The organism is Rhizobium sp. RU33A, from assembly GCF_900156055.1.
GTDB lineage: Bacteria > Pseudomonadota > Alphaproteobacteria > Rhizobiales > Rhizobiaceae > Allorhizobium.
In genome coordinates this window covers 856269-968358 of the sequence record NZ_FTMQ01000002.1, presented here as the reverse complement: position 1 = coordinate 968358, position 112090 = coordinate 856269, and the positions used below count along the sequence as shown (strand labels likewise).

At 61.8% G+C, this 112090-nt stretch carries 113 protein-coding genes and 1 pseudogene (1 of these 114 running past the window's edge); 60 read left to right on the top strand and 54 right to left on the bottom strand.

Going from position 1 to position 112090, the window contains the following annotated elements:
• The 5 genes from BW978_RS10585 to BW978_RS10565 form a co-directional block, all read left to right on the top strand.
• A protein-coding gene (locus BW978_RS10585; RefSeq protein WP_076394769.1) for an ABC transporter ATP-binding protein crosses the window boundary here: on the top strand, nt 1–211 show its 3' end. Its footprint begins 626 nt before the window's first position; 211 of the gene's 837 nt are visible here — the last part of the coding sequence; its start codon lies beyond the left edge, outside the window; its stop codon occupies nt 209–211.
• 1 nt (nt 212) lies between these two features.
• A complete protein-coding gene (locus tag BW978_RS10580) occupies nt 213–989 on the top strand; it encodes an ABC transporter permease (RefSeq protein WP_076394767.1) in 777 nt (258 codons plus the stop codon).
• 23 nt (nt 990–1012) lie between these two features.
• Entirely contained in the window at nt 1013–2035 is a 1023-nt protein-coding gene (locus BW978_RS10575) for an ABC transporter substrate-binding protein (RefSeq protein WP_076394765.1), read from the top strand.
• Nucleotides 2036–2130: 95 nt separating this feature from the next.
• Entirely contained in the window at nt 2131–3699 is a 1569-nt protein-coding gene (locus BW978_RS10570; RefSeq protein ID WP_076394763.1) for a gamma-glutamyltransferase family protein, read from the top strand.
• Nucleotides 3696–5147, top strand: coding sequence for an amidohydrolase family protein (locus BW978_RS10565; RefSeq protein ID WP_076394761.1), 1452 nt, complete (start codon nt 3696–3698; stop codon nt 5145–5147). Before BW978_RS10570 ends, BW978_RS10565 begins: the two co-directional genes overlap by 4 nt.
• A 248-nt stretch (nt 5148–5395) precedes the next feature.
• Here the strand turns inward: BW978_RS10565 and BW978_RS10560 are convergent, their stop codons facing one another.
• The 5 genes from BW978_RS10560 to BW978_RS10540 form a co-directional block, all read right to left on the bottom strand.
• Nucleotides 5396–5767, bottom strand: coding sequence for a hypothetical protein (locus BW978_RS10560; protein WP_076394759.1), 372 nt, complete (start codon nt 5765–5767; stop codon nt 5396–5398).
• Nucleotides 5768–5914: 147 nt separating this feature from the next.
• Nucleotides 5915–6235 carry an ATPase inhibitor subunit zeta gene (locus BW978_RS10555; RefSeq protein WP_076394757.1) on the bottom strand — a complete coding sequence of 107 codons (321 nt, stop codon included), beginning with the start codon at nt 6233–6235 and terminating at the stop codon, nt 5915–5917.
• Nucleotides 6236–6262: 27 nt separating this feature from the next.
• Complete coding sequence (locus BW978_RS10550) at nt 6263–6565, bottom strand: hypothetical protein (RefSeq protein WP_076394755.1); 303 nt, start codon at nt 6563–6565, stop codon at nt 6263–6265.
• Nucleotides 6566–6974: 409 nt separating this feature from the next.
• Nucleotides 6975–7328 carry a hypothetical protein gene (locus BW978_RS10545; RefSeq protein ID WP_175616872.1) on the bottom strand — a complete coding sequence of 118 codons (354 nt, stop codon included), beginning with the start codon at nt 7326–7328 and terminating at the stop codon, nt 6975–6977.
• Nucleotides 7329–7490: 162 nt separating this feature from the next.
• Nucleotides 7491–7907, bottom strand: coding sequence for a secondary thiamine-phosphate synthase enzyme YjbQ (locus tag BW978_RS10540; protein WP_076394751.1), 417 nt, complete (start codon nt 7905–7907; stop codon nt 7491–7493).
• Between the two features lie 104 nt (nt 7908–8011).
• On the opposite strand from BW978_RS10540, the gene BW978_RS10535 reads away from it, so the two are divergent.
• Entirely contained in the window at nt 8012–8473 is a 462-nt protein-coding gene (locus BW978_RS10535) for a heme-degrading domain-containing protein (RefSeq protein ID WP_076394749.1), read from the top strand.
• A gap of 12 nt (nt 8474–8485) precedes the next feature.
• Here the strand turns inward: BW978_RS10535 and BW978_RS10530 are convergent, their stop codons facing one another.
• Nucleotides 8486–8866 (bottom strand): YybH family protein, encoded by a 381-nt coding sequence (locus BW978_RS10530; RefSeq protein WP_076394747.1) that lies wholly within the window; start codon nt 8864–8866, stop codon nt 8486–8488.
• 74 nt (nt 8867–8940) lie between these two features.
• A complete protein-coding gene (locus BW978_RS10525; RefSeq protein WP_175616868.1) occupies nt 8941–9843 on the bottom strand; it encodes a LysR family transcriptional regulator ArgP in 903 nt (300 codons plus the stop codon).
• 89 nt (nt 9844–9932) lie between these two features.
• On the opposite strand from BW978_RS10525, the gene BW978_RS10520 reads away from it, so the two are divergent.
• On the top strand, nt 9933–10532 hold the full coding sequence (locus BW978_RS10520) for a LysE/ArgO family amino acid transporter (protein ID WP_076394743.1): 600 nt from the start codon (nt 9933–9935) through the stop codon (nt 10530–10532).
• Nucleotides 10533–10607: 75 nt separating this feature from the next.
• Nucleotides 10608–11756 carry an amidohydrolase gene (locus BW978_RS10515; RefSeq protein ID WP_076394741.1) on the top strand — a complete coding sequence of 383 codons (1149 nt, stop codon included), beginning with the start codon at nt 10608–10610 and terminating at the stop codon, nt 11754–11756.
• Nucleotides 11757–11767: 11 nt separating this feature from the next.
• Here BW978_RS10515 and BW978_RS10510 read toward each other — a convergent pair whose 3' ends face one another.
• The gene (locus tag BW978_RS10510) at nt 11768–12826 is read right to left on the bottom strand and encodes a DUF930 domain-containing protein (protein ID WP_076394739.1); all 1059 of its coding nucleotides are present in this window, start codon (nt 12824–12826) and stop codon (nt 11768–11770) included.
• A 146-nt stretch (nt 12827–12972) separates the two neighbouring features.
• Here BW978_RS10510 and BW978_RS10505 point away from each other — a divergent pair, with 146 nt between their 5' ends.
• On the top strand, nt 12973–13206 hold the full coding sequence (locus BW978_RS10505) for a type II toxin-antitoxin system Phd/YefM family antitoxin (protein ID WP_069043746.1): 234 nt from the start codon (nt 12973–12975) through the stop codon (nt 13204–13206).
• Nucleotides 13206–13628 (top strand): type II toxin-antitoxin system VapC family toxin, encoded by a 423-nt coding sequence (locus BW978_RS10500; protein WP_076394737.1) that lies wholly within the window; start codon nt 13206–13208, stop codon nt 13626–13628. The genes BW978_RS10505 and BW978_RS10500 overlap by 1 nt, the downstream gene beginning before the upstream one ends.
• Before the next feature lie 62 nt (nt 13629–13690).
• Here the strand turns inward: BW978_RS10500 and rpoD are convergent, their stop codons facing one another.
• The 3 genes from rpoD to dnaG form a co-directional block, all read right to left on the bottom strand.
• Nucleotides 13691–15754, bottom strand: a complete 2064-nt coding sequence (gene rpoD, locus BW978_RS10495) for an RNA polymerase sigma factor RpoD (protein ID WP_076394735.1) — start codon at nt 15752–15754, stop codon at nt 13691–13693.
• A gap of 383 nt (nt 15755–16137) precedes the next feature.
• Nucleotides 16138–17445: an adenylate/guanylate cyclase domain-containing protein gene (locus BW978_RS10490; RefSeq protein WP_076394733.1), complete on the bottom strand. Its 1308-nt coding sequence runs from the start codon at nt 17443–17445 to the stop codon at nt 16138–16140.
• 81 nt (nt 17446–17526) lie between these two features.
• The gene (gene dnaG, locus BW978_RS10485) at nt 17527–19527 is read right to left on the bottom strand and encodes a DNA primase (protein WP_076394731.1); all 2001 of its coding nucleotides are present in this window, start codon (nt 19525–19527) and stop codon (nt 17527–17529) included.
• 147 nt (nt 19528–19674) lie between these two features.
• Here dnaG and BW978_RS10480 point away from each other — a divergent pair, with 147 nt between their 5' ends.
• Both BW978_RS10480 and BW978_RS10475 read left to right on the top strand, forming a co-directional pair.
• Nucleotides 19675–19977 carry a BrnT family toxin gene (locus BW978_RS10480; protein WP_076394729.1) on the top strand — a complete coding sequence of 101 codons (303 nt, stop codon included), beginning with the start codon at nt 19675–19677 and terminating at the stop codon, nt 19975–19977.
• Entirely contained in the window at nt 19940–20272 is a 333-nt protein-coding gene (locus BW978_RS10475) for a BrnA antitoxin family protein (protein WP_054151566.1), read from the top strand. The genes BW978_RS10480 and BW978_RS10475 overlap by 38 nt, the downstream gene beginning before the upstream one ends.
• A gap of 55 nt (nt 20273–20327) precedes the next feature.
• Here BW978_RS10475 and BW978_RS10470 read toward each other — a convergent pair whose 3' ends face one another.
• Complete coding sequence (locus tag BW978_RS10470) at nt 20328–20780, bottom strand: GatB/YqeY domain-containing protein (RefSeq protein ID WP_076394727.1); 453 nt, start codon at nt 20778–20780, stop codon at nt 20328–20330.
• A gap of 316 nt (nt 20781–21096) precedes the next feature.
• Here BW978_RS10470 and carA point away from each other — a divergent pair, with 316 nt between their 5' ends.
• A complete protein-coding gene (carA, locus tag BW978_RS10465) occupies nt 21097–22302 on the top strand; it encodes a glutamine-hydrolyzing carbamoyl-phosphate synthase small subunit (RefSeq protein ID WP_076394725.1) in 1206 nt (401 codons plus the stop codon).
• Between the two features lie 36 nt (nt 22303–22338).
• Here the strand turns inward: carA and BW978_RS10460 are convergent, their stop codons facing one another.
• On the bottom strand, nt 22339–23688 hold the full coding sequence (locus BW978_RS10460) for an MATE family efflux transporter (protein WP_244551938.1): 1350 nt from the start codon (nt 23686–23688) through the stop codon (nt 22339–22341).
• A 354-nt stretch (nt 23689–24042) separates the two neighbouring features.
• Between BW978_RS10460 and BW978_RS10455 the strand changes: the two genes are divergently transcribed.
• Nucleotides 24043–24522 (top strand): DUF2938 domain-containing protein, encoded by a 480-nt coding sequence (locus tag BW978_RS10455; RefSeq protein WP_076394721.1) that lies wholly within the window; start codon nt 24043–24045, stop codon nt 24520–24522.
• Nucleotides 24523–24535: 13 nt separating this feature from the next.
• On the opposite strand, the gene BW978_RS10450 is transcribed toward BW978_RS10455, so the two are convergent.
• Together BW978_RS10450 and BW978_RS10445 are read right to left on the bottom strand one after the other, a co-directional pair.
• Nucleotides 24536–25459 carry a KPN_02809 family neutral zinc metallopeptidase gene (locus BW978_RS10450; protein WP_076394982.1) on the bottom strand — a complete coding sequence of 308 codons (924 nt, stop codon included), beginning with the start codon at nt 25457–25459 and terminating at the stop codon, nt 24536–24538.
• A gap of 121 nt (nt 25460–25580) precedes the next feature.
• Complete coding sequence (locus tag BW978_RS10445; RefSeq protein ID WP_076394719.1) at nt 25581–26249, bottom strand: glutathione S-transferase family protein; 669 nt, start codon at nt 26247–26249, stop codon at nt 25581–25583.
• Nucleotides 26250–26429: 180 nt separating this feature from the next.
• Between BW978_RS10445 and BW978_RS10440 the strand changes: the two genes are divergently transcribed.
• On the top strand, nt 26430–27455 hold the full coding sequence (locus BW978_RS10440; protein ID WP_076394717.1) for a zinc-dependent alcohol dehydrogenase family protein: 1026 nt from the start codon (nt 26430–26432) through the stop codon (nt 27453–27455).
• Between the two features lie 10 nt (nt 27456–27465).
• Here BW978_RS10440 and BW978_RS10435 read toward each other — a convergent pair whose 3' ends face one another.
• Nucleotides 27466–28953 (bottom strand): amidase, encoded by a 1488-nt coding sequence (locus BW978_RS10435; protein ID WP_076394716.1) that lies wholly within the window; start codon nt 28951–28953, stop codon nt 27466–27468.
• A gap of 207 nt (nt 28954–29160) precedes the next feature.
• Between BW978_RS10435 and BW978_RS10430 the strand changes: the two genes are divergently transcribed.
• Nucleotides 29161–31539, top strand: coding sequence for a methyl-accepting chemotaxis protein (locus tag BW978_RS10430; RefSeq protein WP_076394714.1), 2379 nt, complete (start codon nt 29161–29163; stop codon nt 31537–31539).
• Between the two features lie 66 nt (nt 31540–31605).
• On the opposite strand, the gene BW978_RS10425 is transcribed toward BW978_RS10430, so the two are convergent.
• Nucleotides 31606–32325: a DUF1868 domain-containing protein gene (locus BW978_RS10425; RefSeq protein WP_076394712.1), complete on the bottom strand. Its 720-nt coding sequence runs from the start codon at nt 32323–32325 to the stop codon at nt 31606–31608.
• 249 nt (nt 32326–32574) lie between these two features.
• On the opposite strand from BW978_RS10425, the gene carB reads away from it, so the two are divergent.
• Together carB and BW978_RS10415 are read left to right on the top strand one after the other, a co-directional pair.
• Nucleotides 32575–36057, top strand: a complete 3483-nt coding sequence (gene carB / locus BW978_RS10420; protein WP_076394710.1) for a carbamoyl-phosphate synthase large subunit — start codon at nt 32575–32577, stop codon at nt 36055–36057.
• A 245-nt stretch (nt 36058–36302) separates the two neighbouring features.
• Nucleotides 36303–36488, top strand: a complete 186-nt coding sequence (locus BW978_RS10415) for a hypothetical protein (RefSeq protein WP_076394708.1) — start codon at nt 36303–36305, stop codon at nt 36486–36488.
• A gap of 21 nt (nt 36489–36509) precedes the next feature.
• On the opposite strand, the gene BW978_RS10410 is transcribed toward BW978_RS10415, so the two are convergent.
• Nucleotides 36510–37367: a DMT family transporter gene (locus tag BW978_RS10410; protein WP_083697552.1), complete on the bottom strand. Its 858-nt coding sequence runs from the start codon at nt 37365–37367 to the stop codon at nt 36510–36512.
• Between the two features lie 113 nt (nt 37368–37480).
• On the opposite strand from BW978_RS10410, the gene BW978_RS10405 reads away from it, so the two are divergent.
• The 4 genes and pseudogenes from BW978_RS10405 to BW978_RS10390 all read left to right on the top strand — a co-directional run bounded on the left by BW978_RS10405 (nt 37481) and on the right by BW978_RS10390 (nt 40633).
• Nucleotides 37481–37909, top strand: coding sequence for an SRPBCC domain-containing protein (locus BW978_RS10405; RefSeq protein ID WP_076394706.1), 429 nt, complete (start codon nt 37481–37483; stop codon nt 37907–37909).
• Nucleotides 37910–37914: 5 nt separating this feature from the next.
• Nucleotides 37915–38159: pseudogene (locus tag BW978_RS10400) on the top strand (MFS transporter); the annotation flags it as partial.
• 435 nt (nt 38160–38594) lie between these two features.
• The gene (locus BW978_RS10395; RefSeq protein ID WP_175616867.1) at nt 38595–39932 is read left to right on the top strand and encodes a sensor histidine kinase; all 1338 of its coding nucleotides are present in this window, start codon (nt 38595–38597) and stop codon (nt 39930–39932) included.
• Complete coding sequence (locus BW978_RS10390; protein ID WP_076394702.1) at nt 39929–40633, top strand: response regulator transcription factor; 705 nt, start codon at nt 39929–39931, stop codon at nt 40631–40633. The genes BW978_RS10395 and BW978_RS10390 overlap by 4 nt, the downstream gene beginning before the upstream one ends.
• Nucleotides 40634–40692: 59 nt before the next feature.
• Here the strand turns inward: BW978_RS10390 and BW978_RS10385 are convergent, their stop codons facing one another.
• The 3 genes from BW978_RS10385 to BW978_RS10375 form a co-directional block, all read right to left on the bottom strand.
• A complete protein-coding gene (locus BW978_RS10385) occupies nt 40693–41259 on the bottom strand; it encodes a phosphoribosyl-AMP cyclohydrolase (protein WP_076394700.1) in 567 nt (188 codons plus the stop codon).
• A 352-nt stretch (nt 41260–41611) separates the two neighbouring features.
• Nucleotides 41612–43072 carry a UdgX family uracil-DNA binding protein gene (locus BW978_RS10380; protein ID WP_076394698.1) on the bottom strand — a complete coding sequence of 487 codons (1461 nt, stop codon included), beginning with the start codon at nt 43070–43072 and terminating at the stop codon, nt 41612–41614.
• Nucleotides 43072–44301: a putative DNA modification/repair radical SAM protein gene (locus BW978_RS10375; protein WP_076394696.1), complete on the bottom strand. Its 1230-nt coding sequence runs from the start codon at nt 44299–44301 to the stop codon at nt 43072–43074. Before BW978_RS10375 ends, BW978_RS10380 begins: the two co-directional genes overlap by 1 nt.
• A gap of 267 nt (nt 44302–44568) precedes the next feature.
• Here BW978_RS10375 and greA point away from each other — a divergent pair, with 267 nt between their 5' ends.
• From greA to BW978_RS10360, 3 genes are read left to right on the top strand one after another with little or no spacing between them, the layout of a single operon-like run.
• Nucleotides 44569–45045: a transcription elongation factor GreA gene (greA, locus tag BW978_RS10370; protein ID WP_054151746.1), complete on the top strand. Its 477-nt coding sequence runs from the start codon at nt 44569–44571 to the stop codon at nt 45043–45045.
• 22 nt (nt 45046–45067) lie between these two features.
• Complete coding sequence (locus tag BW978_RS10365) at nt 45068–46165, top strand: glycosyltransferase family 4 protein (RefSeq protein ID WP_076394694.1); 1098 nt, start codon at nt 45068–45070, stop codon at nt 46163–46165.
• A 3-nt stretch (nt 46166–46168) separates the two neighbouring features.
• The gene (locus tag BW978_RS10360; RefSeq protein ID WP_076394692.1) at nt 46169–47125 is read left to right on the top strand and encodes a glycosyltransferase; all 957 of its coding nucleotides are present in this window, start codon (nt 46169–46171) and stop codon (nt 47123–47125) included.
• Nucleotides 47126–47134: 9 nt separating this feature from the next.
• Here BW978_RS10360 and BW978_RS10355 read toward each other — a convergent pair whose 3' ends face one another.
• On the bottom strand, nt 47135–47602 hold the full coding sequence (locus BW978_RS10355) for an Lrp/AsnC family transcriptional regulator (RefSeq protein ID WP_054151541.1): 468 nt from the start codon (nt 47600–47602) through the stop codon (nt 47135–47137).
• Nucleotides 47603–47840: 238 nt separating this feature from the next.
• Here BW978_RS10355 and trxB point away from each other — a divergent pair, with 238 nt between their 5' ends.
• From trxB to BW978_RS10335, 4 genes are all read left to right on the top strand, one after another.
• Entirely contained in the window at nt 47841–48818 is a 978-nt protein-coding gene (trxB, locus tag BW978_RS10350) for a thioredoxin-disulfide reductase (RefSeq protein WP_076394690.1), read from the top strand.
• A 20-nt stretch (nt 48819–48838) separates the two neighbouring features.
• On the top strand, nt 48839–49735 hold the full coding sequence (locus BW978_RS10345) for a LysR family transcriptional regulator VtlR (protein WP_076394688.1): 897 nt from the start codon (nt 48839–48841) through the stop codon (nt 49733–49735).
• Between the two features lie 363 nt (nt 49736–50098).
• The gene (locus BW978_RS10340; RefSeq protein WP_076394686.1) at nt 50099–50392 is read left to right on the top strand and encodes an ArsR/SmtB family transcription factor; all 294 of its coding nucleotides are present in this window, start codon (nt 50099–50101) and stop codon (nt 50390–50392) included.
• A gap of 61 nt (nt 50393–50453) precedes the next feature.
• The gene (locus BW978_RS10335; RefSeq protein ID WP_076394684.1) at nt 50454–51554 is read left to right on the top strand and encodes an alkene reductase; all 1101 of its coding nucleotides are present in this window, start codon (nt 50454–50456) and stop codon (nt 51552–51554) included.
• Between the two features lie 54 nt (nt 51555–51608).
• Here the strand turns inward: BW978_RS10335 and BW978_RS10330 are convergent, their stop codons facing one another.
• On the bottom strand, nt 51609–51983 hold the full coding sequence (locus BW978_RS10330; protein WP_076394682.1) for a DUF6220 domain-containing protein: 375 nt from the start codon (nt 51981–51983) through the stop codon (nt 51609–51611).
• A complete protein-coding gene (locus BW978_RS10325) occupies nt 51980–53020 on the bottom strand; it encodes an NAD(P)H-binding protein (RefSeq protein WP_076394680.1) in 1041 nt (346 codons plus the stop codon). Before BW978_RS10325 ends, BW978_RS10330 begins: the two co-directional genes overlap by 4 nt.
• Nucleotides 53021–53113: 93 nt before the next feature.
• Between BW978_RS10325 and BW978_RS10320 the strand changes: the two genes are divergently transcribed.
• Nucleotides 53114–54019, top strand: coding sequence for a LysR family transcriptional regulator (locus BW978_RS10320; protein WP_076394678.1), 906 nt, complete (start codon nt 53114–53116; stop codon nt 54017–54019).
• Nucleotides 54020–54099: 80 nt separating this feature from the next.
• Here the strand turns inward: BW978_RS10320 and BW978_RS10315 are convergent, their stop codons facing one another.
• The gene (locus BW978_RS10315) at nt 54100–54369 is read right to left on the bottom strand and encodes a DUF2188 domain-containing protein (RefSeq protein WP_006725569.1); all 270 of its coding nucleotides are present in this window, start codon (nt 54367–54369) and stop codon (nt 54100–54102) included.
• A gap of 129 nt (nt 54370–54498) precedes the next feature.
• On the opposite strand from BW978_RS10315, the gene BW978_RS10310 reads away from it, so the two are divergent.
• The 3 genes from BW978_RS10310 to BW978_RS10300 all read left to right on the top strand — a co-directional run bounded on the left by BW978_RS10310 (nt 54499) and on the right by BW978_RS10300 (nt 58417).
• Entirely contained in the window at nt 54499–55626 is a 1128-nt protein-coding gene (locus tag BW978_RS10310) for a calcium:cation antiporter (RefSeq protein WP_076394676.1), read from the top strand.
• Nucleotides 55627–55815: 189 nt separating this feature from the next.
• Nucleotides 55816–57021, top strand: a complete 1206-nt coding sequence (gene opgC / locus BW978_RS10305; RefSeq protein ID WP_076394674.1) for an OpgC family protein — start codon at nt 55816–55818, stop codon at nt 57019–57021.
• A gap of 166 nt (nt 57022–57187) precedes the next feature.
• On the top strand, nt 57188–58417 hold the full coding sequence (locus BW978_RS10300) for a PQQ-dependent sugar dehydrogenase (protein ID WP_076394672.1): 1230 nt from the start codon (nt 57188–57190) through the stop codon (nt 58415–58417).
• A 68-nt stretch (nt 58418–58485) separates the two neighbouring features.
• On the opposite strand, the gene BW978_RS10295 is transcribed toward BW978_RS10300, so the two are convergent.
• Nucleotides 58486–59688, bottom strand: a complete 1203-nt coding sequence (locus BW978_RS10295; protein WP_076394670.1) for a pyridoxal phosphate-dependent aminotransferase — start codon at nt 59686–59688, stop codon at nt 58486–58488.
• A 62-nt stretch (nt 59689–59750) separates the two neighbouring features.
• Here BW978_RS10295 and BW978_RS10290 point away from each other — a divergent pair, with 62 nt between their 5' ends.
• The 4 genes from BW978_RS10290 (at nt 59751) to BW978_RS10275 (ending at nt 63008) form a co-directional block, all read left to right on the top strand.
• On the top strand, nt 59751–60347 hold the full coding sequence (locus BW978_RS10290) for a hypothetical protein (RefSeq protein WP_139330420.1): 597 nt from the start codon (nt 59751–59753) through the stop codon (nt 60345–60347).
• A gap of 148 nt (nt 60348–60495) precedes the next feature.
• Nucleotides 60496–61644 carry a PQQ-dependent sugar dehydrogenase gene (locus BW978_RS10285; protein WP_076394666.1) on the top strand — a complete coding sequence of 383 codons (1149 nt, stop codon included), beginning with the start codon at nt 60496–60498 and terminating at the stop codon, nt 61642–61644.
• 539 nt (nt 61645–62183) lie between these two features.
• Nucleotides 62184–62399, top strand: a complete 216-nt coding sequence (locus BW978_RS10280; RefSeq protein ID WP_006725577.1) for a cold-shock protein — start codon at nt 62184–62186, stop codon at nt 62397–62399.
• Nucleotides 62400–62552: 153 nt separating this feature from the next.
• A complete protein-coding gene (locus BW978_RS10275; RefSeq protein ID WP_076394664.1) occupies nt 62553–63008 on the top strand; it encodes a BA14K family protein in 456 nt (151 codons plus the stop codon).
• A 61-nt stretch (nt 63009–63069) separates the two neighbouring features.
• Here the strand turns inward: BW978_RS10275 and BW978_RS10270 are convergent, their stop codons facing one another.
• Together BW978_RS10270 and BW978_RS23535 are read right to left on the bottom strand one after the other, a co-directional pair.
• Nucleotides 63070–63714 (bottom strand): MBL fold metallo-hydrolase, encoded by a 645-nt coding sequence (locus tag BW978_RS10270; RefSeq protein ID WP_076394662.1) that lies wholly within the window; start codon nt 63712–63714, stop codon nt 63070–63072.
• An 89-nt stretch (nt 63715–63803) separates the two neighbouring features.
• On the bottom strand, nt 63804–63968 hold the full coding sequence (locus tag BW978_RS23535; RefSeq protein WP_175616866.1) for a hypothetical protein: 165 nt from the start codon (nt 63966–63968) through the stop codon (nt 63804–63806).
• Between the two features lie 308 nt (nt 63969–64276).
• On the opposite strand from BW978_RS23535, the gene BW978_RS10265 reads away from it, so the two are divergent.
• The 3 genes from BW978_RS10265 to BW978_RS10255 are packed head-to-tail and all read left to right on the top strand — an operon-like array spanning nt 64277 to nt 66929.
• Complete coding sequence (locus tag BW978_RS10265) at nt 64277–64801, top strand: MarR family winged helix-turn-helix transcriptional regulator (protein ID WP_076394660.1); 525 nt, start codon at nt 64277–64279, stop codon at nt 64799–64801.
• Nucleotides 64788–65504, top strand: a complete 717-nt coding sequence (locus BW978_RS10260; protein WP_076394658.1) for a response regulator — start codon at nt 64788–64790, stop codon at nt 65502–65504. The genes BW978_RS10265 and BW978_RS10260 overlap by 14 nt, the downstream gene beginning before the upstream one ends.
• A 42-nt stretch (nt 65505–65546) precedes the next feature.
• Nucleotides 65547–66929 (top strand): ATP-binding protein, encoded by a 1383-nt coding sequence (locus tag BW978_RS10255; RefSeq protein ID WP_076394656.1) that lies wholly within the window; start codon nt 65547–65549, stop codon nt 66927–66929.
• A 41-nt stretch (nt 66930–66970) separates the two neighbouring features.
• Here the strand turns inward: BW978_RS10255 and BW978_RS10250 are convergent, their stop codons facing one another.
• The 4 genes from BW978_RS10250 to BW978_RS10235 all read right to left on the bottom strand — a co-directional run bounded on the left by BW978_RS10250 (nt 66971) and on the right by BW978_RS10235 (nt 69336).
• Nucleotides 66971–67315 (bottom strand): tRNA-binding protein, encoded by a 345-nt coding sequence (locus BW978_RS10250; RefSeq protein ID WP_076394654.1) that lies wholly within the window; start codon nt 67313–67315, stop codon nt 66971–66973.
• Entirely contained in the window at nt 67312–68130 is an 819-nt protein-coding gene (gene proC, locus BW978_RS10245) for a pyrroline-5-carboxylate reductase (protein ID WP_076394652.1), read from the bottom strand. The genes BW978_RS10250 and proC overlap by 4 nt, the downstream gene beginning before the upstream one ends.
• A 2-nt stretch (nt 68131–68132) precedes the next feature.
• Complete coding sequence (locus BW978_RS10240) at nt 68133–68633, bottom strand: type III secretion system chaperone family protein (RefSeq protein WP_006725585.1); 501 nt, start codon at nt 68631–68633, stop codon at nt 68133–68135.
• Nucleotides 68634–69075: 442 nt separating this feature from the next.
• Nucleotides 69076–69336 carry an accessory factor UbiK family protein gene (locus BW978_RS10235; protein WP_076394649.1) on the bottom strand — a complete coding sequence of 87 codons (261 nt, stop codon included), beginning with the start codon at nt 69334–69336 and terminating at the stop codon, nt 69076–69078.
• 190 nt (nt 69337–69526) lie between these two features.
• Here BW978_RS10235 and lgt point away from each other — a divergent pair, with 190 nt between their 5' ends.
• From lgt to BW978_RS10200, 7 genes are all read left to right on the top strand, one after another.
• Nucleotides 69527–70375: a prolipoprotein diacylglyceryl transferase gene (gene lgt / locus BW978_RS10230; RefSeq protein ID WP_076394647.1), complete on the top strand. Its 849-nt coding sequence runs from the start codon at nt 69527–69529 to the stop codon at nt 70373–70375.
• Nucleotides 70376–70384: 9 nt separating this feature from the next.
• A complete protein-coding gene (locus tag BW978_RS10225) occupies nt 70385–71485 on the top strand; it encodes a class I SAM-dependent methyltransferase (RefSeq protein ID WP_076394645.1) in 1101 nt (366 codons plus the stop codon).
• 132 nt (nt 71486–71617) lie between these two features.
• A complete protein-coding gene (gene pgeF, locus BW978_RS10220; protein ID WP_076394643.1) occupies nt 71618–72412 on the top strand; it encodes a peptidoglycan editing factor PgeF in 795 nt (264 codons plus the stop codon).
• Between the two features lies 1 nt (nt 72413).
• Nucleotides 72414–73565 carry a M24 family metallopeptidase gene (locus BW978_RS10215; protein WP_076394641.1) on the top strand — a complete coding sequence of 384 codons (1152 nt, stop codon included), beginning with the start codon at nt 72414–72416 and terminating at the stop codon, nt 73563–73565.
• Between the two features lie 142 nt (nt 73566–73707).
• Nucleotides 73708–74496: a hypothetical protein gene (locus BW978_RS10210; RefSeq protein ID WP_076394639.1), complete on the top strand. Its 789-nt coding sequence runs from the start codon at nt 73708–73710 to the stop codon at nt 74494–74496.
• A 151-nt stretch (nt 74497–74647) separates the two neighbouring features.
• A complete protein-coding gene (locus BW978_RS10205; protein WP_076394637.1) occupies nt 74648–75580 on the top strand; it encodes a ribose-phosphate pyrophosphokinase in 933 nt (310 codons plus the stop codon).
• A 143-nt stretch (nt 75581–75723) separates the two neighbouring features.
• A complete protein-coding gene (locus BW978_RS10200) occupies nt 75724–76578 on the top strand; it encodes a hypothetical protein (protein WP_076394635.1) in 855 nt (284 codons plus the stop codon).
• On the opposite strand, the gene BW978_RS10195 is transcribed toward BW978_RS10200, so the two are convergent.
• From BW978_RS10195 to BW978_RS10180, 4 genes are all read right to left on the bottom strand, one after another.
• Nucleotides 76579–76980: a DUF779 domain-containing protein gene (locus BW978_RS10195; RefSeq protein WP_076394633.1), complete on the bottom strand. Its 402-nt coding sequence runs from the start codon at nt 76978–76980 to the stop codon at nt 76579–76581.
• A 161-nt stretch (nt 76981–77141) separates the two neighbouring features.
• Nucleotides 77142–78656 (bottom strand): aldehyde dehydrogenase, encoded by a 1515-nt coding sequence (gene adh, locus BW978_RS10190; RefSeq protein WP_076394631.1) that lies wholly within the window; start codon nt 78654–78656, stop codon nt 77142–77144.
• A 136-nt stretch (nt 78657–78792) separates the two neighbouring features.
• Complete coding sequence (locus tag BW978_RS10185; RefSeq protein WP_076394629.1) at nt 78793–79749, bottom strand: helix-turn-helix domain-containing protein; 957 nt, start codon at nt 79747–79749, stop codon at nt 78793–78795.
• 146 nt (nt 79750–79895) lie between these two features.
• Entirely contained in the window at nt 79896–81980 is a 2085-nt protein-coding gene (locus BW978_RS10180; RefSeq protein ID WP_076394627.1) for a putative bifunctional diguanylate cyclase/phosphodiesterase, read from the bottom strand.
• 295 nt (nt 81981–82275) lie between these two features.
• Here BW978_RS10180 and BW978_RS10175 point away from each other — a divergent pair, with 295 nt between their 5' ends.
• From BW978_RS10175 to prmB, 5 genes are all read left to right on the top strand, one after another.
• Nucleotides 82276–82881, top strand: coding sequence for a 50S ribosomal protein L25/general stress protein Ctc (locus BW978_RS10175; RefSeq protein ID WP_076394625.1), 606 nt, complete (start codon nt 82276–82278; stop codon nt 82879–82881).
• Nucleotides 82882–83090: 209 nt separating this feature from the next.
• Entirely contained in the window at nt 83091–85469 is a 2379-nt protein-coding gene (locus BW978_RS10170; RefSeq protein ID WP_076394623.1) for an EAL domain-containing protein, read from the top strand.
• Nucleotides 85470–85493: 24 nt separating this feature from the next.
• Nucleotides 85494–86234 (top strand): substrate-binding periplasmic protein, encoded by a 741-nt coding sequence (locus tag BW978_RS10165; RefSeq protein WP_076394621.1) that lies wholly within the window; start codon nt 85494–85496, stop codon nt 86232–86234.
• A gap of 79 nt (nt 86235–86313) precedes the next feature.
• Nucleotides 86314–87039 carry an aminoacyl-tRNA hydrolase gene (gene pth / locus BW978_RS10160; RefSeq protein ID WP_076394619.1) on the top strand — a complete coding sequence of 242 codons (726 nt, stop codon included), beginning with the start codon at nt 86314–86316 and terminating at the stop codon, nt 87037–87039.
• Nucleotides 87040–87107: 68 nt separating this feature from the next.
• On the top strand, nt 87108–88037 hold the full coding sequence (prmB, locus tag BW978_RS10155; RefSeq protein ID WP_076394617.1) for a 50S ribosomal protein L3 N(5)-glutamine methyltransferase: 930 nt from the start codon (nt 87108–87110) through the stop codon (nt 88035–88037).
• A gap of 10 nt (nt 88038–88047) precedes the next feature.
• Here prmB and BW978_RS10150 read toward each other — a convergent pair whose 3' ends face one another.
• A complete protein-coding gene (locus BW978_RS10150; RefSeq protein WP_076394615.1) occupies nt 88048–88446 on the bottom strand; it encodes a hypothetical protein in 399 nt (132 codons plus the stop codon).
• A 43-nt stretch (nt 88447–88489) separates the two neighbouring features.
• Nucleotides 88490–89098, bottom strand: coding sequence for a TetR/AcrR family transcriptional regulator (locus BW978_RS10145; protein WP_076394613.1), 609 nt, complete (start codon nt 89096–89098; stop codon nt 88490–88492).
• Nucleotides 89099–89264: 166 nt separating this feature from the next.
• Here BW978_RS10145 and BW978_RS10140 point away from each other — a divergent pair, with 166 nt between their 5' ends.
• Nucleotides 89265–89669, top strand: coding sequence for a RidA family protein (locus BW978_RS10140; RefSeq protein WP_076394611.1), 405 nt, complete (start codon nt 89265–89267; stop codon nt 89667–89669).
• 13 nt (nt 89670–89682) lie between these two features.
• Here BW978_RS10140 and BW978_RS10135 read toward each other — a convergent pair whose 3' ends face one another.
• Both BW978_RS10135 and clpS read right to left on the bottom strand, forming a co-directional pair.
• The gene (locus BW978_RS10135; protein WP_076394609.1) at nt 89683–90099 is read right to left on the bottom strand and encodes a hypothetical protein; all 417 of its coding nucleotides are present in this window, start codon (nt 90097–90099) and stop codon (nt 89683–89685) included.
• Between the two features lie 5 nt (nt 90100–90104).
• Complete coding sequence (gene clpS / locus BW978_RS10130; protein ID WP_006725606.1) at nt 90105–90413, bottom strand: ATP-dependent Clp protease adapter ClpS; 309 nt, start codon at nt 90411–90413, stop codon at nt 90105–90107.
• A gap of 112 nt (nt 90414–90525) precedes the next feature.
• Here clpS and ychF point away from each other — a divergent pair, with 112 nt between their 5' ends.
• Nucleotides 90526–91629, top strand: a complete 1104-nt coding sequence (gene ychF, locus BW978_RS10125) for a redox-regulated ATPase YchF (RefSeq protein WP_076394607.1) — start codon at nt 90526–90528, stop codon at nt 91627–91629.
• Between the two features lie 73 nt (nt 91630–91702).
• On the opposite strand, the gene BW978_RS10120 is transcribed toward ychF, so the two are convergent.
• Together BW978_RS10120 and BW978_RS10115 are read right to left on the bottom strand one after the other, a co-directional pair.
• On the bottom strand, nt 91703–91909 hold the full coding sequence (locus BW978_RS10120) for a YgaP family membrane protein (protein WP_076394605.1): 207 nt from the start codon (nt 91907–91909) through the stop codon (nt 91703–91705).
• A gap of 90 nt (nt 91910–91999) precedes the next feature.
• Nucleotides 92000–92662, bottom strand: coding sequence for a Crp/Fnr family transcriptional regulator (locus tag BW978_RS10115; RefSeq protein WP_076394603.1), 663 nt, complete (start codon nt 92660–92662; stop codon nt 92000–92002).
• A 67-nt stretch (nt 92663–92729) separates the two neighbouring features.
• Between BW978_RS10115 and BW978_RS10110 the strand changes: the two genes are divergently transcribed.
• From BW978_RS10110 to BW978_RS10100, 3 genes are read left to right on the top strand one after another with little or no spacing between them, the layout of a single operon-like run.
• Nucleotides 92730–93200: a MaoC family dehydratase gene (locus tag BW978_RS10110; RefSeq protein ID WP_076394601.1), complete on the top strand. Its 471-nt coding sequence runs from the start codon at nt 92730–92732 to the stop codon at nt 93198–93200.
• Nucleotides 93197–93685 carry a MaoC family dehydratase gene (locus BW978_RS10105; RefSeq protein ID WP_076394599.1) on the top strand — a complete coding sequence of 163 codons (489 nt, stop codon included), beginning with the start codon at nt 93197–93199 and terminating at the stop codon, nt 93683–93685. Before BW978_RS10110 ends, BW978_RS10105 begins: the two co-directional genes overlap by 4 nt.
• Nucleotides 93682–94158, top strand: a complete 477-nt coding sequence (locus tag BW978_RS10100; protein WP_076394597.1) for a glutathione peroxidase — start codon at nt 93682–93684, stop codon at nt 94156–94158. Before BW978_RS10105 ends, BW978_RS10100 begins: the two co-directional genes overlap by 4 nt.
• A gap of 16 nt (nt 94159–94174) precedes the next feature.
• Here BW978_RS10100 and BW978_RS10095 read toward each other — a convergent pair whose 3' ends face one another.
• The 10 genes from BW978_RS10095 to BW978_RS10050 all read right to left on the bottom strand — a co-directional run bounded on the left by BW978_RS10095 (nt 94175) and on the right by BW978_RS10050 (nt 107139).
• Nucleotides 94175–94717 (bottom strand): adenine phosphoribosyltransferase, encoded by a 543-nt coding sequence (locus BW978_RS10095; RefSeq protein ID WP_076394595.1) that lies wholly within the window; start codon nt 94715–94717, stop codon nt 94175–94177.
• 118 nt (nt 94718–94835) lie between these two features.
• Nucleotides 94836–95711 (bottom strand): cytochrome c1, encoded by an 876-nt coding sequence (locus tag BW978_RS10090; RefSeq protein ID WP_076394593.1) that lies wholly within the window; start codon nt 95709–95711, stop codon nt 94836–94838.
• Nucleotides 95712–95732: 21 nt separating this feature from the next.
• Nucleotides 95733–97001, bottom strand: coding sequence for a cytochrome b (locus BW978_RS10085; RefSeq protein ID WP_076394591.1), 1269 nt, complete (start codon nt 96999–97001; stop codon nt 95733–95735).
• 14 nt (nt 97002–97015) lie between these two features.
• Entirely contained in the window at nt 97016–97594 is a 579-nt protein-coding gene (gene petA / locus BW978_RS10080; protein ID WP_076394978.1) for a ubiquinol-cytochrome c reductase iron-sulfur subunit, read from the bottom strand.
• A gap of 271 nt (nt 97595–97865) precedes the next feature.
• Nucleotides 97866–99737: an ABC transporter ATP-binding protein gene (locus tag BW978_RS10075; RefSeq protein ID WP_076394589.1), complete on the bottom strand. Its 1872-nt coding sequence runs from the start codon at nt 99735–99737 to the stop codon at nt 97866–97868.
• Between the two features lie 125 nt (nt 99738–99862).
• Nucleotides 99863–100285, bottom strand: a complete 423-nt coding sequence (locus tag BW978_RS10070; RefSeq protein ID WP_076394587.1) for a DMT family transporter — start codon at nt 100283–100285, stop codon at nt 99863–99865.
• Complete coding sequence (locus tag BW978_RS10065) at nt 100286–100750, bottom strand: DMT family transporter (RefSeq protein WP_076394585.1); 465 nt, start codon at nt 100748–100750, stop codon at nt 100286–100288.
• Nucleotides 100751–100963: 213 nt separating this feature from the next.
• Complete coding sequence (locus tag BW978_RS10060) at nt 100964–102886, bottom strand: methyl-accepting chemotaxis protein (RefSeq protein ID WP_076394583.1); 1923 nt, start codon at nt 102884–102886, stop codon at nt 100964–100966.
• 196 nt (nt 102887–103082) lie between these two features.
• On the bottom strand, nt 103083–105008 hold the full coding sequence (locus BW978_RS10055) for a HAMP domain-containing methyl-accepting chemotaxis protein (protein WP_076394581.1): 1926 nt from the start codon (nt 105006–105008) through the stop codon (nt 103083–103085).
• Between the two features lie 262 nt (nt 105009–105270).
• Nucleotides 105271–107139 carry an ABC transporter ATP-binding protein gene (locus tag BW978_RS10050; RefSeq protein WP_076394579.1) on the bottom strand — a complete coding sequence of 623 codons (1869 nt, stop codon included), beginning with the start codon at nt 107137–107139 and terminating at the stop codon, nt 105271–105273.
• A gap of 364 nt (nt 107140–107503) precedes the next feature.
• Between BW978_RS10050 and BW978_RS10045 the strand changes: the two genes are divergently transcribed.
• Nucleotides 107504–107962, top strand: a complete 459-nt coding sequence (locus BW978_RS10045) for a tRNA (cytidine(34)-2'-O)-methyltransferase (protein ID WP_076394577.1) — start codon at nt 107504–107506, stop codon at nt 107960–107962.
• A 152-nt stretch (nt 107963–108114) separates the two neighbouring features.
• Nucleotides 108115–109428: a cell envelope biogenesis protein OmpA gene (locus BW978_RS10040; protein WP_076394575.1), complete on the top strand. Its 1314-nt coding sequence runs from the start codon at nt 108115–108117 to the stop codon at nt 109426–109428.
• Between the two features lie 80 nt (nt 109429–109508).
• Here the strand turns inward: BW978_RS10040 and BW978_RS10035 are convergent, their stop codons facing one another.
• Nucleotides 109509–110462 (bottom strand): flagellin N-terminal helical domain-containing protein, encoded by a 954-nt coding sequence (locus BW978_RS10035; RefSeq protein ID WP_076394573.1) that lies wholly within the window; start codon nt 110460–110462, stop codon nt 109509–109511.
• A gap of 160 nt (nt 110463–110622) precedes the next feature.
• The gene (locus BW978_RS10030) at nt 110623–110883 is read right to left on the bottom strand and encodes a hypothetical protein (protein WP_054151479.1); all 261 of its coding nucleotides are present in this window, start codon (nt 110881–110883) and stop codon (nt 110623–110625) included.
• Nucleotides 110884–111022: 139 nt separating this feature from the next.
• On the opposite strand from BW978_RS10030, the gene hemF reads away from it, so the two are divergent.
• A complete protein-coding gene (gene hemF / locus BW978_RS10025; RefSeq protein ID WP_076394571.1) occupies nt 111023–111937 on the top strand; it encodes an oxygen-dependent coproporphyrinogen oxidase in 915 nt (304 codons plus the stop codon).
• The last annotated feature ends 153 nt before the right edge of the window (nt 111938–112090 follow it).

Below are 112090 nucleotides of genomic sequence, written 5' to 3'. Positions count from 1 at the left end.
GGTGACGCATGACCTCAAGGAAGCCGGCTTTCTGGCATCGCGCATCTGCGTGATGAGCGCCCGCCCTGGCAGGATCATCGACGACAGCACCGTCGACTTCGCCCGCCCCCGCACGGTCCCAATGACCTTCGAGCCGGAATTCACGGCGCTTAACCAGCGCCTGCGCGAGCTGATTATCGATGCCCGCACCGACGTCGCCGAGGAGGCCTGAGATGTCCTACACCATTCGCCGCCGCTTCTGGGCAGCATTCCTGATCTTCGCCTTCTTCGGCCTCTGGGAAATCCTCTGCATCGCGTTGCAGGTTTCCGACCTCGTCCTGCCCCGCCCCTCGCAGGTCATGGCGACGCTGGTGGACCGTTTCGATGTCCTCTGGCCGCATATCCTGCAGACACTATGGACGACGATGGTGGGCTTCCTCCTCGGCGTCACGGTCGGCCTGCTGATCGGGGCTTGTATCGGCACCTCCAGGATTGCCTATGATACGGCCTATCCCCTGCTGATCGGCTTTTCCTCGATCCCCAAGGTGGCCGTCGTTCCGATCTTCGTTCTCTGGTTCGGATCCGGTTCCGTGCCGGCGATCCTGACGGCGCTGGCCATGTGCTTCTTCCCGATCGTCGTCAACATCGCGACAGGGCTGGCCACCACCGAGCCTGAACTTGAGGACGTCCTGAAGTCGATGGGCGCCAGCAAGCTGGACATTCTGTGGAATGTCGGGCTGCCGCGCACCATGCCCTTCTTCTTTGCCTCTCTGAAAATCGCCGCGACCTTTGCCTTTGTCGGCTCCGTCCTGTCGGAGACCGTCGCCTCCAATCGCGGCATCGGCAATGTGATGATGACGGCATCCTCGAATTTCGACGTGCCGCTGGTCTTTGCGGGACTGTTCATTCTCGCAGTGCTCGGCGTGCTTCTCTACGCCGCCTTCTCTCTCGTCGAAATGCGTGTCGCCGGCTGGGCGAACCGCCGCAATGATCTCACCACCACCGCCTGACCCTCGAACAATCGGAGCTCACCATGCTGAAGACATTTCTCTCCACCGTCGCTCTTGGCCTTTGCCTCAACAGCGCGGCGCTAGCCGACACCGCAATCAAGTTCACGCTGGGCTGGAAGACGCAAGGATCGGACGCTGCCTTTCTTCTGGCCAAGGAAGCCGGCTACTTCGAAGCGGAAGGCCTCGACGTGACCATTGACCAGGGCGAAGGCTCGGCAGCCACCGTCACTCGCATCATGTCGGGTACCTATGATGCCGGCTTCGGCGATATCAACGCCATCATCCAGAATGCCGCGACCCGCCCGGATGAAGCGCCTGTGATGGTCTACCAGCTTTGGAACAAGCCACCCTTCGCCATCGTCAGCAAAAAGGAGACCAATATCACCACGCCGGCCGACCTCGTCGGCAAGACGCTCGGTGGAGCGCAGGGAACGCCGACGACCCGCCTGGTCACCGTCCTGGCCACCCTCAACAAGGTCGACATGGCCCAGGTCAGGATCGACAACATGGGTCCGAACCTGCAGGAACCCATGCTGATCAAAGGCGATATCGACGGTGCACTGGTGTTCAACATCACCAGCTGGTTCAACCTGATCAACAACCGCCAGGATCCCGCAAAGGACTATAACTGGCTGCTGTTCGGTGATCACGGCCTCGACCTCTACTCGAACGGCCTTATGGTGTCGCAGAAGCTGATTGCCGAGAACCCTCAGGCGGTCGCCGGCCTGGTCCGCGCGGTCAACAAGGCCGCTATCGAAATCGGGCTCGACACTGAAAAGGGCATGGATTCCGTCGTCGCTTACGACAACCTCGTCAAGCGCGATCTGGAGCACGATCGCCTGGAATTCTCATACGAGAACCTGATCGTCTCCCCGGAAGTCGAAAAGCTCGGACTGGGCGATGTCGATGACAGCCGCCTTGCCCGCTCCATCGACATCGTGGCCGAAGGCTATCAGTTGCCGTCCAAGCCGACGGCCGAGCAGATCTTCGACCGCCAGTTCCTGCCGCCGCTCGAAGAGCGCAAACTCACCTACACGGTCAACTGATCCAATAGCCCGGCCGGCGGCATCCTGCCGCCGGCCCCGAAACCGAACGAGCGATTACAATGCAGCCAACACGTTCCCACCCATTGGAAACAGGCATGGTCGTGAGCCCTCACCCGCTCGCAACGGAGGCCGGCAGGGCCGTGCTGGAACGCGGAGGCAACGCAATCGAAGCGGCAGTCGCAGTAGCCGCAGTGCTCGCGGTGGTCATGCCCCATTTTTGCGGCCTTGGGGGTGATGCCGTCTGGTTGGTCTGCGATCGGGAGGGGCGCCGTCGCTGCTTTCTCGGCATAGGCCAGGCGGCCGCCGGGGTCACTGTTCCCAAAGACGCCATTCCAACCCGTGGCCCGTCATCGATGCTGACTTCTGCCTGCGCGGTTGACAGCTGGGGTCATGCACTCACCTTCAGCGGAGCAAACTGGGCCGGTCAGGAAAGTTTTTCGGACCTGATAGCCCCGGCGATCGAACTGGCAGAGGGCGGCTATGTCCCAAGCCCTTCCCAGGATTTCTGGCTGGATTTTCGCGCTGACGATCATCCCGCATGGCCCGGATTTTCCGAAATCTTCAACCATCGCAGCGACGCGGGGCTCCTGCGTCAACCGGAGTTGGCTGCAAGCCTGCGGTCCCTTGCGAATGACGGATACCGCAGCTTCTACGAGGGGTCCCTAGCGGAAGCGATCGCGGATGGCTTGGCAAAAACAGGATCGCCGCTAAACGCCTCAGATCTGGCTGCCACTCGCACGCGTGAGGTCGATCCGCTGGCGCTGGATTATCGCGGAACGCTGCTGCTTGCCCCGCCACCCCCAACACAGGGCTGCTCGACGCTTGCCATCATGGGCATCCTCTCCCGGTTCGATCTCGCAGAGACGACCCCGGGAACCGCTGCCCGGATCCATCTGCTTGTCGAGGCGACCAAGCAGGCTTTCCTGAAGCGGTCATCGATCGCCGATCCGGATTTCGATACTGGAAAGCATGACCCGGCCGCAGCCATGCTCGAAGCAGGCACGCTCGACGCCGCAGCGGGCAGGATCGATCCCGCATCCGCCATGGCGTGGCCTCATCCGGTCAACAGCGCAGATACCGTCTTCTTTGCCGTTGCAGATCCTCAGGGACGCTGCGCCAGCGTCCTGCAGAGCACATATTTCGATTGGGGCAGTGGCGTGATCGTACCCGGGACAGGCATCCTCTGGCAAAATCGTGGCGCAGCCTTTTCGACTGAACCCGGCCACCCGAATTGCCTGGCGCCCGGCAAGCGCCCCTTCTACACCCTCAACCCGGGCATCGCGATCCGGGACGGCGAACCCTCTCTCCTCTACGGCACGCAGGGTGCCGACGGTCAGCCACAGACGCTGTCCGTGCTGCTGACCAGCCTGATAGACGACGGCATGACGCCCCAAGCGGCGCTGGCCCAGCCACGTTTCCTGCTAGGGCGAACCTTCTCCGACACCCGTGACAGCCTGAAGATCGAGGGATCGCTGCCTCCTGAGGAGGCCGAAGCACTTTCAGCTCTCGGCCATGAAGTCGCGATGCTCCCCGCCCTCTCTCCGATTTTTGGCCAGGCAGGTGTGATCCGCCTGTCCGACGATAGAAATGTGGAAGGTGCCCATGATCCCCGCGGCAACGGCTCAGCGGCTGGTTTCACCTTATCGCGGGAACAGAACCGATGACCCATTCGGGAGAGCTATACGCGAGCCACACGATCGGCGAGCCTCAAGGCCCGCAGAAGGAGCGCCGTATTCGGTGGGAGCACGGCATTATCACGGCCGTGGAAGACGCCGGCGCCTTGACGACAGGGATCCCGCGCACATTGGTGATGCCGGCATTGGCCAATGCACACGATCATGTACGCCCGATGCCAATGTCATCCTTCGGGACCGCCTTTCTGCCTCTCGAGGCATGGTTGCCGAGAACGATCCTTGCGACCCCGCCGGATGCTTACAAGGCCGCCTTGGCGCCGCTCGCGCGGGCGGCCCTTTCCGGCTGCGGTGCGGTCATGGTTCACTACACACGGCCCAGCGGCAAGCTCGACCCTGTCGAAGAAGCCTGCGAAGTCGCACGGGCCGCACGGGACGTCGGCGTCAGGATTGCCTTCGCCCCGGCGCTGAGAGACGAAAATCCGCTCGTCTATGGTGACGAAACGGCGCTCTTCGACAAGCTTCCGGCCAGCACCGCGGCTCTGCTGCGAGAGACCTTTTGCCGGCCACCCCTATCTCCCGAGCGCCTGATCGAAACGACGGAACAGATCGCCGAAGCCATCCAGGGACCGATGGTCGATGTGCAATTCGGACCGGCGGGCGTGCAATGGTGTTCCGACGAACTGCTCCAGGCCATCGCTCGGCGCTCTGCGGACACTGGTCGGAGGGTGCATATGCACCTCCTTGAGACACCATATCAGAGACGATGGGCGGACCTTACCTTCCCGCAAGGGATCGTCAGCTATCTCAAGCACATCGGCCTGCTCTCGCCGCGATTGACTCTGGCGCATTGCGTCCATGCCCGTCCACACGAACTGGACATGATTGCGGAGGCAGGTTGTCGCATCGTCACGAACTCCGGATCCAATCTGCACCTGCGATCCGGCCTCGGACCCGTTGCCGGCGCTTGGCAGCGAGGCTGTCATGTCGCGATCGGCGTGGATGGTCAGGCCTTCGACGAGGACGATGACATGATCCGCGAGATCCGGCTTGCCAATGCCCTGCACGGCGGAACCGGCTTTGCCAAGAACTGGTCGCGACAAGACTTCCTCCTGCAGAGCATTGCTCATGGACGACAGGCGATCGGTTCGCCCGGCACCGGCAGGATCGCGGTCGGAGAACCGGCCGACTTCCTCGAGCTCGACTATGACCGCCTTGATCGCGACAGGATCATGGACGTCGAACCCGTCGACCTGTTCTTTGCGCGCGCAAACGCGCGACATGTCCTGCAGGTGATCGTTGCGGGGAAGACCATTGTCGCGCAGGGACGTCTGCCCGGAATAGACATCGATGCCCTCGAAAACGAGCTGCGCAGTTCCTACCGGCAGTCGGTTCGACGATTTGAAACATTGAATCGCGACTGGCCCCTCATCGAAGCAGCCCTCGCAGAATGGAACCAGGCCTATAGCGGCTGCTGCTAGCTCGCACACAACCGTCGCATGTGAAAAGTGGGACGGGATTAACAGCACGCTTCCGGCAGCGCCCTGTCAGTCGCGACAGGCGGCGATGGCAGACCGGGCAGCATGACCCCGCTTGGTCCAGCTGGGCAGCATGGCCGTTTACATGCGTGGCTACGGCCTCCTGAAACGAGTTGCTGACCGAGCACGGTCAGCAACCGTCAGAGATTGTATTCCGCCCCACCACACTATCCGCCTGGCGAGGGCACCCCTCAGGCGTCCGCCGTCTCCCGAACATCATCGAGAAGGAAATGCACCACGACATGGTGTGTCGAGTAGGGACGGCCGGCGTCGGAGACGCTTTCGACCGTGCCACCGTCGGCGGGGTGCCATTGACTGTAATGGGGATTGTTGACGATCAGGGTGATCGCCTTGCCGCTACGCTGGCCCTGCAGGCGGTAGCGTGCTTCGGCAAGCGGCCAGATGCGTTCGAAGTCCGCCTGTGTCAGGCGCACCTTGAGTGCCTGGCGACGGATCGCCTCGCTATGCGAACCATCCTCGCCCTGGCGGGCGGGGCTGATCAGCGTGACCTCCTCCGCACCATCGAGAAGAGAACTGAATTCCTCCGGCCACATACGTCTCATAACAATGCTCCTCCCCGAGCGTGCTGATGGTGACATGGGGAGTGTAGCGTGTCTTTCGCGGGAAACAACGCCAGATCGGGCAATCACCAAACGACACCTGAACAGCGTCAAGCGATTGCCCATCTGGATAGGCTTGGAACCAGATGCTTATTCGGTGCAGCCGGTGTCCTTCAGCGCCTGGACGTGAAAGCGGCGCAGTGCTGCCTCGATATCAACCTTGCTGATCTGGTGTCCTGCGGTCGCCAGATCCCGCGATAGCCGCGCGATCACGTCGCTGTCGCCTGCCACGACATGATCGACGGCGTGCAGATCCCGGGCGTAGCGCCCGAGGTCGTCGCCGGTAAAGCCGATCAGCGAGCCGGCCCAGTAGCCAGCAAGCAGGTTGCGCCGGGCACGGATACTTCCAAGCCCGTCCTCTTCATGCGGGTGAGCGGATTGGGCGGCATTTTTGACAACGGTCAGTGTCATGGGTTGAAGTTCCTCCTCGGTCATGAATCAGGCCTCCGCATCCGCGGAAATGAGATAGCCGGCGATGGGCGCACAGGCCGGGTTGCCGGCATCGAGCAATTCCGCCGGGCTTGTCAGCCCGGTCGTCACCGATATCGCCGTCGTGGCCGCCCACCACAGATCCCCGCTCGCGCGGTCGACAAGTACGGGGCCGGTGGTCCGAAGACAGTCACCCACCTGGGCGACGACCTGCACAGGCGCCTGCATCTCCTCGAGCCTCTGGCGAATATCCGCCTCGACAGGATCGATGACGAAGGCGGCAAAGAGCGCTGCGATCCATTCGCCGATCATCGGAGAGCCTCCGACCTTACCGACGACTGGGCAAGAGGGCTCGGCAGAGCAATGCGCGGCTTCGGCATGCCCGGGCGCGGATGTACGCCGTCATGCGCCGGGAATCGGCCCGGTGAAATCAGGATGGAGTGGTGGTGTCTCATGGACTGGTCCTTGGACCGGCAGCGGTGTCGAAAAAGGTCCGACATCGCAAGAGCGCCGGAGGCTCTTACCAGAGGGGCCCGGACCAGCGGGTTGACGCTGATATGGCAATCGATTCGGGCGTCTTCAAGGCATCGGGATCGACCGATATGAAAAAATCGGGCCATGCAGCCGGGGTCTTGTCTGGCCCCTTGTTGCATGGCCCGGGCAACGGGCGATCAAGGCTCAAGCGTTCGGGCGAAAGCCGATCGGCACCGCCGCTATGGCGTCAGTGGCGAATGACCGGGCAGCCGCGGACATTGGCGAAGACCATCCGGTCGCGACCGCCGTGGCGGACACCGGCGACCACCACGCGCCGCGGGGTGACATCGGCGACGAAGGCGCGGCGCAGACCGTTCCAGCCCGCCTTTTCAACGGCCTGATGCGGACGGCATTCACCGCCGCGGGGACGATCCCAACCCGGACGGTCCCAACCCGGGCGATGGCCCGGACGATCCCAGCCGGGGCCGCCATGGCGGGGGCCTTCGATGTAGACGCCCCAGCTGTCGGCCGAAGCCGTGCTGGCAAGGCCAGTGGTCGCGATGACCGATACGATGGCTGCGAGACCGATTTTGCGAAGCATGCCGATCATTTTCTCTCTCCTAGAATTGGCGCGACCCGGCGCCTTCGTTTCCATCCCGCCGTTACGAGCGATTGAGGAGAGAGTAGATGCGACTGGCTGAATGCAGTCCGAATCCGTCATTCAGCCACGGTTCACTTTATCTGGCAGAGGCACCCCGCCGTCTCAGACATGCAGGACGACCTCGCGCCTGTGTGGACTATCGCGGTGTTCGAAGAGATAGATCCCCTGCCATGTTCCGAGCAGTAAGCGCCCCTCGGAAAAGGGAACGGAGAGCGACACCGGTAGAAGCGCCGCCTTGATATGCGCTGGCATGTCATCCGGACCTTCATCGCGATGGGTGATGTAATCCATCGACGAATGCGTCGTCGGTGGCACGAGGCGGCGGAAAAAAGCCTTGAGATCCACCTGCACCGAGGGATCGGCATTCTCCTGGATCAGAAGCGAACAGGAGGTGTGGCGCACGAAGACGGTCATGACGCCTTCGTCGACGCCGCTCTCCGCAAGAAATCTGCCGGCGCCATCCGTGAACTCGTAAAGACCCTGTCCGCGGGTGGCGATCACCAGTCGCTGCATTGCCATATCAAACATCCCTTCATGCTTCGCCGGGGAGAACAAGACGCCGCCCCTAGCCTATCCGGACCGCCCTCTATAGTCTCGCGCCGACAAACGGAGGACCGCCCATCATGAGCCTGATCGAAACCATCGAGAGACAGGAAAGCCTGCTCGTTTTCAAGAGCTTCGATGAAAGGGTGGCGCTCGAAATCGGCCAGCGCATCGTCGAATTGGCCCTGTCGCAGAAGGCGCCCGTGGTCATCGACATCCGCACCTCCGACCGCACGCTGTTTCACGCCGCCCTGCCCGGCGCCTCGCCCGACAATGACCATTGGGCGCGCCGCAAGAGCAATGTGACGCTGCGCATGCATAAGGCCTCGCTTCGCGTCGGAGAACTCAACCGCGCCCGTGGCCGCAGCGTGTCCGCAGACATCGGCCTTGATCCTATGGACTATGCCGATCACGGCGGCAGCTTTCCGGTCCGGGTGGAAGGCACCGGCGTCGTCGCCGCAATCACCGTCTCCGGCCTGAAGTCGGAAGAGGATCATGCGATGATCGTGACGGTCTTGGAGGCCTATCTCGGCACCGGCTGAGAAGCGCCTCGCTTAAGGGCGCGTTCCCGCGTACAGGCTGAGCCGCAGGAACAGATCGCTATCGCGCTCAAGCACGAGGACGGCTGGCAGGGCATAGGGGCCCTCGTCGCCGCCTACCCCGCCGTCGGCGTCGCGGCGGTCCGAACCGTTCAGCGTACATTCCACCGCAACGCGAAAGCCTGCAGCGTCCGCCATCACCACATGATCCGACAGTGTGATGCCATGGCGCAGAACATAAGCCGCCAGCGTATCGCGGAAGGATGCATGGCCGATCACCCGGATACCATCCGGCAGGTCGAGCACCGCCTCCTCTTCGAACATCGGGAGAAGCGTATCGAAGTCATGACGATTGAGGGCGTCGATGACGGCAAGTGTCTGTTCTTTCAGGGACATGGGCTTCTCCTTCTTCTCAGAGAAGATAGGCCTGTCAGCGCGGGAAGCAAGGTGCTGCCCCAGCCGCCCTGGCGTCACGGAATTGGACGCAACACACGGGCGGACGCACGGACCACGGCTTCGGTGACCGGTTTCATCGCGCCGGCCACGGAGCGGCTGACATGCCAGTAGAGCGGCACGTCGAGCGGCTTTCCCGGCAAAACTTCCCGTAAACGTCCGTCGGAAAGAGCGGCGCCGGCAAGCAGTTCGGGGTTCATGCCCCAGCCGAGGCCGGCAATGGCTGCATCGACAAAGGCGTGGCTGGAGGGCAGCCAATGCGAGGGACCAGTTGTTGCGACACCCAGCGCCCCCTCCGCCCAGCGGAGCTGGAGCCGGTCCTTGGAGTTGAAGGTGATGACAGGAGCCCGGCCGAGGCTGGCTGCGGTCACCCTATCACCCTCGAACCATTGGGCCATGAACCGAGGGCTTGCGGTCGCCAGATAGCGCAGCGTTCCGAGTGGTCGGCAATCGCATCCCTGGACCGGTTTGGCCGAGCCGCTGATCGCAGCCCTCACCTCGCCGCGCTTCAACCAGTCGGCACTGTGATCCTGATCGTCGATGACGAGATCGAACAAGACGCCCTCGATATCCTGCATGGCAGCCACGAACCAGGTCGCCAGGCTATCGGCATTGACGGCAAGCCGCAGCGTTGGGAAGCCGGCGGCGTTGCCACCTGCTTGAGTGGAAAGCCCGAGATCGCGGCGCACCCCCTGCTCCAGGAGACGCACCTCTTCAGCGTGGCGAAACAGGCGCTCCCCGGCCTCGGTCGCCCGGCATGGCTGCGAGCGGATGACGAGCGATGTGCCGACCTGCTCCTCGAGCTGGCGCAGACGCTGTGAAATTGCCGATTGGGTCACATGCAGCATCTGGGCGGCACGCTCGAAACTGCCCGCCCGAAGAACGGCAGACAGGGCGGCGAGCTGGGAAGGATCAAACATCAGAAACCCTTATCCTGCATTAGACTTATTAGCTGTTCTAATCTGACTAGGGCGCTTAGTCAAAGCGGAATCGCCAACGGGAGTTCGCCATGTTCACTGCCGCCACCGCCGGTTTCCTGCTCGGTCTCAGCCTCATTGTCGCGATCGGCGCGCAGAATGCCTTCATCTTGCGTCAGGGTCTGCGGCGGGAGCATGTGCTGCCGCTTGTCCTGACCTGCGCGATCTCCGATGCAATCCTGATTGCTCTGGGTGTCGCGGGTTTTGCGACGGTTCTGTCACGCCTTGACTGGCTGGAACCGGTGATGCGCTATGGCGGGGCCGCTTTTCTCACCGTCTATGCGCTGCGCAGTGCCCATGCGGCCTGGGTGGGTGGTGCCAGCCTCAGGACGGGCGAAACCACCGCAACGAGCCTCAAGACCGCCTTTCTCACTTGCCTCGCCTTCACCTGGCTCAACCCGCATGTCTATCTCGATACGGTCGTGCTGCTGGGTTCGATCTCGACCCGCTATGCCGGACAGGAGACGGCCTTTGCGCTGGGCGCGATGACCGCGTCCTTCACCTTCTTCTTCAGCCTGGGTTATGGCGCACGCCTGCTTGCCCCTTTGTTCGCCAGGCCCGTCGCCTGGCGTATTCTCGATGGCCTGATCGCCCTCGTCATGGCAGTCATCGCTATCAAGCTGATCCTGTGAACTTGAGCCCGCTTCGACTTGGGCGACGGCCTGCGGTGGTATAGACCGGGTACAGGATGTCATGAGGAGGGGCCGATGTTTCTGACCAACCGCGATGTGATAGAGCTTCAGGCTTTTCGGCACGAGCTGCATCGCCATCCGGAAGTATCGGGCGAAGAGCGGGAGACCGCCCGGCGCGTGGTCGATGCCTTGCAGCCACTCGCACCCTCTGGGATCGTGACGGATCTCGGCGGTCATGGTATCGCCGCCGTCTTCGACAGCGGGCTGACGGGCCCCACGCTTCTCATCCGCGCCGAACTCGATGCCCTGCCGATCGAGGAGAAGTCGCAAGCCTCCCACCGTTCGACGATTGCAGGCAAGGGCCATCTTTGCGGCCATGACGGTCACTCTACCATCCTTCTGGCGCTGGCCCGCGGCCTGTCCCGGCAACCCGTCGGCAAGGGACGCGTGGTGCTGCTCTGGCAGCCTGCAGAAGAAGACGGAAGCGGGGCCGCTGCCGTGCTCGCCGATCCGCGTCTCGATGAAATCCGGCCGGATTTCGCCTATTCCCTGCACAACATGCCGGGCCTTGCCTTCGGCACCGTGGCGCTGAAGAGCGGCCCGGTGAACTGCGCATCCCGCGGCATGAAGATCAGGCTTTCGGGCAAGACCGCCCATGCCTCGCAGCCGGAAACGGGCGTCTCGCCGATGGCGGCGATGTCCCATCTGATGCCGGAACTCACAGCCCTCTCCCATGGCGCACCGCCATCGACGGACTTCACGCTGGCAACAGTCACCCACGCCGCGCTCGGCGAACAGGCCTTCGGCATTGCGCCGGGTAATGCAGAAATCTGGGTGACGTTGAGAACCCTGGTCGACGATCGGATGGCGGATCTCTGCGAAAGGGCGGAAGCACTCGTGACGGAGGCCGCGCGGACCGCCGGGCTGCAGCACGGCATCAGCTATCACGACATCTTCTTCCACTGCGAGAATGCTCCGGAAGCCGTAGCGCATCTGGAAGCGGCTCTGCAGGCGGAGGCGATCCGCTTCGATGAAGGCAACCTGCCCATGCGGGCATCGGAAGATTTCGGCCGTTTGCGCGCCGTCTGCCCCTCGGCGATGTTCTTCCTGGGCGCCGGCGAAAACCACCCTGCCCTGCACAATCCCGACTACGACTATCCGGATGACCTGACCGCAATCGGCGCCCGCATTTTCATGGCGGTCATCCGGAAAGCGCTCGGGTAACCGCGTGTGCCTCAGCTGTCCGGAAAGCCGCGCTCCGCCCATTCCGAGCGCGGAACAGCCTTGCCCACCGACAGCGAGAAGCGCACCACCTCGGTCGCGTCATCATCGACCTCGCAGCGCACGGCGATATTGATCCACGACCCGTCGACATCACGGAAGGCCGCAAGCGGCACGTCGACCACATTGCCCTCCCGCAGGCGCAGGATCGGCAGGAAGTAGGGCACATAGGCCGGCGTCCCATTGCGAAGCTGCTGGCTGAGTTCGGTCCCGCACAGCTGATCCCCGCGCTCCTGACGCGTCAGCCCGGCCATGGCCGTCATCGCCGCCCGATCCCCTGAAATCGCCGAGGAGAAAAGCTCGCTCACCTCCCGCGGCTCAAGCTGTGCCTCGGAGATTGCCGCAACCACGGCAGGGTCGGTCGCTTCGTCCTGGGTGCTGGCTTCGGCCTCGCCTTCCCCCTCGTTGGTCTCCGCAGCAGCCTCCGGCAGCGCTCCATCGAGTGGCGGGGCTTCTGGCAGCGTGATCTCGGGCTGCGCCAGCGTCGGCGCAGCATCGGCGACTTCGTCCGCCTCTTCCTGCGTCTGAGCCTTCTCGGCTGTCTCTGCCTCGGCTTCAGTCCCGCGAGAGAGTTCCGGTCCGCTGTCTGTCTCGCCAAAGCGCACCACCGGCCGCAGCACCGGAATGGGGGCAGATGCTGCGTCGGGCAGTTCTGGTTCGGGCACGGGTGGTTGCTCGACGGGTTCCGGCTGCGGTTCGGGTTCGACTTCCGGTTCCGGTTCCGGTGCTGGCGGCTCAGGCTCCGGCTCGGGCGGTAGCGGCTCGGCCTCAGCCGTTTCCTCGGGCGGAGGCTCCGCCGCCTCAGGCGCGGGCTCTGGTGCAGGCTCCGGCTCGGCCTCCGGTTCAGGCGGCGGCGCAACCAGCGTCACCTCAACTGCCTGTTCTTCAGGCGAAAGCTCGACAGGACTATCGAAACTCAACAGGAAAATGGCCACTGCAAGCCCGTGCAGCAGCAGAGAAAGGGTCAGCCCTCCCCCGAAGCGCCGCCAGCCTGTCGTCTTGGTATCCGTCATGATCCGATCCATAGCGACGATTGCGGCAAATAGGGAGGTTTAATCCAATCCCTGTGCAGAACTTAGCGACGCCAATTCTTTTCTCCGACTGCAGATAGGATTATCATGGCGATAGTTCCAGTAATCCGTGTTTGGGAGCGGCCTGCATGACAACCGTAAGCATTGCGACCGCTAAAGAGCGTCTGAGCGACCTCATCGCAAAAGCCGAACAGGGCGAGACGATCGAGATAGAGCGTCATGGGAAGGCGGTTGCCCGACTCGTGCCTGCCGATCAGGCTCGCGAAGCGATCGATTTCGTATGGCTCGACAGTGTGATCAGGCAGATGCCGCAAACCGACGATAGCGGCATCCGCCGTCTGCGCGACGAAGACCGCTATTGATGGCCTATGTCGACACTTCTGTTCTCGTCGCGCTTCTAACGAACGAGCCAGCAGCGGACCGTGTGTATGCTTGGTTGCGAAATCAGGAACCGGGATCACTCCATATAAGCGGTTGGACCATGACGGAATTCTCGTCAGCCCTGTCTCTTAAACTGCGCATAGGGCAAATCGACATGACGCAGAAGGCACAAGCTCTCGCCGCATTCAATCAACTCGTCACCCGTTCGCTGGTCATGTTGCCAGTGTCTTCATCCGACTACCATGCCGCCGCCAGGCTCTGCGATCGGACCGAATTGGGCCTGCGAGCCGGTGACAGCCTCCACATTGCAATCGCTGTCAGCCATGGTCTCACGGTGGCCACGCTCGACAAGGTTATGGCCACAGCTTGCAGCACGATTGCCCATCCGGTTATTGCGATCTGACAAAAACAAAAAACCCGCCGGATTGCTCCGACGGGTCCTGATGTCAAACATCCATGTCCAAATCAGCTGTCCAGGAAGCTTCTGAGCTTCCGCGACCGGCTCGGATGCTTCAGCTTGCGCAGCGCCTTGGCCTCGATCTGACGGATACGTTCACGGGTAACCGAGAACTGCTGACCGACTTCTTCGAGCGTATGGTCGGTGTTCATGCCGATGCCGAAGCGCATGCGCAAAACGCGTTCTTCACGCGGCGTAAGCGATGCGAGAACGCGGGTCGTCGTCTCGCGCAGGTTCGCCTGGATGGCGGCGTCGATCGGCAGAAGCGCGTTCTTGTCCTCGATGAAGTCGCCGAGGTGGCTATCCTCTTCGTCACCCACGGGGGTTTCGAGCGAGATCGGCTCCTTGGCGATCTTCAGGACCTTGCGGACCTTTTCGAGCGGCATGGCGAGCTTTTCGGCCAGTTCTTCCGGCGTGGGCTCGCGACCGATCTCGTGCAGCATCTGGCGCGAGGTACGAACGATCTTGTTGATCGTTTCGATCATGTGCACCGGAATACGGATCGTGCGGGCCTGGTCGGCGATCGAACGGGTGATCGCCTGACGGATCCACCAGGTCGCATAGGTCGAGAACTTGTAACCACGGCGATACTCGAACTTGTCGACCGCCTTCATCAGGCCGATATTGCCTTCCTGAATGAGGTCGAGGAACTGAAGACCGCGGTTCGTGTACTTCTTGGCGATCGAGATGACGAGACGCAGGTTTGCCTCGACCATTTCCTTCTTGGCGATACGTGCTTCGCGTTCGCCCTTCTGCACCATGGACACGATGCGACGGAACTCGGCGATCGAGATGCCGGTTTCGGTGGCGAGGTTCTGGATTTCGCCACGGATATCGCGGATCGTCTGGTTTTCCTCGCGGGCGAAATCCTTCCAGCCACGCGCCGAAAGATTGGCGATCGACTTCATCCAGTTCGGATCGAGTTCTGCACCCTGGTACTGTTCGAGGAACGAGTCACGCTTGACGCCGTAGCTTTCAGCGAGACGCAGCAGGCGGCCCTCATTCTGCATCAGGCGCTTGGAGATGTCGTAGAGCTGCTCGACGAGGCTGTCGATTCGGTTCTGGTTGAGCGACAGCGACTTGACCGCCGTGACCAACTGATCCTTCAGCTCCTTGTAGCGACGCTCCTGGCCGGATGACAGCGTGCCGGCACAGGCGAGACGTGCCTCCACCTGCTGGTCCTGCAGCTTGCGCAGCTTCTTGTAGGTATCGGCGATGAGGTCGAGGGTCTCCATGACCTGCGGACGCAGTTCCGATTCCATCGCAGCCAGCGACAGGTTCGATTCGTCCTCGTCCTCTTCCTCTTCTTCCTGCGGCAGGCCCTCGCCGCCCATGGCGGTGATGTCGTCGTCGTCGCCGGACGCGGTCTGCGGACGGCGCTTGGCGCGTTCGCGTTCCTTTTCTTCGGCAGCCTTGCGGTCGGCTTCGATCTTTTCAGGAGACTGGAACTGCGGTGCGGCCTTGGCTTCCGGACCGGAATAGGTGGTTTCGAGATCGATGATCTCGCGCAGCAGTGTCGTGCCTTCGTTGAGTTCGTCGCGCCAGATGATCAGCGCCTGGAAGGTCAGCGGGCTCTCACAGAGGCCGGAGATCATCGTCTCGCGGCCAGCCTCGATGCGCTTCGCGATCGCGATTTCGCCTTCGCGCGACAGAAGCTCGACGGAGCCCATTTCGCGCAGATACATGCGCACCGGATCGTCGGTGCGGTCTGTCGGCTCTTTCTTCTTGGCGGTTGCAACAGCCGTGCCGGCCGTCGGCGCCAGTTCGCCGCCTTCGCTCTCGCCTTCTTCCTCGGCGTCGTCTTCCCCGCTCTGGGCTTCATCGACGTCTTCGTCTTCGATGACGTTGATGCCCATGTCGGAAAGCATGGCCATGGTGTCCTCGATCTGCTCGGAGGTCACTTCCTCCGACGGCAGAACCGAGTTCAGTTCATCCATGGTGACATAGCCGCGTTTTTTCGCGGCCTTGATCATCTTTTTGACCGCGTCATCGGAAAGATCGAGAAGCGGACCGTCCGGCGCGCCGTCGCGTTCGCTGTCGGCTTCTTCGTTTTCTTTGACTTTCGATGCCATTTATCTTGTCGCTTTCCCTGACGTCTGATCATGCGGCTTGCCGCCGGAGGAATGGGAGACGAACCACTCACCCGGGCGGATAGCTGTCACTGACCTAACGGAGTGTTGCTTAATTCCTGCTTAACTATGGGCATTGCGGTCGCAGCGCCAAAAACTTGTTTGTCTGCATGACCGGTCATCATACCAGAGATCCGTCCGAACCCACTTCACCCTTGTGTGCTTGGATTGGTGATTCCCACAATTTTTCCTCGCGTCAAGCCTTTCTGGTGGCTGGACAGGGAAAATCAACAAATCAAGCCGTTCAACGGCGTCTTTATCACCGATCTTCGCAGATGTAGGACATTGGGCCGGAGAAACAAGAGGTAAAACCAGCAAGGGTCGAGTCATGTTACGGGGAAAGACTCGTTCTTGACGCCCGTCAAGAACCAGACGCGCATCGGCCCCTTGCCCTTGACTTCGATCTCGCCGCGCAGCTCGAAATCGAAACGGCCTTCCAGCCGCTGTTTCAGACAGTCGGCGACTTGAATGCGACCGGCAACGCCATGGGATTCCATATGCGCCGCCGTATTCACCGTATCGCCCCAGACATCGTAAAGGAGCTTGTTGGTGCCGATCACACCGGCCACCACCGGCCCGGTGTCGAGGCCGATGCGAACCTCGACCACCTCGCCCACCTGCTCCGAAATCTTGCGGCAACAGGCGATGATATCGAGCGCCATCAGAGCGACCGCCGTCTCGTGATCCGGCTTCGGCTCCGGAAGACCGCCGGCCACCATATAGGCATCACCAATCGTCTTGATCTTCTCCAGACCATGCGCGCTGGCAATCGCATCGAATTGCGAGAACACACGCCCGAGGAAGGCAATGACCTGTTGCGGCTGCCAGCGTGCCGCCCGTGGCGTGAAGTCGACGATATCGGCGAACAGGATGGTGGCAGAGGGGATCTGGTCGGCCACGACCTGCGTCCGGTGGTCGCGAAGCCGATTTGCCACCGCCTGCGGCAGGATGTTCTGCAGCAGGCGCTCTGAAAACTCATGCTCGGATTCCAGCGCCATCTCTGCCTGAGCCGCCTCCTTGAAGGCAAAGAAGGAGGTGGTAAAGATCAGGAGAAAGGCAAAGGGGACTGTCAGGTAGTAGAGCGTATTCAGAAAAATCGGCTCGACCCGGATGAAGTCGAGCGGCGCCACGAAGAGGATCTCGGTCGCAAGGAAGGCGGCCAGTCCGACAATGGTGACAAAGGCGGAAAGCAATAGCCGCTCGGCTCCGAAGACGAGCATGGAAGCCGCCGCCCCGGGCAGAAAATAGAAATGCAGCCCCGATTCCCGGCCAAAGAACATGCAGTAGCCGATCCCGAAGATCAGCCAGATCGTGCACAGGTAAAGCGCCCCAGAAATCGGTCCGTAGCGGTGAAAATAGGGGGTCAGCGCGTAGAAGATCACCTGAGGAGAAAAGGCAATGATCGCGGGTAGCAGGCCATACCAGTCATAGGCCACGTAGAGCAGCACGTAGGGAATGGTCATCAGGCTGACCATCGCTGCGATGATGTTGGTAACCGCGAGCCTGCGACGAATTCGCGGCGGATAACCGGCGGTTCCGATCCTTGCCACCCACCAGACGGCATTCGGCAGGCGCCAGAACGAGCGGAGCTTACGCCCGTTGCGGGCTATGAAATCGAACTCGTGCTGCGCCACTCTTGTTTCCGGTAACAATGGAACAGGACCTGAATCCCCCATTTGCCGCCGCAGTGCAACAGGTTTATGCAAACGATTACATCAGCCGTGTCCGGTCGCCGGTCCCTTGACGCGTCCAGACATCACGCCGAAGCCATCGATGATTGCCTCCTGGTTTTCCATGCGCGTCACTTCGAGTTGCACCTCATGCAAGGCGCTGATCACCTGCTCGATGCGCGCGCCATCGTCAGTTTCCGTCGCCTCCGCAATCTCCCGCTCCAACTCCATGCGCTGACGCTTCAAGGCCCTTGCCCGCTTGTAAAGCGCAAGCGCCTGGCGATAGCCCTCACGGGCATCCTCGGACGCAGCAATTTCCGTGGCGATCCAGAGCCTCGCATTGCGGATCTGCTGATCGAGACTACGCAGCAGCGTGCCGTGACCGTGGGCCTCGAGCTTCTGGATCAGGATTTCGCGGCTGAGCAACGGACCGGCTTCCGCAACAGCCGTCAGCAGCGACGACCACAGTTTCTGCAATCCCGCATGCTCGTAATCGATCGCGGCGACCTCATCATACTCGCCCTCGAGAAGCTGGGGATGATTGACGATGGTCAGCGCCAGCACGCTTTCCCTGAGCGTCGGCTGATCCAGCGCACCGCGCACGAGGCCTGATCGCGCCAGCCGGTCCGAAATCGTACCCCTGCTGGAAGCGACGGGACCCGGAGGACGTCCACCGTTGCGGGCACCCTGCCCCTGCCCCTGCCCGCGGCTGCCGCCCTGGAAATTGCCACGCTCTCCCCGGCCCGGCTGACTGCCCTGGAAGAAGCCATAGAGGCGGTCACGCACATCCTGCTGATAGTGGCGCCGGACGTTTTCGTCGGCGATGACGTTGACGATCTGCTTGAGCTTCGCTTCGAGTTCGGCGCGCTTTTCCGGCGTATCGAAGCCGCCGGCCTGCGTTTCGCGCATCCAGACCATTTCGGCGAGCGGCCGCGCCTCCGACAGCACACGGTCGAACGGCTGGCGCCCGTCGCGCTTGACGAGATCATCCGGATCCTTGCCGTCGGGAAGCATGGCAAAGCGGAGCGACTGCCCGGGCTTGATATGTGGCAGAGCCAGATCCACCGCCCGGAATGCTGCCCGCTGCCCCGCGCCGTCACCATCGAAGCAAAGCACCGGCACCGGGGTCGTCTTCCACATCAACTGCAACTGGTTTTCGGTCAGCGCCGTGCCGAGCGGCGCGACAGCATTTTCGATCCCGGCCTGATAGAGGGCGATCACGTCCATGTAGCCTTCGACAGCAATCAGGGTATCGGCGCCATCCGCCCCCTGCATCGCCCGCCGAGCGCGGGAGAAATTGTAGAGAACATTGCCCTTGTGAAAGAGCTCGGTCTCATTGGAATTGAGATACTTCGCCATCGCATCCGCCGCCATGGCCCGCCCGCCAAAGGCGATGACCTTGTCACGCGACGACAGGATCGGGAACATGATACGATCGCGGAAGCGATCATAGGAGACCGGGATATCAGGGCCATGCACGACGAGCCCGCAGGCTTCGATCTGCTCCTTCGGCACCCCCTTGGCGGCCAGATACTCCTTCAGCGCATTGCGGCTTTCCGGCGCGTAGCCGAGCCTGAACGTCTCGATGGTCCGCCCCGAGAGACCACGCTCTCGTAAGTAAGCCCTCGCTCGCGCGCCACTCGCCGTCTGCAGCTGATCCTGGAAGAACTGCGTCGCCATCTCCATGACGTCCTGCAGCGTCGTACGTTCCCGCTCGCGCCGCTCCGCTTGCGGATCGGGCTGCGGCATCGCAATCCCGGCCATATCGGCCACCTGCTGCACCGCCTCGACGAAGCTCAGTCCTTCAAGATCGGTCAGGAAGCGGAAGTGGTCGCCGGACACGCCGCAGCCGAAGCAATGATAGCGGCCCTTGCGATCCTCGCAGTGAAAGCTCGGGCTCTTTTCGCCATGGAAGGGGCAGCAAGCCCAGTAGTCCTGCCGGGACACGTTGGTCTTCTTGCGATCCCAGGTCACGCGGCGACCGACCACTGCCGAAATCGGCACGCGGTCACGGATCTCGTCGAGGAAGTCGCTGGAAAAACGCATCTGTATCCCTGGGAAGCTGATCTTCCATATAGGCGCCCACTGGCCAGAGCGCCAAGGCTTTCGCGCGGAGTGCCCGTTATTCACAGAGGTTGAACATCATGACGTTTGTATATACACTTGCAGCCGACGGATACGAGAGCCGCTGCCATGCGAAGCCTGGACGACATTCCGCAGGAAGAATGGGCCTTCGAGTGGGACGAGGTTAAACGGATCAGCAATCGCCACAAGCATGGAATCGACTTCGATGACGTTGTCTTGGCACTGGCCGAGCCTCGCCTTGAAACACAGACCCTGACCAACGGTGAATTGCGGATTATTGCGACTTGCCCGGAAAGCGGCGGATTGATTACCGCCGTCTACACCAAGAGAGGAAACGTCTGTCGGATCATATCCGCCCGCGTTGCGAGAAGAAATGAGCGAAGAGAATATCACGCGCACTACCATCTCTGAGATTCTGGAAAAACGGGCGCGGGGTGAAAAAAGCCAGACCGACTGGGCCCGCGTCGATGCCATGACGGACGAGGATATCGAGCGCGCCATGCGCGACGATCCCGACTGGAAGGATCACATGGACATCGACTGGTCCAAGGCAAGGATGGTGATCCCCGACAAGAAGAAGCCGATCTCGATCCGCCTCGATCCTGACATCATCGATTTCTTCCAGGCGACCGGAAAGGGCTACCAGACCCGCATCAACGCGGTCCTGCGCCATTTCGTCGACGAGCAGAAGCGCTCGAAACCCTGAAACGCAAGACGCCGCCCGGAGGCGGCGTCGAACGTCCGTGAATGAGGCAAGGCAGTTACTTCAGGAGATCCTTGACCACGCCCGAGGCCTTGCCGAAGTCCATCTGGCCGGCATAACGTTCCTTCAGCGCACTGATGCACTTGCCCATGTCGCGCAAGCCTTGCGCCCCGGTTTCGTTGATCACGGCAGCGCAGAGTTCACGCACCTTCTCTTCCGAGAGCTGCTCGGGCATGAAGGACTTGATGATGACGATTTCCTCGCGCTCCTGGGCAGCCAGTTCCGGGCGGTCGTTGTCGGCATAGATCTTGGCGGATTCGTCCCGCTGCTTGATCATCTTCATCAGGATCTGCATGATCTCATCGTCGCTGACCGGATCCTTGCCGGCACCGCGATGCGCAATGTCTCGGTCCTTGATCGCGGTCTGGATCAGACGCACGGTCGATGTCCGACGGACATCCTTGGCCTTCAAGGCTTCTTTCAGCGAGTTGGCGAGCGTGTCGCGTATCATTTTCTTCTCCGGGGAGCGGCCCCTTCGCTCTTAGCGATTGTGGCTTTTCCGTGTTTGTTGAGTGGTTCTCATAGCCAGACATTTGCTGCGGCGCAAACGAATTGAGCAAACCCTTGAAACGGCTTGGGAGAAATCCGCCCCGGAAACAACTCCGGAATTGACCTCTCCCTGCGATGCGTCTATTGCTCGGCACCTGCACGCAAATTGTCATCAGGGCCGAAAACGCGCGACTTCGCGCGCCCTCGATCTGCAACATAAATGGTCCTGCGAAACCGCTCCGACAAGGGGCCGGTACGCGGGCGAACAAGGAACAACCATGACCGCGACAGCCCCCTGGACGACCCGCAAGCCGACCGCCCTCCTCGTTCTCGCCGACGGCACCGTCATCGAAGGCCACGGAATCGGCGCGACCGGCAAGGTCCAGGCCGAGGTCTGCTTCAACACCGCACTCACCGGATACGAGGAAATCCTCACCGATCCCTCCTATCTCGGCCAGATCGTCACCTTTACTTTCCCGCATATCGGCAATGTCGGCACCAATGACGAAGACATCGAAGACCTGACGCCGGCAGCACGCCACGGCGCGGTCGGCACGATCTTCAAGGCCGACATCACGGAGCCTTCAAATTATCGTGCCGCAAGCCATCTCGACGCCTGGCTGAAGGCCCGTGGCATTATCGGCCTGTCGGGCATCGACACCCGCGCCCTCACTGCGTGGATCCGTGAGAATGGCGCCCCGAACGCCGTCATCGCTCATGATCCGAACGGCGTCTTCGACATTCAGGCGCTGAAGGCCGAAGCCAAGGCCTGGAGCGGTCTCGAAGGCCTCGATCTCGCCAAGGTTGCGACCTCGGGCCAATCCTCCGTCTGGAACGAGAAGGCCTGGTCCTGGACCGAAGGCCACACGACGCTCGGTGCGGACGACGCCAAGTACCACATCGTCTGCGTCGACTTCGGCGTGAAGCGCAATATCCTGCGTCTCTTCGCTGGCCTCGACTGCAAGGTCACGGTCGTGCCCGCAACCACCTCGGCGGAAGACATCATGGCGCTCAACCCGGATGGCGTCTTCCTGTCGAATGGTCCGGGAGATCCGGCAGCAACCGGCGAATATGCCGTGCCTGTCATCCAGAACCTCATCAAGACCGACAAGCCGGTCTTCGGCATCTGCCTCGGCCACCAGATGCTGGGCCTGGCGCTTGGCGGCCAGACCGAGAAGATGCACCAGGGCCACCATGGCGCAAACCATCCGGTGAAAGACTTCACCACAGGCAAGGTCGAGATCGTCTCGATGAACCATGGCTTTGCGGTCGACTCGAAGTCGCTGCCGGAAAGCGTTGAAGAGACTCACGTTTCGCTGTTTGACGGCACCAATTGCGGCCTGCGCCTCAAGGGCAAGCCGGTCTTCTCCGTGCAGCACCACCCGGAAGCCTCACCCGGCCCGCAGGACAGCCACTACCTCTTCCGCCGCTTCATCAACATGGTGCGCGAAACGAAGGGCGAACCGGCACTCGCCGAGCGCTGAGACGCTTTAATCAGATTGGAAATTAGCGGCCCGGGTTCATGCCCGGGCCGTTTGCATTTCATGCCGGACCTTCAGGTAGAAACGAAGGCTCAGCATGACGGCAGCGCTCGCGAGCCCAAGGCAGAAGCCGTACCAGATGCCGATGCCACCAATCCCAAGCGGGAAGGCCATGAGCCAGGCGAGGAAGAAGCCGATCGGCCAGTAGGAAACGAGCGCCAGGATCATTGGCACGCGCGCATCTTTCAGCCCGCGCAAGAGCCCAGCCGCAATTGCCTGCAACCCGTCGACCAGCTGGAAGAGCCCGGCCACCATGACCAACGGCCCTGCATAGGCCAGCACCTCGGCGGCGGCCGGGGCATTCTCGTTGATGAACGCTGCAGACAGTTGGTTCGGTACGAGAAGGAACAGAATTGCGCCGGACAGGGACATGAGACCGGCGATGCCAAGCACCGTGATCGATGCCCGCACCAGCTCCGGATAATTACCGCGCCCATGCGCGAGCCCGACCCGCACAGTGGCAGCCTGCGCTAACCCAAGCGGCAGCATGAAGGCGATCGAGGCGAGCTGCAGCGCAATGCCGTGGGCCGCCAGTTCGATCGTGCCGATCCGCCCCATCAAAAGCGAGGCAGCGCTGAACAGGCTGACTTCCGCGAGCACGGTGACGCTGATGGGCATCCCGAGATGCAGCACTTCGCGAAACGCCTGCCAGTCCGGTCGCCAGAAGCGCACGAAGAGCTCGTAGCGCCGCGTCTCGTCCCGGGTCTGGATGTAGATCACCATGGCGACGAAGCTCACCCACTGCACGATGACCGCAACGATCGCCGCCCCGGTCATACCGAGCGCCGGCAGGCCGAAGTGCCCGAGCACCAGCGCGTAGGCGAGGATCGCATTGAGGACGAGGATGCCGAGCGTCACCCACAGCACGATCCGGGCCCGGCCTGTCGCGCTGACCAGCGCACGCAAGACGGCAAAGAGAAGTGCCGGAAGCAGGCCGAGCTGGATGATGAAGACATAATTTGCCGCAAGTGCCGCCACCTCGGGCTTTTGGCCCAAAGCGAGCAGGATCGCCTCCGCATTGAAGAACAGCGGCATCGTTAGGATCACGTAGAGGATCGACACCCACATGCCCATGCGGATGGAGCGACGCACAGAGACGACGTCACCGCGTCCATAGGCCTGGGCAACCATGGGCATGACAGCCATGGAGAAACCGGATCCAAAGATGAAGATCGTGAAGAAGAACTGCCCGGCCAGCACCATGGCTGCGAGCGGCACCGCGCCCAGCTGACCGACGATGACCACATCCGTCGTGTGGATGCCGAGTTGCGCCAGCTGCGCGCCGATCAGGGGAATACCGAGCGACAGTGTCGCCCGGATATGCGACATCCAGGAGCCGGCGCCGACAGGCGCATGGCTTGAGGTTTCGATCGTGACGACATCAGTGTGCATGGCTTTATTCCAACGAAAAAAGCCGCTTCCAGAGCGTACTGGTGAGCGGCATGTCACATCGGGATAAGCGGCAACCTGCAATCCAGCAAGACGAAATCGACAACCTGCAAAATTATTGCGCGATGCATCAGCAAGATTGATGAAAATCAGGGCTTAAACATCAGATTTGAACCGAAATCCTCTCGAAAAACGGGGGATGTTGCCTGTTGCCGCGCAAAACGGCCTTTCTCTCGGCCGGAAACCGCCCATAGGTTCAATTCTCTATTTCCCAATCACAAGGGCGGATGAAGCATGTGGGAACTGATCTGGCGCGGCTCCATCATTGGGTTCGGCGCAACGCTTGCCATGGACCTCTGGGCCTTAATTCTGACCTTCGCCTTCCGCCAGCCCAAACCGAACTGGGCACCCGTCGGGCGTTGGTTCTATCACCTGAAATCCGGCACGGTGTTTCATCACACGATCGCAGATGCTGCGCCCTACCGCCACGAACAGGCACTTGGCTGGATAACCCATTATGCCGTCGGCATTGCCTACGGAATCATCCTCGCCCTCGCGCTCGGCTCAAGCTGGCTTGCCGAACCAACCCTGCTGCCGGCGTGGATCTGGGCGATTGCCACCGTTGCGGCCGGCTGGTTCCTGCTGCAGCCGGGCCTTGGGCTCGGCTGCGCCGCCTCGAAGACGCCGAACCCGAACAAGGTCCGCGCCCTCAACCTCTTGGCCCATACCGCCTTCGGTCTCGGCCTGTGGCTGACCGCACTGCTGATCCGCTGAAAGAACCGGCGCGTCAGATCGCGCCGGAGAAGGTGTCGCAGGCACCGACATTACCGCTGTCATAGCCACGCTTGAACCACTTCATCCGCTGCGCCGACGTGCCGTGATTGAAGGCATCGGGCACGACATAGCCCTGGCTGCGCTTCTGCAGTGTATCGTCGCCGATCTGCTGTGCGGCATTCAACGCCTCCTCCAGATCGCCGTCCGAAAGGATGCCCTCCTTGTCGGCGGATTTGGCCCAGATCCCGGCATAGCAATCGGCCTGCAGCTCGACCCGCACCGACATCTGGTTTGCCTCGCGCTGCCCCATCGAGCGGCGCTGGCGGTTGAACTCCGGGAGAACACCGGTGAGGTTCTGCACATGATGCCCGACCTCATGCGCGATCACATAAGCCTGCGCGAAGTCGCCGGCCGCATCGAACTGCTGCTCAAGCTGGTCGAAGAACTCCGTGTCGAGATAGACCTTGCTATCAGCCGGGCAATAGAACGGCCCCGTGGCCGAGGAGGCCTGGCCGCAGGGTGATGAGGTCGAGCCGGCAAAGAGTACAAGGGTCGGCTCCCGATAGTTTTCGCCGGAGGCCGAAAATATTGCATTCCAGGTGGTCTCGGTCTCGGCCAGAACCGTGCGCACGAAAGCCGTGGTGTCATCACTGGATTGGCCGGAAGGACGCTGTCCGATCGATTGCTCGTAGCCCGATCCGGCGCCCCCGACATTGCCCTCGCCCAGAACCTGCAGCATGTCGATGCCCATGGCCTTCAACACGAAGTAGATGACAACAAGGAAAATGATGGTGCCGATGCTTAAGCCACCGCCGCGCCGCCCGCCCATGGGGATCTGAATGCCGGAGCGCCCGAAGGGATTGCGGCCAAGGCCACCGGAGGATTGCCCACGCCGGTCCTCGACATTGTTCGACTGTCGCCGGCCTCGCCATTCCATGATGTTCTCCATCCACGCATCTGCCCCTGACAATGAGAAGATAGCCGAACTGTTCCACGACACCAGAGAGCCGACAACATTCTTCTGACGAAAGGCAAGCGACGAGCCGACCGAATGTCTGTCAGCTCTTGGCGTAGCCGTAGTCCCCACCCCGGGACAGCGCGCGTTGATAGGCCGGTCGCGCGCGAATCCGCTCGATCCAGCCTTTCAGCACGCTCACATCCTTGCCACCGGCGATCCGGGTCAGACCGGCTTCGACAGGAAAGCTCATCGCGATATCGGCGGCCGAAAATTCCCTCCCCGCGAACCAGCCGTCCCTAGCGACTTCGTTGATCCAGAGGTCGAGATGGTCGGAGAGCTGCGGGTCAAGCAGCTTGCGCGAGACGCCAAGGCTGATCATTTTGGCCACAGGCCGGATGAAGAAGGGCACCTGCCCCGGAATGCGCGCAAAGATCAGCTTCATCACCAGAAGCGGCATGGCCGATCCTTCGGCGTAATGCATCCAGTAGCGATAGCGAAGCCGCTCTTCGGTGCCGGCGGCGGGGCGCAACCCCTCCCCGCCATAGGTCTCGATCAGATATTCCATGATCGCACCACTTTCCGCCACCACGCGCCCCCCGTCCTCTATGACCGGCGACTTGCCGAGCGGATGCACCGCCTTCAGTTCCTTCGGCGCCAGGTATTCCTTCGTCCGATGATAGACCTTGACCTGATAGTCGAGCCCGAGCTCCTCAAGCAGCCAGAGAATGCGGTGGGCGCGCGAGTTGTCGAGATAGTGCACAGTGATCATCAGAGACGGCCCTTCGATTGTCGTTGCTTGAACTGTCTAGCGGTCGCCCCGACTGCCGTCGAGGCTGACAGCACAACTTTGTCGGTGACGGGAAGACCTATCGCACGCGCTGACGGCTTGGCAGTCCTCCTCCTGCATGCAAATCTGCAAGGACAGACAGTGCTTTGGGAGGAGCGACGAATGAAGGCGATGCGACTGGAGGCGACGGGCCAGCTTTTCACACGGGAGGTGGAAAAGCCAAAGGCCGGACCGGATGATCTCTTGGTGCGCGTCGAAGCCTGCGGCGTCTGCGGCACCGACCGGCATCTCTACCACGGTGAATTCCCCTGCACGCCACCGGTCACCCTCGGCCACGAATTCAGCGGCATCGTCGAAGAGATCGGCAGCGCTGTCACCGGCTTCAAACTCGGTGATCGCATCACGGGGGACCCTAACATCGCCTGCGGCCGCTGCAGCCACTGCGTCAACGGCCGGGTCAATCTCTGCCGGAACTTGAGAGCGATCGGCATTCATCGCGACGGCGGTTTCGCTGACTATGTGGTCGTTCCCCACAAACAGGCCTTTCTCCTGCCGCCAGACCTCGACCCGATGCACGGCGCCTTTTGTGAACCGCTTGCCTGCTGCCTGCACGGCATCGATCTTGCCGAGATCAAGGCCGGCTCTTCGGTCGTCGTGCTCGGCGGTGGCGTCATCGGCCTCCTCACGGTACAGCTCGCCCGCTTGGCAGGCGCAGCCACGGTCATCCTCGTGACCCGCCAGGCCGCCCGCCGCAAGCTCGCCGAAGAGGTCGGCGCAACCGCCAGCGTCGACCCTGCGCTAGGCGATGTCGTCATGCAGATCTCCGGCGAGACCGGTCTAGTTCCCGGCGGGGTCGACGTCGTCCTCGAATGCGCAGGCGTCGGCGAAACGGTCATTCAGGCGACGAAGCTTTTGCGTGCGGGTGGTACCGCCGTCATCCTCGGTGTGATGGCGCAGGGTGAAAAGGTGGCGATCGAGCCCTTCGACCTGCTCTTCCGCGAGGTGAAGCTGGTCACCTCCTTCTTGAACCCCTTCACCCACCACCGCGCAGCCGACCTGATCGCCTCTGGCAAAATCAAGGTCGAGAAGCTGATCTCGCGCAAGGTCTCGCTCGATGATGCGCCCGACGTTGTCAGCAACCCGCCGCAGCCGGGCGAGGTCAAGGTGCTCGTCGTGCCAGGCCTGTAAGCGGGGGCCGTCAGAGTGGCGGGCGTCTGTCCTTCCAGGGCCGCGCCTGCTCAAGCTGGCCTGCAAGCGAAAAGAGTGTGTCCTCCTCGGCGAAACGACCGACGAACTGCATGCCAATCGGCAAGCCCTCGGGCGACCAGCCTGTCGGAACCGACATGGCCGGCTGACCGGTGACGTTGAAGACAGGTGTCCAGGGAATGAACTCGAAGGTCTGGGCCGCCAGTTGCTCGGCAATCCCGAGCTTCTTCAATAGCCTGCCGCCGCCGACATAGCCGAGCACCGTCAAGAGCTTCTTCTCGATGGCGCTCGGCTGTAAGGCGCCGATCTTGACCGGCAAGGTCGACAGCACCGGCGTCATCAGCACGTCGACATCCTCGAAGAAACCGAGGATGGAGCGTGCCGACAGCGTGAGATAGCGATGGGCAGTAATGAGGTCTGAGGCGGTAAAACCTTCGCCGAGAAGCCCCATGCCGAAGGAGGAGGCGTCATAGTCCCCGGGACGGATCTTTACCCCAAAGGTCTTCGCTGTGAATTCAATATCGGCGCGAAGCTCACCGGCAAGAGCCGTCAGGAAGGCCATGGAAAAGGCCTCGCGCTCCACAGGAGGCGCCGCCTCGCTCACCTCATGTCCGAGATCGGCCAGAAGCTTTACCGTATCATCGAAGGCAGCCTTCACCTCCGGCGCCACCGCTTTGCCGAGCATCGGCTGGCGCGACACCGCGATCTTCAGCTTTCCAGGCGCGCGCTGGCAGGCCTTTAGGAATGTGCCTTCATACGTCGGCAGCGGATGGGGCGAACCGCGATCCGCTCCATGCGTAACGTCAAGGACGGCAGCGCTGTCGCGCACCGAGCGCGTCAGCACATGCTCGATGGCAAAACCGGACCAGGCCTCGCCGATGAAGGGACCGGCCGGTGTTCGCCCGCGCGTCGGCTTCATGCCGAAAACCCCACACGCAGACGCCGGGATACGGATGGACCCGCCCCCGTCACCACCCGAGGCGATCGGTACCATGCCGGACGCGACGGCCGCACCCGAACCGCCGGATGAGCCGCCAGGGGTGCGCGTGAGATCCCATGGATTGCGTGTCGGGCCATTCGCGCCCGGTTCGGTATAGGGCGTCAGCCCGAATTCGGGCGTGTTGGTGCGCCCGGCAATCACGAGGCCGGCCCTCTCCCATCGGCTCACCAATTCGCTATTGCCCTCTGCGACCCGCGTTGCCCAGAGCCGGTTGCCATTGCCAGTTGGCACACCGTCAATCTGCGCCAATAGGTCCTTGACCAGAAACGGAACACCGGAAAACGGACCGTCCGGCAGTACCTTCGCGACGCGCTGCCGCGCATTATCGAAGAGCGGTCGGACAACCGCATTGAGCTTGGGATTGACGGCATCGATCCGCGTGATCGCCGCCTCCAGCACCTCGCCGGCGGAAACCTCTTTGCGCTTGATCAGGTCGGCCAAAGCCAATCCGTCGAAGTCAGCATAATCCCTGAACACCATTACTTCCCCCACGGCCGACTCGTTCGAACACCCTCACCTTCCGGTCAATCCACACGTCGATCAAGCACCATCGGACTTAGTGGCTCACCCGAATATAAACACCTACTTAACCATGGCGGGCTAAAGTCTGCTCAAACGGCCGGTGGACACCGGCGCGGCGGACGCTGTCTGCCGCAACGCAGTCATAGGCTCATGAGGGAACGGCCCATGTTATTCAAATCCGCAACCAGCCGGAACATCTTCTCGACGGTGGCACTCGGCGTCGTGACGACCATTGGGGTGGCAGCGACAGTGGTTGGCATCAGCTATGGAGCGATCCGCGGCGCCGGTATCGACAAGATGCAGACGGCAGCCTCTGAAGCCGCTGCCGAGGTCAATCGCACGCTGAGCGTGGCCCATGAAATGGTCGCAGGCCTCGACTACTCGGTCTCGGCCCTCAGAGAACAAGGAATAGCCGACCGCGAGCTCGTCATGGCGGTTCTGACGAAGACGCTTGAAGGCTTTCCGGGAGCCATCGGCCTCTCCACAGGCTGGGAACCCAATGCCTTCGATGGAGAGGATGCAGAATTCGTCGGCAAACCCGTCCACGATCAAACCGGCCGCTTTGTGCCCTACATCTATCGCGCCGGTGGTGAGATCAAGACCGACGTGCTGGTCGACTATGACAAGCCGGGCGCCGGCGACTACTACCAGTTGCCGGTCAAGACCGGGAAGACGGTCCTGCTCGAGCCCTATGTCTATCCGGTGGACGGCAAGGACGTCCTGATGACGACAATCTCGATCCCGGTGATGGAGAACGGCAAGGCACTCGGCTACGTCGGCGCAGACATCGACCTCGACAAGACGGCCGCCGATCTCGCGGCCAAGCGCCCCCTGGGCGACGGTTATATCGCCCTCCTCTCCTCCGCCAACGCCTTCGTCAGCCATCCGGACAAGGCGGCTATGGGCAAGGCGCTAAAGGACAGTGGTCTCGATACCGCCGCCTGGGAAGGCCTGCTGAAATCTCCCGGTTCGGTCGGCACCATGGTCGACAAGGATGGCGTCGAGCGCATGGCCATTGCCGTCCCGATCGAGCCCGTCCCCGGCGCCGTCTGGAATGTCGTGGTCGCCGTCCCGAGCGCGACGGTACTCGGTGTCCTGACGGAGACCGTCTGGACCTCCGCCCTCATCATCGCCGGCGCCACCATCATCCTCATTGTCGTTGGCTGGCTGCTCGCGCGCCGCTTTATCGGTCGCATCAACCGCGTCATCGGCCAAACCACCGACATTGCCGCCGGTCGCCTCGACGTCGAACTAACCGACAAGGAGCGTTTGGACGAGTTGGGTGACCTCTCCCGCTCGCTCGCTGTCCTTCTCGACAGCAACCGCAAGAAAGTCGCGCTCGAGAAGGAAGCAGAGGCCCGCTACGAGCAGGAAGAGATCGAACGCGTCGAACGCTCCAAGGGCCATAAGGCTCGCGAGGAAGAAATCCGCCTCGTGGTCGACGAACTGCGCTCCGGCCTCGCCCGCCTTTCGGATGGCGACATGACCGTCCGTCTGGAAAAGCCTTTCTCGCCGGCCCTCGACGAAATCCGCGGCAATTTCAACGATTCGATCGAGAAGCTGCGCACCGCAATGATCTCGTTCCGCGACAACGCGACCACCATCGAGAACGGCTCGAACGAAATCCGCTCTGCCGCCGACGATCTGGCGCGCCGCACCGAACAGCAGGCGGCCTCGGTCGAGGAGACATCCGCAGCTCTTTCGCAGATCACCCGCTCCGTCAAGGAATCGACCCAGCGCGCCGAAGAGGCCGGCCAGCAGGTCAGCCGCACCAAGGAAAGCGCCGAACGATCCGGTGAGGTGGTGCGCTCTGCGATCGATGCGATGAGCGCCATCGAACAGTCATCGCAGTCGATCTCCAACATCATCGGCGTGATCGACGAGATCGCCTTCCAGACCAACCTGCTGGCCCTCAATGCTGGCGTCGAGGCAGCCCGCGCAGGCGAAGCCGGCAAGGGCTTTGCCGTCGTCGCCCAGGAGGTTCGCGAGCTCGCGCAGCGCTCGGCCAATGCAGCTAAGGAAATCAAGGCCCTGATCACCGCCTCCGGCGAACAGGTCAAGCATGGCGTTTCGCTCGTCGATGAGACGGGAGAGGCCCTCTCCGCCATCGTCGCCGAAGTGCAGCAGATCAACACCAACGTCCATGCAATCGTTGATGCCGCACGCGAACAGTCGACCGGCCTTCACGAGATCAATGCCGCAGTCAACATCATGGACCAGGGCACCCAGAAGAACGCTGCCATGGTCGAAGAGACCAATGCGGCCTCTCACACGCTGGTCACCGAAGTGCAGTCGCTCTCGGCCCGTCTCGCCCAGTTCAACCTCGGCTCCGGTCCGCGACAGCAGGCGTCATCGGCGCCTGCCGCTCGCAGCTTTACCGCGCCTACACAAACGGCGGCCCGTCCGGTGACCCCGTCTCGTCCTGCAACGGTCGCCGAAACGGCGCGCCCGGTCGCCTCCCCGGCTCGCGCCCTTGCCAGCAAAATCGCCTCCGCTATGGGCGCCAAGCCCGCCCCAAGCGGCGCGGAATGGGAAGAATTCTGAGATCGCCTGAAAGACACATGTTTGAAGTGGCGGGCCTAGGCCCGCCATTTTTCGTTCTGGCATGCCTCAAGCCGGCTCGAAGACCAGTAGCTCTTCGAAATGGTTCATGTCATCGAAGGCACAGAAGGCCGGCGCCCTGAGTTCGATGACGGGAGCGCGACGGCGAATGTCTGCGGCAACCTCCTCCAGAAACGGAATCCAGGCCGACAGCGTCTCATCCTCGAAACGCTCGATCATGTAGGCAAAGGTGATGTGGAAGGCATAGGTCTCGTGGTCCGGATGCCGGTAGCCGAGGAGGTCCGCGAGCCGGTCGCGCCAGTCCTTGAGGGCGGCGCGGTCGCCATCGGTCACCCCATCAACGACCAGCCCGAGCGGCGTCGCGTGTTTCACCTCGACGGAGAAGGCTTGCCCTGAACGGAAATGCGCCAGCCGATCCATGAAGATGCCCGTCATGTCGTCGATCGGCGTTTCGACCGGCACATCACCCGGCCAGTAGGGCAGCGCCCGTCGCGTCTCGATGACCCCCTGGAAGAGCGTCATATGCAGGCTGGACTGCGCAGTGAAGGCGAGTTTGTCAGCACCCGGCATCGACGGGTAACGCGTCCGAGCCTCGAGAATCGCAGCAGCAGACTCCGACCCCTCGACCAGATGGCAGACCACGGTATTGCCGCGCTCAGTCAAAAACCTGCCGGAGGTATCGTAGCGGATCCCATGATGCGGGATTGGCCCGGGATTGAGGCTGCGGGAGGAGAAACGAAGATGGTCGGGGAGTTCCAGGATGGTCATGAGCAGGTCCTTTGGGTCTGATCCGCTTGCGGTAATCGTCCTGCACGAAGCGCGTATGACGGCCACCCCAGGAGAGCGCCAAAGTCCCTCCCCAACTTTCCTGTCGGAGGCTGCAAATATGGGGTTCCTTCCCGACCAACATTTCCCTATAAGCCGCTTCTAGCCTGAAAAGACCATCTCTCTGCGCCCGGCCGGTGACCTCCCTCACCCAGGCCGGTTTTTCGCGCAGGTCAAAGAACGGATAGAGCCATGCCCAAGCGCCAAGACATCAAGTCCATCCTCATCATCGGCGCGGGGCCGATTGTCATCGGCCAGGCATGTGAATTCGACTATTCCGGCACCCAGGCCGTGAAGGCGCTGAAGGAAGAAGGCTACCGGGTCATCCTGGTCAATTCCAATCCAGCCACGATCATGACCGACCCCGGCCTTGCCGACGCAACATATGTCGAGCCGATCACGCCTGAAGTGGTCGCCAAGATCATCGCCAAGGAGCGCCCGGACGCGCTGCTCCCCACCATGGGCGGCCAGACGGCGCTCAACACCGCGCTCTCCTTGAAGCGCATGGGCGTTCTCGACCGCTACAATGTCGAGATGATCGGCGCCAAGCCCGCCGCCATCGACATGGCCGAAGACCGCGCCCTGTTCCGCGAAGCAATGACCCGCATCGGGCTTGAAACCCCGAAGTCGATGCTCGCCAACGCAACCGAGATCAAGGACGCCGACCGCAAGACGCATGAAGCAGCCCGCAACGAGCTGAAGGCAAAGCTGTCGGGCGCTGAACTCGACAAGGCGCTCGACGAACTGGAAAACCAGTGGAACCTTGGTGAGACCGACCGCAAGCAGCGCTATATGGGCCATGCCATGGCGATTGCCGCCCAGGCGCTCGACCATGTCGGCCTGCCCGCCATCATCCGCCCCTCCTTCACCATGGGCGGCACCGGCGGCGGCATCGCTTACAACCGTTCGGAATTCTACGAAATCATCAATTCCGGCCTCGACGCCTCTCCCACCACCGAAGTCCTGATCGAAGAATCGGTCCTCGGCTGGAAGGAGTATGAAATGGAAGTCGTCCGCGACAAGGCGGACAACTGCATCATCGTCTGCTCGATCGAGAACATCGATCCGATGGGCGTGCACACCGGCGATAGCATCACGGTCGCCCCGGCGCTGACGCTGACGGACAAGGAATACCAGATCATGCGCAACGCCTCGATCGCGGTTCTCCGCGAGATCGGCGTTGAAACCGGCGGTTCGAACGTGCAGTTCGCCGTCAACCCGGCAGATGGCCGCCTCGTCGTCATCGAAATGAACCCGCGCGTCTCACGCTCGTCGGCTCTGGCGTCCAAGGCAACCGGCTTCCCGATCGCCAAGATCGCTGCCAAGCTCGCCATCGGCTACACGCTCGACGAACTCGAAAACGACATCACCGGTGGTGCAACGCCGGCCTCTTTCGAACCGTCGATCGACTACGTCGTCACCAAGATCCCGCGCTTTGCTTTCGAAAAATTCCCCGGTGCCGAACCGACGCTGACCACCGCGATGAAGTCGGTCGGTGAAGTCATGGCCATCGGCCGCACCTTCGCCGAATCGCTGCAGAAGGCACTGCGCGGTCTCGAAACGGGTCTCACTGGCCTCGACGAAATCGAAATCCCGGGCCTTGATCAGGGCGACGACAAGAACGCCATCCGTGCCGCCATCGGCACGCCGACGCCAGACCGCCTGCGCATGGTCGCCCAGGCGCTGCGCCTCGGCATGTCGCCGGAAGAGGTCCACGAAGGCTGCAAGATCGACCCGTGGTTCATCGCCCAGTTCAAGGCGATCACCGACATGGAAGCCCGCGTGCGCGAGCACGGCCTGCCGCAGGATGCCGAAAACCTGCGCACGCTGAAGGCCATGGGCTTCTCCGACGCCCGCCTCGCCTCGCTCTCCGGCAAGCGCCCGAAGGAAGTGGCAGAGCTCCGCAACGGCCTGAACGTCCGCCCGGTCTTCAAGCGCATCGACACCTGCGCTGCCGAATTTGCCTCGCCGACCGCCTACATGTACTCGACCTACGAGACGCCTTTCGTCGGCGAACTGCGCTCGGAAGCCCAGGTCTCCGACCGCAAGAAGGTCGTCATCCTCGGCGGTGGCCCGAACCGCATCGGCCAGGGCATCGAGTTCGACTATTGCTGCTGCCATGCCGCCTTCGCGCTCAAGGACGCCGGCTTCGAAGCGATCATGATCAACTGCAACCCGGAAACGGTGTCCACCGACTACGACACGTCCGACCGCCTCTATTTCGAGCCGCTGACGGCTGAAGACGTGATCGAGATCCTGCGCGCCGAGCAGGAAAAGGGCGAAGTCGTCGGCGTCATTGTCCAGTTCGGTGGCCAGACCCCGCTAAAGCTCGCCGAAGCGCTGGAAAAGAACGGCATACCGATCCTCGGCACAGCACCCGACATGATCGACCTTGCCGAAGACCGCGACCGCTTCCAGAAGCTCCTGATGAAGCTGGATCTCACGCAGCCGAACAACGGGATCGCCTACTCCGTCGAGCAGGCCCGCCTCGTCGCCGGCGAGATCGGCTTCCCGCTGGTCGTGCGCCCCTCCTATGTTCTGGGCGGCCGCGCCATGCAGATCATCCACAATGAAAGCATGCTGCAGAGCTACCTGCTGGATACGGTTCCGGGCCTGGTGCCTGAGGACATCAAGCAGCGCTACCCGAACGACAAGACCGGGCAGATCAACACCCTGCTCGGCAAGAACCCGCTCCTCTTCGACAGCTACCTCACCAACGCAATCGAAGTCGACGTCGACGCACTCTGCGATGGCGAGAGCGTTTTCGTCTCCGGCATCATGGAGCATATCGAGGAAGCCGGCATCCATTCGGGCGACAGCGCCTGCTCGCTCCCCTCGCGTTCGCTCTCCAAGGAAACCCTCGACGAGCTCGAACGCCAGACGGCCGCCATGGCCAAGGCGCTCAATGTCGGTGGCCTGATGAATGTCCAATACGCCATCAAGGACGACGTCATCTACGTGCTCGAAGTCAACCCGCGCGCCTCGCGCACGGTGCCCTTCGTGGCGAAGACCATCGGCGCGCCGATCGCCAAGATCGCCGCCCGCATCATGACCGGCGAAAAGCTCGACGATGCGATTGCCGCCTATGGCGCAAAGCCGGATCCGCGCAATCTCAAGCACATCGCCGTCAAGGAAGCCGTCTTTCCATTTGCCCGCTTCCCCGGTGTCGATACACTGCTGGGCCCGGAAATGCGCTCGACCGGCGAAGTCATCGGCCTCGACACAGACTTTGCGCTCGCCTTCGCCAAGAGCCAGCTCGGTGCATCCGTCGAGCTGCCGCGTGACGGAACGGTCTTCGTCTCGGTCCGCGACGAGGACAAGGTCCGCGTCCTGCCGGCAATTCTCATCTTGGCGGAAATCGGCTTCAAGGTCATGGCAACGGGTGGAACCCAGCGCTTCCTCGCTGAAAACGGCATCGAGGCGATCAAGATCAACAAGGTGCTTGAGGGACGTCCGCATATCGAGGACGCGATCCGCAACCGTCAGGTCCAGCTGGTCATCAACACGACCGACGGCAACAAGGCGATCTCGGACTCAAAGTCGCTCCGCCGCGCCGCCCTGATGCAAAAGGTACCCTATTATACGACGATGGCCGGTGCCCTCGCCGCCGCCGAAGCCATCCGGGCACTGAAGAGCGGCCAGCTTGAGGTTCGCCCGCTGCAGAGCTACTTCTGAGGCGAACACGCTTCAGCCGTCCTGCGCTTAGCTTGATACTGCATTGAAACGACAAAATCGTCGCATCTCCAGATGCGGCGATTTTGTTTTCACGCAAAATAGACGTAGCTTCGCCAAGGGCGCCGGATAGACATCACACTCTGAACAGTGACTGGTCCCTCGTGTCACACATTGAACTCTGTCTCCGCTGCCTATGTTAAGGGGATCGATCCTCCCCGACCGGCAGACGAGACAGGTCAACCGTCATGTTTCTCGATCTCAAGAACTACACGCCGCCGCCAGAGCCACCACCGAGCCGGGGGCCGGAGCCTCTGACGCCGCGCCAGCAGAAGGCCCTGGCCTGGATCGTCGGGCTGAACATCATCCTGCTGTTCATCGCGCCCATCGGCGGCGCAACGGTCATTTCGGGATTGCTCGAATTCTTCAACTGACCAAGCCGAACCTCGGCGCTTTCAGGCCTGCCGCTTCTGCTTGGCGAAAATAGCAAAGGCGATGCCGCCAATGACGAAAGCGGCCGCCACGACAAAATGCAGGGTCAGCCGCTCATTGAGGAAGAGGATCGCACCGAGCGCCGCAATGACCGGGACGGACAGCTGAATGAGGGCCGCCTGAAACGTGGTGAGCCCCCGCAACGCTCTGTACCAGACGGAATAGCCAAGCCCTGACGCAACGATGCCAGACCCGAGGGCGAGGAGAACGCCTGCGAGCGTCGCCGTCTCGTAAACCAGGGCGAATCCTGCCAGCGGCAGGCAAAAGGCGGAGGCCCGGACGAAATTGCCGGCAGTCTCGCCAATCGGATCGCGCGAGCCTCGACCGCGCAGCGTATAGACAGCCCAAGCCATGCCCGAGGCGATCATCAGCAGGCTGCCGACGAGATCCGGTCGTCCCACGCCGGGCAGGATGAGATAGACGAAGGCGCCGAAAGCGATCGCAAAGCCGATCACCTCCCGCAGGCTCGGCCGATCGCCCTTGAAAAGACCGAAGGCCAGCATGCTCGCCTGGACGGACGAAAAGAGGATCAGCGCCCCGGTCGCAGCCCCAAGCGAAAGATAGGCCGCGGAGAAGGCGATGGCATAAACGAAAAGAGCCGCAGCCGCCCACCAATCACCCGGCAGGCGTCTGTCAACCGATGCAGACTGAAGCGGCCCGCGCCGCATCAGGCCGTAAAGGACCAGCGCCCCGGAAACGATACGGACGGCGGTATAGCCCGCAGCCTCGATCGACACGGTGCCGAGCGCTTCTCGCGCCAGGAGCGAATTGGCAGCGAAGGCCAGCATGGCGACGGCGGTCAGTACGAATGTCGAATGCAACTGAATTACCCCTCCCAAACCCTGCCGTGTCGCGAGACTATCCGGCCGGGTCTGCCACGTGTTAAACGCGAAGCCTCCCATCTTGGCAAGCTGTGATCGTCTGGAGGTTTTTGATGGAAAAGCTGCACATTGTCACCGAACGCATCATCGACATTCCGGCCGAAACCCTGTTCGCCGCCTTCGCCGACCCGGTGACCCTTGCCCGCTGGTGGGGACCGCACGGCTTCACCAACGAAATCACCCATTTCGACTTTTCGCCCGGCGGTGACTGGCGCGTCACCATGACAAATTCCGACGGCACCGGCTTTGCCAATCGCTGGACCTTTCAGGCGATTGAGGCGCCGTCACGCATACTTGCCCTCCACCATGAACCGATGCATGTCTTCACGCTCGAGGTGACCTTCGCCACGGAGGCCGAGGGAACACGCATGACCTGGCACATGCAGTTCGACGACACGCCGGAAAACCGCGAGATCGAGCGCTTCATTGCTGCGGCGAACGAACAGAACTTTGATCGGCTCGTGGCGGAGCTTGGCGCCTAGAGGCCATGCTCGCAATCAGTCAACATCGGATCGGCCTCTTCATCCTGTCGATTGCCTCCCTGATCTATTCGATGGACCTCTCGGTCCTGTTTCTCGCCATGCCAGCGATCCTGCCCGACCTCGATCCGTCGGCCCCCTAGCCTTACGGATCGACGACATCTCCGTCTTCATGGTCGCCGGCTTTCTCGACACAACAGACACGCCGGGCGGCCGCTTCGGTCGGCGCAAGGTCTTGCTGAGGGGTGGCTTCGTGCGGCGACATTTCCCACTGCCGTGCGGCACTCAAAGCCACCTGCAACCGCTCTCAACAGCAGAAAAAAGGATGCCGGCGGCGCGCGGCCCGGCTAGAGAAGAAAGACCTCGTCTCAAATCATGACAGCGGCGAACGATGAAACGCACACGACTTGACCTATCCCTGCGTTATGTGACCCAGCTGCGGCTGGCCTTTCTGGGCCTGGCCATCCCAACCGTCGTCCTTGCTTTCGCCGGCTGGTATGTGCTGAACGAATCCCAGTACCGCGTCGAGCGCGGGCGCATTGCCCACGACATTTATTCAGCACTCCTCAGTTTCGATCTGGAAAAGGCGGCACTTCGCAACTGGAGCCTCCGCAGATTGCTGAATGAACCCGGAGAACCTGCCCAGCTCGACGCCATCTTCGAGCGCATGGATGGCCTGATAGCACGGGTGGCGGAAAAGGCCGGCCTGGCGCGTGACATGGATCGTGCTCGCCACAAGAACCTCGTGGAGCATGAAGAAAGAACGAAGCTTCTTGCCTTTTTGAAGGAGGTCGCCGCCAGCCTCGAACAGGAGACAGCCTCCCTGCCGTCATCCCCCTCGCCCACGGTCTCGCGCATGGCCGAGGTCGATACCCAGTTCGGCCAGGTTCAGGGGGTCTCACCCGCCGAGGCCCTTAAAAAAGCTTTGGCGACCGAGGGAGTGGCGCTGGAGGCGGAACGGACGCGGGCCGATGCCGGGTTGGCGACCGCACGCCAGCTCTTTCTGTTCGCCGGCGGATTTGGACTGTTTGCCACCTTTGTCCTCGCCACCTTTCTGGTCAGCCGCTTCCGTCAACCGCTGGAACAGCTGGAACAGGGTTTGAGCGCCTATCAAAAAGGCAATTTCTCCTATCGTTTTCAACGCTTTCGCGATCTCGAATTCCGTCATCTCGGCGACCAGCTGAACAGCATGGCGGGTGAGGTCGAGCAGTCCCGCAACCGCGCCACCGAAGACAGGATTGAGCTTGAACAGCAGGTAGCCACCCGCACTGCCGAACTCAGCCGCACCGTGGATGAACTTGCGGCATCGGAAGGAGCACGTGCCCAATTGCTTGCCGATATCGGCCATGAACTGCGCACCCCGGTCACCGTGATCCGCGGTGAAGCCCAAGTGGCCCTTAGACAGAAAAATCCTGACAGCAGCGCCTATCGGGCCGCCTTGGAACGGATCGTCACGGTCTCGCGCCAGATGGGCCACCTGATCGAGGATCTGCTGGTGCTGGTGCGCGATCCGAAGGCCCGGCCGGTGATCGAGTGTTCAGAGCTGGTACTTGGTGAGGTGATCCATTCGGCCCTGGAGGCTGCCGGCGCCATTGCGGCCGAACGGGCCGTTCAGCTCAAAGGGCCGGACCCTCTGCTAAAGGATGTGGTCGAGGCGGATCCCAACCGGCTCCGCCAGGTTCTGGTTTGCCTCATCGACAATGCCATCCGCTATTCGCATCCCGGTGGCGAAGTGCAGGTAAACGTCGCAAAAGCCGCGGCTGAGCGTATCGAGATCGACATCATCGACCAGGGCATCGGCATCAGCGCCGAAGACCTGCCCCATGTTTTTGATCGCGGCTGGCGTTCAAGCAAGGCCCGCATGCACAGACCGGATGGTCTCGGACTTGGTCTGGCCATCGCCTGGCAGTTAGCCGAGGCCCAGGGCGGCAGCCTGATGATCTTGGGACCGCCACAGGGTACCGGCACGCTTGCACGCCTAAGCCTGCCGCTGTCGCCGCCCTTGACGGATGAGGAGCCTCAATGAACATTCTCCTGATCGAGGACGATGTCCGGGTTGCCGATTTTCTGCAGCGCGGCCTGCAGGCCGAGGGCTATACCGTCACCTGGTTCCGAAACGGCCGCGAGGGCCTGGCCGCCGCCGAGGCTTTTGCCCGTACCTGCACGACGGAGAACCTGGCAGGTGTTGTCATTCTTGATGTCATGTTGCCGGAACTCGATGGATTGAGCCTCTGCCAGATGCTGCGCCAGCGCAACCACCAGGTCCCGGTCTTGATGTTGAGCGCCATGGGAGAAAGCCAGGAGCGCGCTGATGGCTTGCGACGCGGGGCCGATGACTATTTGGCCAAACCCTTTGATTTCGATGAATTGCTGGCCCGAATTGAAGCGCTGATGCGTCGGACAAAGGCCACCACTGCGCCCAAGCTTTTGCAGATTGGTCAGATTATCCTGGATCGGCAACTGCCGGGTCTGCGCAGCGCAACTGGCGAGGTCCTGCTCAGTGCATTGGAAATGGCAATGATCGAACTGCTGGCCGCACAGGCCGGGGCAACGGTCAGCCGAGAACGCATTCTGGCGCGGGTCTGGGCGGCCGATCGTGATCCGCTGACCAATGTCGTCGATGTCTATGTCAGCCGGCTGCGGCGTAAGCTTGCCAGTCTGGACCCCGATGTGAAGATCACGGCCATCCGGGGTCTCGGGTATCGCCTGACGGTGACGCGCCCCTGAGGGGTTCTCAGAGGCGCGCATCATGACCAGACAAGCTGAGGTTTGTTCGCCTGAATGCTTCAGTTGCCGGTATAGGGCAGCGAGGAGTGATGCAGGACGATCCGCAGATTGCCGGCATCGTCAAGCTGATAGCCCCAGGTCTTGTCGACTGTGGTGACCTTCCCTTCGGCATCGGAGATATGGACCTTGCCAATGGTCTGCGCAGTCTTGCCGCTGATGAAGATCGCCGAATTGTCGATCTTGACCGAGGTCCAGCCCTTCAGCGCAAAGCCGTTATCGGCCGGATAGTTCGGGTCACGGCCGACGAAATAGGCGAGTGCCCCTTCGGCCGTCGGGCGGAAGGTCTGCGGCTCGACGGTCAGCGTCGGCTTGAACAGCACCGGGCCGAGGTTATAGCCATAGGCTCCGTCAATCACCGCCTTGGCCGTTGCCTTGGCCTTGTCGATGCCGCCCTCCTTGTAATCCGTGGCGATCTTGACGAGCGCGTCGCCCCAGGCAACCTGAGCGGCCTCGACCTGGGCCTGGGTGATAGTGCTGTCGATGATCGTTGCCTTGACCGGCATCTCCGCCTGGGCGGAGAAGGCAATCATCACAGCAGCAAATGTCGAAACGGCAAATCTGAACATTTCTTAACCTCATTGGCGACGCTGGGACCATCCCAGTGCGTTGGCATGAAGATGCGTCGCGAAGCTGAAAGCTGCATGAGCCGAACATGAACGGAAGATTAAAGGGAGAGATTTCGAGCGGCGGCCAATCCGGCAGTCGCGGGGGCCCGGTCGATCAGCGCCGAGAGCCCGCCGCAAGACGGGAAAAGAAGCCGCCCCTGTATAGGCATGGCGCGCGACAGCTTTGCCGGCGGATTCGCGCTATACTGCTTGCTGGCGAAGGTGATGCCACTCCTGCTCGCCGTTATTGCGGCCCGCGTTTATGCGCGAACGGAAATCCGAAAGCCGCGTCGGCGGCCACAGAAGCACCTCGTCAAAGGGCTGGCAGCGTGTCAAAAAGCCGCCGCACACCTTGAAGATCCGACCGAAAGGCCTCCAGGCTTCGCGCCTTCAGGTCCGGATCCGGCATCCTGAGGATAGCCGCTGGATGCGTGGTCACAAGCAACATCCGGCCCTCCTGCATCGGGATCGGCATGCCCCGCACCTCGGCGATCGGCCGGCTCTCACCTGTCAGCGACAGATAGGCGGTCGCACCCAGGGCCACGACGATGCGCGGCCGAATAATCTCGATCTCCTTTGCCACCCACCAGCGGCAATGGGCCACCTCGCCGGCATCGGGCCGCATATGGATACGTCGCTTGCCGCGCCGCTCATATTTGAAATGCTTGACCGCGTTGGTGACGTAGACCTGAGTTCGGTCGATCCCTGCCGCCGCCACGGCCTCATCGAAGACCCGGCCAGCCGGGCCGATGAATGGCTTGCCCGCCAGATCCTCGGTGTCGCCCGGCTGCTCGCCGACGAACATGATCTCCGAATCCTTCGGCCCCTCGCCGAACACCGTCTGTGTCGCATGGCAATGCAGCGGGCAACGCGTGCAACCGGCTGCCTCGTGGCGCAGCCGTTCGAGCGGCGGCAGATCAACCGATGCCTCCTCGCCTTCTCGTCCCCGCCACTGAGCCTGCAGTCTCTCGTGAAAGGCTGGCGGCTGGCTCGCCTGCCGCTCTGCCATCTCGGCGACCCGCCGCTCTGCACCCGCAATCAAGTCTGGAATGAGCGAGGCTTCCGGCATGTTCTTCCAATACTTCTTCGGCATTTCCGACTGCATTGCCTTGATCTTCAACCGCGCCGGATTGAAGATATTGGCGAAATAGGTCCGCCAGAGCTCGTCGGTCTCATCCTCCGCTTCCGGCCGGGCGGCTGGTTCCTGCGAGCTCTTGAGGTCCCGCCCGTTCCAGGCCGCAGACCCCTTGGGCGTCGCAATCAGCCAGTCCATATCGGTGAAGCGCCGCTGAAAGAAACCGGCGGTGCGGGCAACGATGAAATGCTCCGGCTCGAACCAGGCGACGAAGCGCCGTCGCCCCGCCTGCACAGCATCGACCTCGCGAAACCGCACGAAAGCCTTCATCTTGTGGCTGTCGCGTCGGACATTCTTGATCAAGCGGACGAGGTCCGAGACATCAGGATCAGAGCTCACCTGCAGCAGCGCCCGTTCCGCCTGCAGCCGCCAGAGAATGCGATAGAGAAGTGAGAATCGATCCGGATCCGTATGGCAAATCGCCGCCTCCGCCGCCTCGATGAAGCCCTTCGGCACGGCGGTCCCGGATGGCACATCGACAGGCTCGGTCTCTGGCAGCATCGCGCCGAAGAGATCGGCCCCCTCGCCCGACAGCTGCCAGCGAACCTGATCCGGCGCCACCCGATCTGCCAGCAGCGCCCGCGCAGCATCACGCCACTCGTCAAACGCCCCCCGCCCTTCGAGCGTCACGGTTCGCATCAGAATAGCGACAGCTGCTCGGCCGGCGGCGCGAACACCGCCCGCAGATCCGTGCGGTCGAGACTTTGATGAGGAGACCAGCCTTCCGCGACGATGAAAGATCGTACCTTCTTGAGCGAAACGCCCAGCCGCGCCAGATCTTCCAGCCGCACGCGCCGATGACGGCGGGCCGAGAGCAAGCCGTTCACCGTCTTCGTCCCGAAACCGGGGACACGCAGCAGCGTCTCCCGATCGGCCTTGTTGACATCAACCGGAAAACGATCACGGTTCGCCAGCGCCCAGGCAAGCTTCGGATCGAGCTCCAGGTCGAGCATGCCGCCCTGCCCGATCGACGAAATCTCCTCGACTGAGAAACCGTAGAAACGATAAAGCCAGTCCGCCTGATAAAGCCGATGCTCGCGCATCAAGGGCGGCTTGATTAGCGGCAGGTTTTTCGAGCTGTCGGGGATCGGGCTGAAGGCGGAGTAGTAGACACGCTTCAACCCATAACTGCTGTAGAGCCGTGCGCTGGAGCCAAGGATCGTCGCGTCATTGGCGCCATCGGCACCAACGATCATCTGGGTGCTCTGCCCACCGGGCACGAACTTCTTGCGCCGCCCGGTGTGAGTCGGCTCGCGCGCCTCGTCGATCTTCAGCCTCAGATCTGCCATTGAACGGCGGATGTTGACCGGACGCTTCTCCGGCGCATAGCGCTCCAGCCCGTGATCGGTCGGCAGCTCGATATTGATCGACAGGCGATCGGCATAAAGCCCAGCCTCTTCGACAAGATGCGCGGATGCCTCTGGGATGGTCTTCAGATGGATATAGCCGCGAAAATCGTGCTTGGTGCGCAGATCCCTGGCGATCTTCACCATTTCAGCCATCGTATCATCCGAGGATTTGATGATCCCGGAGGAGAGAAACAGTCCCTCAATATAGTTGCGCCGGTAGAATTCGATCGTCAGCCAGACGACCTCGTCCGGCGTAAACCGCGCCCGTTCGACATTGCTCGAGGAGCGATTGATGCAATAAGCGCAATCATAGATGCAAAAATTGGTGAGCAGGATCTTCAGAAGCGAGATACAGCGGCCGTCAGGCGCATAGGCATGGCAGATGCCCGACCCCTCTGTCGAGCCGAGACCGCCAGAGGCGGACGAGTCGCGTTTGGTCGTCCCGCTGGACGCGCAGGACGCATCATATTTGGCGGCATCGGAGAGAATGGCGAGACGTTCTTTGAGCGACTTCTTCATGGGAATGTTCTCTATACGTTCCAACGACAATGGTCAAGTTTTCACCTTGCGACATTACGTCCACCGGGCACCATGATCGTTGATTTCGCTGATTTTTCTCGCCGTCAGGTCGGCTTTCGGAAGCGCCCGACGAAAACTCTGGAAATTGCGCAAAGCATTCTGCTATAGTCTGCCGTAACGTGATTTGTGACTGGTTCCGCAGCTTTGCTTCGGAACCTGTTTTCTTTTGTGCCCGCTCTCGCGGCCATGAAGACGAAGGAAGAGGAAATGGTAGACAAAGTACCGATGACGCAGAACGGTTTCGAAAAGCTCAGCGAAGAGCTGCGCTGGCGTCAGCAGGAAGAGCGTCCGCGCATCATCGAGGCAATCGCCGAGGCGCGCGCTCATGGCGACCTTTCCGAAAATGCGGAATATCACGCCGCCAAGGAAGCACAGAGCCACAATGAGGGCCGCGTCGGCGAACTGGAAGACCTGATCGCCCGCGCAGAGGTCATTGACCTCTCGAAGATGTCTGGCTCGAAGATCAAGTTTGGCGCGACAGTCAAGCTGATGGACGAAGACACCGAGGAAGAGAAGACCTACCAGATCGTCGGCGACCAGGAAGCCGACGTGAAGGCCGGCCGCATCTCGATCTCCTCGCCGATCGCCCGCGCGCTGATCGGCAAGGAAGCTGGCGACAGCATCGAAGTCGTCGCCCCCGGCGGCTCCAAGGCCTACGAAATCCTCGCGGTCAAGTGGGGTTGATCTAGGCCGGAAGGGCTCCTCTGTGGCGCAATCCCTCGACGACATCACGGTGATTGCGCCGCATTTCAAGCGGCGCCTCTCCGGCGTGACATCGACCGTGATCCAGCTCGTGCCGGAACAAAGACGCCAGGGTCTGGGCATCCTGACGCTTGGTCCCGGCCTGCCCGATCACCTGCCAAAAATGCGCTGGGCCGAGCTGCCCGGTCTCTGGAAGAGGCCGAACGCTACGCCTGCCCGCGTTTGGCATGCCCGTCGCAACAACGAGATGCTGGTGGGCCTGATCCTCCGCGACATCTTCCGCATGCCGCTGAAGCTGCTTTTCACGTCTGCGGCCCAAAGGCATCACAGCCGCTATACTCGCTGGCTCATCTCGAAGATGGATGGCGTGGTTGCGACGAACGGAAAGTCCGGTTCTTTTCTCAAGGTCCCGCATCGCGTCATTCGCCACGGTGTGGACCTTCAGCTGTTCCATCCGTCGGACGAGCTCGACACGAGCCTTCCCGAAGATCTGAAGGGCCGGCATCTGGTCGGATGTTTCGGCCGGGTGCGCCATCAGAAGGGCACGGATCTCTTCGTCCGGGCGATGATCGAGCTCCTTCCGAGCTATCCGGAATGGACGGCCGTCATTTCAGGCCGGATCACCGGCGAACACACGGCCTTTGCAGACAAGCTGAAGGCCGACATCGCGGCTTCAGGCCTGACAGACCGCATCCGTTTCCTTGGCGAAGTCGATGACATAAAGCCCTGGTATCGCCGCCTGAAGCTCTACGTCGCTCCCTCGCGCAACGAGGGCTTCGGCCTGACGCCGCTCGAAGCCATGGCCTCCGGCACCGCCGTGGTCGCAAGTGACGCCGGCGCATATGCAGAGATGATCGTTGAGGGTGAGACCGGCTCCGTCGTGCCGGCCGGCGACTTTGAGCGCCTGCGCGACGCAATCTCGCCCTTTCTCGAACCACAAAAGGCGATACTGGCCGGTCGACGCGGGCGCGAACATGTGGAGGCGGCTTTCGGGCTGGAACGCGAAGCGGATCAGCTGGCCGAAGTCTATGCAGGCCTGCTCGGCACTGCCCTGTCCCCCGCCAGCACGCACCCCAAGCCTGCAACATCCGGAACCGTTTGACCGATGGGCGACCGCGATCTCTTCGACATCCTCATCGTCAACAAGGACAACAGTTTCGGACTGACGCGCGACACGTCGCTGCTGATCGAAGCGCTGGCCTCCATCGGCCGCTCCGAGGGTGTGGCAACCAAGGGCATCCGGGCGCGAAAGTTTTTCGACCGGATCCTCGGCCGCAAGCAGGCCAAAACCATCATCCATATCGAACGCGCCTTTCCGCACTGGTTCACCGCCAGCAGGTTCAACTTGCTCTGCCCGAACCAGGAGCGCTTTCCGCGCCGCCACATTGGCCGACTGAAGGGCATTGACCTGGTTCTGGCCAAGAGCCGCCATGCCGAAGAGATTTTCCACAGCCTCGGCGCCCCCACTGCCTATGTCGGCTTCACCTCTGAAGACCGGTACGACAAGAGCATTGCCAAAAACTGGAACAGCTTCTTTCATCTGGCCGGCGGCAGCACGCTGAAGGGCACGGAAGACGTCATCGAATTGTGGTCCCGTCATCCGGAATGGCCGGAACTGGTTCTGGTCCAGCGCGATCCGCATCCGAAGGCCGCCGGGATCCCCAATATCCGTCTGGTCAGCGGCTACATCACCGATGCCGAACTCAGGCAATGGCAGAACAGCTGCGGGATCCACCTCTGCCCCTCTCGCTCGGAAGGCTGGGGGCATCATCTCGTCGAAGCCCTCTCCGTCGGGGCAGTGACAGTCACCACCGACGGCCCGCCGATGAACGAGCACGTGACCGCCGATTGCGGCATCCTCATTCCCTATGGACACACGGAGCCCAGGCATCTGGGCACCAGCTATCTCGTTGATCTCCAAGCGATGGAGACGGTCATCAATGATATGCTGACCATGGACGTCGCGCAGAAACAGGCGCTGGGAAGTGCTGCGCGCCAACGTTTCATCGAGATCGACACAGGCTTCCGCACAAGACTGGCGGAAGCGCTTAAGCCCTTCTGAGCCGATCGCTTAGATCTCCACCAGACCAACCTTCTTCACCTGCCGGATCGTCAGCATCGTCCTGACCGTGTCGACATGTTCGTTCGCCGTCAAAACCTCGATCACGAAGTCCTGGAAACGCGTCAGGTTTTCCGCCACGCAATGTAGCAGGAAATCGCTGTCGCCGTTCACCATCCAGGCCTGACGGACGATCGGCCAGCTGTCGGTCGCCGCCGCAAAGGCCTTCAGATTGGCTTCCGACTGGTGCTTCAATCCCACCATGCAGAAGGCAACGAGATCATAACCCAGCCGGCTGGCATTCAGAATAGCGTGATAGCTTTCGATCACGCCGGCCTCCTCGAGTTTACGCACCCGGCGCAGGCAGGGCGGCGCCGAGATGCCGACACGTTCGGAGAGTTCCACATTGGTCATGCGCCCGTCCCGCTGCAATTCTTTCAGAATGCGCAGGTCGATGGCGTCGAGTTCTACCTTGAGCACGGTCGATCCTTTTGAAGATGTGTGCGATATCTACTCCTTCAGACGTAATTGGCAAGAATCCTCCGCGTTCACGCACAATTATTGCGCCGACGCGCAAAGCTCTGTTGCTAATGCCGGGCCATGCCTTGAATTGCTTGTCGCTTCGATCCTAAATGGGCGACAGTTGCGCAACGGTCGGGCTTGCCTGCGCTTGATACCCCCGATCGAAGACGAAGACCGCGCATTGAAAGGAAGCGACATGACTGCCCGCCACACCAAGGTGCTGATCATCGGCTCCGGCCCTGCCGGCTACACCGCTGCGATCTATGCCGCCCGCGCCATGCTGAAGCCGGTTCTGATCGCCGGCATGGAACAGGGTGGTCAGCTGATGATCACCACGGATGTGGAGAATTACCCGGGCTTTGCCGATCCGATCCAGGGCCCCTGGCTGATGGAGCAGATGCTCAATCAGGCGGTCCATGTCGGCACGGAAATCGTCAGCGATCTCGTGACCGAGGTGGACACCAGCCATCGTCCGTTCACCGTGAAGACCGACGGCGGCCAGATCTGGACCGCTGACACGCTGATCATCTGCACCGGCGCCAAGGCCAAGTGGCTCGGCATCGAGAGCGAGCAGCATTTCCAGGGCTTCGGCGTGTCCGCCTGTGCCACCTGCGACGGCTTCTTCTATCGCAACAAGGACGTTATCGTCGTCGGCGGCGGCAACTCGGCTGTCGAGGAAGCCCTCTACCTCTCGCATATCTGCAAGTCGGTCACTGTCGTGCATCGCCGTGACAGTTTCCGCTCGGAAAAGATCCTGCAGGAACGCCTCTTCGCCAAGGAGAACATCCGCGTCCTCTGGAACACGACCGTTGAGGAAATCACTGGCGCCCCGGCCAAGCCGCCGATGCCGCCGTCTGTCTCCGGCGTCAGGCTCAAGGACGCGCTGACCGGTGCCGTCACCGACATGCCGATCGACGGCGTCTTCGTCGCCATCGGCCATGCGCCGGCCGTCGAACTGTTCAAGGACAAGCTGAAGCTGAAGTCGAACGGCTATCTCTGGACTGCGCCAGATTCGACGGCAACCGACGTGCCCGGCGTCTTTGCCGCCGGTGACGTGACCGACGACGTCTACCGCCAGGCGATCACCGCCGCCGGCATGGGCTGCATGGCAGCGCTCGAGGCCGAACGTTACCTCTCGGCCCTGCCCGTCGAGACACAACAAGCCGCGGAATAACCGCCATGAGAGGGGGCGGCATGCCGCTGGACTGGGACAAACTGCGCATTTTTCATGCGGCCGCCGAAGCTGGGTCCTTCACCCACGCGGCCGACAAGCTGCACCTGTCCCAGTCGGCGATCAGCCGCCAGGTCTCCTCCCTGGAGCAGGACATCGGCGTCAAGCTTTTCCACCGCCATGCGCGCGGCCTGATCCTGACCGAACAGGGCGAACTGCTCTATCGCACCGCCCATGACGTTCTGCTGAAGCTGCAGACAGTCAAGATGCAGTTGACCGAGACGACCGAAAAGCCCTCCGGAAAGCTGCGGGTCACGACCACTGTCGGCCTCGGCCAGGGCTGGCTGACCGACAAGGTGCAGGAGTTCCTGCAGCTCTACCCTGACATGTCGATCCAGTTGCTCCTCGACAATGAGGAATTGGACGTCAACATGCGCCATGCCGACTGCGCCATCCGGCTGCGCCAGCCGCAACAGTCGGACCTCATCCAGCGCAAGCTGTTCACCGTGCATATGCACGTCTATGCGGCCCCCTCCTACATCAACCGCTACGGCGAGCCGCAGTCGATCGAGGATCTCGATAACCACCGCATCATCACCTTCGGCGAACCGGCACCGAATTACCTGTTGGACGTCAACTGGCTGGAAGTCGCCGGCCGCTCGTCCGACAATCCGCGCTTGCCGCATCTGCAGATCAACAGTCTGACCTCGATCAAGCGCGCCTGTCTTCTGGGTATCGGCATCGCCATGCTCCCGGACTACATCGTCGGCCGCGATCCGGGTCTGCTGCAGCTGGTCACCAGTGCCGACGTGCCTTCCTTCGACACCTATTTCTGCTATCCCGACGAGATTAAGAACGCAGCAAAGCTCAAGGCTTTCAGGGACTTCATCGTCGCTAAGGCCCGCAACTGGAACTTCTAAAGGCAGCCGTTCGGCTGCCTTTTAGTAGGTTGCGCACACAGACTTGCGCATCGTGCATGCCTGACATGCATAAAAAAGCATTGTTCACTGCACAAAAAACCATCATATCGCACGCAGCTGATGCACATGGTGGCTTTTTCCTCCCAGTTCCACCGCAGCAGCTGTTCCCCTCTGGAGGTTTTTGACCTTCACAATTCAAAGGGCCCTGGTTTTTCCGGTGGCCCTCTTTTTTTGTTATTTTGTTGGAACAATAGATCCCTCGAGCCGTTACAGCGTCTGGCGGAACTGACGCCGGGCCTCTCAGTGCCCGACGGCAGAGATGTCTCCGCAGCAGACTGAAAATGCAGACGATTTGGAGGGGACATGTTCCTGGAGGACGTGATGAAAGCGCTGGCTCACCCGGTGCGCATGGAAATGCTGGTTTGGCTGAAAGAACCAAAGGAGTATTTCGGGGTTCCCAAAGAGGATGCGGCCGATGGCATCAGCGCCGGCCAGTTCGAGCGGTCCGGCCTGTCACAATCCGCGGTTTCAGCCCATCTTGCCACGCTTCAGCGCGCAGGCCTGATCAGTTCCAAGCGTGTCGGCCAGCGGGTTCTGTACCGTCGAAACGAAGAGACGATTGCAGAATTCGTCAAGTCCTTGAACACCACGCTTTGATGCCCCACATCGGGGGTGCCGACGACAACCTTCCCGTCGTCGGAAACTCCCGAGAGGTTTCATGTCCAAGCTTTTTGAACCGACATCCGTCGGCACCACCCCCGTTTCCAACCGCATCGCCATGGCGCCGTTGACCCGCAACCGGTCGCCGGGGGCCGTCCCGAACGAGATCAACGTCGAGTATTATCGCCAGCGTGCGACTGCCGGCCTGATCATCAGCGAAGGTACGGCCATCACCCACCAGGCGCAGGGCTATGCCGACGTGCCCGGACTCTACAAGTCCGAAGCCATCGAAGGCTGGAAGAAGGTCACCGACACCGTGCATGCAGCAGGCGGCAAGATCGTCACGCAGCTCTGGCATGTCGGCCGGATCTCGCACACCAGCCTGCAGCCCGAGGGTGGCGCTCCGGTCGCTCCCTCCGCCATCGCGGCGCAGTCCAAGACCTATATCCTCAATCCCGATGGTTCCGGCGCATTCGTCGAGACGTCCGAGCCGCGTGCTCTGGAAACGGCAGAACTGGCCGGCATCATCGAAGACTACCGCAAGGCGGCACGAGCTGCCATTGAAGGCGGCTTCGATGGCGTGGAGATCCACGCTGCGAACGGCTATCTGCTCGAGCAGTTCATGCGTTCGAACAGCAACCAGCGCACGGATCAATACGGCGGCTCGATCGAAAACCGCATCCGCCTGACGCTCGAAGTCGTCGAAGCCGTGACCAAGGAAATCGGCGCTGAGAAGACCGGCATCCGCATTTCGCCGACCACCCCGGCCAACGATGTCTCCGACCCCGATCCGAAGGCCGTCTACACGGCACTCGTTGAGGCGCTGGCAAAGTTCGACCTCGCCTTCGTGCACGTCATCGAAGGCGCGACCGGCGGTCCGCGCGATGTCCTGCCCTTCGATTGGAAGGCGCTCAAGTCCGCCTATCGCGATGCTGGCGGCAAGGGTGCCTGGATTGCCAACAATGGCTATGACCGCGCGTCTGCGATCGAAGCCGTCGAGAGCGGCTATGCCGACCTCGTCGCCTTCGGCCGCCCCTTCATCGCCAATCCGGATCTCGTCCGCCGCCTGAAGGAAGATGCAGCCCTCAACCCGCTGGATCAGGCCACGCTCTATGGCGGCGGCGCGGAAGGCTACACGACCTATCCGGCGCTTGCCTGACATGACGAGGGCACCCGGTTCTGCCGGGTGCCCTTCTGTCGGCGTCTGACATCGTCAGGGCGCTGTGCGGCCGACCAGCCTTACAGTGATCAACCCCATCAACATCCCATTGACCGGATGGAGCGCTCCCAGCATCGGCAACGCATCACCGACCCCAGCAAGCGCGACCTGAAGCAAATAAACGGCAAACAAGAGGGCGCCACTGCGGCGATACCCGCGCAGCGCTTGCGACAGCGACAACAGAAAGAGCGCGAGCACCGGCAGTCCGAGCGCACCTCCCGTTGCCGCATGCAAGTCCCATCCTGCCCCGGCACCGAAGACCGTCATTCCGGCGAGGAAGAACTGCCCGGCGACACCGCCAAGCACCACGATCGCCAGCCCTCTGAAGACAAGCACCGGAAACGGCATGCTGCTGACCGCCGCACTCATTGTTCGCCTCCGGCGACACGCAGCATCGGATCGCGCATGGTCAGGTTATCGGGCTCGACCAGGCAGCCAAGGCTCTGAAGTGTCGCCTTGACCGCGCCATCGATCGGCGTATGGGGCTCTTCCCCAAGGAATTCGACGAGACGAGAATTGTCGAGCCTGATCGTTTCGCGCCAGAGATAGCGCATCTCATGCAGTTCCCGGATCAGGGGCACGAAGGGACGGGCAAACCCCGCCAGACGCCAGGGAAAGCCAATCGTGAGAATGCGCGGCCGGCCGACGGCCCGACCGATCGCCGCCACCATTTGCGTGCCATCCGGATCATAGAACCCATCCATGTGAAAACGGGCGAAGCGTGGCAGAGCATCAGCCCGATCAAGCAGTCGCATGAAGGTCTCGGCAACATCCGGCAGATAGGCCCAGGCATGCCCGACACCCTTGCGCCCGGGATTGACGACGAAGCGCACTGGCTTTCCGGGTTGCACGAGGCCTTGCGCGAACCAGTTGTTGCCGGCATCGGGCCCAAAGAAGTCTCCGGCGCGCACGATCAGCACGGGCACGCCTTCCTCCGCCGCCTTTTCCAACCGCCGCTCGAGCTGCACGCGGATGCGACCCTTGACCGTTTCGGGCTCCTGACGGCTGGCTTCGGCTACGATCGGGAAGGTATCGCGGCCGAAGTTATAGATGGTACCGGGCATCAGGATGCGCGCGCCGACAGCCCGGGCGGCAGCAATCGTGTTGTCGATCATCGGCAATACGAGCTTGGCCCAGTTCTGATAGCCGGGCGGATTGACGCCATGCACGATGACGCTTGCGCCTTCCGCTGCCCGCAAGACATCCTCGGCCCGCATTGCGTCACCCCTCACCCACTCGTAAGCCGGTCGAGCAAATGCTTGGCGCTCCGGTGCGCGGTGCATTGCACGAACGCGGTAGCCGCGCTGCAGGAGTGCAGCGGCCAGCGCCCCACCGATACCACCCGTTGCCCCGAGGACCAGTGCAAGAGGCCGCTCCAGTGATGTCGTTTTCGGTTCGTCTGTCATAGTCATCTCCTGTAATTGAAACTGGAGTGAGTGTGACAGCTGACGAAGATATTCAGAATTGCCAAGGAAAGTTGAATCGATATACAAAAATGAATGAGCATCGATCAGATCAGCTGGGATCACTACCGAACCTTTCTTGTCGTCGTCGAGACTGGCTCCCTTTCGGCTGCCGCCCGTAAACTGGGTTTGACCCAACCCACGGCGGGCCGACATATCGAGGCGCTGGAACAGGCCTTCGGCGCGCCCCTCTTCCTGCGCAGCCCACAGGGACTTCTGCCCACGGAAAAGGCACGCGCAATGCAGGGACATGCGCATGGCATGGCCGCAATGTCCTCGGCGCTCGCCCGCATCGCCTCCGGCGACATGGAGACGGTGCGCGGCACGGTGCGCATCAGCGCCAGCGAGATCATCGCAGTCGAAACCTTGCCGCCGATCCTCGCCCAGCTGCAGGAGAACCATCCGGGCCTGGAGATTGAACTATCAGCCTCCGATGCCGTCGAGGACCTGCTTCGGCAGGAAGCTGACATAGCCATCCGCATGGTCCAGCCCCGACAGGCGGCTTTGATCAGCCAGCGGATCGGCAAGCTCTCGCTCGGCTTTCACGCCCACCGGCGCTATCTGGACCGCCATGGCATGCCGACCACCTTGAGCGATTTTGCCAACCACCGCCTGATCGGCTTCGACAGACAGCTTGCCTATATCAGGGACATCCTGAAGCAGCGGCAGGATCTGGCCGGCATCGGCTTCGACTTCCGCGCCGACAGCAATCTGGTCCAGCTCGCCGCCATCCGTGCCGGGCTCGGCATCGGCATGTGCCAGCACGCCATCGCAGCCCGTGAACCAGACCTCGTGGAAGTCCTGCCGGGAACACTCGACATATCACTCGAAACCTTCGTCGTGATGCACGAAAATCTGAAGGCCGTGCCGCGCTATCGCGCCACCTTCGATGCTTTGGTTTACGGCCTCAACGACTGGAAGAGGCTGTCTCGCGACGCTTAGACGCCGCCAAGACAAGTGGAATCGAGACGTGAACGAACGACCTTAAACAGTTGAAAAGACTCACGCTCTGATACGGGCCATCAGGCCGGAGGCCTCTGCTCGTCGACAAAGGTATCGACGATCTCGACCTCGGGACGATCGCCGCCATCGCTGTATTCTTCTCGCCAGCGTCCCGCTTCGTCCTGATAGCTGATCGTGACCGGCTCGTCGCCGACCTGCTGCTCCAGCATGACGATGCGTGCGGCTTCAAGGGCCTGGTCATGGGTCGGGAACGCTTCCGAATAGGCGCCACCGAGCCGATAGGCCCAACCGCCATCATGAGGAACGATCTCGTAGATGATCTTCACCATGGCCTTCTCCTCCTAGGCTAAGAAGGAGTATTCCATCAAAACGGCCCCGGCGCAAACGGACGATCAAGAGCACGGGGAACAGCGGGGCGTCCCTTGCCGTTACGGCAGCGGAATCAGGAGAGACAAAAGATGGTGTCGCGCATCCGGCAGGAAAGACTTCTCCTGATCCCCGTCATTGCAGCAGTCCTTGCCCTGTTTCTCGAACATGCCGTCCTCGAGGCTGGCCAGATCGCCTCCCTTCTCGGAGCCGCAGCACTGATCGCCGCCATCGTCGTCGGCTCGATGCGCGTCGCCCATCATGCCGAAATCCTCGCCCACAAGGTCGGCGATCCCTACGGGACGATGATCTTGACGCTCTCGGCAGTAGCAGTCGAAGTCCTGATCCTCGCCATCATGATGAACAATGGCGCCTCACCGACTCTGGTGCGCGACACGATCTACGCAGCCGTCATGCTCGACATCAACGGCATCCTTGGCCTCGCCGCCCTGCTCGGCGGGTTGAAGCATGGCGAACAGCCCTACAATGACGACAGCGGCAAAACCTATGGCGTCATGATCCTGACAGCCATGGGCATCTCGATGATCGTGCCGGAGTTCGTCCCCCGCGATCGCTGGCAATATTACTCCGTCTTCACCATCTGCGCGATGATGGCCCTCTACGCGCTGTTCCTGCGCATGCAGGTCGGCACGCACAGCTACTTCTTCTCCTACAGCTATCCCGGCGGCCACCCGGATGTCGCTGCAAGCGAAACTCCGCCTCGAAAGGCCCATGACCACACGACCGTTGAGGCCCGGCAGGACAATTCGACCCTGTGGTCGATCATGGTCATCCTCGCAGGCGTGGTGCTGATCGGCATCCTGGCGGAAGTCATGTCGGTGCTGATGAGTGCGGGCCTCGAAGGCACGGGCGCGCCCGTCGCCCTGACGGCAATCCTCGTCGCCTCCATTTCGGCTGCTCCGGAAATCCTCACGGCCTTGCGCGCCGCCTTGCGCAACCGCATGCAGGCGGTCGTGAACATCGCCATGGGCGCCTCGCTCTCCACCGTCATCCTGACGGTCCCGGTGATGGAGGCGATTGCGCTTTACACCGGCCAGCCCTTCGTCATGGCGATGACGCCGGTGCAGACCACCATGGTCGCCATTACCCTGGTCGCAGCCGCGATCAACCTTAACGATGGCGAGACGAACGCCATCGAAGGCATGACCCATTTCGTCCTCTTTGCCACCTTCATCATGCTCGCTTTCCTCGGCCTTTGAACACGCATGATTCGCTCTGTCTGCGGCATCCGACCACGGATGCGTGAGCAAAGAGGCTCGGAACTTTTGTCAAAAATCGCCGTTCCCTCCGCACGGATCGGCCCCCATGGGCCTCCCGCCGCATTCTCAACATGATGCGGATGATGATCGCCGCCGCGGGTGACCGGGGGGCCAACTCGGGAGTCGAACGTGAAGAGATTGGACGTGATCGATGGCATGCGGGGTTACTTCCTCGTCTTCATGCTGATCAACCATTTGGTATTCACCGGGGGCCTCTGGCTCGTCGAAATCAACCACCGCAACCTCGCCTTCGTCGAAGATGCCCAAGGCTTCGTCTTCCTGTCGGGCCTGCTGACCGGCATGGTCTACAGTCGCAAGATGATGAAGGACGGCTATACGGTCGGCCGCGACAAAATCTGGTCCCGCGCGCTGGAACTCTACCGTTATGCCATGGCGATCGTCCTGATCGTACTCGCCTTGCAACTGGTCCTGCCGGGTGCGGTTGGAGCCTGGAAGAACTGGCTCGGTGATGCAAGCCTGCTCGATCCGAGTTCGCTCGCGCCGGTCGCCACTTTCCTCGTCCAGCCGACCTTCATGGACATCCTGCCGCAATACATCGCCTACATGGTCTTCGCCCCCATCGTCATCTGGCTTTGCCTGCGCGGCCATTGGCTCGGCGTCGCCATCGGCTCGCTCTTGGTCTGGCTGGCCGCCCAGCTCGGCCTGCACCGCATCGTCACCTATCCGCTTGATGCCTGGCTCGCCGGCGCACCGGACAAGGAAGGCCTGCGGGTGTCTTTCAACCTTCTCGGCTGGCAGATCGTCTTCTTCGCCGGCATCATCGCCGGTACCCTGACCTCGATGAAGAAGATCGAGTGGCAGAAGGTCTTCGATCCAAAGCGCACCACGCTTGCCTGGACGGCGCTTGCGGTCACCCTCTTCTTCCTGCCACTCCGCATCGCAACCGCTCACGGCTTCATGCCCGGCTTCGTGCTCGAAAAGTTCGGCCTCATGGAAGTCCGCGCCGATTTCGGTCCGGTCTACCTCATCAACTTCGCAGCCGTCGCCTATGGCCTCGCCTGGATCCTGGTGGCCGGCCCGCGTCACGAGAATGCAGTGATCCGCAAGATCGCGTCGACTTTGACGAGCCTCTTCACGCTGAACTTCCTGCAGCTGCTCGGCCGTCACTCGCTGCAGATTTATGTCTGGCACGTGCTGATCGTCTATGCGGTCTATTACATCGACGCCCGCACGCCGGAACTGTCGCAGCTGACCAAAACGGCCATCACGATCGGCGCGCTCGCCATCCTCGCCCTACCGGCCTTGTGGCGAGACCGCGAAAAAATCTTCGCCAACGCGCCTTACGTCGGCAGCTGGATCAAAACTCCGGCATGAGGAGAAACCATCAGAGCGGGCCCCTGGGCCCGCTCTTTCTTTGAGATCAGTCCGCTCCGCACTCACCATCCGATAAAGCGAACTTGATCGGGCGTGCTCTACTGAGATGGAGCTTTCAGACCACTTAGGCGTTGAACGGGTCCAATCATTCGACCAGGAGGAATTGATGAAGCGTCTACCCCAAATTCTCGCCGGAACCATGCTGAGCGTCAGCCTTGTCTCTTTTCCCGCCTTTGCCCAGCAGGCCGGGACGCCAGTCGAGACCCAGGCACCCAACGCACCCGACCAGCAGCCGGCCTTTTCCGGTCAGACGCGAGCACCGCAACCGGCGGAAGTCGTTAGCATCAAGACCGAGGTTGTGGCCGAAGGTTTGCCTCATCTCTGGGCGATGGAATTCCTCCCCGACGGGCGCATGCTGGTCACCGCAAAGCAGGGCGCCATGCATATCATTGGCACCGACGGAACGGCCGGCCCGGAGATCGCCAACGTTCCGGAAGTCCTTGCCGATGGCCAGGGCGGCTTGCTTGACGTTGCGCTGGCACCCGACTTTGAAAGCTCGGGCAGGATTTTCTTCTCCTTCGCCGAACCGCGCGATGACGATGGCAACGGCACATCCGTTGCCTCTGCACGTCTCGTCGCTGACGATCAGGGCGGTGGTGCCTTGGAAGACGTCACCGTGATCTTCCGCCAGACCCCGGGCTATGACGGCAACAAGCATTTCGGCTCCCGGCTCGCCTTTGGTCCGGAAGGTGAGCTCTATGTGACGGTCGGAGAGCGCTCCGACGCCGAGCCACGCGTTCAGGCCCAGGACCTGCAGAGCGGTCTCGGCAAGATCTTCCGCATCAGCCAGACGGGTGAAGCCCTGGAAGGCAACCCTTTCATCGGCGAGGATGGCGCCCAGCCGGAAATCTGGTCGCTCGGCCACCGCAACCTCCAGTCGGCCACGACTGACGGAGAGGGTCGCCTTTGGACGGTAGAGCATGGACCCAAGGGCGGCGACGAGCTGAACCTTCCGGAGGCCGGCAAGAACTACGGCTGGCCGGAAGTGACCTACGGCGTCGAGTATAGTGGTGCTGCAGTGGGCGAAGGCATCACGCAGATGGCCGACACTGAGCAGCCCATCTATTATTGGGATCCTGTCATTGCCCCCTCGGGCATGGCCTATTATGACGCGGACGCCATCCCCGAATGGAAGGGCGCTTTCCTCGTCGGCGGTCTCGTCAGCCAGGGCGTGGTCGTGCTGCACATGGAGAATGACCGGGTAAAGCATGAGGAGCGGGTCGACCTCGGCGCCCGCATTCGCGACGTGAGAGTAGGCCCCGACGGCGCGGTCTACGCTGTCACCGAACAGCGCGGCGGCGGCAACTCGACGATCATCAAGCTGACCAAGGGTTGATCATTATTGTCAAAGCAAAAGGGCCCGCAACGCGGGCCCTTTTCTTATGATTTGAACCAGAAAATCGTTTACTTCAGCGAAGCGCAGAAGCGCTGGATGCGGCTGCAGGCCTCTTCCAGCTTGGCATTCGAGGTTGCGTAGGAAACGCGGAAGTTGGGGCCAAGACCGAAGGACGAGCCGTGAACGGTCGCGACGCCTTCGGTCGCCAGCAGCTCCATGACGAAGTCTTCGTCGCTTTCGATGACCTTGCCCGACGGAGCGGTCTTGCCGATCAGCGCAGCACACGACGGATAGACATAGAAGGCGCCTTCCGGCTTCGGGCAAACGATGCCGGACGCCTGGTTAAGCATCGAGACGACGAGGTCACGGCGCTCTTCGAAAGCCTTCTTCGATTCCGTGATGAAATCCTGCGGACCATTGAGTGCCTCAACGGCCGCCCACTGGGCAACCGAGCAGGCGCCAGACGTCTGCTGGCCCTGGATCATGTCCATCGCCTTGATCAGCGGCAGCGGGCCGGCGGCATAGCCGATACGCCAGCCGGTCATCGCATAGGCCTTGGAGACACCGTTCATAGTCAGCGTACGGTCGTAGAGCGCCGGCTCGACCTGGGCCGGCGTGTAATAGACGAAGTCACCGAAGACGAGATGCTCGTACATGTCATCGGTCAGGACCCAGACATGGGGGTGCTTCATCAGCACGTCGGTCAGAGCTTTCAGTTCGTCCTTGCTGTAGGCAGCACCCGACGGGTTGGACGGCGAGTTGAACATGAACCACTTGGTCTTCGGCGTGATCGCCTTGTCCAGCTGCTCGGCGGTCATCTTGAAATTGTTCTCGATGGTCGTCTCGACCGCAACAGGCGTGCCGCCGCACAGCGCAATCATTTCCGGATAGGAGACCCAGAATGGCGCTGGGATGATCACTTCATCTCCCGGATTGATGGTCGCCATGAAGGCGTTGAAAAGAATCTGCTTTCCGCCAGTGCCGACGATCACCTGCTCCGGCTTGTAGTCGAGACCGTTCTCGCGCTTGAACTTGTCAGCGATCGCCTTGCGCAGCTCCGGAATGCCGGCGACCGGGGTGTACTTCGTCTCGCCACGAGCAATGGCGGCAACAGCCGCGTCCTTGATGTTCTGCGGCGTATCGAAGTCGGGCTCGCCGACGGAAAGTGAAATGACGTCTTTCCCCTGCGCTTTGAGTTCCCGGGCCATCTGCGTGACGGCGATGGTCGCGGAAGGCTTGATGCGGGAAAGGGCGTCGGCAAGGAAAGCCATTGTGCAGGTCCTGAGCTGATTGAACATCGACCCCGCTCTCCGGGGCCTCAGATCCAAGCTCTATGGCGAAAGAGCCCCGGCCTTTCAAGCCAAAAGCACGGATGACGCAAGAGATTTGCGTCACCATTCCAATGCGTCTGTGGGCACGATTTCCCAAGCACCGCCGAAATCACAATTCGAGTTGGGAAACGCCACAATTTCGTCGCCATGACGACGCGATCACACGGTTTCATGCGGTCAGGACAAGAATGAAGGTGCCTGTCATGGATTATGAATTGGAAGCATGCACGCCACCCTCAAGGCGAAGCCGTTCGCTGGCCTGGCTTGCCGCAGCCAGCGGCTTGGCTTTGGCTCTCTTCATGTTCGGAAGCCCCGGTGCCGCCTCGCCGCCCAGCCAGGACAAGATCATCGTGGCACCGCAGACCTCCACCATCTCGGCAGATCGCCTGACCACCGGCAGCATCGTCCCGGCCTCCCCCGTCCGACTGGTCGATGTCCCGGCCTCCGCGATGAAGCACCTGCCCCTTCCGCAAAAGGAGCGTCATGTGCTGATTGTCCTCCTCTTTGCCTGCTTCAGTGTCATGGCGGCCGGAGGCTTCGCCCTTTGGAGGCGGGGATGGCGGGAGATCGTTCAGAGCAAAAGCGACGATCAGCGGTAGACGGGAGGTCGACCAACGGGGAATGACGACGCCTGCTGAATGCTGCGCCTTCAAAACTACGTCATGAGGCGTGCGCGGGCTTTGAGACGTCTTGCCAGCTTTATTTCAGTCCCCATCTTCTCGGCGAACAATCGGTCGCGATGAGGAGATGAAGATGATGAACCCCTTCGACAAAATCGTGCGGCTGTGCGCGCCGGTCCTTGCCATCTCCTTTGCGACGTCCGCATCTGCAGATGAGCCCAGGGAGATCCGGGCCGGCAACGTCACGGTAGAGGTCACCAGCATCGCCGGGGACCTCGAAAACCCTTGGTCGGTTGAAGTACTGCCGGATGGCGGGTATATCGTCACCGAGCGGCCCGGCCGGATGCGCATCATCCGTGATGGCGAAGCCGGTCGCCCGCTCGGTGGCTTGCCGCGGATCGCGGCCGTCGGCCAGGGTGGACTTCTCGACCTCGCCCTCTCTCCCGACTTCGCCGAAAGCCGCCGTCTCTTCTTTACCGCAGCCGTGCCCGGTCCGGGTGGCCAGGGCACGGCCGTCTTCTCCGCCCGCCTGAGCGCGAACGAACGACGCCTTGAGGATGTCCGTCGGATCTTTCTTATGAACAAGCTGACTGGCGCCGGCCAGCACTTCGGATCCCGGATTGCTGTCGCCGCCGATGGCAGCCTGTTTTTCGGCATCGGCGATCGCGGAGAACCGGACCGCGCCCAGGATCAGGCCGATCACGCCGGCAAGATCATGCGCATCAATGCCGACGGCACCCCCTCTTCCGCCAATCCCGGCGGGCAGTCCCTTCCCGAAGTCTGGTCGAGCGGTCACCGCAACCCGCAAGGCATCGTCATCGATCCCGCCGACAACAGGCTTTACACCGTCGAACATGGCGCGCGCGGTGGTGACGAGATCAACGCGCCCGAAGCGGGCAACAACTATGGCTGGCCCGTGATCTCCTATGGCAAGCACTATTCCGGCGCCGAAATCGGCATCGGTCAGTCCGCCGATGGCTACGAACAGCCGCTGCACTACTGGGACCCTTCAATCGCGCCGGGAGCGCTTGCGATCTACCGTGGTGCCATGTTCCCGGAATGGGAAGGCGACTTCCTGGTCGCAGCCTTGAAATATCAGCTGATCGCCCGCATCGAGCGCAACGATGACGGCTCCGTCGGTAAGGAAGAGCGCATTCTGCAAGGCGACTACGGCCGCATTCGCGACGTCAAGGTCGCGCCAGACGGTTCCATCCTGCTGGTGACCGACGAAGAGGATGGACAGCTTCTGCGCCTCACCCGTGCTGGCCAGACTTGAGGAGACGCCGCCTGCCTCTCATCCGCTAGGCATTTGATCCATGTTTGGGGCCAGTTTGCCTGACAAGCCTGCCCCCCGCAGGATGCGAGACCGTCGAACACGGAAAATTTTCACCCGCAAATTTCCGTGTTCGAGAGGGGTTTTGTCTCAATCTCCATCGCAAGCGATGCAAATTTTCTTCGAAATGGCGTGACGAGGCCTTGCGACGGTAACGAATCACTCCATTCGCACTGAAAACAAAGGAGTCTCGCCCCAGACAGGGTTAAAACTTTCGCTTGCCAATTTCCGACAAACCAAGCAATCTTCGCGCGTTCGGGCAATTTTGCGAGCATGGGAAGACCTATAAATGAGTGCGCGCCGGGGACGCTATAACAACCCCGGGCAGGCTAACTTGAGAGGATGGAAACATCGTCGGGAGTTAGACTGCGGTAACAGGGCCCCTTTCCTCTAATTTCGACAAATGCCTGTCGCTCACCCGCTTGCGGGTACATTGCAATGCTGCCCCGCCGAATACGGGCAGAGAGAAAAGGACCTGACGCATGGCCGAGACTGGCACTGTAAAATTTTTCAACACTGACAAGGGCTTTGGCTTCATCAAGCCCGACAATGGCGGCGCGGACATCTTCGTCCACATCTCCGCCGTTCAGGCATCGGGCCTGTCTGGCCTGACCGAAAACCAGAAGGTCAGCTTCGACACAGAACCCGATCGCCGTGGCAAGGGCCCTAAGGCCGTAAACCTGCAGATCTCCGGCTGAACTGAACCGGTTTTCTACGAATTGCGGCCCGGCATTCATGCCGGGTTTTTTCGTTCAGCCTGCGTTCAGGCAAGGCCTCCTAGATTGCGATCATCGCCGATGGCCCGAACGCCACATCGGCCAGATAGTTTCTGAAGGTCGAGGAACGACGTCATGATGAAATTCGCGCAACACGCACTTCTCGCGGCTGCAGTCACCCTGACGCCGATCGCTGCGGCAAGCCAGGCCGAAGCCGGCGACCGGCATTATCGGCATCAGCGCGGCGATGATGCACTCGCGCTGGGTGTCATCGGTCTAGCAACCGGCCTGATCGTCGGCTCGGCGATCGCAAGCCCGCCGCCGCAGCGCCGTGCCTACATTGATCGCCCCGTCTCGGTCTATGACGAGCCCGACTACTATGTAGACGATTACCCGCCTCCGCCGCCGCGCAACACCTATCGCCCCCGCCCGGTCTATCAGCAGCCGCGCCCGGTGGTTCAGTCCTATGGCATCGAGCCTTGGACTGGCGCCTGGCATGACTACTGCTCGCAGCGCTATCGCAGCTTCAACCCGCGAACCGGCACCTTCGTCGGCTATGACGGCCGCACACATTTCTGCACGGCCGGCTAAGCCGAACCGTACCCGCACCGCAGAATGACAAAAGCGCCGGTCACCCGGCGCTTTTTCTCGTTCAGAGGCCTTGGATGAAGGGATTGGATCGGCGCTCATCGCCGATACGGCCACCCGGCCCGTGACCGCAGATGAAGCCGACGTCGTCTCCGAGCGGCAGCACCTTGTCACGGATCGAGTTCATCAGCGTCTGGTGGTCGCCACCCGGCAGATCCGTTCGTCCGACCGAACCGCTGAACAGGACGTCGCCCAGATGGGCAAACTTCTGATCGCGATTGAAATAGATGACGTGCCCCGGTGCATGGCCTGGGCAGTGGTAGACCTCGAAAACGTGATCGCCGAAGCTCACCGTATCACCGTCTTCAAGCCATTGGTCGGGAAGCACGCTGCGCAGTCCCGAAATGCCGTAACTCGCCGCCTGCGTCTCGATGCGCTGCAGAAGCGGCAGGTCGTCCTTGTGTGGTCCGATGATGGTCAGCCCGGTCTTTTCCTTGAGCTCGGCAGCACCTCCCGCATGATCGAGATGCCCGTGCGTCAGCCAGATCGCTTTGAGGGTCAGTCCATTCTCAGCGACCACCTGCAGGATGACATCCACATCACCGCCCGGATCGACAATCACGCCCTCGCGCGTCTCGTCGTCGAACAGGATCGTGCAGTTCTGCTGAAAGGGGGTTACCGGAATGATCCCCGCCTGTATCTGTCCCATGGGCTTGCTGTCCTTCTGATCGTGATCGACATGCGCTCTATCATGCCGGCCCGAAGAGAGAAACTGCGACGAACTCAATGGGTTTAGGCTTAACGGGACAGGCCGTAAACCTGAGAGACGGGTGACGCCGGAAGCAGAGAAGCCTGGGCGACGAGAAAGCTCGCCACCATCAGCTTGGCGGTGAACACGAGGATCGCAACGGGACGCAGGCTGGGGCTTGCAGAAATCTGGGCGGTACGGTCACGGTTCATCATGGCGCGAATCCTCTCTCCTTCGGCAAAGCCTGGCCGAAGCTGCTTGTCCGGAACTTGTGATTGGTCAGTGCAGTGGTAACGAGCGTGGCGGCCATAGGTTTCCCGACCGTCGCCTAACCTGTGCGATCAGCGTAAATTTGTTGGAAATTTGCTACACTTGCGCATAGTTTTGCCGGCAATCCCCGTCAGGGAGACGAGGAAGAACGGTGAGCTGCTCCATGCGGCTTAGCCTTCGGGAAAGCATCGCCCCCCTGGGCGATGAGGGTAATAACCGGCGATGACGCTCGCGTCTGCGCCGGAGGAAAGGAATGACGAGCGTGGCCCGACAGTCTGCGACGAAGACTGCCAAGAAAATCCTGCCGGACCTGCCGGTGGTCGATGACAAGTCGATCGACTTCGAAACCATCGAAAGCCTGTTTTTTGCCTATCGTGATTTCGTGTCCGATCCGGATGCCATCCTTGCCAAGCTCGGTTACGGACGCGCCCATCACCGCGTCGTGCATTTCGTCAGCCGCCGTCCAGGCATGACAGTTGCCGACTTGCTCGGCATCCTGCAGATCACCAAGCAGAGCCTTGCACGGGTTCTGAAGGAACTGATCGACAGCGGCTATATACGCCAGATGGCAGGCCCCGCCGACCGCCGCCAGCGCAGACTTTATCCGACGCTTGCCGGACGCGAGCTTTCGCTTGCGCTCTCCGATCCCCAGTCCCGCCGCATTGCGCATGCGATGGAGGGCATGACATCGGACGAACGCGCCACCGTGCGGCGCTTCCTCGACGGCATGCAGAAACAGACCGTGACCCAGCCTCTCGAAACGGATGGAGCCGACTGACGTGTCGAAGAAGATCGAGCTGACCGACGACGCCCCGCATCTCCTTGTGGTCGACGACGACACGCGCATTCGCGACCTCTTGCATCGGTTCTTGACGGAGAAAGGCTTCCGCGTTTCCGTCGCTGCCGATGCCGCCGAGGCGCGCCGCAAGCTTGAAGGCCTGAGCTTCGACCTCCTCGTCCTCGACGTGATGATGCCGGGCGAATCCGGCCTTTCGCTCACCCAGAGCCTCTCCGACGACAAGCGCGCGCCGGTCATCCTCCTCACTGCCCGCTCGGAGGCCGACAGCCGCATTGCAGGCCTCGAAGCCGGTGCTGACGACTACCTCGCCAAACCCTTCGATCCGCGGGAACTGGTGCTCAGGATCAACAATATCCTCAAGCGAAACATGAACCCCGATGCACCGAAGATCGAGCAGGTCATGTTCGGTCCTTACACCTTCTCGGTCCTGCGCAAGGAGTTGCGCAAAGGTGCAGAGGTCATCCGCCTGACAGATCGCGAACAGGACATCATGTACCTTTTCGCAACGCGAGCCGGCGATACGATCCCGCGCCACGAACTGGTCGGCAACGACGCGGAGGTTGGCGAGCGCACGATCGACGTGCAGATCAATCGCCTGCGGCGCAAGATCGAGGATGATCCCGCCAACCCCGTCTGGCTGCAGACGGTGCGCGGCATCGGTTATCGCCTCAGCATGGACTGAGGCTGCGGCAACGGCGCGCGATGCGCCGAGGAAGTGTAGCACATGACGCTGTTCGATCAGATCCGGCGAGATCACGACCGCAGCCCGGCGACCGGCTTGAAGGGCTCTCTCCGCTGGCTACGTCACAGGCTGCCGACCGGCATTTACGCCCGCTCCCTGCTGATCATCATCCTACCGATGCTGATCCTGCAGACCGTCGTCGCCTTCGTTTTCATGGAGCGTCATTGGCAACTCGTCACCGAGCGCCTGTCGGAAGCCGTGACGCGTGACATCGCGGCTGTCATCGAACTTCTGCAGCGCTATCCTGACGACGAGGACTTCGCGACGATCGCCGATGTCGCCGCCAGCAAGTTGAGCCTGATGGTCTCGCTCGAACCGGGAACCGAACTGCCCTCCCCGCGACCAAGCCCCTTCTTCTCGATCCTCGATCAGATCCTGTCCGACGAGATCGCCGAGCAGATCCGTCGACCTTTCTGGATCGACACGGTGGGAACCTCCCGCCTTGTCGAGATCCGCATCGTTGTCGACGACAGGACCTTGCGCATCTTCGCCCCACGCAATTCCGCCTATGCTTCGAACACCCATATCTTCATCGTCTGGATGGTCTCAACCGCGCTGGTGCTGATCACCATTTCCATCCTTTTCCTGCGCGGCCAGATCCGCCCGATCATGGCCTTGGCCAACGCCGCCGAAAGCTTCGGCAAGGGCCAGCGTCCGCCAGACGATTTCTCGCCACGTGGCGCGGACGAAGTGCGCCGAGCAGGCCTTGCCTTCATCTTGATGCGTGAGCGCATCGAGCGGCAGATGGAACAGCGTACCGCCATGCTGGCCGGCGTCAGCCATGACCTGCGCACCATCCTGACGCGCTTTCGCCTGCAGCTCGCACTGGCCGGTGACGGACCGGAGATCGACAGCCTGAACCAGGATATCGACGACATGCAGAGCATGCTCGAAGGCTATCTCGATTTCGCCAAGGGAGAGGTCGAGGAAGATGTCGGCACACTCGACCTTGCCGACCTCTTCGAGCGTGTCGCCGCTGACTTCAGCCTGCACGACCGTGCCTTCTCCTGGACACTGGAAGGCGAGCCGCTGGTCCATGTGCGTCCCAACGCCTTCACGCGTCTGGTGACCAACCTCGCCTCCAATGCGCGACGCTACGCACACAGGCTCGACATCGACGCCCGGCACACGGCCAAGTGGCTGGTGATTGTCTTCGACGACGACGGCCCGGGCATTCCGAAGGAAGCGCGCGACGATGTCTTCAAGCCCTTCTATCGCCTCGATGAAGCCCGCAATCTCGATGCCTCCGGCACCGGTCTCGGCCTCGCCATCGCCCGCGACATCGCCCGCAGCCACGGCGGCAATGTTACGCTCGAAGACAGCCCGCTCGGCGGCCTGCGCGCCATCATCCGCGTTCCCGTCTGAGACTATTCAGGCCAGGAAAAAGGGGCCCGAAGGCCCCTTTGTCACATCATCTTCTTGCCGTTTGGCACCGGCTGCTCGACAGCCGCGAGCACGATGGCGCCGTTCTCGTCCTCGAATCCGAGCGTCAGAACCTCCGAGCGAAAGGGTCCGATCTGTCTGGGCGGAAAGTTGACCACCCCAAGCACCTGGCGTCCCATCAGCGTTTCCGGTGTGTAGTGCACGGTGATCTGCGCCGAAGACTTCTTGATACCGATCTCGGGACCAAAATCGATCTTCAGCTTGAAGGCCGGCTTGCGCGCTTCCGGGAAGTTTTCGACATCGACGATCGTACCAACACGAATGTCGACCTTCTCGAAATCGGCAAAGGTGATCTCGGAGCCGCTCACTGGGCGAGCTCCTCGGCCCTCTTGCGCGCCGCCTCGATCGCCTGATCGAACAGCGGCTGCATCGCATCATCAGCCATCAGCACAGAGAGGGCAGCAGCCGTCGTCCCACCAGGCGATGTGACGTTCTTGCGCAACTGAGAGGCAGGGTCGGGGGACTGGTGCAACAATTCACCAGCCCCCGCGACCGTTTCTCGTGCGAGGCGCATGGCGAGGTCCGCCGGCAGGCCCGCTTTCCGGCCTGCCTCTGCCATGCATTCGACGAGGTAAAAGACATAGGCCGGTCCGCTACCAGAAAGGGCGGTCACGGCATTGATGTCGGCTTCGCTCGAGACCCATTCGACCGGGCCGGACACCTGAAGAAGACGATGCACGACGTCACGCTGCTCTTCGGAGACGGCAGCATTGGCAAAGGCGCCAGTCACGCCACGCCCGACCATGGCTGGCGTGTTCGGCATGGCGCGCACCATGGCGGCCTTGCCGAGATGGCCTTCCATCGAGGCAATGGTCTTGCCGGCGGCAACGGAAACCACCGTCGTCTGCGGCCCGACAAGAGACTTGAGGCCGGGCAGGACGGCATCCATGACCTGCGGCTTCAGGGCAAGAAAAAGGATATCGGCCGTCAGACCTTCCGGCGGCGTAACAAAGTGCCGGGCACCGGCATTGTTGATCGCTGCCATCATCTTGTCGGATGGACCCGGGTCGAGCACCGTGACGGCGCTGCCCGGCACACCGCTCTTCAGCCAGCCGGCCAGCATCGCGCCGCCCATATTGCCAGCACCGACGAGGACGATCTGTCCGAATGCGGCATTCGTCATGCTCAGGCTTCTCCGACCGTCTCAAACAGGACGGCATCCATGGCGCTCTTGGCGTCCATGCCGGACCAGACCACGAACTGGAAGGCCTGATAGTAGGCTTCGCATGCATCGACAGCGGAGGAGAGAAGCACCTCGACCTGGCGATTGGTGGGCTCTGCGCCACCGGCGAGCAGCAGAGATTGACGGAAGATCACGACGTCTTCGTTCCGCCACAGGTCGAAATGGCCCATCAGCACCTGCCCGTTGACGTAGGACAGAAGCTTGATGACTTCGTTCAGGCGGTTTTCAGGGATCTTCAGATCGAAGGCGGACGCCAGATGCAGCGCCTCGAACTCCTCCATCCAGGAGAAGGAGACATGGTAGTCGGCCCAGCGCCCCTCGACGGTCATTGCGATTTCGTCTTCGCCCGAACGCTCGAACGACCAGTCATTGGTCGCCGCGACAAACTCGATCATGTCGACCGGGTTGGATTGGCGTTCGACTTCGATTTCCATGAGGCTCATGCATCACCTTCTTGACCGGAATGAATACGGGCGCCCGGCGAACCGCCGGGTCACTCGGACACCTGAACCGGAAACTACTGAAAACGATTCCGAAGGACCCCAGGGTAGAACACGCACCCTGCCCGAAACTTACGCGGCCCCCGCTCAGAATCATCGTTGAAAATCAGTGTATAATCGTCAGGGGCCAGCACCAGCCCCCCTGGTCATATTTGACTGTGTGACCTGTGGATGGCGCTTTCAGAATCGCCTTTGCATCACCCCATAAGCGACTCTGCCGATTGGCTTTTTCGCAGCTGTCCACAAGCTGCAATTTTTTCTTGGGTTCCGGCCTGAGGGACACCCGTCAAGGTGCTGAAAATACAAAAAGACCCAAAGCCACAGGCAATGGGTCTTCAAAGGGCCTTGCGGCGTTTCACGAAGCTGTTTTGAAACGGGAGAGCCGTTACTTCGGCTGAGTGGAGAGCTGGGCCTCAAGAGCCTCGATGCGCTTCTGCAGCGCGTCGTTCTCTTCGCGCGCCTTCAGCGCCATCTCGCGCACCACATCGAACTCTTCGCGCTTAACCAGATCCATGCTGTTCAACCAGCGCTCCGCCTGAGCATGAAACGCCGTTTCCACCTCTTTTCGAACGCCTTGGGCAGCGCCCGCGGCGTCCGTCATCAACTTGGCGAAATCATCGAGAATACGGTTGGGGCCGGTCGACATGGAAAACTCCTCTGAAGCAGACTGCGGACTGGAAAATCGGTACCTTCAGATGAGGTAGGACCAGACAGGCCGGCACGCAAGACGCGAAGGACAGATAAAGGTGGTTGACGGTGTCGCAGCCGCCTCGATTCCATCTTGACCGTGCCAATTCGCAACGCCATTTTCCAGCAGCATTAACGAAAGTACTCCATTGTTGTCAGTTCTGGACCTTTTCGCCGCCGTATCCTTTCCCGCGATCGACCCGGTCGCCTTTTCGATCGGCCCGCTGTCGGTCCATTGGTATGGCCTCGCCTATGTTGCCGGCATCCTCCTCGGCTGGCTGATCGCCCGCGATCTTCTGAAGCGACCGCATCTGTGGCCGAACGGCCAGGCGCCAGCCACCTTGCAACAGATTGACGACTTCATCCTGTGGGTCGCGATCGGCGTCGTCGCCGGCGGCCGTCTCGGCTACATCTTCTTCTACGACTTCGCCTCGGTGGCGGCCAACCCGATGCGCGCGATCGAGGTCTGGAACGGTGGCATGTCCTTCCATGGCGGCTTCATCGGCGCAACGCTCGCAATGGTCTACTTCGCCCGCAAACATCAGATCCGCCTTTGGAGCCTCTTCGACCTGGTCGCCAGCGTCGTACCCCTAGGCCTGCTGTTCGGCCGCATCGCAAACTTCATCAATGGCGAACTCTGGGGCCGGCCCGCCGATGTCCCCTGGGCCATGGCCTTCCCCACCGGTGGTACCTTCCCCCGCCATCCGAGCCAGCTTTATGAAGCAGCACTCGAGGGTCTCGTCCTGCTCATCGTGCTGCAGATCCTCGCCCGCGCATTCGGCGCCCTGCGCGCCCCCGGTCGCATCACCGGCATCTTCGTGGCCGGCTACGCCTCGGCCCGCATCTTCGTCGAATTCTTCCGCGAGCCCGACGTGCAGCTCGGCTATCTCTATGGTGGCTGGATGACCATGGGCATGGTGCTGTCGCTACCGATGGTCCTGATCGGGATCTGGATTTTCGTCCGGTCGGGGCGTCAGACCCCCGCGACCCAAGGCTGAGGAGCCAAGATGGCCACACCGCTCGCCGAAAAGATCAAGTCGCTGATCTCAGCCAATGGCCCGATCAGCATCACGGACTATTTCGCCCTCTGCCTCGCCGACCCCGAACATGGCTACTATCGCACCCGCCATCCCTTCGGCCGAGCCGGCGATTTCGTCACGGCGCCCGAAATCAGCCAACTGTTCGGCGAGTTGCTTGGCATCTTCATGATCAACACCTGGCAGCGCCATGGTGAACCGCGTGACGTGCGCCTTGTCGAGATCGGCCCTGGCCGTGGCACGATGATGGCCGACATGTTGAGGGTGATATCCCGCGCAGCACCAGAGCTCTACGAAACGGCGACCATCCACCTAGTCGAGACCAGTGCGCTCCTGAAGCTCACCCAGATGGAAACGCTCTCCGGCCACGGTGACAAGGTCTCCTGGCACGAAAGTTTCGACGGCGTACCTGAGGGATTTACCCTGCTCGCGGCCAACGAACTCTTTGACGCGATTCCGATCCGCCAGTTTGTCAAGACGCCGACCGGCTTTCGCGAGCGCATGGTCGGGCTGGATGAGAACGACGAACTCTGCTTCACGCTCGGGGTCGCAACACTCGACACCGCCATGCTGCCGCAGGGCATCAGCCAACCGCCCGACGGGGAGATCTTCGAGGTGGCACCGGCCCGCCAATCGGTGATGCTGACGATCTGCGAGCGCCTGATCGCGCATCACGGCAGCGCCTTGATCATCGACTATGGCCACATGGTCAGCAATTTCGGCGATACCCTCCAGGCCGTGCGCGCCCATGAATACGATCCGCCGCTCGCCCATCCCGGACTTGCCGATCTCACCAGCCATGTCGACTTCGAAAACCTCGCCCGCACCGCCCTTGCCGCAGGCGTACATCTGAATGGCTGCATGCATCAGGGCGATTTCCTCGTTGGTCTGGGCATTGAACAGCGCGCAGCTTCGCTTGGCCGCGACAAGGACGAGAAGACACAAGCCGAAATCGTCGAGGCCGTGCATCGCCTCGCCGGCGCCGGCAATGGCTACATGGGCGAGCTGTTCAAGGTCATGGCGGTCTCCATGCCCGTCGTCCACTTGCCACCATTCAAGTCCACGCATTGACAGGACGGGGTGCGATCTGCACGATCGCGCCCGTTCCCGACGGCTTGAATTTGAAGAAAGCCGATTGAATCCAATCGTTTCGCAGTATCCGCATTGCATACGCGTGATTTGCCAAGGCTCAGGAGACCGATCATGAGCACAGCCGACCAGCCACGCCCCATCACCGCAGAGAGCCTCAACGCCTCGACTGCAGCCGGCATCCGCCACGGCTTCTTCACCCGTGACGGCGGCGTCTCGGAAGGCCTCTATCGCGGCCTCAATGTTGGCCTCGGCTCGAATGACGACCCCGACAAGGTTCGTGAGAACCGGCGCCGGGTCAGCGCATGGTTCGGCCTGCCGCTCGAACGGCTCGCCACCGCACATCAGATCCATTCGCCCGACGTCGTGGTGGTCGGCGCCGATTATGACGGCAGCCGGCCAGAGGCGGATGCACAGGTCACGGCGAGCCCGGGCGTGGTGCTTGGCGTATTGACCGCCGATTGCGGCCCGATCCTCTTCGCCGACCCTGAAAATCGGGTCGTCGGTGCGGCCCATGCCGGCTGGAAGGGCGCACTGGGTGGCGTTCTTGAAAACACCGTTGACGCTATGATCGCGCTTGGCGCTCGCCGCGAAGCCATTCGGGCAACCCTCGGCCCCTCGATTTCCCAGAAAAATTACGAGGTGGGTCCGGAATTCGTCGACCGTTTCCTCGCCACCAATCCGCAATTCGAGGTCTTCTTCACCCCCTCGTCGAAACCTGACCACGCGATGTTCGACCTGCCCGGCCTGACCATCATGCGGCTAAGCCAAGCTGGCGTGATCGCCGACAGCACCGGCCACTGCACCTATGCGGCCCCTGAAACGTTCTTCTCCTATCGCCGGACGACCCATGCGGGCGAACCCGACTACGGGCGACAGATATCCGCGATCGCGATCATGGAGGACTAAGATGGCGCTGCACTTTACCGAAAGCGAATTTTCCGCCCGTCGCACCCGCCTGATGGCCCGCATGGCCGAGGAAAAGCTCAACGCCCTGCTGCTCTTCGCGCAGGAGAGCATGTATTGGCTGACCGGCTACGACACCTTCGGCTACTGCTTCTTCCAGTGCCTGGTCGTCAAGGCCGACGGCAGCCTGACGCTGCTCACCCGGACACCCGACCTGCGTCAGGCCAAGCAGACCTCGACGATCGAGAACATCGTCGTCTGGGTCGACCGGATGAATGCCGACCCGGCCGTCGACCTGCGCAACCTCCTGAGCGATCTTGATCTTCTCGGCATGCGCGTCGGTGTCGAATACGACACACACGGCATGACCGGTCGCGTTGCACGCCTCGTCGACAACCAGCTCACCAATTTCTGCGAAGCCGTGGATGCCTCCTACCTCGTCAGCAATCTCCGACTGGTGAAGTCACCGGCCGAGATCGCCAAGGTGACCGAGGCGGCCGAGTTGGCCGACCGAGCTTTCGACGCCGCCCTGCCCCTGATCGGACCCGGTGCCGACGAAGCGGAGATCCTGGCCGCCATGCAGTCGGCGGTGCTCGCCGGCGGCGGCGACTATCCAGCCAATCCCTTCGTCATCGGATCGGCCGCCGATGCGCTACTCTGCCGCTACAAGTCCGGTCGCCGAAAGCTGTCCGCCAACGACCAGGTGACGCTCGAATGGGCCGGCGTCGCCTCCCATTATCACGCTCCCATGCTGCGCACCGTTCTCATCGGCGAAGCCACCTCCCGTCACCGCGAACTCTTTACGGCAGCGATCGAGGGCATGCGGGCGATCGAACACGTTCTGCGCCCCGGCCACACCTTCGGCGAAGTCTTCGACGCCCATGCCAAGGTCATGGACGACCGTGGCCTGACCCGCCATCGCTTCAACGCCTGCGGCTATTCGGTCGGCGCCCGTTTCGCACCATCCTGGATGGAGCACCAGATGTTCCACGCGGGCAACCCGCTGGAGATCGCGGCCGACATGTCCGTCTTCGTGCACATGATCATCATGGACAGCGACAAGGAAGCGGCCATGACCATCGGCCATACCTACCTGACGACGGAGACCGGCCCGCGCGCCCTTTCGCGCCATCCGCTCGACCTGATCAGCATCTGACGGGAACGATCTGGCGCCGCTTGAGGAGTATGGCGCGGTTTTGCCAGTCTGTTCAGGGAATTGACAGGCTGATCATGCTAGTCACATTAATTGTGACAGGATCAAAGCGGAAGGACCCGCCGTGGTGAGACGTTCTCGCAGGATGACCACGAAACTGGCCGGCCTCCTCGGCCTGCTGGCACTGATCTCGGGCTGCAACAGCACGGATGTGCTGACGCCCCCGGAGGATGTCGGCAATGGCAGCCTGCCGGCGACCTATTCCCAGGAGCTTGCGGCCCCGGCGGGCGGCACCCAGCCGGTTCAAAGCGCACCGCTCGGCCAGCCCGGCGTCTATACGGAGCCGGTCCGCGGCCCGCAGAATTCACTGGAGGCCCAGGCCGCGGCTCTCGCACAGGGCGGCCGCAATCCGGTGGCCTCCGCACCGATTGATGGCGCAAGCGATCAGGCCTTCCCCAGCGCCCCGCAACAACAGCAGGCGGCCACCCTGCAGGCGACGCAGCCCGCTCAGTCCTCCCCCCAGGCGGTTCAGTCCCAGCAGGCTGCCTTGCCCCCGGCGGCACAGTCGACCGGCAGCATCCGCTTCCTGCCGATCATCGGCGCCCCGGTCCAGGCGGTCACCCCGCTCTCCCGCCAGCTCGGCGCCGAGGCGCGTGCCCGGGGCCTGACCATCAAGAGTGCCAGTGACGCTTCGAGCGAGCACATCCTCAAGGGCTACTTCTCGGCCTTCTCCGATAGCGGAAATGTCACAATCACCTATGTCTGGGACATCCTGGACGGCAGCGGCGGACGGCTGCATCGCATTCAAGGCCAGGAGGTCGTACCCTCCGGCGCGCAGGACCCTTGGGCCGGGGTGCCTGCCTCCGTCATGCAGCAGATCGCCACCAAGAGCATGGCCGAATATGTATCATGGCGGAACAGTCAGGCAGGTTGAACATCGACCGATCGTTGATCGCAGAAACCGCAAATCATGCGCCCCATTTGACGCATCAACCGAAAATATGGGCCTTCCCGTCCAAACCTCTTGCATTCAGGGGGAAGGGCGGTAAAAAGCCGCATCTCAGCATGGTAACAGGCGGGCCAAGATGAAGGTTTTCGCAGGTAATTCGAACCGGCAATTGGCCGAAACGATCTGCTCCTATCTCAACGTACCACTCGGCAAGGCCAGCGTCCGCCGTTTCGCAGACCAGGAAATCTTCGTAGAGATCCAGGAAAACGTGCGCGGCGAAGACGTCTTTGTCGTCCAGTCGACGTCCTTCCCGACGAACGACCACCTGATGGAACTGCTGATCATGATCGACGCCTTCCGTCGATCCTCGGCACGCCGCATCACGGCCGTCCTTCCCTATTTCGGCTATGCCCGCCAGGACCGCAAACCCGGTCCCCGCACGCCGATCTCGGCAAAGCTGGTCGCCAATCTGATCACGGAAGCCGGGGCCGACCGCGTTCTGACGCTCGACCTGCATGCGGGTCAGATCCAGGGCTTCTTCGATATCCCCACCGACAACCTTTATGCCGTGCCGCTTCTCGCCCGCGACATCAAGGAACACTACGACACCAACAATGTCATGGTGGTCTCGCCGGACGTCGGTGGCGTTGTGCGTGCGCGCTCGCTTGCCAAGCGTCTCGACTGTCTGCTTGCAATCGTCGACAAGCGTCGTGACCGCCCCGGCGAATCCGAGGTCATGAACGTCATCGGCGAAGTGGCCGGCAAGGACTGCATCCTGATCGACGACATCGTCGATTCCGGCGGCACGCTTTGCAATGCGGCAGAAGCGCTTCTGAAGAACGGCGCGACAAGCGTCACCGCCTATATCACGCATGGCGTGCTCTCCGGCGGTGCCGTGACCCGTGTTGCCTCCTCCAAGCTGCGCGAACTCGTGATCACCGACTCGATACAGCCGACAACGGCCGTACAGTCCGCGCACAATATTCGCGTGCTCTCGACGGCAACCCTGCTCGGCGAGGCCATCAACCGTACGAGCCAGGAAGAGTCGGTCTCCAGTCTGTTCGACTGAGACCGATCCTTAACAGTTAAGATTAAGAGAGACAAAGAAATGTGAGCGGTGTCACAGCCACTTGCAGACCCTCTTTGCTTTGCATACAGCTTCGCGCGCAACACCCCTTCTTGGACCCGCCCCCGGCTTTTGCGCGTGAGTTGATGTCACTCTCGGTTGAACGACTTCTGGCCAATACAGATCTGCATGAAACAGTCCGGAACCAGTCCAGGGCTCTTCTACGCGTCAATGAGGAAAGCCCACGGCTTGCCGCCGTGTTCGGCACCCAACAACGTTGGCTGCTGGGTCATCTGGCGATGAGCCACTATTTCCAGGAGGTCGCCCGCGGCAATCCGGAACCCGTCATTCTGATGGCCCGCTATCTCGAGCAGGTGAAGACGCTGGGCATCTCCTCGGTCAACACCGCAGACGCCTTCATCAAGGAGATGCTGGTCTACGGCATCGCCCAGCACGGCCAGACGCCAGACCGCCGCAACCGCCCCTTCGTGCCGGCTCCGATCACGATCGCCGCGACTCGTCGCTGGGTCTTCATTCATTTGACCAGTCTTGATCGGCTGGACGGCGGCAACAGGCTGGATGCCTTCGAGGCGGACGAAACGATCCTCGCCCGGCTGCATCCGGAGATCACCCGCCACGCCATGGTCTCGCCGGAAATCCGCACACCGCCTCAGACCTGGTCGCTGTTCACCTGGCTGAACAATGGTGGCATCGTCATGGATTGGCTGATGGTCGGGGTCGACCCGGTCGATCCGGCAGTCGAACGCGTGCCAACACAGGTGCGCTCGGTGCCGGAACTTGCCGAAAACTTCCGGCTCTCCCGCACCCATCTGACGCGCAAGCTGCGCGAAGCAGAAGCCATCGGCAGTGTCGGCTGGGAAGGCAATCGCGGTCGCTCGACCATGTGGATCTCCCGTGACTTTCTCCAGGAATACCTCGCCACCCAGGCCGTCAAGCTGGCCTTCATCGATGCCGCCTGCGAGACGGTCGGCCTGCGCTGATCATGGGCGGCCGGAAGAACGCGCCATCTCCGGCAACGGGCAGGCCTCGCCGCCGGAAAACAGCCGGGACCGCGTGAGGAACCGCCGCTCGCGTCCATTGTCGAGCGAAAACATGCCCCCTCGCCCCGGCACCACGTCGATGATCAACTGCGTATGCGCCCAGACGGCATACTGGCTGCCGCTGATATAGAACGGCACGCCGCCAATCTCGCCGAGCTTCACATCCGTTTCGCCGACCCGATAGTCGCTTGCCGGATAACACATCGGCGACGACCCGTCGCAGCAACCACCGGACTGGTGGAAGAGAATGTCTGGATGGTCCTGTTTGATCTCGGCGAGAAACGCGAGCGCGGCATCGGTTGCCACCACGCGGGGTTCGCCTGGATTGGAATTGTCGGTCACGGCGGTTCCTTCCAAGTGCGTTGCGACGGGACCCACCCTCCCCTTGAGGGGGAGGGTCGGCACGCAGTGTCGGGGTGGGGTGACCGATCGGGCTATTGAACCATCACCCCCACCCGCAGCTTCGCTGCGACCTCCCCCCTCAAGGGGGAGGTGGAGGAGCCTCAGAAAAACCCCAGCGCCTTCGGGCTATAGCTCACCAGCATGTTCTTGGTCTGCTGATAGTGGTCGAGCATCATCTTGTGCGTCTCGCGACCAATGCCCGACTGCTTGTAGCCACCGAAGGCGGCATGGGCCGGATAGGCATGGTAGCAATTGGTCCACACGCGTCCGGCCTGGATGTTGCGGCCGAAGTTGTAGCAGGTGTTCGCATCGCGGCTCCACACGCCGGCACCGAGGCCATAAAGCGTGTCATTGGCGATTTCGAGTGCTTCTGCCTCGTCCTTGAATGTGGTGACGGAGACAACAGGCCCGAAGATCTCCTCCTGGAAGACGCGCATCTTGTTATGGCCCTTGAACACCGTCGGCTTGACGTAGTAACCGCCAGCCAGTTCGCCCGAGAGATTGTTGCGCTCGCCGCCGATCAGCACTTCGGCACCTTCCTGGCGACCGATATCCATATAAGACAGGATCTTTTCCAGCTGTTCGGAGGACGCCTGCGCCCCGATCATGGTCGACATGTCGAGCGGGTCACCTTGGCGGATGGCCGCAACGCGCTTCAGTGCCTTCTCCATGAAGCGGTCATAGATCTTCTCATGCACCAGCGCGCGGCTCGGGCAGGTGCAGACCTCGCCCTGGTTGAGCGCAAACATCGCGAAGCCTTCGAGCGCCTTGTCGAGATAGTCGTCATCCTCGCGCATCACGTCTTCGAAGAAGATGTTCGGCGACTTGCCGCCGAGCTCCAGCGTCACCGGAATGAGGTTCTGGCTGGCATATTGCATGATCAGCCGGCCGGTCGAAGTTTCGCCGGTAAAGGCGATCTTGGCAATCCGCGGGCTGGTAGCCAGTGGCTTGCCGGCTTCGAGGCCGAAACCGTTGACGATGTTGAGCACGCCCGGCGGCAGGAGATCGCCGACCAGTTCGATCCAGACGAGGATCGAAGCAGGCGTCTGTTCGGCGGGCTTCAGCACGACGCAGTTTCCGGCAGCCAGTGCCGGCGCCATCTTCCAGGCCGCCATCAGGATCGGGAAATTCCACGGAATGATCTGCCCGACGACGCCGAGCGGTTCATGGAAGTGGTAGGCGATCGTGTCGTGGTCGACCTCGCCGATCGTGCCTTCCTGCGCGCGAATGCAGGAGGCGAAATAGCGGAAGTGGTCGATGGCGAGCGGAATGTCGGCCGCCATGGTCTCGCGCAGCGGCTTGCCATTGTCCCAGGTCTCGGCGCGGGCGAGCAGTTCGAGATTGTCCTCCATCCGCTGGGCGATCTTCATCAGGATGTTGGAGCGCTCCGTCGACGACGTCCGACCCCATTTGTCCTTGGCGGCATGAGCCGCATCAAGCGCGAGGTTGATGTCGTGCTCATCGGACCGGGCGATGTCGCAGAGCTTGCCGCCGGTCACCGGCGTGGTGTTTTCGAAGTAGCGACCATTGACCGGCTCGCGGAATTCACCGCCGATGAAGTTGCCGTATTTCAGCTTGAACGGCGAAGCCGCAATCGTCTGGACCTGAATGTTCATCTGTCATCCTCCCTGTGAAAGGACCCCTCCTCGGGTCCTGATGGCAGGATGATTGCTGCGTTCCGGTGCAGGAGATAGTGGCGCGAAACAGTGCTGCAGCGCACAGTGTTTCAGGAATGCGACACCTATCGGCCGGTCAGTGAAGCTGGAAGCGCTTCATCTTCCGATGCAGGGTCGCGCGGCTGATGCCGAGCATCTGGGCTGCTTGTGAGACGTTGCCATTGGCACGAGACAGCACGCGGCGCAGAGCCGCCCGTTCGGCATCCTCGAGGTCGCTGGTCGCTTCGCCGCGCGTCTCGCGCAGCGCATCGGCAGCCGGAAGTCCCTGCGCGATCAGCCCGTCATCGAGCTTCAGGGCAAGACGCGCCGCCTTGGTCGCGCCGAGGATCAGGTCGTCCCCATCGACCGCAATCAATGCGGACAGGGAGTTCGCCTGGGGCACCATGACGATGCGCGCGCCGGCAAACGCCTGGCGGAAGAGATTGCTTTCGACCCGGGCTGCGGCATCCCGCACGGCCTGAGACAGAACCGCGAGCGTCATGTCGGAGACATCGTTGCGGCAGGTGGACACATCGAGTGCTGCAGTCAGCCGACCGAGATGGTCGCGGATCGGTGCCGTCGCACAGGAGAGCTCGATATTTGCGCTCATGAAATGCTGGTCGCGGTGGATCACCACGGCCCGTTCGTCGGCCAGCGCCGTGCCGATGCCGTTGGTGCCGACACTCGCCTCGCTCCACAGCGTCTGCTGCCACAGCCCCAGCGCCCGGAACTCGACATCGTCACCGGGCGCACCACGCCGGTCGACCACGATGCCGTTCTGGTCGGCGAGAATGATGCAACAGCCGGATTTTCCGACCAGCTGATAGAGCCGGTCTACCTCGTCGGCGGAGCTGCCGATCAGCCTTTCCATGCGCTCGCGCGCTTCACGGAACATCGCCTCGTCGACCAGGACCGGCTTGCGCGCCTCTTCGGGTTGCAGGTGGTAAAGGTTGAGGCAACGGCTCCACGAGGCGGCAACCGGCGAGGTCACAGCGGCCGATGCCTTCTGCGCCGTCGAGTAGACGAGTTCGGAATGTCTGAGATCCTGACGCATCGGCTCCTCCCAAAGCACGGGTCTCAGTATGCTCTTTCCGGCTCCAGAGGCAATCGCTCATACAAGCGGCAAATGATCACGAACCATTTCGTCGTCGGGAATGGCGCAAATCTGCGACACTTTCAAAACGCGTCTACTTCGGGCGCTCAGGCCGCCATATCGGCAGCGCTGCCAGGCTTGAGAGCTTGCTCGCTCGGCACCGGGGACAGCGCGGGATTGACGATATCCTGCAGTTCCGAGACCGGCTGCGGTTTGCCATACAGGAAGCCCTGAACCTGCTGACACCCCTCCTCTTGGAGGAAGCGCAGATGCTCCGCATTCTCGACGCCTTCGGCCAGCACGGGAATGTCGAGGCTCTGGGCCAGAATGAGCGTCGAGCGGACAATGGCGGCTGACTGACGGTTCTCCACGACACTGTCGATGAAGCCCCGGTCGATCTTGATCTTGTCAAACGGGAAGAGTTGCAGCGTCGAGAGTGACGAATACCCCGTGCCGTAGTCGTCCATGGCAATCTTGACGCCGATCGCTTTCAGCTGGCGGATGATATGCAGTGCATGCTGCTGGTCATCGATGATCCCGGACTCGGTGATCTCCAGTTCGAGACGCGCCGGATCGAGACCCGACTCATCGAGAATTTCACGCACCCGCTCAGGCAGCGCGGAATTGGCCAGCTGCTTCGGCGCGACATTCACGGCAATCTTGAGCGGATTGCGCCACTGCACGGCTTCCAGGCAGGCCCGACGCAGCACCCAGTCCCCGAGCTCGCCGATAAAGCCGGTCCGCTCCGCGATCGGGATGAATTCGGACGGCGGAACCATACCGCGTGTCGGGTGAGACCAGCGCATCAGAACCTCGAAGCCGACAACCTCGCCGGTCTGCGTGTCGTTCTGCTTCTGGAAATAGAGTTTAAATTCGTTGCGCAGTAAGCCGGCCCGCATGTCCATTGCAAGCGCGCTCCGCTCGCGAGCGGCCTGGTCCATCGACTTATCGTAAAAGCAGACATTGTTCGAGCCGGCCGCCTTTGCGCGGTACATGGCAATATCTGCCTGCGCCATGAGATCATCGATGCCATCGGCGCCATCGGGAAAAGCCGTAACCCCGATACTTGTCCCGACGGAAAGCGTCACTCCCTTCCACTGAATCGGCGAAACAAGTTCGGAAATGATGCTCCGCGCAAAGGCCTCGGCAGCCCCGGACGTAAATAGCCGCGGACTGACTGCAATGAACTCATCGCCGCCGATACGGGCAACGAACTCGCCCGGCTTCAGGCTTGCCGACATACGCTCGGCAACCACGCGCAGCACATGGTCGCCAGCCGCATGGCCGTGCACGTCATTGATCTCCTTGAAACGGTCGAGATCGAAGGAAAAGATGAAGATGCGATCATTGCGCGCTGTCGGGCGATCCATCAGATGACCGAGGCGCTCCAGGAAGGCCATGCGGTTCGGCAAGCCGGTCAGGGCGTCATGCAGCGACAGCTGCCGATAGCGCTCGACCGCCGAGCGGTTCGATTGCCGGTCGATGACATAGGTCATCGCGCCGATCGCCAGGATCAGCAGCGTGACGAAGATCAGCACGACCGTCATCACGCTTTCAGGCAGCATGTTTGCCGGCAACGAGGCACTAAAATTTGGCTCGACGGTCAAGGCTGTCATGCCGATGAAGTGCGTCGACGCAATTGCCAGCACCAGTGCGACGCCACCGCCGTAACGACAGAACCGCGTGACGGGCCGGGCCACGCGATTGGTGGCCAGAGCGCCGAACAGTCCTGCGGCCACGAGAGACGCCCAGACGTAGTTCATGTTCCAGTGCAGATCCGCCTGAACCTGATAGCCGGACATGCCGACATAATGCATCGATGCAATTCCGGCACCGAGGATCGCTCCACCGGCCTCGATGAGCAGGCTGCGCGTTGTCACGGCGGCAATGAAGAGCCCGACGCCGGTGATCATGATGGCAAGAACCAGCGATAGTAGCGTCGCGGTCGGCTCGTAGCCGGCAAGAGCATCCGCCTCGTAGCCCATCATGGCAACGAAATGCGTCGTCCAGATGGATGAACCGCCGATGATGGACGTCAGTGCAATCCAGCTCGCACGCGCTGGACCCCGCGTACTGCGGACGCGGCTGAAAAGGCGCATTGTCAGGAGCGATCCCAGCACGCAGACAAGAACAGCGGCGACCAGTGAAACCGGGTCGTGATCGACGGCAATGCAGGATAGAACGGCGAGCATGGGCAAAACCAATTGAAACTGAGGGCCAAACCTAGCAACGGTCAATTTCTAAAGGCTCACCGCGCATGGTTACCAGATTCTTTTTCACGCCCGATTGGCCAGAAGCTCGATCACAAGCGCGTTACGCCGCGGTTTCTCCCGCACAACCTTGCTATTGCACCGCATCTGGTCTATAGGCGCCCGATCCGCACAGACACCCTTGGAGGCAATGTGGATGGGACCGGCAACGGTCTCCGGTTCTGGCATGACCAATATGCGTCGCCAGGGCTCTCCAGTAACTTTGAAAGGTAAAGCCATGAGCCACGCTTCTTACGAGCTCAAGGCCGTAGCACGCGAACGGGTAGGTAAGGGGTCCTCCCGCGAACTTCGCCGCAACGGTCTCATCCCGGCTGTCATCTATGGTGACAAGCAGGCCCCGATTGCGATCTCGATCAACACGAACGAGATCACCAAGCGCATCCATGCCGGCGGTTTCATGACCACGGTTGCCACCATCGATCTCGATGGCAAGAAGATCAGCGTTCTGCCGAAGGACTACCAGCTCGACGTCGTTCGTGACTTCACGATGCATATCGACTTCCTGCGCGTCTCGGCAAACAGTCAGGTTTCGGTTCAGGTTCCGGTTCACTTCATCAACGAAGAGAAGTCCGCCATCAAGACCGGTGCCGTTCTCAACATCGTTCGTCACGAAGTTGAACTGCACTGCCCGGCTTCCGACATTCCGGAAGCGATCACGGTTGACCTCGCCGGCCTGAAGGTCGGTGATGCGATCCATATTTCGGCAGTCAAGCTGCCTAAGGGCGTGACTCCGGTCATCGCCGACCGCGACTTCACGATCGCAACGATCGTCGCTCCGGCGGCTGGCGTTGCCGAAGATGAAGAAGGTTCGGCTGAAGCCTGATCTTTCTGATCCATTTGATGAATAGAGCCCACCCTTTGCGGGGTGGGCTTTTTTGTTGCTTTCGCGCAGGAGTAGCAGAAACTCGAATCCGAGCATTTGTCTTTAGGCAAGTTTAAAGTATTTCGTGAAACGCTCCGCCTCTCATCATTGCCTGAGGGAGCATTGAGCAGCATGCCGCATCATCCCGCGCCGCTTGAGGCGGACCGTTGATGACCCGTTCGGTGGAAAGCCGCTTCCTGGCGATCGTGGGAACGACGATTTTTATCCTCGTCGTGCCGCTCTTCGCGTTGTTCCTGTGGCTGGCGACGGAACGCGCCTCCGACGAATTGCAGCAGAACCTCGACATCCTGCTCGCCGCAAATGCGCAGGCGCTCGCCAAGCCGCTCTGGGACTTCGACCAGGAAAGCGTCGAACAGATCACCGCCACCATCGTCTCGAACGGCCCTGTCAGCCGCGTCAACGTCAAGGACGTCTCGGGCGGCATTGCCGTCTCCATGCCGGCACTCCCGAAATGGCCGAAAAACGGTCTGGAATCGATTACCCGGGAAATTTTCTATCAGGCGGTCGAAGGCCCTAAGCTGGTCGGCACCATCACCATCTATTATAGCCGGATCGACATCTTCTCCTCGCTGCGCCAGGCAGAGGTCATGCTGATCGGCATCTTCATGCTGGCAGTCCTCGGTGTCGTCGGCGCGGCCATCATCGGCAACCGTCTGATGGTCATGAAGCCGCTGCTCAAGCTCACCGCTGCGATAGAGGCGACACGCCGCCTCGGCTCCCGTCACCATGTGGACTGGCAGTCCAACGACGAGATCGGCCGGCTCGCCCGCAGCTTCAACGCCATGCAGATCAAGCTCGAGCAGGAAGAAGACGAGTTGCGGCTGGCCCACCGCCGTGCGACCGACATCTACAATACCACGCCGGCGATGCTGTTTTCCCTCGATGAAGAAGATCGCATCACGGGCGTCAGCGACTACTGGCTGCTCGCCACCGGCTACCAGCGCCAGCAGATCGTCGGCCGTCGCTTCATCGAACTGGTGCCGCCAGAAGCGCGCGCCGCCTATCTGGAGCGCAAGAAGACGCGCTCGATCGCCGACGTGCTGGAAGCGACGACCCAGTTCGTCTGCGCCGACGGCATCGTGATGGATGTACTCATCGCCGAAGCCAGCCGCAAGATCGAAGGCGCCGAGGAGGACCTCTCCTTGTCAGTCATGACCGATGTTACGGCGCTCAAGCAGTCAGAGGAGCGCAACCATCGCCAGGCCATCACCGACCATCTGACCGGCCTACGCAATCGCAAGGGCTTTGAAACAGCCCTCGACAGCGAAATCGCCGCCACGGATGCCGCAGGCGAGGAACTCGCTTGCATCTTCGTCGATCTCGACCGCTTCAAGTGGATCAACGACAATCTCGGCCACCAGGCCGGTGACCTCGTGCTGTGCCGCTTCGTGGAACGCATGCAGGAACAGCTTCCGAAGGGGGCGATCGCTGCAAGGCTGGGCGGTGACGAATTTGCCATTCTGTTGCGCGGTCTCGCGATCGAGGACGCAGCGACCGGCATCAGCCGTGCCCTCTGCGACATCTTCGTCGACCCCATGGCGATCGAGGGCTCGACCGTGCGCTTGAGCGCCAGCATCGGCATTGCACTTTATCCGCGCCACGCGGCCAATGCCGCCGAACTGCTGCAGAAGTCAGACATGGCGATGTACAGCAAGAAGCGCGATGGCAAGAACGGCGCGCAGCTCTATGACCCGCAGATCCAGGATCACACCCGCCGTCGTGCCGAAATCGAACACGACATCGAGGAAGGCCTGAAGGAAGACTGGTTCGACGCCTTCTTCCAGCCGATCGTCGAGATCGAGAGTGGCCGGACGGTCGGCTATGAAGCATTGATGCGCCTCGTCCACCCGCAACGCGGGGTCGTGCCACCGGCAGAAATCATCGGCGTCGCCGAGGAAACCGGCGCGATCAGCCGTCTTGGCGGCCATGTGCTTGAGAAGGCACTTTCCAACCTGGCCCGCCTGAGTGCGGCCACCGGCAACCACGAGGCCTATCTCGCCGTCAATTTCTCGCCGCTGCAGTTCGATGCGTCACTGCCGGTACGGCTGGCAGCCCTCACCGCCCATTTCGCCATCGCGCCGCGCCGGATCGTCATCGAGATCACCGAAGCGACATTGCTGCACGACAATCCGCAGATCCGCACCATCCTCGATGAGTTCAGCCGCTACGGCTATCGTCTCGCGCTCGACGACTTCGGCACGGGCTATTCTTCGTTGAGCTATCTCAACCGCTTCCCCGTCGACATCGTGAAGATCGACCAGTCCTTCATCCGATCGCTGACCGAGGATGAACCCGAACTCCGCCACAAGAGCCGCATGCTCGTCGAAGGCATCACCGCCATCTCCCACAAGATGGAATGCACTGTCGTCGCCGAAGGCATCGAGACGGATGAACAGCGCCGCATTCTGGAAGAATTCGGTGTCGACTATGGCCAGGGCTACCACTTCGCCCGTCCGCAGCCGCTGCCGAAGCTGATCGAACTCGCCCTGTCCGCCCCAGCCAACCTGCCAAAGGTGTCCGCAGGCTGACATCATCAGAAAGAGGGAACCGCAATGAAAGTCTTTACCATCATGCTTTCACTTGCGGCGGCCCCGGTCGCCGCCGCAGACATCATCCATTTCACCACGGAAGATTACCCGCCCTACAACTTCAGGGTCGGAAGCGAAATCCGCGGTGCCGGTTACGACCAGGTCCTTCTGATGATGAAGGACATCGACGTCCGCTACACCATCGAAATGATGCCCTGGGCCCGCGCAATCGCGCTTGCCGAGAGCGAGCCGATGCACTGCGTCTTCACCACAGCCCACATCCCGGAGCGGGACACGCGCTTCAAATGGGTGGAGCCGATTGCGGTTGGCCGCAACTTCATGGTCTCGCACAAGAATTCCGGCATCAAGGTCGCCAACATCGAAGAGGCCAAGCGCCACATCGTCGGCACCCAGCGCAACGACTACACCCAGACCCTGCTGGAGAACGAGGGCTTTCCGAAGATCGACCTCGCCACTGACCTGAAGCTCACACTTAAGAAGCTGGAGAGCAAGCGTATCGACCTGATGCCGATTTCCGAGCAGCATTACATCGAGCTGCAGGAGAAGGGCGTCGACCTCGAAGCCCAGTTCGTGTTCTCCGAGCAGAAGTTCGCCATCGCCTGCAACGTCAACTTCCCTGAGGATCTGCTGGCCCGGATGCAGGGCGCGCTCGACAAGCTGATCGCCGATGGTACCCAGGCCGAAATCTTCGACACCTACAATCTGCGCTATTCGAATATCGGTCAGGTCGCCGCCAAACCCTGACCGGAGCCGACATCAGCCTTGACTTTCGCGCCGTTTCGCTGTGGGGAAAGGCAAAGGAATTCAAGACGGAGCCTCGGCGATGATCATCCTGGCCGGCCTCGGCAATCCCGGTGCGCACTATGCGAAGAACCGGCACAATATCGGCTTCATGGCGGTCGACGCGATCCAGCGTCGGCACGCCTTCTCGCCATGGGCGAAGAAATTCAAGGCCGAGATCTCCGAAGGCACGCTGGCCGGCGAGAAGGTCATGCTGATCAAGCCGCAGACCTTCATGAACCTGTCTGGCGAAAGCGTCGGCGAAGCCATGCGCTTCTACAAGCTCGGCCCCGAAGACATCGTCGCCATCTATGACGAACTCGACCTCATGCCCGGCAAGGCCCGCATCAAGACCGGCGGCGGCCATGGCGGCCACAACGGCATCAAGTCGATCGACGCCCATTGCGGCCTGAACTATAGGCGCCTGCGCCTCGGCATCGGCCATCCCGGCGACAAGGCAAAAGTCCACAACCACGTCCTCGGCGACTTCGCCAAGGTGGACGCCGAATGGCTCGATCCTCTGATCGAGGCGCTCGCCGACAATGCCGACATGCTGGTGCGCGGCGAGGCTTCGCAGCTGATGAACAAGCTGGCACTGGCCACCGGCGGCAAGACCGAGGACGAAAAGCCTGCGAAAGCCCCGAAGGCTCCGAAACCCGCCCAGTCCCATATCCATCAGGCCCGCAACTTCAACCAGCCGAAGAAGCTTCCTGAGAGCGGCCCCATGGCCGAAATGCTGAAGAAGATGTTCGGCCCCAAGGGCGACTGACCACTCCCTCACGGGCGCGCCCTGCCCCGCCCTTAACCGATAGCCGCGCAAACGACCGGAAGACCGCCATGTGCCACGACATCACCACCGACCTCGTCACCCTGCGCGACTACTGGCGTTATGCCATCTCCCGCTTCAACGCCGCGGAACTCAGCTACGGCCACGGCACACACACCGCCGTCGACGATGCCGCCTTCCTCATCCTCGACAGCCTCGACCTGCCGATCGACACGCTCGACCCCTTCCTTGACGCCAAGCTCTTAGCCACAGAGCGCCGCCTGCTGGCCGATCGCATCGAGACGCGTGTTACGACCCGCAAGCCGTCTGCCTATCTCACCGGCCGCTCCTACATTCAGGGCCTGCGCTTCTTCGTCGATGAGCGCGTGATCGTGCCGCGCTCGCATATCGGCGAGATCCTCTTCAACGAATATGGCGGCGAGTTCGGCTCAACCTTCCTGCCCGATCCCTTCGCGGTCGAAAGCGTGGTCGACATCTGCACCGGCTCCGGTTGCCTCGCGATCCTCGCCACGCGCTTCTTCCCGCTCGCTGCAGTCGACGCCGTCGACCTCTCCGCCGATGCGCTTGAGGTCGCCGAGAAGAACCGCCAGGCCTATGGCCTCGAAGACCAGCTGACGCTGCACCAGGGCGACCTCTTCACGCCACTCGCCGGCCGCAAGTTCGACCTGATCATCACCAACCCGCCCTATGTCGACCACGAGGCGATGGACGCCTTCCCGGCCGAATATCGCGCCGAACCGGCCATGGCCCATGACGGCGGCGAAGACGGCCTCGACCTCGTCCGCACGCTGCTCACTGAGGCCCCCAAGCACCTGAACCCGGGTGGCGGCATGCTCTGCGAAATCGGCCGCGGCCGCGACATCCTGGAAGCCGAATTCCCCGACCTCGACTTCCTCTGGGTCGAAACGACGGAAGAAGAAGACGCGGTGTTCTGGATCTCAGCGGAGGCGCTCGGCGTGAAGGCAAGCAAGGGCAAGTAACGCTAGGCGATCACCACTCGAAGGTCTCGAGCCGGTACCAGAAGAGATCGACGAGTGCTGCGAGCCCCCAGTCGATCCAGTAGGCCATGACCTTCGAGACATCGGGGACGAGCAGCAGCACGACTAACCCGCTCAGCATGGCCCAGCACACCGAAAGCCGCAGATTGTGCAGGCTGTCGAGGCGGTAATAGCCCGCTTCGTCATACTCGGTCTTGAAGATCATGTCGGTCCAGCTGTAGCCGTCGCTGATCATGAGATCCATCATCGGCCGGTCCGACAGGCGGTCCGGCAAGATGTTGAAAACGGCACGCGAAACATGCCCCAGTGCGCCCATCAGTGCGAGCACAGCCAGCGCCACGGCATAGTGCCAGGTGGCCGCTTCGGCGAGTGTCTGCGGGTCGGGCGTCATGGGGCAAGTCTAGCCAGCAGACGTAATGATTTGGTTTCCGGCCTTAGGACTGGCCCGCCTGCACAGGCCTTGCAAGCAACCCTTCGACCAGTGCCCGAAACGCCTCCTGTGCCCGCGGCAGCACGCTTTCCGGCTCCGCGCTCGCCGCGATCCACATCGCGGCATTGAGCGCCGCCCCGCTGATCAGCCGTGCGGCCGCTTCGGCGTCGACCGGCTTAAGGATCCCGTCCGACATCAGGTCCTCGACGGCCTGACGGGTCACCTGAAGACAGGAATTCTGGCTCGGCCATAACGAGGGATCGCCCAGCACCGCCGGCCCATCGAGCAGCACGATGCGCTGCACCTCCGGATCAAGCGCCATCTCGATATAGGCCGCCCCTTCGGCCAGAAGCGCATCCCACCCCTCGCCGGCCGCAGCAGCACGCCCCTTGGCGCGCTCGGCCATTTCGCTGTCGATCTGGTTGACGACGGCGGCGAACAGCCCGCGCTTGTCGCCGAAATTGTGGTAGAGCGCGCCGCGTGTCAGCCCAACCTCTGCGGTGAGCGCATCCATGGAGGCATCCGAAAAGCCCTTCTCCGCAAAGGCCTTGCGCGCAGCCGCGATCAGCTTGCCGCGATTTTCCGCCATGCCTTCCGATCGTGTGCGCTTCACGCCACTCTCCTGACTTCACATACACCGCGTATGCGAATTTGACATACGATCCGTATGCTAGTAAACCTACATACGCAACGTATATGAAATCTCCAGCCTGCAGCCAAGCGGCATTTCACCGACCCACCCTCGGGCGGAACGATGCCGTATGCCCGAAAGGAAACCCATGACCAAGCCAGAACCCGTCTTCCCCGCAAACCGCCACGCCCTTTACGAAGAGCACGGCTATTCCGCCGCGATCCGCACCGGCGACCTCGTCTTCGTCTCCGGCCAGGTCGGCAGCCGCGATGACGGCACACCCGAACCGGACTTCGAGACCCAGGTCCGCCGCGCCTTTGCCAATCTCGAGGCGACACTCTCCGCCGCCGGCTGCTCACTTGCCGACCTCGTGGACGTCACAAGTTTCCACACTGACCCGGGAAACCAGTTCGCAACCATCATGAAGGTCAAGGCGGAAATCTTCCCCGCCCCGCCCTATCCGAACTGGACGGCGGTCGGCGTCAACTGGCTCGCCGGCTTCGATTTCGAGATCAAGGTCATCGCACGGATTCCCGAAAAAACGGCATTCTGACGAGCACCGCTCCTCAGCGCTCGGCGCGCCGTTTGGCAATAGCGGACTCCAGGGTATCCCCCGCATGGGTCTCGAACCATGCGAGCATACCAGCGACACCCGCCGCCTCGGCCGCGCCGGCCTTCGCGCCACAGAGCTCAGCGCAGGCAGCGGCCATCGCCGTCAGGATCCGGGCGGTCTCTGGGACATAGGCGAGATCGTCATCGGCTTGATGACGCTGACGAATGATGGCGTAGCGCATGGTCTCCGAATAGGTCCATGCGCTCGCCAACACGTCCTGCACGGTGACGGACTGGCCATTGACGGCCGCTGTCGCATCACGATCGGTCTCGCGATACCCCGCAGTCTCGACCTGTTCGCAGAAGTCGATGGCAGTCTGCATCATCCGCCTCACGAGGACCCAATCGGTCTGAGCAGGTGCATTCGCCATCTGCCTCACTCCTCCGGTTCCGCCGTGAACAAAAGCGGCATGCCCGCCTCCTTGGCGAGGTCCATTGCTTCCGTCACCTTCGTCTCGGCGATCTCCCGCGTGCAGACGACAACCACCGCCGAGCCAAACTTGTGCGCTGTCATCATGACGCGGTAGCCGGTCTCCTCGCTCATCCGGAACACGACCTTCAAGACGATCGTCACGAATTCGCGTGGCGTATAGTCGTCATTGTGCAGAAGCACCTTGTAGAGCCGTGGCTTCTCCACCTTGGGCTTCGTCACCGTCTTCGGCGTCAGTACCGTATCCTTCGCCATAGGTTCCTTCCGGATCTAGAGGCCGCATCAGGCCCGCAACACTTGACCATGCCCTTCCTATACCCCATAGGCGTGGGCAACGAAAATCCATCCCGAGCAGGTATATAGAGCCATGGGCTTCAAATGCGGTATCGTCGGGCTGCCGAATGTCGGCAAGTCCACTCTTTTCAACGCGCTGACCAAGACGGCGGCAGCCCAGGCAGCCAACTACCCCTTCTGCACGATCGAACCGAACACCGGTGAAGTGGCCGTTCCCGATCCGCGCATGAAGAAGCTGGCCGACATCGCCGGCTCCAAGGAAATCATCCCGACCCGCATCTCCTTTGTCGACATCGCCGGCCTCGTGCGCGGCGCGTCGAAGGGCGAAGGCCTCGGCAACAAGTTCCTCGCCAACATCCGCGAAGTCGATGCCGTCGTCCACGTGCTGCGCTGCTTCGAAGATGATGACATCACCCATGTCGAAGGCAAGATCGACCCGGTTGGCGATGCCGACACGATCGAGACCGAGCTGATGCTCGCTGACCTCGAAAGCCTGGAACGCCGCGTCGAGCAGACCCGCAAGCGCGCCGCTTCCAAGGACAAGGAATCGACCGCCCAACTGCCGATCATGGAGCAGGTGGTCAAGCTGCTCAACGAAGGCAAGCCTGCCCGTCTTCTCCTGAAGACGCTCGCCCCCGACGAGATCGAGATCCTGAAGGGTCTGAACCTCCTCACCTCGCATCCGGTCCTCTACGTCTGCAACGTCGCCGAGGGTGACGCTGCAACCGGCAACAAGCACACCGAGGCCGTCGCCAAGATGGCTGCCGAACAGGGCGCCGAATGCGTCGTGATCTCGGCTGCGATCGAAGCCGAAGTGGCCCAGCTGCCGGAAGAGGAATCGGTCGAGTTCCTCTCCGCACTTGGCCTTGACGAAGCGGGCCTCGACCGCCTGATCCGCGCCGGTTACCAGCTGCTGGACCTAATCACCTATTTCACCGTCGGCCCGAAGGAATGCCGTGCCTGGACCATCGTCCGTGGCACCAAGGCCCCTGCCGCTGCCGGCGTCATCCACACCGATTTCGAACGCGGCTTCATCCGCGCCTTCACCATCGCCTATGACGACTACATCGCCTTCAAGGGCGAAGTCGGCGCCAAGGAAGCCGGCAAGGGCCGCGACGAAGGCAAGGAATATGTCGTGCAGGATGGTGACGTCATCCACTTCCGCTTCAACACGTAAGTGTACCGATCAGAACGACGAAGGCCGCGATCCCCTCGCGGCCTTTTTTTTGCATTTCAGAGTTCTGTGAGCCTCAGGCCCGCTTCACGGGGCAGGTCGAGAGCCCCATGATCGAATAGAGCGGGCAGCTCGACATCAGGCCCGTCGCGAGCGGCACGACGCCGATCAGCGTGAAGTAGCGCCACCAGGCGCCCGGATAGATAAAGAACAGCGACAGAAGCGCGAGGCCGGCAACGATGCGCAGGATGCGGTCGAGGCCGCCGACATTCTTGGCAAACATGGTGATTTCCCTCCGTTGGTTTGACGATGGGGTGAGACTAGCGCCGACTTGCCGCCGCGTCGGTGACTTAGTCACGGGCTTTGCAAAGTCTTAACGGTCCGCAGCCCGCGCCATGTGGGCCAGCTCGGCACGATTGATGATGCGGATCTGCCCGCGTTCATTGGCAACCACACCCTTGGAGACGAGCGCCTCCAGCCGCCGCGACACCACCTCGCGTGCCGTGCCGATGATGACGGCAAGGTCATGATGCGTGAGAGCGACATGTCCCTCCTCGTCCGCCCGCTCGAGAAGCGCATGCGCCAGCCGCTGCTCCACCTTCACGAAAGCCACCTGTTCCAGCACGAACATCAGATCTCCCAGCCGGTCGGCAAAGGCTCGGAAGACGAAATGGCGAAACGCCACCGAATCCGCCATCAGGGTCTCGAAAATGGCAGGCGGCACCATGACCGCCACGAGGTCGCTCTCGGCGACCGCCTCGCCCGAATAGGGCGCACCGCCAAGGACACCGAGCGTGGTTTGCACACAGGTCTCCCCCGGCGTCACGGAATAGAGCAGCAACTCCCGCCCGTTGCGGCCGGTGAGATAGACACCGATGCGGCCGTACAAGAGAATGACAAAGCTCTGCGCGGCATCCCCCGGCCGGAACAGCGTTGTGCGCGCAGGCACGTGCATCGGCTTCAGCGTCTCCAGCGCCCGCCGCGCATCCGGATCGATCTCCGCCAGAAAGCTCGCCTGTTCCGCCCAGCCCGCCATGGACCACCTCCCGATTCCCCCTTATGAACCATAGATAACACCGAACAGGGAAGGGAGAAGACGACGCATGCAGGATGACAGGCTTCACTACGAGGACTTCACGGAGGGTCGAAGCTTTGCGCTCGGGCCGCGTCTCGTGACAGCCGAAGAGATCATCGAATTCGCCCGCGAATTCGATCCGCAGCCCATGCATCTCTCGGAAGAAGCCGGCAAGGCAAGCATTCTCGGGGGCCTCTCCGCCTCTGGCTGGCACACATCCAGCCTATTCATGCGCCTGATGATCGACGCTTACGTCCTGAAAGCCGCGTCCGAAGGCGCACCCGGCATCGAGTTCATGCAGTGGCGCAAGCCCGTGCTCGCCGGCGACACACTGTCAGGGCAATCGGTCGTGGAGGAAGTGAGGGTCATGCGCTCCCGCCCCCATCTCGGCATCGTCACCTTCGGCCATGAACTCCACAACCAGCGTGGCGAACTGGTGCTGAAGGCTCGGAATGCGGTCATGGTTCGCCGCCGCGAGAGCGCGGAGATGCCGGCATGAAGATGTTCGATCTCTATCCCGCAGGCACCCGCCTTGAACTCGGCTCGGTCACCTTCACCACCGAAGACATCATCCGCTTCGCCGAGAAATTCGATCCGCAGCCCTTCCACATCGATCCGGAGGCGGCGAAGGACTACGTTTTCGGTGCGCTCTGTGCGTCCGGCTGGCACACCTGCGCCACCTGGATGAAGAGCTTCATCGGCTTTACCGGCCGCGAGATGAAGCGGCTGAAGGCTGCAGGCCTGGAGCCGCCACGGATTGGCCCCTCGCCCGGCTTTTCCGAACTGCAATGGTTGAAGCCCGTCTATGTCGGCGACACCATCACTTTCTTCATGACGCCGATCGACAGTCGCACGGTCAGCGGCAAGCGCCGCTACATGCTGAACTCCGCCCTCTCGGAAGGCGTCAACCAGCACGGCGAAACCGTGCTGCGCTTCAAGAGCAATCTGATCGAATTCTTCCCCGACGAGGAGCAAGCCGCATGAGCGTCTACGACTTCACCATGACCGCCATTGATGGCACCGAGCGCAGCCTGCAGGACTACGCAGGCAAGGTGCTCTTGATCGTCAACACCGCGAGCGCCTGCGGCCTGACGCCCCAATACGAGGGCTTGGAAGCGCTTCACAAGGCCAATCCCGATCTCGTCGTGCTCGGCTTCCCCTGCAACCAGTTCGGCGCCCAGGAGCCCGGCACGGAAAGGGAAATCGCGCTCTTCTGCGAAACCCAGTTCGCCGTCACCTTCCCGCTTTTCGCCAAGATCGAGGTGAACGGCGCAGGTACCCATCCGCTCTACGCCTTTCTGAAGGCAGAAACCCCGGGCGCAGAACAGGGCAGCGAGATCGGCTGGAACTTCGCCAAGTTCCTCATTGGCCGCGATGGCCAACCGATTGCCCGCTATTCGCCGCGCACGGCGCCGTCGGAGCTTGCCGACGACATCGCCAAAGCGCTGGCCGTTTGAGACACTGTCGAGGGGTTCAGTGCCCCTCGAATTCGACGAGCGTACGCACCTCGACGCCGAGCGCCTCGAGCTTCTTGCGGCCACCAAGCTCCGGCAGGTCGATGACGAAGCAGGCCGACACGACATCGGCACCGATCTGCCGCAACAGCTGAACCGCGCCGACGGCCGTCCCGCCAGTCGCAATCAGGTCATCCACCAGGATCACCTTCTCGCCGGGCTTCACGGCATCCATATGGATTTCCATCTCGTCGACGCCGTATTCCAAGCTGTAGGCGATCCGTACGGTCTCGTGCGGCAGCTTGCCCTTCTTGCGGATCGGCACGAAGCCAGCCGAGAGCTGGTGCGCGACCGCGCCCCCGAGAATGAAGCCACGCGCCTCCATGCCGGCAATCTTGTCGACCTTCAGCCCCACATAGGGCTGCACCAGCTCATCGACGGCGCGACGAAACGCCCGCGCGTCGCCGAGCAGCGTGGTGATGTCGCGGAAGATGATCCCGGGCTTCGGATAGTCCGGAATGGAGCGGATGGCTGTGGCGAGTTCGTGGGCGATCTTGGTCATGGGGCATCCGGAGTGTGACGGGAGGAAATTTCGCGGGACCTTACCAAGATTGGCATAGCCCCCCAACAAAAAAGGCGGCCCGAAGACCGCCTTTTTCGTCAAACGTGATCGCTAACGATCAGTGTTCTTTCTTTGAGTAGACCGACTTCTTCGTCAGGTAGATCAGCGCGGTAAAGATCGCGAGGAACACCATCACCATGAAGCCCATGCGCTTGCGGTCTTCCAGATGCGGCTCCGCAGCCCACATCAGGAAGGCAGACACGTCGAGCGAATACTGCTCCATCGTTTCCGGCGAACCGTCATCATAGGTCACCTGGCCGTCGGAGAGCGGCGGCGCCATCGCAAGCGACTGGCCGGCAATGAAGTAAGGGTTGAAGTAGGTGCCATCGGCAACTTCAATACCTTCCGGCGGATCCTGGTAGCCGGTCAGAAGCGCGTGGATATAATCCGAACCGCCCTGCTGGTACTGGGTGAAGATGTCGAAGACGAATGTCGGGAAGCCGCGGGTCACACCGCGGGCCTTGGCGATCAGCGAGAAGTCCGGCGGAGCCGCACCACCCATAGCCGCCGCTGCCGCTTCCTTGTTCGGGAAAGGCGACGGGAAGTGGTCGGAAGCAACGGCGGTGCGCATGAACATTTCGCCGTCGGCGTTAGGACCGTCTTCGACCTCGTAGTTTGCGGCAAACGCCTTTACCTGGGCTTCCGAGTAACCGAGGTCTTCCAGCGTGCGGAAAGCGACAAGCTCCATCGAGTGACAGGCGGAGCAGACCTCGGTGTAGACCTTCAGGCCGCGCTGAAGCTGACCCTTGTCATACTTTCCGAAGGGGCCGGCAAAGGACCAGTCCATCTGCTCGGGCTTCAGGATCGGATAGTGACCGGTCTGGGCCGCATGATGCGTCATTTCGGCCAGATCGCCACCTTCCGCCGCAATGGCCTGGCCGGAAAAACCGGCCATGGCTGCGATCAGAGCGATGCTCGTGACAAGCTTTTTCATTGTTATAGTCCTCTCACGTGCTCAGGCTTGTGCGGCGGCGGACTTGCCGCTCTTTTCAAGTACCGCTTCGGTGATCGAGTTCGGGATGCGCCGTGGCGTCTCGAACAGGCCGAGCAGTGGCATGATCACGAGGAAGAAGCCGAAGTAGTAGGCGGTACCGGCCTGCGACAGGATCACATAGATGCCTTCCGCCGGCATTGCACCGAGCCAGCCAAGCAGGATCGAGTTGGCAACGAATAGCCAGTAGAACAGCTTGTACCAGGGACGGTAGACGGCCGAACGAACCTTGGACGTATCCAGCCAGGGCAAGAAGAACAAGACGATGATCGCACCGAACATCACCAGAACGCCGCCGAGCTTCGAGTCGATGAACAGGATGTCGAATGTGATCGCACGCAGCATCGCGTAGAACGGCAGGAAGTACCATTCCGGAACGATGTGGGCCGGCGTCTTCAGCGAGTCAGCCGGGATATAGTTGTCCGGATGGCCGAGATAGTTCGGCATGTAGAAGACGAAGTAGGCAAATACGAGCAGGAAGACCGAGAGGCCGAGTGCATCCTTCAGCGTCGCATAGGGCGTGAAGGGAACGGTATCTGTCTTAGACTTGACTTCGACGCCGGTCGGGTTGGTCTGACCGGTGACATGCAGTGCCCAGACGTGCAGGATGACCACACCAGCGATCATGAACGGCAGCAGGTAATGCAGCGCGAAGAAGCGGTTCAGCGTCGGATTATCCACCGCAAAGCCGCCGAGCAGGAACTGCTGAACGGTTTCGCCGATAAACGGGAAAGCGGTAAAGAAGCCGGTGATAACGGTCGCACCCCAGAAGGACATCTGACCCCAGGGAAGGACGTAACCCATGAAGGCGGTTGCCATCATCAGCAGGAAGATCACCACGCCCAGGATCCAGAGGATTTCGCGCGGCGCCTTGTAGGAGCCGTAGTACAGACCACGGGCGATATGCAGGTAGACGGCGATGAAGAAGAACGATGCGCCGTTGGCATGCATGTAGCGCAACAGCCAGCCGTTGTTGACGTCGCGCATGATCTTCTCGACCGAGTTGAAGGCGACGGTCGTCTCAGCAGCATAATGCATGGCAAGCACGACACCGGTCAGGATCTGCACGACCAGCATCACGGTGAGCATGCCACCGAAGGTATAGGCATAGTTCAGATTGCGCGGAACCGGGTAGGAAACGAAGCTGTCATACATCAGACGCGGCAGCGGCAGGCGCGCATCGATCCACTTCTCGACGCCGGTGGACGGCTGGTAACTCGAATGGCCACTCATTGTGTCTTATCCCCTCAGCCGATCGTGATGACAGTGTCGGATGTAAATGCGAAGGTCGGCACCGGAAGGTTCGTTGGCGCAGGACCCTTGCGAATACGGCCCGCGGTATCGTAGTGCGAGCCGTGGCAGGGACAGAACCAGCCACCGAAATCACCAGCCTGGCCAAGCGGCACGCAGCCCAGATGGGTGCAGGAGCCGATCATGACGATCCAGTTTTCCTTGCCTTCGCCGGCTGATCGCGCAAGGTCGGTCGCTTCAGCTGTCGCATCGACGTTGTCGTTGCGGGCAATCGGATCCTTGAGGTCAGCAAGCGCAACGCCGTTGGCTTCCGCGACTTCTTGTTCGGTACGGTTGCGGATGAAGACCGGCTTGCCGCGCCATTTAACGGTCAGCGACATGCCCGGCTCAAGCGCAGACACGTCCACTTCGATCGAAGCAAGCGCGAGCGTCGATGCATCCGGGCGCATCTGGTCGATGAACGGCCAGGCGAACGATGCCGCACCAACCGCGCCGGCAATACCGGTCACCATGTAGAGAAAGTCGCGGCGCGTAGGCTCGCCCGCATGTTCTGTCGTTGTCTCGTGTTCGCTCACGGTCACTTTTTCCTCTCGCAATCCTGCGACACACCGCATTTGCCCCCGCAGCGGGAATCACAATCCGGCCACTGTGCAGCCACAGATTCCCCGCCAGATTGGCGCGTTCTAAGCCCGATAATCTATTCTGTCCAGTCTTCCGCAGGCAAGGAGCCACGTTGTCGCGGATTTCCAGGATACCATCCCCAAAAGCTTGATTTAACGCAAGTGTGAGAGGCTGTTTATCAAGCAATGCAATCGTTTGAGTGAACGCGTCAAGGACGACCGCCCCTTACGCCGGGACAGGCTCGTTGCGCGCGTCGAGGAATCCGCCCGATTGCCGCGCCCAGAGCTCGGAATAGAGCCCACCTAGCGCCACCAGCTCCTGATGCGTTCCCTGCTCGATGATGCGGCCCTTGTCCATGACCACCAGACGATCGAGCGCCGCGATCGTCGACAGACGGTGGGCGATCGCCAGCACGGTCTTGCCCTGCATCAGCCGATCGAGATTGGACTGGATCGCCGCCTCCACTTCCGAGTCCAGCGCAGACGTCGCCTCATCCAGCACCAGGATCGGTGCATCCTTCAGCATCACGCGGGCAATCGCGATGCGCTGCCGCTGGCCGCCGGAGAGCTTCACACCGCGTTCGCCGACATGGGCGTCGAAACCCTTGCGCCCACGCTGATCTTCCAGCCGCTGGATGAAGTCGAGTGCTTCGGCCCGCTCGGCGGCCTTCAAAAGCATCTCATCACTGGCATCCTCGCGACCGAAGAGAATGTTGTCGCGGATGGAGCGGTGCAGAAGCGCCGTATCCTGGGTCACCATGCCGATCTGCGAGCGCAGGCTCTCTTGAGTCACGGTCGAGATATCCTGTCCATCGATCAGGATAAGGCCACCTTCCAGGTCGTAGAAACGCAGGAGCAGATTGACCAGCGTCGACTTGCCCGCGCCTGAGCGTCCGACGATGCCGACCTTCTCGCCGGGCTCAATGGTCAGCGTCAGATTGTCGATCGCACCGGTCTTGCGGCCATAATGAAACGTCACGTCTTTGAAGCGGATCTCCGGCGACTTCACCTGAAGTTTCGCCGCATCCGGCTTGTCGGTAAGCCCGATGGGTTTTGCCACCAGTTCGGCCGAATTCTGGATCGTGCCGATATTGCGCATGATGCCGTTGAGCTGCGTCATCATCCGGCCGAGCAGCATGTTGAGGCGCAGCACGAGGCCGAGCGTGAAGGCGACGCCACCTGCGGTCACCGCCCCGGAAAACCAGAGATCGACGGACAGAAGCGCCACCATCAGGATCATGAAACCGGACAGGATCGCAAGCGAAGCCCGCACGCCGGTGAGCAACCGTGCGAAGGGGCGCAGCGTATCCTGGAACCGGTCGAAACCGGCGCGGATATAATGGTCGTTCTGCCGCTCGCGGGCAAAAAGCTTCAGGGTCTGGATGTTCGAATAGCTATCAACCAGACGGCCGTTCAGCATCGACGATGCCTCCGCCGTCTCCCGTGCATGATGCCTGATCTTCGGCACGAAATACCGCGCCAGCAACAGGAAGATCGCCACCCAGGCGCCAATGATCGCCGCCAGCCGCCAGTCGAGTTGTGCAACCAGCGCCATGGTCGAAATGGTATAGATCACCATGAACCAGACGACCTGCAGCAGCGACGTCAGCAGATCACCGGTCGATTGCCCCGCCGACCAGACCTTGGTGACGATGCGCCCGGCAAAATCGTTCTGGAAGAAGGAAAGCGACTGACGCGCTACATGCGCATGTGCCTGCCAGCGCACCAAGTTGAAGAAGTTGAGGACGATCACCTGTTCTTCGACCAGCGCGCCGACCGTCACGACGATGAAGCGACCGATGAGCACGATCAGCGCCATCGCCAGCAACTCGCCGCCATGCGCGGCAATCAGCCCGTCCCAGCCGGCATCCTTCGGCACGCTGTCGAGCAGATCGACAAGCCGTCCGACGAACCAGAACAGGCCGGCTTCGAGCATGGCCACGGCACCGCCGAAGATCGCCATCAGGAAGAAAGCCATCTTCGCCTGGCTGACATAGAACCAGACGAAGGCCCAGATCTTTTCCGGTGGACGCAGATTGTCCGATCGGGCGAAGGGATCGAGCCAGTTTTCGAAGAGGCGGGCGACAGATTGAAACATGAAAAGCGATATAGGCCGATTGCCCGGGAGGGCAAAGCCTCAAACGTCATCTCGACCATTACAATTTGGTCAGGCGCAATCGCGCCGCCGCCTCCCCGCGCATGCGGCGGGAAAGGCGCTCGCCGTCAGCGCGTGTAGCGGGTGAGATAGATGCCGAGAAGGATCAATGCCACACCGGCCGGCTGGCCGATGTGAAACTCAGCCGTTCCGCGCGCCAGATCGATGATCAAGCCGGTGATCATCTGCCCGCCTATGATCAGAAGCCCCGAGCGGGCAGCCCCGATCCGCGGAAAGACATAGGAGCTGATGACCACGAAACAGGCACCGATCACGCCACCCGTCAGATAGAAGACCGGGACATCGGCGATCAGCGGCAGGCCGATGCGGTGGAAAAGCAGCACATAGACCGTCAACAGCAGGAAGCCGACCCAGTGGTTCCAGGCAGACGCCGTAAACGCGCCGCGGTCCATGGTCAGCCGCCCGTTGATCGACCGGCTCATGCCGACGGCAGCACCGCCTGCGAGTGCGATGAGAACAGCGCCCAGCATTCACGCCCCCTTGGAAAAGATGAGCAGCGCGCTGCCGCCGATGACGCAGATGGTTGCCAGAAAGTCGAAGCGGTTCAGTCGCCGTTGCGGCGTGCCGAACAGCCCGAACTGATCGGAAAGGAGCCCGAAGAGGATCTGCCCGACAAGCAAAAGCGACAGGCCGCCGGCCAGCGCCAGTTCCGAATTGACCGCGATCGAACTCAACGCCACCGCAAAGGCGCCGGGCGCGCCGCCGAGATAGGACCAGAGGGGCGCCTTGCCATTCGCCGGAATGCGGCCCGCCCGACGCGCGACGGCACCATTGGCCACCAGAAGGAGAAAGGCGACCACGCCGCCGACACCGTGCACCACCCAGGATGCGGTAAACGGCGTCGTCAAAGCCGCAAGTCCGCTGTTGATGGTCACCATGACGGCAAGCAGCGCCCCGGCAAGGACCGCCCAGATCCAGTCGATATGTTTCAGCATGTCACTCCTGAACGGAACGAGAGGGCGCGCGTGAAGATGTCGGCACCGTCTGTTCGAAGGCACCGCATAGCCGCCTCGCCATCCTGCCGACAAGCCAATTCGGCAAATGAACCGATCAGCCGCATGAATGCCTGGGGGCGACCGCCCGCGACAAATGCAAAACGGGGCATCCCTGCCCCGTTTCTTGGTCTCCGGATCCGACATTCAGGGATCTCAGAACTCCGACCATTCTGCGGCAACCGCCGCATTGCCGTTGAAGGCATTGGCAATCTTGCGGCCGAGAGCACGCGCCGGCGACGCCTGCGGCTGGCTTGCGCCGGGCGTGGGGCCAAGCCGCGGGGCGGCCATGCGCTGAGCCTCTTCGCCAAGGCGGAACTGACCGAGCAACTGCATCAGCGACGTCGCCTGCTGCGCCAGGCCATGGCAGGCAGAGGTCGACTGCTCAACCATGGACGCATTCTTCTGGGTTCCCTGGTCCATCTGGTTTACGGCCGCGTTGATCTCGGCCAGACCGGTCGACTGTTCCCGTGCAGACGTGACGATCGCAGCGACGTTCTGGTTGATCTCCTGCACTTCCCGGACGATGGCTTCGAGCGCTTGGCCCGTCTCACCGACCAGCGTGACCCCGTTCTTCACCTGCTCGCCGGACGCGGTGATCAGTCCCTTGATTTCCTTCGCTGCATGGGCCGAACGCTGGGCGAGTTCACGCACTTCCTGAGCAACGACGGCAAAGCCCTTGCCGGCGTCTCCGGCACGCGCGGCCTCGACACCCGCGTTCAGCGCCAGAAGATTGGTCTGGAACGCAATCTCGTCGATCACGCCGATGATGTTGGAGATTTCGCTCGACGACTTTTCGATCGCATGCATCGCATCGACCGCGCGGCGAACCACGTCACCCGAGCGTTCTGCACCGATGCGAGTCCGCGACACGAGCGCCCCAGCCTCCTCGGCCCGCACGGCGCTGTCCTTGACCGCGGTCGTCACCTGCTCAAGCGCTGCTGCCGTTTCCTCGACGGAGGCGGCCTGCTGCTCGGTGCGCTTGGAAAGGTCGTCGGCGGCAGCCAGCATTTCGCTCGCGCCGGCGTCGATTGCCTGGGCATTCTCGCCGACGGCGCGCATGGCATCGCGGAGCCGTTCGACCGAGTGGTTGAAGTTCACACGCAGCGGATCGAGGTGATCGGCAAAGCGTTCGCCAATTTCAACCGCGAGGTCACCGTCGGAAAGCTTCTGCAGCCCCCCGGCCAGGCGATCGACGGCAAACTGAACTTCGGCCGCTTCGCGCGCCTTCTGTGCTTCGCGCGCCTTACGCTCCGTCTCGCTCAGCGACCGGTTCTCCTCGGCCTGGCTCTCGAGCGCCGCCCGCTCGATCGCATTGTTGCGGAAGACGGAAACAGCTGCCGCCATTTCGCCGATCTCATCCCGACGGCTGGCGAACGGAACCTCCGTTTTGGTGTCGCCGCCGGCAAGCGTCCGCATCGAACCTGTGATCGCGGAGATGGGACGCGCAACCCGCACGATCGACACGACGGCTGCACCGAGCGCCATCAGCGCGGCGAGAACGAAGGTCGCCAGCGACAGGCGCATGGCTAGCGTCGCCGACGCATCGGCATCCTGACGAACCTGCACGCCGGCAGCCCGGTTGATGTCCTTGATGTCCCCCAGGCTCTGTTCCGCGGCACTGCCGAGCGGCACCATCTGGGCCAGCGTGTCCTTCGCCTGGTAGAGCTTCGAGGCCATCGCCTGTTCGACGAAGCTCTGGCCGAGGCCGTTGAACTCGACGACGGTCGCCTTGAAACTGTCGAAACGCTGCCGGACATCGGGGAGAACGATCGCGGCGTCAAACTCGGCGATCGCGTCGTCCAACCGCCCGCGCGCGGTTGAAAGAGTCTCGACCAGCGTCTTCTTCTCGGCCGATGTCGCGGCCGTCAGGATCATCAGGTTGAGACGGCGAACGTCGCCAAGAACGGAATCGATTTCGGCAATCATCATGGAGCGATCGAGGCGCCCGCCCAGCGCTTCCATCTGACCACTCATGTCGGTCACGGAGCGGACGGCAATGGCCCCCTGCCCGAGCGACACGATCACCATCAAACCGAAGAGAAGCGGCAGCAGAAGTTTGATCTTGAGATTTTTCACGACTGAAATCCTGGATTGAAATGGAAGGAGACGACCGGGGAAAAATGCCGGCAGACTTCCATGCCAATCCGATTTCTAACAAAGCCTTACGTGCCGAAGGGCAGTTCTCGCCTCATCCACAATGCCGTGCGCAAGCATCAACAAAAAAAGAGGGGCATTTCCGCCCCTCTTCTTCGCATCGTCTGAAATGCAGTGGTTAGAACTCGGACCACTCGGCCGCTACCGCCGTGTTGCCCTTGAAGGCATTGGCGATCTTGCGACCCAGTGCCCGGGCAGGCGAAGGCTGCGGTTGTGCGGCCGGCGTTGCCGGGGCGACCCGCGGCGACGAAGTGCGATAGCCGTTCTCGTCCGTCTTGAACTGCGCCATAAGCTGCATCAGCTGGCCAGCCTGCTGAGCCAGACCATGGCTTGCCGCCGTGGACTGCTCCACCATGGCCGCGTTCTTCTGCGTGCCCTGGTCCATCTGATTGACGGCCATGTTGATTTCCTGAAGACCCGTCGACTGCTCGCGGGTGGAGGTGACGATCGCCAGAACATTCTGGTTGATCTCCTGCACCTCGCGCACGATGGTCTCCAGCGCCTTGCCGGTTTCATCCACGAGGCTGACACCGTTGCGGACCTGTTCGCCCGAAGTGGTGATCAGTGCCTTGATCTCCTTCGCCGCATTGGCCGAGCGCTGCGCAAGCTCACGCACTTCCTGGGCAACGACCGCAAAGCCCTTGCCGGCTTCACCAGCGCGAGCCGCTTCGACGCCGGCATTCAGTGCCAGAAGGTTCGTCTGGAACGCGATGTCGTCGATCACGCCAATGATGTTCGAGATTTCCGAAGAGGATTTCTCGATCGCCTGCATGGCAGCAACCGCACGGCGCACGACCTCGCCCGAATGCTCGGCCCCTTCCCGCGTGCGGCTGACCAGCTGGCCGGCCTCATCGGCACGGATAGCGCTGTCCTTGACCGCCGTTGTCACCTGCTCGAGTGCAGCTGCCGTCTCTTCGACGGAGGCTGCCTGCTGCTCAGTCCGCTTCGACAGATCGTCGGCGGCAGCCAGCATCTCGTTGGCGCCGGCATCGATCGTCCGGGCATTCTCGCTGACGGCGCGCATGGCGTCCTTCAGGCGGGAGACGGACTGGTTGAAATTCAAACGCAGCGGATCGAGATGATCGGCGAAACGTTCGTTGATCTGCGCCACGAGATCGCCATCCGACAGACGCTGCAGACCCGAAGCGAGCTGGTCGACGGCGAACTGCACTTCGGCCGCTTCGCGAGCCTTCTGGGCTTCGCGGGCCTGGCGCTCGGTTTCGCTCAGCGACCGGTTTTCTTCGGCCTGGCGCTCCAGCGCGGCACGCTCGATGGCGTTGTCGCGGAACACGCTGACGGCCGCAGCCATCTCGCCGATTTCATCCTGACGACCGGCAAACGGGATCTCGGTCTGTGTGTCGCCGGAAGCAAGCGTGCGCATCGAACCGGTGATGGCCGAGATCGGACGAACGATCCGCGCAAAGCTGAAGAAGGCGGCACCGGCAGCAATCAACGCGCTGATCAAGACGGCAGTGATCGTCGTATTGATAGCGGCAGTGGAGACGTCATCTGCTTCGGCAATCGCTGCGTCGCTGAGCTGCACGTTGGCCTGGATCATTTCGTTCATGAGCTGGACGAGCGAGCGCGCATTCGTCGCCATGGCACCGTTAAACACGGCCTTGGCCGCAGCGTCACTGCCCGTGCGCTTCAATTCGACCATCTGCGAGGCAAGGCGATCATAGTCTGCGAGCGCTGCCTTCATGCTGTCGAACCGAGCGCGTGTAGCCGGCAGGCTGATCATCGGCTCATAGGCGGCAAAAGCTGCATCGCGCTCGGCAAGAGCGGCCTGGGTGGCAGACACGATCGCATCAAGCTCTGCCGGTTCCGCGTTCAGCAACATGGCATAGTCGCGGCGGACCTCGGCAAATGTCGAATTCATCCGTGCGACGGCAAGCGTTCTGGGCAGACGCTCGCGGCCGATGACGTCTACTTGTTCCTTGACGTCTCCAATGAAGTTGATGGCCAGAATGCCCTGGCCGATGCCGAAGGTCAGCACCACGGCAAACAGCAACGGCAACACGACTTTGATCTTGAGATTGGACATGAATGTCTCCGGGGGGAGGAAAAATACATTCCCAACCGGGCGTGGGAGGTCGCCAGGTGTAAGGACAAGACATCGTCCTGATAGGTCGGGATGAAATTGTTCTAGAATGTAAACAATGAATATTTTACTTAGATCGTAGACAACCTTTGATAGCGCTAGAAATGGGGTATCTCCGAATAGCTGCAGCCCAAAAAAGGTCGGCGGCAGATTGCTCAGCCGCCGCCAGTTTTCCAACAATCGTCTTAGCCGTGATGGTAGCGCGTCACTCGGCTGCCGTTTCCTGCACCTCGTTGCCACGGTCCGCCTGATCGGCGAGGAAACCGCCGGACTGCCGGTTCCACAGGTCGGCATAGATGCCGCCATTCGCGACCAGCTGCTGATGCGTTCCCTCTTCGACGATCCGGCCCTTGTCGAGCACGATCAGCCGGTCCATCTGCGTCAGCGTCGACAGCCGGTGGGCGATCGCGATGACCGTCTTGTCCTCAATCAGCTTGAACAGGCTTTCCTGGATCGCCGCCTCGACTTCCGAATCGAGCGCCGATGTCGCCTCGTCGAGTACCAGGATCGGCGCATCCTTGAGGAAGACGCGGGCAATCGCAATACGCTGCCGCTGGCCACCCGAGAGCTTGACGCCGCGCTCGCCGACATGCGCGTCGAGCCCGCTGCGGCCCTGCATGTCGGAAAGCCCCTGGATGAACTCCCAGGCATTAGCCCGCTTCGCCGCCTCGATGACTTCGGCATCGGTGGCTTCGGGACGACCATAGGCGATGTTGTCGCGGATCGAGCGGTGCAGAAGCGACGTATCCTGGGTCACAACGCCGACGAGTGCCCGCAGACTGTCCTGGCTGACCGCGGAGATATCCTGGCCGTCGACGAGGATCCTACCCTTCTCCAGGTCATAGAAGCGCAGAAGCAGGTTCATCAGCGTCGTCTTGCCCGCACCGGAGCGCCCGACGAGGCCGACCTTCTCGCCCGCCTTGATGGTCAGCGAGAAGTCCTCGATCACGCCCTTCTGCTTGCCATAGTGGAAGCGCACGCCGTCATAGACGATTTCGCCCTTCGGGGCGGCAAGCGCCTTGGCGGCCGGCTTGTCGATGATATCGTGGGCCTTGGTCATCATGCCCATACCGTCATAGACGGTGCCGATGTTTTCGAAGAGGGCGGCAACCTCCCACATGATCCACTGCGACATGCCGTTGATGCGCATGGAAAGCCCGATGGCAACCGCAATCGCACCGACGGTCACCGTGCCGTTCAGCCAGAACCAGATGCCGAGTGCCGCCACGAAGAACTGGACGATGGCGTTGTTGATATCGACGCAGATATTGAGCAACGAGATCTGCCGCATCTGCCGGTGCACCGTGCCCAGAAAGGCATCCATGCCCTCTTTCGCATAGGTCTCTTCCCGGCCGGCATGCGAGAACAGCTTAACCGTCGCGATATTGGTATAGCTGTCGACGATCCGGCCCGTCATCATCGAGCGGGCATCGGCCTGTTCGCTGGACAGCTTGCGCAGCTTCGGAATGAAGTTTCGCAGGATCAGTGCGTAGATCGCCAGCCAGAGGACGAGCGGCACACCGAGCCGCCAGTCGACGGACGCAACCAGCGCCAGCATCGAGACGAAGAAGGTCGTCGCATAGATGAAGACGTCGATGATCTTCATCACGCTTTCGCGGACAGACAGCGCCGTCTGCATCACCTTGGTCGAGACACGACCGGCGAACTCGTTGGCGAAGAAGGTCATCGAGTGCCGGAGCAGAAAGCGGTGCATCTGCCAGCGCGCGATCATCGGGAAATTGCCGGCCAACACCTGGTGCATGGTGATCGTATGCATCACGCCGAGCACCGGCAGGCCGATCAGCAGCAGGCCCGCCATCCAGGCAAGCGTGCCGCCTTCCGTCTGCAGGAAGGTCGAACGTTCGGCCGTCGACAGCCAGTCAACGATATTGCCGAGGAACTGGTACAGGAACACTTCGGCGACCGCGATCAGGCCGGAGCACAGGCCGAGCAGTGCCAGCCACCAGCCGGCGGGCTTGGTGTAGTGCCAGCAGAAGGCGACAAGGCCCTTGGGCGGCAGGACCGGGTCATCGGCCGGGTACGGATTCAGGCGGCTTTCGAACCACGAGAACATGAAACGTCTCCAGAAATGGCGCGCGCGACACCGGACGAAGGTGCACAAGACGCGAATATTCAATGATTGGGGCCACTTGTGGCCGCAGGATGAATCAGTTTGGGAAAAGAGGCGGAGGTGACGCCCTCAGGCGGCAACAGCCATAAATCGGGGCTGGCGCGAAATACCGAATAGATCCATCGATGGCCCTCCCGCTTTAGTGTTGAAGTAGAGCTTCCTTCTATCGGCGGACAGGGGAATTTTCCAGCCGGCTTTCGCGGCGATCGAGACATTCGCCCGCAACTGTTGCACACCGATCACAGCCGACATTCAGCAAGACAGCGACCGCCTTGAGCGACGTGCCCCGATCGCATAAGACCGCCCCATGACCGACTTGCGCATCGCCCTTTACCAGCCAGACATTCCCGGCAACACCGGAACCATCCTCCGGCTCGCCGCCTGCCTCGGCATGAAGGTCGACATCATCGAGCCGGCCGGCTTCGTGCTCTCCGACAAGAACCTGAAGCGCGCAGGCATGGATTATCTCGCAAGCGTCGCCATGACCCGCCACGTCAACTGGGAGCGTTTCGACGCCTGGCGGCTTTCGCAAGGCCGCCGCCTCGTGCTCGCCTCGACCAAAGCCGCCCTGCCCTACACCGAGTTCGATTACGTCGGAAATGACATCCTTCTCTTCGGGCGCGAAAGTGCCGGTGTCCCCGATCCGGTGCATGACCGGGCCGATCACCGCGTGATCATTCCCATGATCGAAGGCCAGCGGTCGATCAATGTCGCGATGTCGGCGGCCATGATTGCCGGGGAAGCGCTGCGCCAGACCGGCTTCTGACTCCGGATCGGCAGGAACCAGACATAGATCAAGGCGCCCACAGTCGCCCTCGCCTAGAATGGCGAGACGGTCGCGATGCGCCGCTTCAACGGCAATTGCTAATTCAACCGTATCGCGCTATGCTGCATTGCAGCAAAATGGGAGATGGAGTCATGTTCGAGACAGCATTCGCCCTGGGTCTTACCCAGTTCGCCCGATCCTTGAGCTTCCCCGAGCGCCTGAGCCAGCGCCCGGTCCGCAACGCCGCCCTGGAGCCCTGGCGTCTCCGCAATACCGGCATGGACGCGCTCTATTATGACGTGAAGGCCCTGACAGCCGACGAGACCTTCTACATCAGCGACAGCCTGGCTTCCGAAGGCCTCATCATGATCGTTCCGCCCACAGGCGCCGGGATGCTGACGCTCTGCGACAGCGTCGAGGAATTCCGCCTGCGCGGTGGTCGCGAGGTGCACGCCATGGCAGTCGCCGGCATCGGCGGCTCGGCGATCGGTGCGGCCGCCTTCGCGCGCAACGTGGCCGATGCGATCGACGCCCCAGTGGCAGCCGTGGTGTCGGGTTACGGCCTTGGCGACATCCTCAACGAGGCCATCGGCGGCGCCTTCCTCTTCGGCTGGCTCGGTCATGTCAGAAGCAGTCTCGAGGTGATCGACGACGTCGTCGGCCGGCCGAAGCTCGGCGCCTATGGCAAGCGCAACGAGGAAACCGATAGCAATCGCCGCACCGGCCTCGATGCCGATACAGTGTCGACCCTGCTTGCCGATCCCACGCTGTCCTTCACTCTGATCGCCGGCCATTCGCGCGGCAACCGCGTCATCGCCGACGCTCTCTACGCTTTGAAGGCAAACGATCCGGCCCGGATCGAAACGCTGGCCAACACCGCGCGGATCGTCACCTTCGGTGGCCGGATCAAGATGCCGGAAGCCTTCACCGACGTCATCGACGTCGTCGGCGAGCTCGACTGGTTCGGCGAACTCAATTCGCGCCCGAAGATCACGACCGACATCAAGGTCGCCTTCTGTGGTCATTCGACCAACACCGACCTGCCGACAGCCTTGAAGGTCACCAAAATCATCAGCGATATCCTGGGCGGTGAAGCACCCGCTGCAGAAGCGCCCGCCGAGGCGGCAACCGCAAATCCCGAGACGGTCGCAGCGCCCCTTGTTGAAGAGGTCGCCGCGGAACCGGTGACCATCGAAACAGAACCAGTCGAGCCTGAAGCCCTTCCGGTGCTCGTCGCGGAGGCGCCGCTACCGGCCCTGATCGACGTTGAAACATCATCGCCGGATGAGCCCTTGCCGGAGGCAGCGGCATCACCGGAGACGACGGAGCCGAGCGCCGAAGCCGCCGCGTCGCCGACAGTCCCGACCAAGGACACCGACGCGCCGAAGAAGGCAGGCAAAGCCGCGACCCCGATCATGGTGCGGCTGCCGCGCAGCAAAGCAAGGCGTCCCCGCACCAAGAGCTGAACAAGAGCAGGTCAGCAGCCGAAAACAGCAAAAGGCCCGCACGAAGCGGGCCTTTTCGATTCACAAACAGCAGCTTGAACTCAAAGCCTCAACCACGACGTCATCGAAACATTCGCGATGTTCAGCCCCGAAGACTGGAGTTGATCCTGCACCTTTTCCGCCGTCAGCCGAACCCGCTGCTCGTTGAGCTCCGTGTCGACCAGTCGGCTGACACCAAGTTCGGACGTGCCCTGCAAGCCTTGCAGTAGCACACCACCGCCCGTCACCTGGCTGCGCGTCGTGCTCACCTCGGCGCTGGCGCTCACCATGTCGATCATGACGCGATTGAGGGTCGAGATCATCCCATCAATCTCGTCGCTGGTCGTACCGCTGTCGATCCCGATCTCACGGGCTCCGGCCTCTGGCGGCTCGCGCGACTGCGCATCCATCAGGTAGTAGTTGTAAGGCACGCCGCCGAGGCTGGTGCCCGCGTAAGCCCGCGTCAACACCCCGTCACGCGCATCCTGACGTGAGACGAGCGTCGACTTGGCGGTGTCGAAATCGACCATATTGATGGACAGGCCGCCATCCTCGCCTGTTGTCACGGAGGTGAGCAGCGAGGCGACCTTGGGCCGCCCCCCGGCCTCGACCATCAGCCAGTTGTCTCCGTTGAACGTGCTGTCCGCAACGACTTGACCGAGATCCGCCTTCATCTGGGAGATGTCGACGTTGATCCCATTGCGATCGACGCCGACGGCCTTGGCGAGCACGAGCTTCTGCTGGATGCGTGCGACGATATCCGTCGCCTGCTCCAGGCCGAGCGCTGCCGTATCGGAGACCGCGGCCGCAATCTCGTTCGCTTCCTGCACGCTGCCGGCCGAAAGGCTGCCGGGCCGCATCGTGGTGGCAATCGACCAATAGCTGGAGTTATCGGTCTCAGTCTCCGCGACAGGTGCTGTCACCGCGCGCGGCGTCACACGATCGAGCGCGGACGCGGCAGCGCTCGCCATCGAAGCCTGACTGGCAATGGATGGGTTGAACGAGGCTACAGTCATGGGAAAACCCTGTGTCGCATGTCATGTCGATCCGAAGCCGGCATCATTCCGGCTGTATGGGGATCACCCTAGCGACGAGGCTTTGTGATTGGCTTTCGAAGAATGTTAGAATTTTAGCGAATTGGGGATTTGCCGTCGGATAGCACCTGGGCGGGCGCCGTCAGTCGGCCGAAGGCAGACGACGCATGGTGAACTCGATCTGGTCTTCGTCGAGCTGCCGCCAGCTTTCCACCTCGGTCCAGTAAGCCGCCTTCGGAAAGGCATCGAACCACTCGCGCGCCTTGGCTCTGGCCTCCTCGCGCGTCAGGCAATAGGTCTCGCGCACGAACTGCCCGCCCAGACGCCCGGCCGTTCCGGCGCGGTGGTCGGCGATCCGCTTCCTGAGACCTGTAAATGGCGGCGGGCCAGGTATCTTCGTCATGAAATCCCTCGCATGGACGAGAGATTAATCCACGCAAAACCGGAAGGCGAGTCGATTTTACGGGGACACCCCCGCCCCCATATGGCCGCCCGCGATTTCACCTGATATTCGTTTGCCTGAAGAAGCTGAGGGGGACGATATGGAGCGACCGGTTCTGCCGAAAGGCCTGCCAGAGGATATCGAGGAGAAGAAGGACGCCGCCCGCGCCTGGTTCGAAAGCCTGCGCGACACGATCTGCGCTTCTTTCGAGACGCTGGAGAACGAGCTCACCGGCCCGATGGCCGATCGCGAGCCGGGCCGTTTCCAGGCTAAGGACTGGCAGCGAGAAGAGGGCAAGGGCGGCGGCGGCCGCATGTCGATGATGTATGGCCGCGTCTTCGAGAAGGTCGGCGTGCACACCTCGACGGTGCATGGCGAGTTCTCACCCGAATTCCGCAAGCAGATGCCGGGCGCCGAGGAAGACCCGCGCTTCTGGGCTTCCGGCATTTCGCTGATCGCCCATCCCGCGAACCCCCATGTCCCGACGGTGCACATGAACACCCGCATGGTGGTCACATCGAGCCAGTGGTTCGGTGGCGGCGCCGACCTGACGCCGGTGCTCGACCGCCGCCGCAGCCAGGACGATCCCGACACCCGCCTGTTCCACCGCGCCATGGAAGTCACCTGCGAACGCCATCCCGCCGTCGCCGACTATCCCGCCTACAAGAAATGGTGCGATGAATACTTCTTCCTGCCCCACCGCAACGAGGCGCGCGGCATTGGCGGCATCTTCTTCGACTGGCTGACGGCAGACGAGGACAAGGGCGGCTGGGCCGCCAACTTCGCTTTCGTCCAGGATGTCGGCCGCGCCTTCAATCTCGTCTATCCGAAGATCGTCCGGGGCAATTTCAACAATCCCTGGACGGACGAAGACCGCGAGGAACAGCTTGTCCGTCGCGGCCGCTATGTGGAGTTCAACCTGCTCTACGACCGCGGCACGATCTTCGGCCTGAAGACCGGCGGCAATGTCGAATCGATCCTCTCCTCGCTCCCGCCGCTCGTGCGATATCCCTGATCGCACGGGTTACCGCTGTCACGGTTATCCACATGTCAACTCACGAAAAAGAATGAGCGGCGATTCCCGCCGCTTACGACAAAGTGTGTCGCGAACTTGACAGTTTTCATTGCACTCGCGCCGGACGGGGGGCATTCTGCGGCCTCACGCAGT

Bases quoted from the DNA above. Each gene is read 5' to 3' on its own strand.
- BW978_RS10135 (WP_076394609.1), bottom strand. From the start codon at position 90,099: ATGGCGAATGCACCTGCTCAGACCGATTGGGTCCTCGTGAGGCGGATG.
- BW978_RS10520 (WP_076394743.1), top strand. From the start codon at position 9,933: ATGTTCACTGCCGCCACCGCCGGTTTCCTGCTCGGTCTCAGCCTCATT.
- clpS (WP_006725606.1), bottom strand. From the start codon at position 90,413: ATGGCGAAGGATACGGTACTGACGCCGAAGACGGTGACGAAGCCCAAG.
- BW978_RS10555 (WP_076394757.1), bottom strand. From the start codon at position 6,235: ATGACACTGACCGTTGTCAAAAATGCCGCCCAATCCGCTCACCCGCAT.
- BW978_RS10380 (WP_076394698.1), bottom strand. From the start codon at position 43,072: ATGCGAACCGTGACGCTCGAAGGGCGGGGGGCGTTTGACGAGTGGCGT.
- BW978_RS10210 (WP_076394639.1), top strand. From the start codon at position 73,708: ATGACCACGAAACTGGCCGGCCTCCTCGGCCTGCTGGCACTGATCTCG.
- BW978_RS10265 (WP_076394660.1), top strand. From the start codon at position 64,277: ATGACGAGCGTGGCCCGACAGTCTGCGACGAAGACTGCCAAGAAAATC.
- BW978_RS10275 (WP_076394664.1), top strand. From the start codon at position 62,553: ATGATGAAATTCGCGCAACACGCACTTCTCGCGGCTGCAGTCACCCTG.
- BW978_RS10295 (WP_076394670.1), bottom strand. From the start codon at position 59,688: ATGGCTTTCCTTGCCGACGCCCTTTCCCGCATCAAGCCTTCCGCGACC.
- BW978_RS10100 (WP_076394597.1), top strand. From the start codon at position 93,682: ATGAGCGTCTACGACTTCACCATGACCGCCATTGATGGCACCGAGCGC.
- BW978_RS10235 (WP_076394649.1), bottom strand. From the start codon at position 69,336: ATGTCGACCGGCCCCAACCGTATTCTCGATGATTTCGCCAAGTTGATG.
- BW978_RS10030 (WP_054151479.1), bottom strand. From the start codon at position 110,883: ATGACGAAGATACCTGGCCCGCCGCCATTTACAGGTCTCAGGAAGCGG.
- BW978_RS10055 (WP_076394581.1), bottom strand. From the start codon at position 105,008: ATGTCCAATCTCAAGATCAAAGTCGTGTTGCCGTTGCTGTTTGCCGTG.
- BW978_RS10345 (WP_076394688.1), top strand. From the start codon at position 48,839: ATGCCGCTGGACTGGGACAAACTGCGCATTTTTCATGCGGCCGCCGAA.
- rpoD (WP_076394735.1), bottom strand. From the start codon at position 15,754: ATGGCATCGAAAGTCAAAGAAAACGAAGAAGCCGACAGCGAACGCGAC.
- BW978_RS10450 (WP_076394982.1), bottom strand. From the start codon at position 25,459: ATGGAATGGCGAGGCCGGCGACAGTCGAACAATGTCGAGGACCGGCGT.
- BW978_RS10035 (WP_076394573.1), bottom strand. From the start codon at position 110,462: ATGACTGTAGCCTCGTTCAACCCATCCATTGCCAGTCAGGCTTCGATG.
- BW978_RS10300 (WP_076394672.1), top strand. From the start codon at position 57,188: ATGAAGCGTCTACCCCAAATTCTCGCCGGAACCATGCTGAGCGTCAGC.
- BW978_RS10475 (WP_054151566.1), top strand. From the start codon at position 19,940: ATGAGCGAAGAGAATATCACGCGCACTACCATCTCTGAGATTCTGGAA.
- BW978_RS10435 (WP_076394716.1), bottom strand. From the start codon at position 28,953: ATGGTGTTCAGGGATTATGCTGACTTCGACGGATTGGCTTTGGCCGAC.
- BW978_RS10110 (WP_076394601.1), top strand. From the start codon at position 92,730: ATGCAGGATGACAGGCTTCACTACGAGGACTTCACGGAGGGTCGAAGC.
- BW978_RS10310 (WP_076394676.1), top strand. From the start codon at position 54,499: ATGGTGTCGCGCATCCGGCAGGAAAGACTTCTCCTGATCCCCGTCATT.
- carB (WP_076394710.1), top strand. From the start codon at position 32,575: ATGCCCAAGCGCCAAGACATCAAGTCCATCCTCATCATCGGCGCGGGG.
- BW978_RS10405 (WP_076394706.1), top strand. From the start codon at position 37,481: ATGGAAAAGCTGCACATTGTCACCGAACGCATCATCGACATTCCGGCC.
- BW978_RS10515 (WP_076394741.1), top strand. From the start codon at position 10,608: ATGTTTCTGACCAACCGCGATGTGATAGAGCTTCAGGCTTTTCGGCAC.
- dnaG (WP_076394731.1), bottom strand. From the start codon at position 19,527: ATGCGTTTTTCCAGCGACTTCCTCGACGAGATCCGTGACCGCGTGCCG.
- BW978_RS10455 (WP_076394721.1), top strand. From the start codon at position 24,043: ATGTGGGAACTGATCTGGCGCGGCTCCATCATTGGGTTCGGCGCAACG.
- BW978_RS10320 (WP_076394678.1), top strand. From the start codon at position 53,114: ATGAGCATCGATCAGATCAGCTGGGATCACTACCGAACCTTTCTTGTC.
- greA (WP_054151746.1), top strand. From the start codon at position 44,569: ATGGTAGACAAAGTACCGATGACGCAGAACGGTTTCGAAAAGCTCAGC.
- BW978_RS10560 (WP_076394759.1), bottom strand. From the start codon at position 5,767: ATGAGACGTATGTGGCCGGAGGAATTCAGTTCTCTTCTCGATGGTGCG.
- BW978_RS10065 (WP_076394585.1), bottom strand. From the start codon at position 100,750: ATGCTGAAACATATCGACTGGATCTGGGCGGTCCTTGCCGGGGCGCTG.
- BW978_RS10315 (WP_006725569.1), bottom strand. From the start codon at position 54,369: ATGGTGAAGATCATCTACGAGATCGTTCCTCATGATGGCGGTTGGGCC.
- BW978_RS10165 (WP_076394621.1), top strand. From the start codon at position 85,494: ATGAAAGTCTTTACCATCATGCTTTCACTTGCGGCGGCCCCGGTCGCC.
- BW978_RS10470 (WP_076394727.1), bottom strand. From the start codon at position 20,780: ATGATACGCGACACGCTCGCCAACTCGCTGAAAGAAGCCTTGAAGGCC.
- BW978_RS10175 (WP_076394625.1), top strand. From the start codon at position 82,276: ATGAGCCACGCTTCTTACGAGCTCAAGGCCGTAGCACGCGAACGGGTA.
- BW978_RS10535 (WP_076394749.1), top strand. From the start codon at position 8,012: ATGAGCCTGATCGAAACCATCGAGAGACAGGAAAGCCTGCTCGTTTTC.
- BW978_RS10140 (WP_076394611.1), top strand. From the start codon at position 89,265: ATGACCAAGCCAGAACCCGTCTTCCCCGCAAACCGCCACGCCCTTTAC.
- BW978_RS10225 (WP_076394645.1), top strand. From the start codon at position 70,385: ATGGCCACACCGCTCGCCGAAAAGATCAAGTCGCTGATCTCAGCCAAT.
- carA (WP_076394725.1), top strand. From the start codon at position 21,097: ATGACCGCGACAGCCCCCTGGACGACCCGCAAGCCGACCGCCCTCCTC.
- pth (WP_076394619.1), top strand. From the start codon at position 86,314: ATGATCATCCTGGCCGGCCTCGGCAATCCCGGTGCGCACTATGCGAAG.
- BW978_RS10445 (WP_076394719.1), bottom strand. From the start codon at position 26,249: ATGATCACTGTGCACTATCTCGACAACTCGCGCGCCCACCGCATTCTC.
- BW978_RS10460 (WP_244551938.1), bottom strand. From the start codon at position 23,688: ATGTCGCATATCCGGGCGACACTGTCGCTCGGTATTCCCCTGATCGGC.
- BW978_RS10480 (WP_076394729.1), top strand. From the start codon at position 19,675: ATGCGAAGCCTGGACGACATTCCGCAGGAAGAATGGGCCTTCGAGTGG.
- BW978_RS10530 (WP_076394747.1), bottom strand. From the start codon at position 8,866: ATGTCCCTGAAAGAACAGACACTTGCCGTCATCGACGCCCTCAATCGT.
- BW978_RS10340 (WP_076394686.1), top strand. From the start codon at position 50,099: ATGTTCCTGGAGGACGTGATGAAAGCGCTGGCTCACCCGGTGCGCATG.
- BW978_RS10090 (WP_076394593.1), bottom strand. From the start codon at position 95,711: ATGAAAAAGCTTGTCACGAGCATCGCTCTGATCGCAGCCATGGCCGGT.
- BW978_RS10095 (WP_076394595.1), bottom strand. From the start codon at position 94,717: ATGACCAAGATCGCCCACGAACTCGCCACAGCCATCCGCTCCATTCCG.
- BW978_RS10290 (WP_139330420.1), top strand. From the start codon at position 59,751: ATGGCGAAAGAGCCCCGGCCTTTCAAGCCAAAAGCACGGATGACGCAA.
- BW978_RS10545 (WP_175616872.1), bottom strand. From the start codon at position 7,328: ATGCTTCGCAAAATCGGTCTCGCAGCCATCGTATCGGTCATCGCGACC.
- BW978_RS10325 (WP_076394680.1), bottom strand. From the start codon at position 53,020: ATGACAGACGAACCGAAAACGACATCACTGGAGCGGCCTCTTGCACTG.
- BW978_RS10200 (WP_076394635.1), top strand. From the start codon at position 75,724: ATGTCACTCTCGGTTGAACGACTTCTGGCCAATACAGATCTGCATGAA.
- BW978_RS10255 (WP_076394656.1), top strand. From the start codon at position 65,547: ATGACGCTGTTCGATCAGATCCGGCGAGATCACGACCGCAGCCCGGCG.
- BW978_RS10050 (WP_076394579.1), bottom strand. From the start codon at position 107,139: ATGTTCTCGTGGTTCGAAAGCCGCCTGAATCCGTACCCGGCCGATGAC.
- BW978_RS10525 (WP_175616868.1), bottom strand. From the start codon at position 9,843: ATGTTTGATCCTTCCCAGCTCGCCGCCCTGTCTGCCGTTCTTCGGGCG.
- BW978_RS10045 (WP_076394577.1), top strand. From the start codon at position 107,504: ATGACCGACTTGCGCATCGCCCTTTACCAGCCAGACATTCCCGGCAAC.
- BW978_RS10280 (WP_006725577.1), top strand. From the start codon at position 62,184: ATGGCCGAGACTGGCACTGTAAAATTTTTCAACACTGACAAGGGCTTT.
- BW978_RS10360 (WP_076394692.1), top strand. From the start codon at position 46,169: ATGGGCGACCGCGATCTCTTCGACATCCTCATCGTCAACAAGGACAAC.
- BW978_RS10285 (WP_076394666.1), top strand. From the start codon at position 60,496: ATGAAGATGATGAACCCCTTCGACAAAATCGTGCGGCTGTGCGCGCCG.
- BW978_RS10500 (WP_076394737.1), top strand. From the start codon at position 13,206: ATGGCCTATGTCGACACTTCTGTTCTCGTCGCGCTTCTAACGAACGAG.
- BW978_RS10330 (WP_076394682.1), bottom strand. From the start codon at position 51,983: ATGAGTGCGGCGGTCAGCAGCATGCCGTTTCCGGTGCTTGTCTTCAGA.
- BW978_RS10180 (WP_076394627.1), bottom strand. From the start codon at position 81,980: ATGCTCGCCGTTCTATCCTGCATTGCCGTCGATCACGACCCGGTTTCA.
- BW978_RS10185 (WP_076394629.1), bottom strand. From the start codon at position 79,749: ATGCGTCAGGATCTCAGACATTCCGAACTCGTCTACTCGACGGCGCAG.
- BW978_RS10240 (WP_006725585.1), bottom strand. From the start codon at position 68,633: ATGAGCCTCATGGAAATCGAAGTCGAACGCCAATCCAACCCGGTCGAC.
- BW978_RS10415 (WP_076394708.1), top strand. From the start codon at position 36,303: ATGTTTCTCGATCTCAAGAACTACACGCCGCCGCCAGAGCCACCACCG.
- proC (WP_076394652.1), bottom strand. From the start codon at position 68,130: ATGACGAATGCCGCATTCGGACAGATCGTCCTCGTCGGTGCTGGCAAT.
- BW978_RS10270 (WP_076394662.1), bottom strand. From the start codon at position 63,714: ATGGGACAGATACAGGCGGGGATCATTCCGGTAACCCCCTTTCAGCAG.
- BW978_RS10150 (WP_076394615.1), bottom strand. From the start codon at position 88,446: ATGACGCCCGACCCGCAGACACTCGCCGAAGCGGCCACCTGGCACTAT.
- BW978_RS10115 (WP_076394603.1), bottom strand. From the start codon at position 92,662: ATGGCGGGCTGGGCGGAACAGGCGAGCTTTCTGGCGGAGATCGATCCG.
- prmB (WP_076394617.1), top strand. From the start codon at position 87,108: ATGTGCCACGACATCACCACCGACCTCGTCACCCTGCGCGACTACTGG.
- BW978_RS10575 (WP_076394765.1), top strand. From the start codon at position 1,013: ATGCTGAAGACATTTCTCTCCACCGTCGCTCTTGGCCTTTGCCTCAAC.
- BW978_RS10580 (WP_076394767.1), top strand. From the start codon at position 213: ATGTCCTACACCATTCGCCGCCGCTTCTGGGCAGCATTCCTGATCTTC.
- BW978_RS10540 (WP_076394751.1), bottom strand. From the start codon at position 7,907: ATGGCAATGCAGCGACTGGTGATCGCCACCCGCGGACAGGGTCTTTAC.
- BW978_RS10430 (WP_076394714.1), top strand. From the start codon at position 29,161: ATGTTATTCAAATCCGCAACCAGCCGGAACATCTTCTCGACGGTGGCA.
- BW978_RS10040 (WP_076394575.1), top strand. From the start codon at position 108,115: ATGTTCGAGACAGCATTCGCCCTGGGTCTTACCCAGTTCGCCCGATCC.
- BW978_RS10075 (WP_076394589.1), bottom strand. From the start codon at position 99,737: ATGTTTCAATCTGTCGCCCGCCTCTTCGAAAACTGGCTCGATCCCTTC.
- BW978_RS10570 (WP_076394763.1), top strand. From the start codon at position 2,131: ATGGTCGTGAGCCCTCACCCGCTCGCAACGGAGGCCGGCAGGGCCGTG.
- trxB (WP_076394690.1), top strand. From the start codon at position 47,841: ATGACTGCCCGCCACACCAAGGTGCTGATCATCGGCTCCGGCCCTGCC.
- BW978_RS10120 (WP_076394605.1), bottom strand. From the start codon at position 91,909: ATGTTTGCCAAGAATGTCGGCGGCCTCGACCGCATCCTGCGCATCGTT.
- BW978_RS10260 (WP_076394658.1), top strand. From the start codon at position 64,788: ATGGAGCCGACTGACGTGTCGAAGAAGATCGAGCTGACCGACGACGCC.
- BW978_RS23535 (WP_175616866.1), bottom strand. From the start codon at position 63,968: ATGATGAACCGTGACCGTACCGCCCAGATTTCTGCAAGCCCCAGCCTG.
- adh (WP_076394631.1), bottom strand. From the start codon at position 78,656: ATGAACATTCAGGTCCAGACGATTGCGGCTTCGCCGTTCAAGCTGAAA.
- BW978_RS10085 (WP_076394591.1), bottom strand. From the start codon at position 97,001: ATGAGTGGCCATTCGAGTTACCAGCCGTCCACCGGCGTCGAGAAGTGG.
- ychF (WP_076394607.1), top strand. From the start codon at position 90,526: ATGGGCTTCAAATGCGGTATCGTCGGGCTGCCGAATGTCGGCAAGTCC.
- pgeF (WP_076394643.1), top strand. From the start codon at position 71,618: ATGAGCACAGCCGACCAGCCACGCCCCATCACCGCAGAGAGCCTCAAC.
- BW978_RS10375 (WP_076394696.1), bottom strand. From the start codon at position 44,301: ATGAAGAAGTCGCTCAAAGAACGTCTCGCCATTCTCTCCGATGCCGCC.
- BW978_RS10335 (WP_076394684.1), top strand. From the start codon at position 50,454: ATGTCCAAGCTTTTTGAACCGACATCCGTCGGCACCACCCCCGTTTCC.
- BW978_RS10425 (WP_076394712.1), bottom strand. From the start codon at position 32,325: ATGACCATCCTGGAACTCCCCGACCATCTTCGTTTCTCCTCCCGCAGC.
- BW978_RS10205 (WP_076394637.1), top strand. From the start codon at position 74,648: ATGAAGGTTTTCGCAGGTAATTCGAACCGGCAATTGGCCGAAACGATC.
- BW978_RS10510 (WP_076394739.1), bottom strand. From the start codon at position 12,826: ATGACGGATACCAAGACGACAGGCTGGCGGCGCTTCGGGGGAGGGCTG.
- BW978_RS10105 (WP_076394599.1), top strand. From the start codon at position 93,197: ATGAAGATGTTCGATCTCTATCCCGCAGGCACCCGCCTTGAACTCGGC.
- BW978_RS10070 (WP_076394587.1), bottom strand. From the start codon at position 100,285: ATGCTGGGCGCTGTTCTCATCGCACTCGCAGGCGGTGCTGCCGTCGGC.
- BW978_RS10505 (WP_069043746.1), top strand. From the start codon at position 12,973: ATGACAACCGTAAGCATTGCGACCGCTAAAGAGCGTCTGAGCGACCTC.
- BW978_RS10550 (WP_076394755.1), bottom strand. From the start codon at position 6,565: ATGATCGGCGAATGGATCGCAGCGCTCTTTGCCGCCTTCGTCATCGAT.
- BW978_RS10390 (WP_076394702.1), top strand. From the start codon at position 39,929: ATGAACATTCTCCTGATCGAGGACGATGTCCGGGTTGCCGATTTTCTG.
- BW978_RS10170 (WP_076394623.1), top strand. From the start codon at position 83,091: ATGACCCGTTCGGTGGAAAGCCGCTTCCTGGCGATCGTGGGAACGACG.
- hemF (WP_076394571.1), top strand. From the start codon at position 111,023: ATGGAGCGACCGGTTCTGCCGAAAGGCCTGCCAGAGGATATCGAGGAG.
- BW978_RS10215 (WP_076394641.1), top strand. From the start codon at position 72,414: ATGGCGCTGCACTTTACCGAAAGCGAATTTTCCGCCCGTCGCACCCGC.
- BW978_RS10565 (WP_076394761.1), top strand. From the start codon at position 3,696: ATGACCCATTCGGGAGAGCTATACGCGAGCCACACGATCGGCGAGCCT.
- BW978_RS10385 (WP_076394700.1), bottom strand. From the start codon at position 41,259: ATGTTCAGATTTGCCGTTTCGACATTTGCTGCTGTGATGATTGCCTTC.
- BW978_RS10440 (WP_076394717.1), top strand. From the start codon at position 26,430: ATGAAGGCGATGCGACTGGAGGCGACGGGCCAGCTTTTCACACGGGAG.